Below are 85,049 nucleotides of genomic sequence, written 5' to 3' on the forward strand. Positions count from 1 at the left end.
GTTCACCTCGGTGATGAAGGCGTTGCGGTCGCCTTTGTCCTCGCGTTCGGCGATGTAGGACTCGGCGATTTCGATGGCCGTCTCGGCCTCCTCCGTCGTCGGCGTTCGGTCGTCGGCGCGGACCTGCACGAGGCTGGCGAAGTAGCCGCCGGCGATGCGGCCGCAGCGCTGGCAGGTCTCGCGGGCGATGCTCACCGGGACGACGACGGACTCCTCCAGCGGCGTGCCGCGGACGACGCCCGAGAAGTGGCAGTGCATCCGGATGTTGTTCTGGTCGACCTGCTCGGGTTCGACGCCCCAGCGGACCTCCTCCGCGTTGAGGTGGACGCCGAGGGAGTTCGAAACCTCCTCGATGGCGATGTCGGTGTAGTCGCGCGCGCCGACGTCGACCCACCGGTTGCCCCGGTGAATCGCGCCGCACTGCGCGCAGACGCGGACCTGCACCTCGTCGGGCGCGTCCACGAGGTCGAAGTCCTCGAAGTAACACGAGTCACAGAGCACGTCGTCTCGCTCGCGCGGCATCCCGGGGAGCGGTTCCGGCCGCTCCGGAACCGGGTCGCCGCACCGAGGGCAGAAGTCGCGGGATTCGCTCATTGGCGGCTCTAGTCCGTTCGACCGCTTAAGTTCGGCGTCACGGCTCGCCGTCGCCCCCGTCGCGCAGGTACGACGCGGCCTCCTCGTCGGACACCTGCGCGAAGTCGCGGTAGAACGCGCCGACGGCCCCGAACGCCTCCGGCGACTCGACCGCGACGACCGCGTCGCACTCGGCTTCGAGGTCCGAGAGGGTGTTCGGCGGCCCGACCGGCACCGCGAGAACGACGCGGTCTGCGCCTCCCGCGACGACCTGCCGCAGGCACGCGCGGGCGGTCGCGCCCGTGGCGACGCCGTCGTCGACGACGACCACGCGCTTTCCGGCCACGTCGGGAAGCGGGTCGCCGCCGCGGTACAGCGACACCTTCTCTCTGGCCGCCTCGGCCTCGCGCTCGCGCTCGCGGTCGAGGTAGTCGTCGCCCACGTCGAGATACGAAAGGAGGTCCTCGTTCCACCAGGCGCTCCCGTCGCCGGCGACCGCCCCCACGGCTAGTTCGGGGTTGCCCGGCGCGCCGACCTTGGACGCGACAACCACGTCGAGCGGGGCTCTGAGGCGGTCCGCGACCTCCCTGCCGACGGGGAGGCCGCCCCGCGGGATGGCCAACACGAGGTCCGCCGTCTCTTCTCTCCCGTCGAGCAGGTCCGCCAGCCGGCGGCCCGCGTCTTCCCTATCGGCGAACATGTCACCCGGAACTACGCGCTCCCGCGGCAAAACGGTGTGTCCCGATTCTTCACGAGTCGGACGGTCGCGTGCGACTCCTTCGCACTCCAACAGCGTTTATTAGCCGGATTACTAATCAGGTGGTATGAACTGGAAACCGGACTGGGGACTTCGCGGGCGGATGGCGCTCACGATGTTCCTCCTGTTCGCCCTCTACATCGTCTTCGCGGGGGTGTTGGCGTGGTACTTCACGAACCTGAGCGTAGTTGTCGGGTTCATGGCCATCTTCCTCTTCGCGCAGTTCTTCTTCAGCGACAAAATCGCGCTGTACAGCATGGGTGCGAGCGTCGTCGACGAGGACGACGGCCCGCAGGCGCGCAAGCTCCACGCGATGGTCGGTCGCCTCTCTCAGCAGGCTGACCTCCCGAAGCCGAAGGTCGCCATCGCCGACACGCGCGTCCCGAACGCCTTCGCGACGGGCCGCTCCCAGAAGAGTTCGGCCGTCTGCGTCACGACCGGCCTGATGGACACTCTCGACGACGACGAGTTGGAGGGCGTCATCGCCCACGAACTCGCGCACGTGAAGAACCGCGACGTGATGGTCATGACCATCGCGTCGTTCCTCTCCAGTATCGCCTTCCTCATCGTCCGCTGGGGCTGGCTCTTCGGCGGCGACGACAACCGACAGAACGTGCCGGTCATCGTCGCCATCATCGCGTCGCTCGTCGTCTGGATCATCTCGTACCTCCTGATTCGGGCGCTCTCGCGGTACCGCGAGTACGCCGCCGACCGCGGGGCCGCCGTCATCACCGGCCGTCCCTCGGCGCTGGCGTCCGCGCTCCTCAAGATTTCGGGCCGGATGGACAACGTCCCGAAGCGCGACATGCGCGACTCCTCGGAGATGAACGCGTTCTTCATCATCCCCATCAAGTCCGACTTCATCGGTCGCCTGTTCAGCACTCACCCCTCCACCGAGAACCGCGTCGAGCGCCTCCGCGACATGGAGCGCGAGATGGAGACCGTCTAAGCGCCGATGGGGCTGTTCGATTCATTCCGCGCCGTGCTCGGCATCAGCGCCGAGTCCGACGCGACCACGAAAGCGGACCCCGAGGACCTCTTCGGGATGAGCACGGCGTACCTCACGATGGAGGCGGACCTCCGATTCGACTCGGCCGACGAGGCGGCGCTGTGTTTCTCCTCCGTCGACAGCACCGACTTCGCCGACACCGTCGACGCCGTGGAGGACATCCTCACCGCCGGAAGCGAGGAGACGGGCACCGAGTTCCGCCGGCACACCGACGGCCACGGCTACAACTGGGTCGTCCTCGCCGACGACGACCCCGAGGACCTCGTGACGAGCGTCCACTTCGCCGCCGACGAGTTCATCGAGCGCGGCTACGGGTCGCGCCTGCTCGCCGCCCTGTTCGGCTTCGAGCGCGACGGCGACCGCGCCTACTGGATTTACTCGTTCCGCCGCGGTGCGTACTACCCCTTCGCCCCGCAGGGCACCTCGTCGCGGAACCAGAGCCTGGAGTTCAAACTCGAATCCGTCCTCGACGGCGAACTGGAGATAGAGGACGACGAGAGCTACTGGTACCCGCTGTGGCCCTCGACGCCGAACGGCCACCCGTGGGAGTGACCGCGCGCCTCCGGCGTTCCTGACTCCCTCGTAGTCGGTCCCCGTTCCCCTCCCGTTCTGTTCGGTTCTACTTTCGCGCCGGCCCGCGCTCTCAGCCGAGTTCGGAACCCGCTCAGTCTCTCCTCCGTCCGTCCCAGTTCCCGCGACATCGCGCTTGAACCTCCGCACCGACCTGATTTCCGACCCCACCGCGTCGCCCGTTTTCACTTTCACTTCGCTGTTAACGAGGGTTTATGAGGGTATAGGCGGAACGACTGGGTATGGCAGAAGACGACCTCGAAAGTCTCCCCGGCGTCGGCCCGGCGACGGCCGACAAGCTCACCGACACCGGCTACGACAGCTATCAGTCCATCGCGGTCGCCAGCCCCGGCGAGCTGTCGAACAAGGCCGACATCGGCTCCAGCACGGCCTCCGACATCATCAACGCGGCCCGCGACGCGGCCGACGTGGGCGGCTTCGAGACCGGCTCGATGGTCCTCGAACGACGCCAGCAGATCGGCAAGCTGAGCTGGCAGATCGACGAAGTGGACGAACTCCTCGGCGGCGGCCTCGAAACGCAGTCCATCACCGAGGTGTACGGCGAGTTCGGTGCCGGGAAGTCCCAGATCACCCACCAGCTCGCGGTCAACGTCCAGCTCCCGCCGGAACTCGGCGGCCTCGGCGGCGGCTGTATCTTCATCGACTCCGAGGACACGTTCCGCCCCGAGCGTATCGACGACATGGTCCGCGGCCTCGAAGACGAGGCGCTCGAAGCGACGCTCGAAGACCGCGACATGGAGGGCTCCATCGACGACGAGGAGACGATGAAGGCGCTCGTCGACGACTTCCTCGACAAGATTCACGTCGCCAAGGCGTTCAACTCCAACCACCAGATTCTCCTCGCCGAGAAGGCCAAGGAGCTCGCCGGCGAACACGAGGACACCGAGTGGCCGGTCCGTCTCCTCTGTGTGGACTCGCTCACCGCCCACTTCCGCGCCGAGTACGTCGGCCGCGGCGAACTCGCGGAGCGCCAGCAGAAGCTCAACAAGCACCTCCACGACCTGATGCGCATCGGCGACCTGTTCAACACGGGCATCCTCGTGACGAATCAGGTCGCGTCGAACCCCGACTCCTACTTCGGCGACCCGACTCAGCCCATCGGCGGTAACATCCTCGGCCACACCTCGACGTTCCGCATCTACCTCCGCAAGTCCAAGGGCGACAAGCGTATCGTCCGCCTCGTTGACGCGCCGAACCTCGCCGACGGCGAGGCCATCATGCGCGTGCAGGACGCCGGTCTCAAGCCCGAGTAAGCCGACGCTCGGTCGGTCGGCCGACTTCACACGACTCCGCGGTCCCCGTTCCCCCACACGCCCTCCGTCTCACCCCACATTCTCCCCTTCCCCCGTCGCCCGAGCGACCGCGCCGTCTCTCGGTTCCCATAATCTTGGAAACGTCTTACAATACTATCCCGTCACCGCCCCACCGTTCAGGTAGGTGAACTCCATGACGAACCGAATCGTAGTCGTTGGCGGTGGTACGGGTGGGACGGTCGTTTCGAACCGTCTCGCGGAGGAACTCGAATCGGAGATTGACGCCGGTGACGTGGAGGTGACGCTGGTTTCGGACGACACGAAGCACGTCTACAAGCCGGTGTTCTTGTACGTCCCGTTCGGGGTCGCGGAGCCGGAGGACGGCGTCCGCGACCTGCGGGACCTCGTCGACGAGCGGGTGACCATCGTCACCAACCGCGTCCGCCGCGTCGACACCGACGAAAAGCGCCTCTACTGTCAGGACGGCCACGAGGTGCTCGACTACGACACGCTCGTCCTCGCGACCGGCGCGAAGCTCGACCCCGACGCGGTCCCCGGCTTCCGGGAGGGCGCACACCACTTCTACAGCGCCGAGGGGGCCGAACGGCTCCGCGACGCGCTCGCGGAGTTCGACGGCGGTCGCCTCGTGTTGAGCGTCGTCGGGACGCCCCACATGTGCCCGGCCGCGCCGCTCGAATTCACGTTCATCGTGGACGACTGGCTCCGGGATCAGGGTCTGCGCGAGGACACCGACCTCGTCTACACGTACCCGATGGAGCGGAGCCACGGGAAGCCCGAAGTCGCCGAGTGGGCCGACCCGATTCTGGCCGACCGCGGCGTCCGCGTCGAGACCGACTTCGTCGTCGACGCCGTCGACCCCGACGAACGGGTCGTCTCGGCGAAAAGCGGCGCGGAGGTGGACTACGACCTGCTGGTCGGCATCCCGCCGCACCGCGGCGACGAACTCATCGTCGACTCCGGGCTCGGCGACGCCGGCTGGGTCGACGTCGACCAGCGGACCCTCCGCGCGACCGCCGCCGAGGACGTGTACGCCATCGGCGACACGGCGGCGCTGCCCATCCCGAAAGCCGGGAGCGCGGCGCACTTCCAGGCCTTCGCGGTCGCGGAGCGAATCGCCGCGGAAGTCCGCGGCCGCACGCCGACGAAGCGGTACGACGGCAAGACCGTCTGTTTCGTCGAGACCGGCCTCAACGAGGCGTCGTTCGTCTCGTTCGACTACGAGACGCCCGCGACGATGCGCCAGCCGTCGAAGCCCATCCACTGGGCGAAACACGCGTACAACGAATCGTACTGGCTGACCGCCAGGGGGATGCTCTGAGGTGAGACAAATGCAGGACCACGAACCTACCACGACGACCGAACAGCAGGTACCCGACGAACTCGTGCGGGCCATCGAGAACAACCCCGAGGAGGTCGCGCTCCTCGTCGAGCGAATGGGTCTCGTCAACGACCTCATCGACGTGCTCGAACTCGGCGTCGGCGCGCTCGACGACGAGATGGTCCGGTCGCTCGCGCGGACCGGGACCTCCCTCGCGGAAGTCGCAGACGACGCCTCCGACCCCGACACCGTCGCCGGGATGAAGCGCCTGCTCCGCGCCGTCGGCGACGCTGAGGAGGCGGAGGCGACGCCCGTGGGCGCGGTCGGCCTCCTGCGGGCCACCCGCGACCCCGAGGTCAAGGCGGGACTCGGCTACCTCGTCGCGCTGGCGGCGGCGCTCGGCGCGGGGACGGCAGAGGAATAGCTCGAACCGCGTTCGGTTCGCCGGGTCACCGCCGCGCCGAAGTCGGCTCAGTCGTCGCCGTCTTCGGTCTTCGTCCGCTCGATTTCTATCTCGCCGTCGTGAATCTTCGCGCCGTCCTGTGCGACCTGTCGCGCGAGCACGGCGCACTTGATGCGCATCGGCGAGATGTCGACGCCGAGCATCTCGGTGATGTCGTCGGTGTCCATCGCTTCCAGCTCCGAGAGCGTCGTGCCCGGCAGTCGCTGGGTGAGCATGCTCGCGGACGCCTGACTGATGGCACAGCCATCGCCGGAGAACGCGACGCGCTCTATGGTCTCGCCGTCGTCGGCGAGCTGCACGTCCATCGTAATCGTATCGCCGCAGGAGGGGTTCTCCCCGGTGTGGGTGAACGTCGGCGACTCCAGCCGACCGTGGTTCCGGGGGTTCTTGTAGTGGTCCATTATCTGCTGACGATACATGTCTGAGCCAATGCCCATTGGTGTTCGTCGGGGCTACGCCCGAGCGCCGTAAAAGGATTCCGGGGCCGGCGATTCGGCCGAATTCGTCGCTTACGTCGCGTCCGACGCCGACGCGTCTTCCGCCGCCGGCGCGTCGTACTTCGTCCACTTCTTTTCGACGTCGCGGTTGGCCACGACGACGGTGTCGCCCTCGTCGTTCTCGAAGCGCGTCTTTCGGAGTTCGATGGAGCTGACCGTCCCCGTCACCGGGTCGGCTTTCACCCGGTCGCCGGGGTTGAAGTCGGGGTCCCGAAGCAGGTAGACGCCCGCCACCGTGTCGGCTATCATGTTCGACAGCGCGTAGGAGACGCCCAGCGCGATGAAGCCGGTCGCGGTGCCGAGGCTCGCCGCGATTTCCGTCATGCCGACGATGTTCAACAGCGCGAGCGCCGCGCCGAACCAGAGGAACACGCCCGCGACGGCGACGCCGAGTTCGACCACGAGGTCCTGTTCTTCGGGGTACAGCCCGTCGAGCACGCCGCGGACGACGAACAGCAACGCCCTGATGCCGACGTAGGCGAGTGCGAGGAAGACGACCGCCGTGAGCACCTTCGGCGCGGCGTCCTGCACCGCGGTCCCGAACTCCGCGACGGTCTCCCGGAGCGTCTCGACGAGAAAACTGGTCAGCGACTGAAGCATACGCTCCGACGACGTGTCAGCGGGACAAAGGCATTGGGGCGACCTCGCCCCAGACGCCGCGAAAAACGGACTACTCAGGCGAACAGCTCGCGAGCCGCGTCGATACCGTCGACCAGCGCGTCGATTTCCGCTCTCGTGTTGTAGATGTAGAACGACGCCCGCGTCGAGGCCGCGACGCCGAGTTTGTCGTGGAGCGGCTGGGTGCAGTGGTCGCCGGCGCGGATGGCGACGCCCTGTTCGTTGAGGATGCTGGAGAGGTCGTGGGCGTGGACGCTGTCGAGGTTGAACGCGACGAGGCCGCCGCGGTCGTCGCCCGGCGGGCCGTAAATCTCGATGTCGTCGAACTCGCTGAGGCGGTCGTAGGCGTACTCCGCGAGCAGTTCCTCGTGGGCCTGGACGTTCTCCATGCCGATGTCGTCGAGGTAGTCCACGGCCGCGGCGAAGCCGACGCCCTGCGCGATGGGCGGCGTGCCGGCCTCGAACTTCCACGGGAGGTCCTCCCACGTGGAGTCCTCGTAGGTGACGCTCCGAATCATCTCGCCGCCGTAGAGGTACGGTTGCATCTCGTCGAGGATGTCGCGTTTGCCGTAGAGCGCGCCGATACCGGTCGGGCCGCACATCTTGTGGCCCGAGAAGGCGAAGAAGTCGGCGTCGATGGCCTCCACGTCGACCGGGCGGGTCGGGACCGACTGCGCGCCGTCGACGAAGGCGTAGGCTCCGACCTCGTGGGCCATCTCGGCGAGTTCGGAGACCGGGTTGACGGTCCCGAGGGTGTTCGAGACGTGGACGACCGACACCATCTTCGTGGAGTCGTCGATGAGCTCCTTCGCGTGCTCCATGTCGAGGCGGCCGTCGTCGTCGACGCGGATGTAGCGCACTTCGGCACCGGTCTTCTTGGCGATCTGTTGCCACGTGACCAGCGAGGCGTGGTGTTCCATCTCGGTCATGACGACCGAGTCGCCCGGCCCGAGTTCGTCGAGACCCCACGCGTAGGCGACGAGGTTCATCGACTCGGTGGTGTTCTTCGTGAAGACGACCTCCTCGCGGCCGCCGGACGCGCCGATGAACTCCGCGACGCGGTCGTGGGCGTTCTCGTAGGCGACGGAGGCCTCCTGGCTCAGATGGTGGATACCGCGGTGGACGTTCGAGTTGTAGCCGTGGTAGTAGTCGACGATGGCGTCGACGACCTGCTCCGGCGTGTGGCTCGTCGCGGCGTTGTCGAGGTAGACGAGCGGCGTGTCGTCGTCGTCGTGTTCACCCGGCGTCGAGATGTCGCCGCCGACCTTCCGCTGGAGGATGGGGAAATCCGCGCGGATGGCGTCGACGTCGACGGGGTACGACTCCTGCACTCTCATTGGGTGTGAGTTACCCCCGTAGGCACAACACGTCTTCGGTCCGCACGCGGCTTCGAAACCGATTTCGGTTTCGCCAGCCGGTAACTGTGGCCGGTGACGGTGACGCGGCGGCGACCGTGACCGCGACGCGGCGGCGACGTGTCGGTCACTCACCCAAACGAATCAAGTAGCCCACGCTCGTTTATCACCTAATGTCGAACGCCACCTCGTCCTCGCTCGCGTTTTCGAGCCTCGACGCGCTCCCGACGCAACTCGCGATTCTGGACGAGGAGGGCGTCATCGTCTACACCAACCGCGCGTGGCGGGAGTTCGGGAACGAACACGGCTATCAGGGCGACAGCAGTTCCGTCGGCATGAACTACCTCGGCGTCTGCGACCTCAGCGGCGCCACTGACGCGACGACGGCCAGCGAGGGTATCCGGGCCGTCATCGACGGCGACAGGGAGGCGTTCTCGTTCGAATACCCCTGCGAAACGCCCGACGAGCGCCTCTGGTTCACGATGCGAGCGACCCGATTCGTCGACGGCGGCGACACCTACGTCCAGATTGCGCACCTCGACATCACCGACCGAAAGCGCGCGGAACTGGAGGCCGAAGAGAAGGCCGAACGCCTCCAGAACCTCGCCCGGATGCTCTCCCACGACCTCCGAAACCCGCTTTCTGTCGCCGTGGGCTACGTCGACTCGCTCCTCGACGAGGTGGTCGACGCCGACGGGCTCGAACAGGTCGCCGGCGCGCTCGACCGGATGGACGACATCATCACCGACGGGCTCGTGTTGGCCCGCCACGACACGGTCGGGGAGCTGTCGACCGTCGACCTCGAAACGCGAGCGGCGACCGCGTGGGCGCACGTCGACACCGGCTCGGCCGAACTCGTCGTCGCCGATTCGTTCGAGTTCCGCGCGGACCCGAGTCTGCTTGGGCACGTCTTCGAGAACCTGTTTCGGAATTCGGTCGAACACGGCGCGAACGATGGCGGCCTGACCGTCACGGTTGGCGTGCTCGGCGGCGACGGCGACGCTACGGGCTTCTACGTCGAGGACGACGGCGTCGGTATCGCCGCGGAGGCGCGCGACGAGGTGTTCGAGGCCGGCTACACCACGGGCGAGGAGGGGACCGGCCTCGGCCTGTCAATCGTCGCGCAGGCCGTCCGCGCCCACGACTGGGACGTCGCCGTCACCGAGGCCGAACGCGGCGGCGCTCGCTTCGAGATAACGGACGTCGAGCGCCCGGCGTAACGGAACGGCGTGGCGACCCGGAGAAACTGATTTTCGACGGTGGCTCAGCGGAGCCAGAGCAGTTGCGCGTGGAGCGTGCCGCCGACTTCGAGGACGGTCTCCTCGTCCACGAGGCCGGCGTCGATGGCGACCGAGACGGACTCCTCGCCGACGATGTTGGCGACGGTCGCGCGGGTGAGGCTGTCCACGACGGCGTCTTCGTCGGCGGTCTCGGCCTCGTCGCCGCCGTAGAAGTCCTCCGTCACGTCCAGCGAGACGCCGTCGTCGGTGTAGGTCTCGCCGATGCAGTCGGGGTCGCAGACCGAGACGAGGAGCCCCTCGGGGGTCTCCCGCTCGCGGAGGAGCATCTAGTACTCCTCGACGAGTTCCGCTTCGGCCTGCTCGCGGAGGTCGTCGGCCTGCTGTTGGGCCTGCTCTGCTTCCTCGTCGCGGCCGAGTTCTTCGAGCGCGCGCGCCTTCTCCTCGTGGACGCCGGGGGTGCGCATCCCGAGGCGGATGGCGTTGTCGAAGGCGTTGACGGCGTCCTCGTTGAGGCCGCGCTCGTGGAGGAAGAAGCCGCGGTTGTACCACGCCTGCGGGAAGCGCGGGTCGAGTTCGACGGCGCGCTCCGCGTGGTCGAGCGCGTCGGCCGTCTGGCCGGCCTCCCAGAGCGCGTACGCGAGGTTGGTGTGGGCCGTCGCGGCGTGCTCGCTGTCGTCGTCGAGCTTGAGCGCCTCCTGGTAGGAGCCGATGGCCTCGTCCCACTCTTCGAGTTGGCCGTGGGCCGCGCCCTTGTTGACCCACGCCTCCTGGGCGATGTCGTCGTCGTCGCCGGCGAACCGGGCGACGCGCTCGAACGCTCCTGTGGCCTCCTCGAAGCGGTTTATCTGCATGTACGAGAGCGCCACGTCGAGCAGTTTCTCGATGTCGACGTCCTCGGGGTCGATGTTCCGCTGGTCGAGGATGTCGGTCAGGACGCGCGAGTCGACCGGGTCGACCTTCGTCGGGTCCACCGAGAGTTCGGGCGGGTCGAGCGAGAAGTCGGAGTAGTCCTCGTCGAACCCCTGCCCCTCTGAGAAGCGGTGGGGTCGCTTGCCGTCGTCGGTCATATAGCCGCGCTTGGGCGTCACGGCGGTTAAACGCTACGTCAGCGGGACGACACCGACCGCTTTTTGGCCTCCCGCGGGCGAGCGTCTCCGAATGTCCGCGCCCCCGACGACGGTCGTGTCGTTCGTCCGGCACGCCCACGCTCCGTCCGTTCCCGACGCCGAGCGCGCCCGCGGCCTCTCGCGCCGCGGGCCGTCTCTTATACACCTCTCGATGTGTATAACGTCCGATTCGGGTCGACTGTCTGCCATGCGTTGTTTTCTCGCCGTCGACCTCCCCGACTCGCTCGCGGCGGGCGTCGCCGCGGTACAGGACCGGCTTTCGGACGCGGACGGGCTTCGGTTCACCGACCCCGAGGGGGCGCACATCACCGTGAAGTTCCTCGGCGAGGTGTCGCCGGACCGAATCGCCGAGGTGGAGGACGCGGTCGAGTCGGCCGTCGAAGACGCGGGGGTCGGCCCCTTCGACGCCTCGGTCGGCGGGCTGGGCGCCTTTCCCTCGCTGGACTACATTCGAGTCGTCTGGCTCGGCGTCGGCGACGGCACGGCCGAGTTGACGCGACTGCACGAGGCTATCGAGCGCGAGACGACGGCCATCGGCTTCGACCCCGAGGACCACGACTTCACGCCGCACGCCACGCTCGCCCGCATGGACGACGCCCGCGGGAAGGACCTCGTGCGGCGCGTCGTCGAGGGCGAGTCGCCGACGGTCGGGTCGTTTCGGGTGCGCGAGGTGCGCCTGAAGAAGAGCGAACTCGGACCCGACGGCCCCGAGTACGAGACGGTGACGCGGTTCTCGCTGTGAGGCGCGTCAGTCGTCGGTCGGTCGCCGCCCGCGACGGCGGTCCACGATACGCCGGAGTTCGCCTCGAATCACGTCGCGCTTGAACAGCAGGAAGCCCGCGAAGATGAGCGCGAAGCCGGCGACGGTGGCGCGCGTCGGCACGCGCCCGAGGACGGTCCACTCGGCGAGCGCGGCGAAAAGCGGGATGACGTATTCGAGCAGGCTCACCTCGATCGGGCCGACCCGGTCGAGGAGCCAGAAGTACAGCAGAAAGCCGCCCGCTCCGGCGACGACCGCGAGGTAGCCGGCGGCGACGAGCGTCGTCTGGGTCCACGCCGCGGCGGCGGCGGACTCCCACGGCAGGGCGGCGCTCGTGACGTGGAGCGTGACCGCGCCGACGAGCATCATCCACGCCTGCACGGAGAGCAGCGACATCCCCGTCTCGCTGTCGTGGGTGAGCACCGCGCCGAGGGCGAAGGCGACGGCCGAGCCGAACACGAGAACCGCGCCGACGAGGTTCGACGACAGCAGGTTCCCCGGGTCCGGGTTGGCGATGACGACGAGGCCCAGAAAGCCGAGGACGAGCCCGACGACCCGGTGCGGCGAGAGCCGCTCGCGGGTGGCCGTCAGGCGGGTGAGCGTCGGCGTCGCGAGCGGGATGATACCGAGGAGGACCGACGCCACGGAGCCGGGGACGTACACCTGCCCCGAAAACAGGAGCGCGTGGTGCGCGCCGATACTGAACGCGCCGCCGGCGAGAATCGGTCGCCACTCGTCGCGCGCGGCGGGGAGAATCCGGTCGCCGCGGGCGACGGCGACGGCGAACAACAGGAGCGCCGCCACGTCGAAGCGGACCGCGCCGAGGAACGCCGGCGGGACGGTCCGGAGGGCGATGTCGGTGGCGAGGAAGGCGCTCCCCCAGACGGCGGAGAGCGCGAGGAAGGCGACGGCGGTCTTGACCCGACTCATTCGCGTCGGCTTTCGCGCCGACGGTACTGAATGAGTCGATTCGATCGCCCGCCCGCCCGCCCGCGTCGCCGGCCCGGGAGAATGCCGCGTTTCAGCCGATTCGGGCGTGCGGACGCCCCTCACACGCCTGAAACGCGAAGGAACAAGATTTTATGCGGAGGATGGAAAGTACAGCCCACTATGGGTAAGAAGTCGAAGTCCAAGAAGAAGCGTCTGGCGAAGCTCGAACGCCAGAACAGTCGCGTCCCCGCGTGGGTCATGCTCAAGACGGACATGGAAGTCACGCGAAACCCCAAGCGTCGCAACTGGCGGCGGAGCAACACGGACGAGTAAGCAATGAGCGCAAACGACTTCGAGGAGCGCGTCGTCACCGTCCCGCTCCGAGACGTGAAGGCGGTCCCGGCACACGAACGCGCGGGCCGCTCGATGACGCTCATCCGCGAGCACCTCGCCAAGCACTTCAAGGTCGACGCCGAGAACGTGCGTCTCGACACGCAGATCAACGAGGACATCTGGGCGCACGGTCGGCAGAGCCCGCCGAGCAAGTTCCGCGTCCGCGCCGCGCGGTTCGACGAGGACGGCGAGTCGGTCGTCGAAGCGGAACCGGCCGAGTAAACGGTGCTTCGCGCCTCCTTCGCCGGTTCGTCCTACATCGGCGTCTTCGCTCGCGCGACCGACGACGCGCTGTTGGTCCGCCCGGACGCCGACGACTCGCTCGCCGAGCAGATGGCCGAAGAACTCGACGTGCCGCTGGTCAAGACGACCGTCGGCGGGTCGGGAACGGTCGGTGCGTTAGCGACGGGTAACGAGAACGGACTTCTCGTGTCGAGCCGCGCCACGTCCCGCGAGAAGGAGGCCCTCACCGACGCCGTGGACCTCCCGGTCTACGAGCTTCCCGGTCGCATCAACGCCGCCGGCAACGTCGTTCTCGCGAACGACTACGGCGCGTACGTCCACGCGGAGCTCTCCGACGAGGCCGTTTCGGCCGTCGAGGAGGCGCTGGAGGTCCCCGTCGAACGCGGCGACCTCGCCGACGTTCGGACCGTCGGGACGGCGGCCGTCGCCAACAACCGCGGCGTCCTCTGCCACCCGAAGTCGCGCGAGCCCGAACTCGAAGCGCTCGAAGCGCTGCTCGACGTTCGCGCCGACATCGGCACCATCAACTACGGCGGCCCGCTCGTCGGCTCTGGCCTCGTCGCCAACGACGAGAGCTACATCGTCGGCGAGGACACGACCGGCCCGGAACTGGGTCGCATCGAAGACGCCCTCGATTACATCGACTGAGGGTCTCGCGTCCCCCCGTTTCTCGCTTCAGTTTCGCTCCGAGTAGGAAGACCTTTCCCGCTCGCCACCCGACCGACGTGCATGAGCCAGTTCATTATCACGGGCAGCTTCACGAGCCGTGGCGTCGTCCACGAGTTCACGAAGACTGTCGAAGCGCCGAACGAGAACGTCGCGCAGGAACGCGCCTTTTCGCTCATCGGGAGCGAGCACGGAATCAAGCGCACGAAGGTCGAGCTCAACGAGGTGTCCGCGGCATGATGGGCGGCGGTCAGCAGCAACTTCAGCAGCTCTCTCAGGAGCTTCAGGCGCTCGACGAGGAAATCGAATCCCTCGAAAGCGAGGTCTCGGACCTGAACGACGAGAAAGACGAAATCGACGAGGCCGTCGAGGCCATCGAAACGCTCGAAACGGGCTCGACGGTGCAGGTGCCCCTCGGCGGCGACGCGTATCTCCGCGCCGAAGTCCAGGACATCGACGAGGTCGTCGTCTCCCTCGGCGCGAACTACGCCGCCGAGCAGGAACAGAGCACGGCCATCGAGACCCTGCGACGCAAGCAGGACGCGCTCGACGAGGAGATCGCGAGCGTTCGCGGCCAAATCGAGGAGCTCGAAGAGGAGAGCGACGAGATCGAAGAGCAGGCGATGCAGGCCCAACAGCAGATGCAGCAACAGCAGATGCAGCAGATGCAGCAGATGCAGGGCGAGGGCGGCGACGGCGACGACGAGTAAGGTAACCCCAACCTCCTACTATTCAGATGTTCGACGGACTGAAGAAGAAACTCAACCGCTTCCGTAACGACGTTGAAGAGACCGCCGAAGAGAAGGCCGAGGCCGAAGCCGACGCCGACGCGGAAGCGGAATCAGCACCAGCAGACGCGGCGGTCGAACCCGAGGCGTCCGAACCCGCTGCTGCCGCCCCCGACGCCGACACCGACGCGGTCGGCGACGCGGACGCCGGGTCCGAAGCCGACGCGGTCGACGCGGCCGACGCTCCTGCGGACGCCGAACCGGAGTCCGCACCCGAACGGGACGCGGCGACCGACGCCGACGCGGACACGGTCGACGAGCCGACCGGCGAGCCGGCGGCCGACGAGGCCGAACCGCGCGAGTCGCTCGCCTCCGACGCCGCGAAGGCGGCGCTGTCCGAGGAGGACGGCGACGATTCGTCCGGTCCGGGTCGGCTCCGCCGCGCCGCCGCGTTCGCCACGGGGAAGGTCGTCATCGAGGAGGAAGACCTCGAAGAACCCCTCTGGGAGCTGGAGATGGCGCTCCTCCAGAGCGACGTCGAGATGCAGGTCGCAGAGGAGATTCTCGAAACCATCCGCGAGAAGCTCATCGGCGAGACGCGAAAGCAGGTCCAGAGCACCGGCCAACTCGTCTCCGAGGCGCTCCACGACGCGCTGTACGAGGTCATCAGCGTCGGGCAGTTCGACTTCGACCAGCGCATCGCCGAGGCCGACAAGCCGGTGACGCTCATCTTCACCGGCATCAACGGCGTCGGGAAGACCACGACCATCGCCAAACTCGCGAAGTACTTCGAAAAGCAGGGCTACTCGACGGTGCTCGCCAACGGCGACACCTACCGCGCCGGCGCGAACGAGCAGATCCGCGAGCACGCGGAGGCGCTCGGCAAGAAGCTCATCGCCCACGAGCAGGGCGGCGACCCGGCGGCGGTCATCTACGACGGCGTCGAGTACGCCGAGGCCCACGACATCGACATCGTCCTCGGCGACACGGCCGGTCGGCTCCACACCTCCAACGACCTGATGGCGCAGTTGGAGAAGATAGACCGCGTCGTCGGTCCGGACCTCACCCTGTTCGTCGACGAGGCGGTCGCCGGACAGGACGCGGTCGAACGCGCCCGGCAGTTCAACGACGCGGCCGCCATCGACGGCGCGATTCTGACGAAGGCCGACGCCGACTCCAACGGCGGCGCGGCCATCTCCATCGCGTACGTGACGGGCAAGCCCATCTTGTTCCTCGGCGTGGGGCAGGGCTACGACCACATCGAGAAGTTCGACCCCGAGCGGATGGTCGACCGCCTGCTCGGCGAAGACGAGTAATCGGACCCGCTCCGTCGTTTCTCTTCCCCGTCACTCCAGTACGAGCGCGACCCCGAGCAGCAGCATCGTCCCCGCGCCGACGTAGTTCAGCGCGCTCGCGAGCCGCGTCTCCACGAGCCGCGACCCGAGTCGGTCCGCGCCGAGCGCGACGCCCGAGAGGTACAGCGCCGTGAGGGCGGCGTAGGTCGCGCCCAGACTCGCCATCCGCATCCCGGCTCCCGCGCCCTGTCCGGCGAACCCGGGGAGGAACGCGAGGAAGAACAGCGCGACCTTCGGGTTGAGCGCGTTGACGAGGACGCCGCGCCGAAAGCTCGCCCCGCTTTCGGTCTCGACCGAGGGGTCGAACTCGTCGTTTCGGAGGGCGGCGACGCCGAGGTAGCCCAGATACGCCGCGCCGACGTATCGGAGCGCCGCGGCGGCCTCGGGGACGGTTCGAAAGAGCGCCGCCGCGCCGAGTGCCGCGAGAAGCGTGTGAAAGAGGACGCCCGTGGCGATGCCGAGCGCCGACCGGACCCCCGGCCCGCGACCGTCGAGGCCGCGGGCGAGGACGTACATCGTGTCGGGGCCGGGCGCGAGGACGAGCGCGACCGCCGCCCCGCAGAACGCGAGATAGGTCGCGGCGTCGAGTCCGAACGCGAGCGTCGTCATCGCGCGAGCCTACGATTCGTCGCGGGAAGTAGCTCAGGGGTTCGGACTCGGAACCACCTGATTGCGGAGCGCGGGCACGCCGCCGTCGGACGCCGACGCCAGTCGCTCGACGTTCTCCGCGAGGATGTCGGCGACCCGCGTCCAGTAGTGCGGCGTGTGGCCGGAGACGTGCGGGGTGATGTAGACGTTCTCGAACCCCCAAAGCGGGTGGTCATCGGGAAGCGGTTCGGGGTCCGTCACGTCGAGCGCGGCGGCGCGGAGGCGGTTGTTCCGGAGGTTCGAAACGAGCGCGTCGGTGTCGACGACCCCGCCGCGCGCGACGTTGACGAGGACGGCGTGCGTGGGAAGCGCGTCCAGCGCCCGGCTGTCGATGAGTCCGCGCGTCTCGTCGGTCAGCGGGCACGCGACCACGAGGAAGTCGGTGCGGACGAGCGCCGATTCGAGGTCGTCGAAGCCGAGCACTTCGTCGGTCGGGCCGCCCTTTTCGGGCGTGTAGCGGACGCCGATGGTCTCGACGCCGAACGCGTCGAGTCGCTCGACGACCGCCCGCCCGATGGCACCGAGGCCGACCACGGTGGCCGTCGACCCCTGCAACTCGCCGTACGACTGGAAGCGCCGCCACTCGCGGCGTCGCTGGCGGCGGAGCCCCTCGTCCAGCCGGCGGGTAATCATGAGGAGCCAGCCGAGGACGTGTTCGGCGATGTTGGGGCCGTGGACGCCGGAGGCGTTGGTGACGACGACGCCGCGCTCGCGGAGCGCCGCCAGCGGGAGGTGGTCGTAGCCGGCGGTCGCGCCGGCGAACAGTCGGAGTTCGTCGGCGGCGTCGAGCACGTCGTCGGGGAGCGACGTGCCGGTGATAATGGTCGCGTCGCGGGCGGCGTCGAGCGTTTCGGCGGTCGTCTTCGGGTGGCGAACCGTCGCGTCGGGCAGGCGCTCGCGGAGGGCCGCGGCGTACTCCGACGCCGGCAGTCCGTGCGTGGGGCGGTCGAGGACGAGAATCGTGGTCATCGAGTGCGCTGTCGGGGGCCGAGCCGATAGGTGTTGGCCCCGAACGCGACGGATAAAGCCTTTACCGGCGCGACGGCGTAGGAACGCACAATGGTACTCGACAATCTCGGGAGTTCCCTCCGCGGCAGTCTCGATAAGCTGCGCGGGAAGTCCCGCCTCGACGAGGACGACGTTCAGGAGATCGTCAAGGAGATTCAGCGCTCCCTGCTCTCCGCCGACGTCGACGTCAGCCTCGTCATGGACCTCTCGGACTCTATCAAGACCCGCGCGCTGGAAGAGGAGCCGCCGGGCGGCACGAGCGCGCGCGACCACGTCCTGAAAATCGTCTACGAGGAACTCGTCGACCTCATCGGCGAGTCGACGGAGATTCCGCTCGAATCGCAGACCATCATGCTCGCCGGTCTCCAGGGCTCGGGGAAGACGACCACCTCCGCCAAGATGGCGTGGTGGTTCTCGAAGAAGGGGCTCCGCCCCGCGGTCATCCAGACCGACACCTTCCGCCCCGGCGCGTACGACCAGGCCAAGCAGATGTGCGAGCGCGCCGAGGTGGACTTCTACGGCGACCCCGACTGCGACGACCCGGTCCAAATCGCCCGCGACGGCCTCGAAGCGACCGAGGACGCAGACGTCCACATCGTCGACACGGCCGGTCGTCACGCGCTCGAAGACGACCTCATCGACGAAATCGAGGAGATAGAGGGCGTCGTCCAGCCCGACCTGAACCTGCTCGTCCTCGACGCGGCAATCGGGCAAGGGGCGAAAGAACAGGCCCAGCAGTTCGACGAATCCATCGGCATCGGCGGCGTCGTCATCACCAAACTCGACGGGACGGCGAAGGGCGGCGGCGCGCTGACCGCCGTCAACGAGACCGACTCGTCTATCGCCTTCCTCGGGATGGGCGAGACGGTCCAGGACATCGAGCGCTTCGAGCCGAACGGCTTCATCTCCCGGCTGCTCGGGATGGGCGACCTGAAACAGCTCTCCGAGCGCGTCGAACGCGCCATGTCCGAGACCCAGGCCGAAGACGAGGACTGGGACCCCGAGGAGATGATGAAGGGGAACTTCACCCTCAAGGACATGCAAAAGCAGATGGAGGCGATGGACAAGATGGGGCCGCTCGACCAGGTGCTCGACATGATTCCGGGCTTCGGCGGCGGCATCAAAGACCAGCTTCCGGACGACGCGATGGACGTGACGAAAGACCGGATGCGCGCGTTCGAGGTCATCATGGACTCGATGACCGAAGAGGAACTGGAGAACCCGCGGAAGGTCGGCGCGTCCCGCGTCAAGCGTATCGCGCAGGGGTCGGGACAGGACGAGGAGACGATACAGGAACTGCTCGAACAGCACCGCATGATGGAACAGACCATCAAGCAGTTCCAGAACATGGGCGACGGCGACATGCAGCGCATGATGAAGAAGCTCCAGAACCAGGACGGCGGCGGCGGTATGGGCGGTCTCGGCGGTATGGGTCCGTTCTGAACCACCGCGCGATCTTCTCGCCGCGCTTTCTGCGCTTGCCCGCGCGATTCTCGCCTCGCCGCGATACCGCCGACTTTTAACGCTCGGGTCCGTCGCACCCCACAATGACCGTGCGAGACGTGGCGGTCGAGGCCTACAAGGAAGCCTTGCCCGCGCTCGCGGCCAGCCTCGTCGGCGGCCTCGTCGCCGGCGTCGTCCTCGGGGGCATGCGGGCCGAACTCCGAGCCGTGCCGGGGCTTCTCGTCCTCGTTCCCGCGCTCTTGGCGACCCGGGGCAACGTCTACGGCTCGCTCGGCGCTCGCATCGCCACCGCGCTCCATCAGGGGCTCATCGAACCCCGCGTCACCGGCGGCGACGAACGCCTCCGGGCCGCCGCGACGGCCGCGCTCGCCAACGGCGTGCTCACGAGCACGTTCGCCGCCGTCGTCGCGTTCTTTCTCCTCACGTTCCTCGGCAGTCGGGTCGCGCCGCTCCCGATTCTCGTCGGCGTCGCCATCGTCGCCGGCCTGCTGTCCGGTATCGTCCTGACCGTCGTCGTCGTCAGCGTCGTCTTCGCGGGCTACCGACGGGGGCGCAACCCCGACACCATCGTCGGCCCGGTCGTGACGACCACCGGCGACGTGTTCGGCGTCCTCTTTCTGCTCATCGCGGTCCGAACCGTCCTCGCCGTCGCGGGGGTGTTCTGAGTGCCGACCGAGTGGACCGTCCGCGCCATCACGCGGGCGATGCTCCCGGTGTTGCTCGTGCTCACGCTCGTCGAACTCGGGAGCGGCCTCGTCCTCGGGAGCTTCGAGGCGCAACTGTTCCGCTACCCGTCGCTTCTCGTGCTCGTCCCCGTCACCATCGGGACCGCGGGGAACCTCGGAAGCGTCCTCGCGGCGCGGCTCTCCACGTCGTTCCACCTCGGGACGCTCTCGTTTTCGCCCCGCGACGACGAACTCGCGGGTAACGCCGTCGCCACGGTCGCCCTCGCGGTGACGGTGTTCCCCGTCATCGGCGCGGGCGCGTGGGTCGCCACGCTCCTCGTCTCCGGCGACACGTCGCTGGCCCCGCAGAAAGTCGTCCTCGTCTCCCTGTCGAGCGGGATTACGCTCGCCGTCCTCGCGGTCGTCGTGACGTTCTCTGCGACGTACGTCGCCTACCGGTTCGGTCTCGACCCCGACGACGTGGTCATCCCCGTCGTCACCAACGTCTGCGACGTGCTCGGCGTCGTCGTCCTGTTCGGGGTGGCGCAGGTGCTCGTCTGAGCCCGACGCTCGAACCGTCTCCCGCCGACCGACGCCGATTAGTTCGCTCGGCACCGACCGTCGGTCGTGCAGTCGTCGGCCGTCCTCCCGGTGCTGTTCGAGGTGCTCCCGCGAGTCGCGCGCATCGCCGCCTACATCGCCGTGGGCGTCTTCGCCGCGAACCTCGTCGTCGCCTTCGGCCTCGTCGAGCGCATCGCCGGCCTCTCGCGGTATCTGACGAGTCCCGCGAACCTCCCCGACGAGGTAGGTACGGCCATCGTCACCACCGCCGCCTCGACGACGGCGGGCTACGGGATGCTCGCGGAGTTCCGCGAGTCGGGCGTCCTCGACGACCGGGCGACCCTCGTCGCCGTCACCATCAACACGTTCTTCGGCTTCGTCCAGCACATCTTCACGTTCTACTGGCCGGTGCTCATCCCCATCCTCGGCCGCGAGGTCGGCTTCATGTACGTCGGCGCGCGGGCGGCCATCGCGCTCGCCATCACCGCGACCGGCGTCGTCGCCGGCGCGGTCCTCCTCTCGGACCGAAACACGACCCCCGTCGCGGTCGCCGAGACCGACGGCTCGGGCGGCGCGGTCGATGCGGCCGCCGCGGACGGTGCGGGCGGTGGCGACGCGGCCGACTCCAGCGACGCGGCCGACACCGACGACACGCTCCGCGAGACGGTCGAAGACGCCGCCCGGAGCACGTGGACGAAGCTTCGACGCATCGTCCCGCGGCTGGCGGTCGTCTACGTGGTCGTCACGCTCCTCCTGCGGACGACCGACCTCGAATCGTTCGCGGCGCTCGCCAGTCCGCTGACGAACCTCGTCGGTCTGCCGGGCGCGGCCGTCCCCGTCGTCGTCGCCTTCGCGTTCGACACGACGACCGGCGCGGCGACCATCGCGCCGGCCATCGGCGAGACGTTCACGCCGAAGCAGGCCGTGGCGACGATGCTCATCGGCGGCATCATCTCCTTCGCCGTCTCGACGTTCAAGCGGTCGATTCCCTTCCAGTACGGCATCTGGGGCCCCGAGTTCGGGTCGAAGGTCATCGCCGTCAACACGGGGCTGAAAATCGTCTTCATCGCCGTCGCGGTGGCGCTGTTGGTCGCCTGAGTAGCGAGAAAACGGCGTCTCAGTCTCGGTTTCGTCCCCGGTTTAGCGGTCGTTCGGGTCGACCGGTCGCCCGTCTTCGGTCGGCGGCGCGATGTAGTCGATGACCTCGTCGACGGAGGGGTCGCGGACGGTCACGCGGACGTCGATGTCGCCGAGTTCGTCGGGGTTGCCGACGGAGAAGTTGACGACGCCCTTGAACGCGGCCTGCTTTTTCAGCGCGAACGAAAATCCGTCGTCGTCGCGGCGCTTGGCGAACTCGCGGCGGGCGGTGTCGAGGATGGCCTGCTCGTGGAGGCGCTCGGAGAACCGCTCCAGCTCGTGGGTCTCACCGACGAGTTTCCCGGGTTCGTGGTCGAGTTCGACGCCGGGGAAGATGTTCTCGACGGCGTCGCCGACGCGGTCGGTGACCTCGGTGTCGCGGACGGGAACCTCGATGCGGACGTCGACGCTGTAAATCATGCTCACGCGTCGGCCTCTGCGACCGCTTCCGGCCCTTCTTCGAACAGCTTCGCGATGGTCTCGCGGTATTCCGCCAGCGTGCCGGTGTTCTGGATGACCACGTCGGCGCGGTCCATCGCGTCGCCCATCCCGAAGTCGAGTTCGCGGCGCTCGCGCTTTTTGAGCGCCTCCACGTCGGTGTCGCTGTCGTCGCGGTCGCGGTCGAGCAGGCGCTCGGCGCGCGTCTCGAACGGCGCTTCGACGCTCACGAGGACGAAGTCGTCGCCGAACGCCTCGCGGAAGCGGTCGAGTTCGACGCCCGACCGAAGCCCGTCGACGACCACCACGTCGTTCGATTCGAGGTGGTCTTCGACCATCGGCAGGGACCGCGCGGCGATGGCGTCGTCGCCCTCCTCCTCGCGGAGCGCGGTCGCTATCTTCCCGTGGTCCGTCGCGGGGTCGAGGCCGCGCTCGCGACACTCCTCGCGGATGACGTCGCCCATCGTTACGACGGGCACGCCCGCGTTGCGGGCCACCTCGGCGAGTTCGCCCTTGCCGCTTCCCGGCAGGCCGACCGTCCCGATGACTCTCATAGCCGGTGTTACCGCGTTGGCGCTGTTAAAGCCTCCCTTCACGTCGCTCCGGGTGGCGGGTTTCGCCTCCCTTCCCCCACATCCGACCCGACCCCGTCGCTTTTCGCCCCGGACCGCGTACTACGCCCATGTCTCAGCGCTCGTTCGTCGTCCGCGCGCTCTGGTTCGTGTTCGTCGGCTGGTGGGCGACGCCCGCCGTCGTCAACGTCGCGTGGTTCCTGAACGCGACCGTCATCGGCATCCCGCTCGGCGTCGCGCTCATCAACCTCGTCCCGACGGTGCTCTCGTTGAAGGAGCCGAAAACCCGGCTCGACCCCGACTCGTCTCGCGGCCAGCGGTCACTCGTCGTCCGCGCCATCTACTTCGTGTTCGTCGGCTGGTGGCTGAGCTGGGTCTGGGCGAACGTCGCGGTGCTGTTCACCCTCACCATCGTCGGTCTCCCGGTGGGCATCTGGATGCTCAACAGGCTCCCGGCGGTCACGTCGCTGTACCGGTTCGACGGGTAGAACCCGATTCGTTTTTCTTGCAGGGCCGGTTTGTGGGCATCGAGGGCGCGTAGCTCAGTCGGACAGAGCGTCGGACTTCTAATCCGATGGTCGCGGGTTCGAATCCCGTCGCGCTCTTTTCGTTGGTCGTCGCGCTCTTTTGATGTACCGGTTCGACGGGTAGAACCCGATTCGTTTTTCTTGCAGGGCCGGTTTGTGGGCATCGAGGGCGCGTAGCTCAGTCGGACAGAGCGTCGGACTTCTAATCCGATGGTCGCGGGTTCGAATCCCGTCGCGCTCGCTCGTCGCCTTCGGCTCCTCGCTCGCGCGACGGACATCGCAAACGCTTCGCGTTTGCTCAATCCCGTCGCGCTCTTTTCGTTGGTCGTCGCGCTCTTTTGATGTCTGCTCCGTCGCGCTCTGTTGCTGTGACTGTCCGCCGAGCGACAGCGTCGGCGGTCTCGCCTTCTCCAGCCCTAAACTGTCTCTGTTCTCGACGACTATCGGAGCCTGCTCCCGGGTAGTTGTTGGCCAGCCAAGTTAGAAAGACAACATTTTCTTGGTCGGGAGGTACGATACACTTCCTATGGACGTTCTCGGCATCGTCGCCGCGGCGGTCGTCTTCGGCGTCGCCGCCTACAATTTCGTGACGAGTCTCGACGGTCGGTTTGCGAGAGTCCTGTTCGGGAGTCTGGGACTCGTCGCCGCGACGCTCTACATCGTCGAGCAGTTCGGACTCGCGGGGGTGCTCGGAGTGGACGTCGCCCACGGCCTCCAACTCGTCGCGGCTCTGCTCCTCGTCACGGTGCTGGTCGATTTCCTCGCTCGCCGCGCCGATGCAGACGCCTCCGAGTCGTCGTGAACACCGCGACCTTCCACTATTCTCATTACGTGTCGCTCAGCTGTCTCTTATGTGGTCTTCGCGTCCGATTCCCCGTTTAGCGGGCGGTTCGAACAGACGATAGACGACGCCGTCGTCTACGGCGACGCCGAGATGGAGTCCGTGCTGCACGAGGGACCGGTCCGCGTGCTCGCCAACGGCTGGGTCGAGGTTCCGGGTGGCCGGTATCTCTCGCCCCACGCGGTCCACCACATCGACACGCGGGTGTCCGAGTGAGGTCGGTCCTCAGACGAGCGCCAGTTCCCGGCCGCAGTCGGGACACTCCTCGTCGACGATAGTCACCGGCGCGTCGCAGTCCGGACAGAACTCGCGGTAACACGCGTCGTCTCCCATACCCACGGCTACCGCGGGGACCGTGGTGAACCTTGGGGACGGTCGGACCCGAAGCGTCGCGCACCGGGCGACCGACTCATTCGTCTGCGACGTCGTTTCCCGGGTCGGCGAAGTTCGCACCGAGTTCGGAACCGCAGCGTCGAGCGTAGACGCCGGGGACGGCCAGAAGGTCGCTCGGCGCGCCGGACTCGACCACGACGCCCCCGTCGGCGACGTGGACGCGGTCGGCGTCGCGGACGGCGGCCTCTGCGACCTGTCTCTTATACACAGCCCGCCGCCTCGGAGAGACGGGGCGCGACGACGGCCAGAAACGGCGGTCGAGTCGCGGGCGTGGTCGCGTCCGAGTCGGCGTCGGACGCCGGGGTCTCGGGTGGGGACATACGATGCGAAGTTGGCTGTCTCGGGAGATAAGTATAGAGCTGGTCACCCGCGTTTCACGAACTCCTCAGAACATTTTATAGCGTTTTGTCAACTTATGCGGCGACTCGGTTGTCGATACGCCCACCGTCTCGGGCGGCAGACGACGGCACGTCGCGGGCGCTTGATTAACGACGTCCCAATCGGCGCGCGGGTAGAGAAAGCGGATGCTAACGGGCGTGAAGCCGCAAAAAACGTCGTGAATTCGGCCGAGCGATTCGAGTCGATGCGAAGTCAGGGTGTGGGTGTATGGTGGCCTACTGGGGCGCTCACATTGCGCCGCCCAGGCCGCCCATGCCGCCCATGCCACCCATGCCGCCGCCCATGCCGCCGGGCGCGCCGCCTTCGTCGTCGTCGCCGCCGGTCTGGCCACCGGAGAGGTCGCCAGCCGCGATGACGTCGTCGATGCGGAGAATCATGACAGCGGCTTCGGTCGCGGACTCGATAGCCTGGGTCTTGACGCGGAGGGGCTCCACGACGCCCTCTTCTTCCATGTCGATGACCTCGCCCGTGTAGGCGTCGAGGCCGGCTGCGAACTCGCCGCCGTCGTGGCGCGAGCGCAGGTCGACGAGGGAGTCGATGGGGTCGAGACCGGCGTTCTCGGCGAGGGTGCGCGGGACGATGTCCAGCGCCTCGGCGAACGCCTCGACGGCGAGCTGCTCGCGGCCGCCGACGGAGTCGGCGAACTCGCGAAGCTGCAGGGAGAGCTCCGTCTCGGGAGCGCCGCCGCCGGGGAGGACCTTCCCGTCTTCGAGCGTCGTGCGGACGACGCCGAGGGAGTCCTCGATGGCGCGTTCGAGCTCGTCGACGACGTGCTCGGTGCCGCCGCGGAGGATGAGCGTGACGGACTTCGCGTCCTCGACGTCCTCGACGAAGATGCGCTCGTCGCCGCCGACGTCCTTCTGTCCGACGGAGCCGGCGAAGCCGAGGTCGTCGGCCTCGATGTCGTCGAGGCTGCTGACGACGCGGCCGCCCGTCGCGCGGGCGAGGCGCTTGAGGTCGGAGGACTTGGCGCGGCGAACCGCGAGGATGCCCTCCTTGGCGAGGTAGTGCTGGGCCATGTCGTCGATACCGTCACCGACGAAGACGGCGTCGGCGCCGACCTCGACGAGCTTGTCGACCATCTCTTTCAGCTGCTTTTCTTCCTGGTCGAGGAACTGCTGAAGCTGGTCGGGGTCCGTGACGTTGACTTCCGCGTCGATTTCGGTCTCGCGGACTTCCAGCGCGTCGTCGAGGATGGCGATGTTCGCGTCCTCGACGGCGTAGGGCATGTTCTCGTCGACGCGCTCTTTGTCGACGATGACGCCCTCGACGAGTTCGGAGTTGTCGATGGTGCCGCCGACGACCTTCTCGATGGAGACGTTGTCCGTGTCGATGCCGCCTTCGTCCTTGACGGCCAGCACGGCGTCGACGACGAGCTCGGCGAGCAGGTCCTTCGCGGACTCCGCGCCCTTGCCGGTCATCGCCGTCGCGGCGATCTTCTGGAGGGTCTCGCGGTCGTCCTCCGTGACCTCGATGGCGTTGTCTTCGAGGACTTCCTTGGCCTTCTCGGCGGCCTGGCGGTAGCCCTGCGCGACGGTCGTCGCGTGGACGTCCGATTCGAGGAGCTCCTCGGCCTGGTCGAGGAGTTCGCCGGCGATGATGACGGCCGTCGTCGTGCCGTCTCCGACCTCGTCCTCCTGGGTCTCGGAGACTTCGACGATCATGTTGGCCGCGGGGTGGTCGATGTCCATCTCCTTGAGGATGGTGACGCCGTCGTTCGTGACGACGACCTGCCCGCCGGAGTCGACGAGCATCTTGTCCATCCCCTTGGGGCCGAGCGTCGTGCGTACGGCCTCTGCGACGGCCTTCCCGGCCGTGATGTTCATCGACTGCGCATCCTGTCCGGATGTGCGCTGCGAGTCTTCGCCCAGAATGATCATGGGCTGACCCTGCTGCATTCGCTGGCTCATAGTCATCGCCTGATTGTTTGTGATTCTATAAAAAAGCTTCGCTTATTGGTATGTCAAAACGCAACACGGTGGGGTGGTCGTGTCCCGTCGAGGGCGGTCGATTTTGCGGGTTTATCCCCGGTTTCCGGCGGGTCGCCTCGCCAGTCTCGAAGCCGGTGCGATGAAAAGACGATGCGGGCGAGTGCCGTGTCGGCGGTGGACTCGTCGGCGGTGGCGTCTCAGTTGTTCTGCCGGACGTTGAAGCCCTGGGTCAGTTCGTTGTGCTTCCGTTCGAGGAAGGAGTACACCGCGCCGTGGGGCGCGCCGTCGAGAATCATCTCGACCGCCCGGCGGACGGCCTCGACCTCCTCGGACTGGCCGATGATGCCGAGCGTCGAGCCGTAGATGACCACGTCGGCACCCGTCAGCTCCTCCATGAGTTCGCGGGTGCGGCCGTTCTCGCCGATGAGGCGGCCCTTCTGCCGCCGCATGTCGTTTTTGTTTCGGGTGTGCCGGTCGATATCGATGAGTTCGAACATCATCATGTCGTCGTCGAGGAGCGCCATCGCGTCCTCCGGGGCGAAGCCGCGGCCGACCGCTCGGACCACGTCGGGGGCGACCATGCCGAGCACGGGGTCGCCGACGCTGTCGATGGCGACGCTGCCGTTCTCCGAGTCCACGTCGAGTCGGACTTCCGCGCGACTCTCTATCTCTCGGAGCGTCGAGCCACCTTCGCCGATGAGAACACCGATACGGTCCTGCGGCACCTTGACGTGCTGCATATCACCCGATACCCGTCGGAGTGGTTTAAGCGTTCGCTCGGCGGGTCGCCGCGTGTCTCGGTCTCACACCCGTCTCGCGGCGGGTCTGTGTCGCTACTCGTCTTCGTCGTCCTCGTCGGCCGTGACGAACTCGTACAGCGAGTCGCCGTCGGCGTCGGCCCCCTGCCGCCGGAAGAAGTTGGCCACGTTGCGGCAGTCCCGCCGGAGGAACTCCTCGGCGTTGGGGTGGTGGACCGTGACGGCCTGTCCGAGGTCGATGACGACGAGTTCGCCGTCGTGGATGATGAGGTTGTACTCCGAGAGGTCGCCGTGGACGAGGCCGGCGCGGTGGAGTCGGCGCATGTACTCGCGGACGACCTCGTAGGCGGTCTGTGGGTTCTCGACGCGCACTTCCGAGAGCCGTCGCGCCCGGTCGTCGACGACGCCGACGAGTTCCATCACGAGGACGTTCCGCTGGACCGCGATGGGCTTCGGCACGCGAACGCCGGCGCGCTGGGCACGTTGGAGGTTGGCGAACTCCTTTCTGACCCACGCGCGGACGACCTGCCCCTTGTCGTGGCCGATGTTCTCGAAGCGCGGGTCGCCTTCGAGGTAGTCGCGCATGTGCCGGAAGTCGGAGGCGTTGATGCGGTATATCTTGACCGCCACGTCGGTGTCGTCGCCGCCGAGCGCCTCGAAGACGTTGGCCTCCTTGCCCGTCGAAATCGGGCCGCCGAACGCGTCGATATGCCCGTCTTGGACGAGTTTGTAGATGGCGGCGAAGGTCGCGTCGTCGAACACCGACTGCTCGACTTTGAACTGGTCGGCGTCCTTCAACCGCATCCGGAACTCGTCGAAGTCGCGGTCCTTGCGGCGCGCGATGCGGTCCGCCTCGTCGTCGGAGACGTCTATCTCCTCCCACTCGTCGCCGAACGCCTCGCCCTCCTGGGGTTCGACCATGCCGAACTCGTCAGTCATTGGACTAGGGCTACGAGAGGCGAGATGAAAAGGGCACAGGCTCCGGGTTCGGCGTCGTTCGGGGGACAATCAGGCGCTGTCTCGGGCGCGTTACTGGATGTGGCCTTCGCGGCGGAGCTGGTCGGCCTCGGACTTCTCGTAGCGCCAGCTCACGTCGGCCTTCTCGTCCTGCCAGTCCCACGGCTCGACGAGCACCACGTCGTCCTCTCGAATCCAGATACGCTTCTGCATCCGTCCGGGAATGCGAGCGGTCCGCTCGACGCCGTCGGCACAGCGGACGCGAATACGATTGGCCCCGAGCATGTTCGTCACGACGGCGAACACTTCGTCGTCGTTCGGCATTCGAAGGTCTCGGCGGCTCTCGTTCTCGTCGTCGCTCATGCGCGAGCGTTCGACGTGGGCATGGTTAAATCCGCCGACGTTCGGCCGGTAGGAAGCGTCCAACGGAACGACGCGTTTAGGGCGGTCCCGAAACGCCGTCGTGATATGCTCGACAAACTCGGTACGAAAGGCATCGCCGGCGTCGTCTCGCTGCTCTTGGGTATCGGTATCGTCGCCTATCAGGCTCCCGTCGTCGCGGCGGGGCTCGCGTTCGTCGTCGCCGGCCTCGGCCTCGTCGCCAGCGGCCTCGCCGAGGGCGTCATGAAGATGTTCGGGATGGCCTGACGGGCCGCCGATTCCCGCGTTGGCTCACTCCGCTATCTTCGCGCGACCCGGTTCGATGAGTTCGTCGAGGTAGTCGGCGAGCGCGCCCTTCGCGTCGGCCGGGTGGAGTTCGCCGGATTCGAGGTCGGCCGCCAGCGACTCGTAGTCGTCGTAGTCGAGGTTCCCGCCGTACTGCTCGGGGCGCTCGACGACGACGCGCTCGAAGCGCGGGAAGACGTGGTACTCGAAAATCTGGAGGACGGGGTTCTCGCGTTCCTCGCCCTCGTCGGTCGGGTCGGGGTCGGCCGTCGGCGGGCAGAACGCGCCGTTGACCTTGTCTTCGATGTCCTCGGTGGTGTCCTCCATCGAGATGGTGACGCCGGCCGAGGAGGACATCTTGCCGATGCCCGTCCCGAGGTCCGCGATGAGCGGCGTGTGCATGCAGGTCGGCGACTCCTCGCCGATGCTCGGGAGCATGTCGCGGGCGAGCATGTGGACCTTGCGCTGTTCCATCCCGCCGATGGCGAGGTCCACGTCGAGGTAGACGATGTCGAGCGCCTGCATGATGGGGTAGACCGCCTGCGCGACGGTGACGCCCTCGCCGCTTTTGATTTCGGCCATGGCGCGCTCGGCGCGCGAGAGCGTCGTCTCCAGTTCGAGCGCGTGCAGGTCGAGGACGTAGCTCTCGTCGAGCTGGTACTCCGAGCCGAGGACGAACTCCGTCTGGCTCTCGTCGAGACCGTAGGCGATGAACTGTTCTTTCATCCGCTCGGCCGTCTGCCGAATCTCCTCGAAGGTGCCCTTGCCGTTGAGGTAGGCGTGTACGTCCGCGAGGAGCACGACTACCTCGAAGCCCGCCGCCTGGAGGTCGATGAGCTTGTTGGCGGTGAGCATGTGACCGATGTGGAGGACGCCGGAGGGCTCGTAGCCCACGTACGCTCGCTTGCCCTCGGGGTCGTCGGCCAGCGCGCGCACTTCGTCCTCCGTGACCACTTCGGAGGCGTTCCGAGTGATCAGGTCGTATGCGTCCATATCTGTTCGGAGTCGGGGACGTGGGATATGACTTCTGGAAGCCGCTCGCGGGCGAAACGGACAACACCCACCGGTCCCAACTCCGGGTGATGTCCGACTCAGGAACCACGACGCGTGCGCCCGCCATCATCTTCGCCGCGCTCATCCTCGTCGTCTTCGGCCTGCTCGCGGCCATGTGGGCGTCGGTCCGCGGCGGCGACCTCCTCCCGTACATCCTCGGCTTCGCCGTCTACTTCCTCGCCGTTCACGTCTACCTGCCGTACCGGGTCCACAAAGACGCGACGCTCAAGGGGCGAAACGCGACGTTCTGGGCCGTGCTCGCCTTCCTGGTCCCGCTCGTCGGGGCGGCGCTGTACTTTGTCGTCGCCGTCGTCGTCGTCGGCGACACGACAGACTGAAAGTCCGACTCGACGCTATCCGCGCCGGTTCTCGGCGCGGTGTTCGGAGATTATCTGGTCGACCATCTCTTTTTGCTGTTCTTTCTGTCGTTCTTCCGCCCGCGACTCCCAATCGGCGATGGCGGATTCGACCTCGGACTCCTTCGCCACGGCGAGTTCGTCTATCTCCCGTATCGTCACGCCGTCGGCGGGTGCGACCGGAATATCGGCGTCGAACAGCACCTCGTCTGCGACCTCCGAGAGGTTGCCCGACCGGAGGACGACCCGCGGGTCGAACTCGGCGAGTCGCTCGGCGGTCGTCCGCCCCGCGCCGCTGGCGTCGCGGAGGTAGACCACGTCGCCCGCGGCGATGCCGTACTCCTCGACGGTGTGGTCGAGCGCGCCGTTGGTGAACTGCTCGACGATTTTGACGGGCACCAAATTCCCGTTCGCGTTCACGTCCGCGAAGTTCGAGTGGTCGAGCTTCCACAGCGACTTCAGTTGGTCGAGCTTGTCGGCGAGCTCCGCCTTCTCGGATTCGAGCGACTCGACCTTCCGCTCTAACCGGCCGTTCTCGCGTTCGAGCCGGGTGACCTCCCGGCGCTCGCGGGCCTCGCGGCGCTCCTCGCGGCGGGCGTCGGAGAGTTCCTCCTTGTACTCCTCGATGGTCTCGTCTTTCTCCTCGATGGTCGACTTCAGGTCCTCGACGTGCGATTCGAGGCGCTCGACCCGCGACCGCAACTCCCGAATCTCGCGTTCTTCGGGCGTGAGTTCGGGTTCCTCGTGGGCCTCCTCGTCGGCGTCGTCGCCGCCGGATTCGCCCCCGTCGTCGTCCATCTCGCGGAGGACGGCCTCGACCGACTCCTCGCTGGCGAGGACGCGGGCGATGACCTCCTCTCGGTCCACGTCGGCGGGCACCTTCCGGGAGATGCGCTCGAACTGGTCTTCGTGGTCGTCGAAGGCGAATAGCGCCGCCGCGAGGGCGTCGCGCTCGTGGTCGTTGTCGTAGTCGACCTCGCGGGTCCGGTGGAGCTTCTCGTCCACCGGGATGTCGCTCGCGGGGGCCCAGCCGGCGGCGTCGAAGCTCCGTCGGAACTTCTCGACCGTCTCGGGCATCGGCTGGACGTCGGCGGCGACGAGACTCGGTCGCCCGCGCTCGATGAGCCACTCGATGACCGCGGCGGTGTCGGCGGTGCGCGTCGAGTGCACGTCGAGGACGCGCCCGTCGAAGCCGACGACGGCGACGGCGGTGGTCGTGCCGGGGTCGATGCCGACGATGACGCGGTCGCGGCGCTTCACGAGCGGTTCGAACTCGATGCCGTCGCGGCGCTCGCGCTCGATTTCGACGCGGGTGTCGCCCGAGCGGTGGGTGGACACGGGGATGTCCTCGGGCCGCGCCTCGACGGTGAAAAGCGCCTGCGAGTAGCCGCCGTACTTCTCGGTCACGTCCCGCTCGTAGTCGAGGTTGGCCTCCTTCAGCGCGGACTCGACCTCGCGGGCCTGCTGTTTGACCGACCCGTGGATGCGGCGCGTGTAGCGGTCCTGACTCCACCCGCCCTTGCCGGTCGAGCGCCCGCGAGAGACCTTCACGGTCGTCGTGTTCTCGAAGGCGGCGACCTCGTAGCCGACGTTGCCGAGGGCGAGGCGCGCCGCGGCCTCGGCCTCCTTCATCGGGTCTTTGCCGTAGGGGACGCCGTGGCGCGAGGCGACCCGAGACAGGGGTTCCGGGCGTTCTGCGCCGGTCACTTGCACCAACTGCGTCCCGTGGGGAAGCCACCGCAGGAAGCGGACCAAATCGTCCTTGTCGGTCGCCAACTCGTACATGTTGTCCGTGGCGACGACGCGCGGTTCGTCGCGCTCGATGAGTCGGCGTAACTTGCGGAAGGAGACCACGTCTCGTTCGATTCGGACCTCGTCTGACTCGGTGTCTCGGGTGTCCAACACGACCAGCGCGTACGACGGCGAGTCGCCGCGGATATCGCCGCTCTGGATGTCGACGCCGAAGACGACCGAGTCGAGCGCACTCGTCCGGTCGTTCACGACGGCGACTAGGGCCGCGCCGGATATATACTCCACGCCGGTGACCGGTCTCGACTCGGTCGGGTGTCGCGTTTGCGCGACGCCCGTCCGTCGAGTCCAGAGAACCCCCGACTTACACGAAACAAACAAGTCTCGGCTATTTGAAAGTAGAGTGATGAGTTCTGATATCCCCGACCCGCCGTCGGTGACCTCCCGGTCGCTGACGCGCATCGCCCTCATCGGTGTCGTCGCCCTCCTCCTTATCGCCGCCCCCATCGCCGGGCTCCTCGCGTGGGAACCCGTCGAAGAGGGGAACGTCAAGGTCGTCAAGAAGTGGGGCGCGACCACCGGCACCGTCTTCGAACCCGGCGCGCACTTCGTCAACCCCGTCTCGCAGTCGACCTCGTCGCTGTCGGTGCGACCGCAGTCGTACACGATGTCGTCGTCGACGAGCGAAGGCGACAGGCGCGGCGACGACGCCATCACCGTCCTGACCGAAGACGGACTTCGAACGGACATCGACGTGACCGTCCGCTACCGCATCGACGCCGGGCAGGCGGTCGAGTTCTACCGTAACTACCGGACGCTCGCCACCGCCGAGGAGCGCCTGATTCGCCCGTCGATTCGGTCCGTGCTCCGGACCGAGGCCGGTCGACTGCCCGTCACCGTCATCTACACCGGCGAGGGGCAGACCCAGCTGAAGGCCGCCGCCGAGAAGGAACTCGCCGAGGAGTTCGCCGACGACGGTCTCATCCTCGAAGCGGTGCAGGTCCGCAACGTCGAACTCCCCGCCGAGTACGCCCAGGCAGTCGAACAGAAGGAAATCACCGAACAGCGCCGCCAGCAGAAGCAGGACGAACTCGCCGTCGAGGAACTCGAAGCCGAGCGCAAGCGCATCGAGGCGCAGGGGCAGGCCGACGCCAACCGCATCATCGCCGAGTCGCTGTCCGACGAGGTGCTGGCCCAGAAGTACATCGAGAAACTCGACGAGACGGACACCGTCTACATCCCGGTCGGCGACGGCGGCTACCCGCAGTTCGTCCGGTCGCTCGATAACGACGGTTCGTCGTCGGATTCGTCCTCGTCGTCCACCGGCTCGTCGTCGGACGCTCGCTCGGCGTCGTCCAGTTCGTCGGGGTCGTCGTCCTCGTCCGGCTCCGAAAACGAGACGAGCAACTGACGCCGTCGATGCGTCTCCTCCGTGAACTGGCCGCCGCGGTCGTGTTACTCGTCATCGTCGGCGTCCTCGCGCGCTCCGGCGTCGGTCGGTTCGTCCTACCGGTCGTCGGGCTCGCGGTCGCCGCGGCGCTCGTGGCGCTCCTGTCCAAACGGCCGGCGTACTCGCGGACGGCGGTCGGTCCGCGGACGAGAATCATCGAGTCGGCCGTCGAGTCGGCCGACGCCGCCTGCGTCGAGTGCGGGTCGCCCGCGACGACGCGCCGGCGCTACGTCCGCGAGTGGGTCGTCCTCGGAGTCCCCGTCGTCCTCCTCGACGACGGCGAGAACCCGGTCTGCGACGCCCACCGCGACTGACCCGCCCTCGTTTTTTGGCACGACGGCCCGTTCAGCGGCCGGTCAGACGAGTCTCCCCTCCGAGACGAACTCGACGCGCCCGCCGACGCGGACCGCCACCTCGTCGCCCCGGTCCTCGGCTTCGAGGTGGAGGTGCGACGGCCGACCCATCTCGTAGCCCTGCTCGACCGCGACCTCGATTTCGTCGTCGCCGAAGTAGCGATGGCGGGCGAGGTAGCCGGCGAAACAGCCGTTTGCGCTCCCGGTCGCGGGGTCCTCGGCGACGCCGTGGCCGGGCGCGTACATCCGCGCCGCGAAGTCGTTCGCGTCGTCGCGGGGGTCCGGGCAGAACAGAAAGAGGTTCTCGACGCCCACGTCGTCGAAGAACGACCGGTACGCGGGGGTAAACACCTCGCTCCGGGCGAGCGCGTCGCGGTCGCGGAGCGGCACCATCACCGCCGGGAGACCGGTCGAGACGACCTGTATCGGCCAGTCCGAGTTGAAGTCGGTCGCGTCGAGCGACAGCACCTCCGCGAGCGTCTCGGGGTCGAGTTCTTCGCCGAACGCCGGCGCGTTCTGCGTCATCCAGTACTGCTCGCTGTCGCTTCCGTCGGACCGGACCTCGACCGAAATCGGACCGACGCCGAGGTTCAGCGTCACCTCGTCGCCCGCGCCGAAGTGCTCGCGGAGGACGGCGGCCGTCCCGAGCGTCGGGTGTCCGGCGAACGGAATCTCGCCGTCCGGCGTGAAGATGCGAACGTCGTAGCCGTCGTCGGGCGACCCGCCCTCGATGAACGTCGTCTCCGAGTAGTTCGTCTCGTTGGCGAGCGCGGCCATCTGGTCGGAACTGAGCGCGTCCGCGTCCTCGAAGACAGCCAGTTGGTTCCCGGCGTACTTCGCCGTGGCGAACACGTCGACGGTGTGGAAGGCGTTCTGCGGCACATCGACGGGTGCGCGCGGGCGGGAGAAAAGCGTACCGCGGCCCGCGGACTACTCGCCGGTCTCGGCCCCGCCGCCGTCGCTGTCGGCGTACGGGACCTCAAGTTTCTGACCGTCTTCGGCGACGAACGCCTCGCCGTCGTACACCTCGCGGGCCTGTTCGAGAAGCGGGCCCGGGTCGGCGGCGTACCGGGCGGAGATATGCGTCAGCGCGAACCGCCGAACGTCGGCGTCGCGGGCGACGCGAGCGGCCTCGCGCGCGGTCGAGTGCGCGGTCTGTTTCGCCCGCTCGGCCTCCTCGTCGGTGAACGTCGCGTCGTGGACGAGCAGGTCGGCGTCGCGGGCGACCTCGACGGTCGAGTCGAGCGGGCGGGTGTCGCCGGTGTAGACGACGGTTCGACCGGGTCGGGGGTCGCCGACGACCTGCTCGGAGCGCACGACGGTTCCGTCTTCGAGTTCGACGTCCTCGCCGGCGTGGAGGCGGCCGAACGCCGGGCCGACGGGGACGCCGAGTTCCTCGGCCTTCTCGCGGTCGAACCGGCCGGGGCGGTCGTCCTCGACGAGGGCGTAGCCGACCGAGGCGGTCCGGTGTTCGGTGTCGAACGCGCGGACCTCGTAGTCGTCGGCGCGGTAGGCGACGTTGCCGGGGCGGACCTCGTGGACGGAGACGTGAAAGCCGGGCTGGTAGCCGCCGGCGTGGACGAGCGTTTCGAGGTGGCGTTTGCTCCCCGGCGGGCCGTGGATGGCCAGCGAGGCGTCGCGGTCGTTGAAGTCGAGCGTCTGAATCAGGCCGGGGATGCCGAGGATGTGGTCGCCGTGGAGGTGGGTGACGAACAGGTGGCTGACGCCGAACCCGGTCCCGTAGCGCATCATCTGGCGTTGGGTGCCCTCCCCGCAATCGAACAACAGGCGCTCGCCGTCGCGGTTCACGAGGAACGCGCTCGGCGCACGCGCCGTGGTGGGGACGGCCCCGCCGGTCCCGAGGAAGGTCGCGCGCATGGACATGCACCACAATGATAGCGGCGGGACTAAACGTGCGTCGAATCCGTCGCGGCCCCGGGACTCACCGTCCCGGGACGCCGCCCCCGCCCGACGCCCCGGACCGACCGATTCTTACCCGACCGTCTGCTACCGGAGTCCAATGGACGCGCCGCTGTGGACCGAGACGCACGCGCCGGGGCTCGACGACCTCCCACAGCCGGAGGTCCGCGACCGCCTCCGACGCGCCGTGGACGAACCGATGAACCTCGTCGTGCAGGGCCCGCCGGGCGTCGGCAAGACCGCCGCCGTCCGCGCGCTGGCCCGTGAGGCGCATTCGGACCCCGAAAACGACCTCATCGAACTCAACGTCGCGGACTTCTTCAACCGGACGAAAAAGCAGATTCGCGCCGACCCGCGGTTCGAGCAGTTCCTCGACGGCCGCAGTCGCATGGCGAAACGCGACATGATAAACCGCGTGCTGAAGGAGTCCGCCAGCTACGCCCCGATGTCCGGCGAGTACAAGACCATCGTCCTCGACAACGCCGAGTCCATCCGCGAGGACTTCCAGCAGGCGCTCCGCCGCGTGATGGAACAGCACCACCGGACCACGCAGTTCGTCATCACCACGCGCCAGCCCTCGAAGCTCATCCCGCCGATTCGCTCGCGGTGTTTCCCCGTCCCCATGCCCGCACCCGACGACGCGGCGCTCGAATCCCTCCTCGCGGCCATCCTCGACGCGGAGGGCGTCGACTACGACGACGGCGGCCTCCAGTTCCTCGCCGACGCCTCCAACGGGAACGTCCGGAAGGCCGTGCTCTCGGCCCAGCGGACGGCCACCGAGGCCGACGAGGTCACCATGTCCACGGTCCACGCCGCCCTCGGCGACGTGGGCTTCGACGACGAGCTGAAGACGCTCCTCATCAACGCCCGCGAGGGCGATATCAAGGACGCCCGCAAGACGCTCACGACGCTTCTCGACGACGAGGGCTACGAGGGACAGGAGCTCCTCCGCGACGTCCTCCGCGTCGCCGACTCGACCCCCGAACGGTTCGCCGACGGCGAACTCGCCCGCCTGCACGAACTCGCCGGGCAGGTCGACCTCGACATCTCGACGGGCATCGACGACCGCCTGCACATCACCCACCTCCTCACGAGTTGGGGCGCGGACGTCCGCGGCGAGGCATAGATGCGGTTCGCACCCGGCTACCGACGGTTCGCGCTCCCCGCCTTCGTCGGCGCGGCGGTCGCGGCGGTCGTCTTCCCGCCCCTCGGGGCCGCGCTCCTCGCTGTGGGCGCGTTCGTCCTCTGGTTCTTCCGCGACCCCGAGCGCTCGCCACCGGACGAACCGGGCGTCGTCGCCCCCGCCGACGGGCGCGTCTCAGTGATTCGCGTCGAGGACGGCCGCGTCCGCGTGGGCGTGTTCATGAACGTCACCGACGTGCACGTCAACCGCGCGCCCGTCTCCGGTTCGGTCCGAACCGTCACCCACCGCCCCGGCGCGCACAAACCGGCGTTCTCGAAGGACTCGGACCGCAACGAGCGCGTCGATATCGAACTCGACACCGACGCGGGCGACCACGAAGTGTCGCTCATCGCTGGCGCGTTCGCCCGCCGGATTCACTCGTACGTCGCCCCCGGCGACGAACTCGTCCGCGGGCAGAAACTCGGCCACATCGACTTCGGCTCCCGGGCGGACGTGCTGTTGCCGCCGGAGTACGGCTCCGACGACGTGGTCGTCGAGAAGGGCGAGTCGGTGCGGGCGGGCGAGACGGTGTTGGCGCGGCGGAATTAAACTGAATATGCAATAGTAGCGTGTGGTTGTTTCCAATTAATACTGGGAAGATATTAAATAGGGTGAGTAAGTGACATACTGGAATTTGGCACTTAATATCATAGCAAACATTCACATTCTATTTGACAATGACTCTCGATACGCTTGTACCCAGTAAGTCGGAAAAAGAATCTGAAGATGATGTCCAGAGAGATGAGGAGCTAGAAGAATCGTTTGCGACAACAATTGAACGTGTATTGGTAGTTGGCGGTACCATTGTTGGTGGGCTCGGTTTTCTTTTCTTCGGCTCTGTTGAAATCCTCAGGGCCTGACAGATGTCGCGTGCTGAATATAGAGGGTGAGTTCAGCAAGACTCTGATGTTCGTTTCACGCGACCAGTGACGAAACAGCCGTTAGGTAGGTGTGCATAGTTATCCTCGTGGTTTTCTAGCGTTCACCCGCTTCATCAAGGCGGCGAGAGTTGTACTTTTGAAAGAAATGCAACGACAATCCCACAATGATTAGCATGAGGCCGAGTGGGAGCGATATTAGTGCAAGAACCGCTCCGGCGATAGCGATGTAGATGAATTTCATGTGTTAGCAATATGACTTCTATTGGGTGATAGCCCTTGTGGGAGTTATAATAAAAATCCCCATACCTAACATCAAGACCAGCAAGGTCGAGTGACCGACTTGCGCGCTCTATTCAGCACGACCTCAAGAAACTATCAATAACTGAGGATTTCAACAGAGCCTTTTCTTCCCAATTATTCTGGGTCCCCTTGCGATACTCGCTGGTGCTCTTGAAGCAATACTTTACGACATTCGTCGTGGTGTTGCACTATCGCTCTCGGGTTTGGTGCATTAGTCATCGGCCTCCTTATCGGTTTTATGTCCCAAAATTGGACTTAGAAATAAATCACACCAAAATTCTATAGACAGATTCAGGACTACGAGTACGTGATGTTGCGCGTCGGCTCGGACGGCGACCTCACGCTTCAGAAGGAAGAGCTGTCGCGGCCTCGTCCACCACGACTACCGGAGCGCCTCGACCGCGAGCATCGCCAGCGAGCAGACGAGCGAGAGGACTGCCACCACGAGCGCGAACAGGTAGTACGGACTCGACCCGGCCGAATACGACAGGAGCGAAAACAGCAGAAACGACGACCCCATCGCGACGATGACCATCGCTCGCGGGTCGGGGTCGTACGCCTCGGAGACCGCTTTTCGAACTGTCCGGAACATGCATTCGCTTCGACGCGCTGGCTGATAGTCCTGTCGAGCGATTGACCGGACAATCACCGACTCGGCCGAACCTATCGACGTCGCCGCCGATTCCGACTACCGATGGAGCAGATGCACGTACCGCACCAGCGACCGGTGGACGCGGCGCTCGAACACGCGTTCGACCTCCCAGCCGGCGTCTTCGGCCTCCTCGGCCCACGACCGGTCGGCGACCATCACGCACTCGGGGGCGACTCGGCGGACCTCCGCCAGCGCGCCGCCGACGAGGTCCGAAAGCGAGTGTCGCGCGATTTTCGACTGCCGGCCGTAGGGGGCGTCGAACACCGCGCCGTCCATCGAGTCGTCGTTGAAGGGGAGCGAGGTGGCGTCGCCGCGGACCACGTCGCCGGAGCCAACGTAGTGACGCAGGTTCTCCCGCGCGCCGCCGACCATCTTCGCTTGGGCGTCGACGCCGACCACGTCGGCACCGACGAGGCCGGCTTCGAGGAGGACGCCGCCGGTGCCACACATCGGGTCCAAAATCCGGGCACCGGGCTCCGCGCCGGCCATGTTGACGAACGCGCGGGCGTCCACTGGGGCCATGCTCCCCGGTTGGAAGAACGGGCGGTCGGTCGGCTTCCGGTCGGCGAAGTCGCGGACGGCCTCGACGGCGGTCCAGCCGACGAGACAGGCGTCCTCGGAGAAGTAGACCCGAAGCTCGTGGTCGGGGTCGTCGAGGTCGACGCCGAAGCCGCGGTCGACGAGCGCCGACCCGAGTTCGCGCTCGGCGTCGGTCGTGCTGATATCGGTGAGCCCTCGGACGTCGCGGGCGCGGACGGCGACGGTCCCCTCGCGGTCGACGTTCGCGGCCGCGACGACCGTCACGCCCGTCGCGGCCGCCTCGGCCTCGCGGGCGGCGAAGGCGTCCTCCTCGCCGGCGAGTTCCAGTCCGTACACGCTCGGACCTGACGGGCCGCGGAAATGAGGGTATCGGTCGTCGCCGGCCACCGACCGGCCGTGCCGCTGACCGCGACATCCCGACGACGGCGAGACTTATACCGACCGCTCCGAATCCACCCGTATGGCCTCTCTCGACGCCATCATCTGGGGCGCGGCGGCGCTGGCCTACGGGCTCGGCGACTACGTCACGACCGTCCTCGGAGTCAGGATGGCCGGCGTGCAGGAAGGGAACCCCATCGTGCGACGCATCTCCGGCGGCGACCCCGGTCCGGGCTCGTTCGCGGCGTTGAAACTCGTCTCAATCGCGCTGTTCCTCGCCGCCTACTGGGCGCTCAGACCGTCGGTCGCTCGCCTCGCAGTTCCATTCTCACTGACAGTTCTCGGCGCGGTCGTCACCGTCCGAAACGTCCGGATTATTCGCCGTCGTACGTAAGCTGTCAACTTCTTGCACCAATCTTTTTAACCCTTAAATACGTGCCTTAAATCGTTGTATGACCGACCCCAAGGACACAATCAACATCGAAAACGTCGTCGCCTCCACGGGAATCGGCCAAGAGCTCGACCTCCAGAGCGTGGCGATGGACCTCGAGGGTGCCGACTACGACCCCGAGCAGTTTCCGGGACTCGTCTACCGGACGCAGGAGCCGAAGTCCGCGGCGCTCATCTTTCGGTCCGGGAAAATCGTCTGTACCGGCGCGAAGTCGACCGACGACGTCCACGAGAGCCTCGAAATCGTCTTCGACAAGCTCCGCGAGCTTCAGATTCCCGTCGACGACGACCCCGAAATCACCGTTCAGAACATCGTCACGAGCGCGGACCTCGGCGAGAACCTGAACCTCAACGCCATCGCCATCGGTCTCGGGCTCGAAAACATCGAGTACGAGCCGGAGCAGTTCCCCGGTCTCGTCTATCGCCTCGACGAACCGAGCGTCGTCGCCCTCCTCTTCGGGTCGGGCAAACTCGTCATCACGGGCGGCAAACAGCCGAAAGACGCCGAGGCGGCGGTCGACGTCATCATCTCGCGCCTCTCCGAACTCGGTCTCCTGAACGGGTCGTTCTAACGCGCCGGTCGCCCGGCCGCGCCGCGCGACCGGGACCGAATCGACCGAACCTAAGTCAGTCGCGTCCCACGGGCCGGTATGGACGCGCTCACCTTGCAGACGGCCGCCGGTGCGCCGGTCACGGCCGTCGCCGGAACGTTCGCGCTGTTCGCGCTGTTCCTCTCTCTCACCGCCCACATCGCCGCGCGGAACGTCCTCGGCGACGTGGAACTCAAGAAGGCGTTCGCCGTCGGGCCGGTTCCGGCGGCCGTCGCCGTCGTCTTCACCTCCTTCGGCTGGAACTCCTTCGTCGCGCTCGCGCTCGCAATCGGTCTCGATTTCGGCTTCGTCAAGTATCTCTACGGCCGGTCGAACCGCCTGTCGGCGTACGTGGTGACCATCCACTTCGTCGTCTCGGTGCTCCTCGGCAGCGTGCTGTTCGGCCTCGCCGCAATCCTCACGACCGCGCCCATCTGAGGCTCCCGCCGTACTTTCTTGACCGAGGCCGTCGAACCCCTCGCCGTGTCTCCCCGTCGCCTCCTCTGGAACGACACGGAACGCCGGCCGCGCGCCCCGTTCCGCCTGCTCGCGACGCCCGTCGTCTTCGTCGTCGTCTCACTGGTGGTCGGACTCTCGCTTTCGACCGCGCTCGGCGGCCTCGCCGAGTCCAGCCGACTCGTGTCGCTCGTCGTCTCCCTCGTCTCGGTCGGGGCGAGCGGCCTCGCCGCGCTCGTCGTCGCGCGGTACGTCGACAGACGAACCATCGCGGACCTCGGCCTCGGGTTCGACCGCGAGTGGGCGGTCGACCTCGCGTTCGGCCTCGCACTCGGAACCGGTCTGATGACCGCCGTCTTCGTCGTCGGCGTCGCGGCCGACTGGATTTCGGTCTCTCCCGCCCCGCTCGGCGTCGACCGACTGCTCGGCGTCGGCTCGCTTCTGGCGTTCTTCGTCGTCGTCGGCATCGCCGAGGAACTCCTGCTCCGGGGAATCGTTCTCACCGACGTCGCAGAGGGGCTCCGCTGGCGGTTCGACCCGGACGTGGCAGTCGCCGGCGGCCTCGCAGTCTCGTCGGCGGTGTTCGGCGTCGCCCACTACACCAACCCGAACGCGGGGTTCGCCAGCACGACGAGCATCACGCTCGCGGGCGTCATGCTCGGCCTCGGCTACGCGCTCACCGGCGACCTCGCCATCCCGACGGGAATCCACATCTCGTGGAACTTCGTGCAGGGCGGCGTCTTCGGCTTCGCGGTCAGCGGCCTCGACTTCGGCACGTCGCTCGTCGAGACGACGGAACGCGGCCCCGACGTGATTACCGGCGGCGCGTTCGGCCCCGAGGCCGGCCTGCTCGGCGTCGGCGCGATAGTGCTCGGGGCGGTCTGTATCGCGGCGTACGTCCGAGCGCGCCGCGGCGACCTCGGGTTCGACCCGTCGGTCACGGTGCCGGACCTGCGCTGGAAACAGTGAAAATCGGCGCGTCGCTTACTCGACCAACCGCTCGATTTCGGTCACGAGGATGCCGCTCGCGCCGACGTTCTTCAGGTCGCTGACGACCTCGAACACGTCGCGTTCGTTCACGACGGCGTGGACGGCCACGGTCGAGTCGCCGGCGACGTCCATCACGGTCGGTCCGCCGAGGCCGGGGATGACCTCCTTCACGTCGTCGAGTTTCTCGCGCGGCGCGTTCATCATCAGGTAGCGCTTGCCCTCCGCCGAGCGGACGGATTCGAGCGCCATGAGCAACTGCTGGACCTTCGGGTCGTCGACCACGTCGGGGCGGGCGAACAGCCGAACCGACGACGACAGCACCTCGTCAACGACGGCGAGGCGGTTCACCCGCAGGGTCGTCCCGGTCGAGGTGATGTCGATGATGGCGTCGGCCATCTCGACGTGCGGCGTCAGTTCGGTCGCGCCCGTGACCTCGACGACCTCGGCGTCGATGCCCTCCTCCTCGAAGTAAGTTCGCGCGATGTGCGGGAACTCGGTGGCGACGACCTTGCCCGAGACGTCGGCGACGGTCTCGATGTCGCCGTCCTCGGGCGCGGCGAGGACGAGCCGACACTTGCCGTACTCCAAATCGAGCAGGTCTTCGAGTTCGTGGCCCGACTCGCGGACTTGGTCGAGGCCCGTGATGCCGACCTCGGCGGCCCCGTCGCGGACGTACTCGGGGATGTCGGCGGCGCGGGCGAACAGCACGGTCACGTCGGGGTCGACGGTCCCGGCGTAGAGTTTGCGCTCGGCACCGTTGTCGAGGTGCAGTCCCGCACGCTCCAGGAGTTCTATCGTCGGTTCGTGCAGGCGGCCCTTGTTGGGCACGGCGATTCGCATACCTCTCCGTCACGTCCCGGAGGTAATTGACTTTCGCAAGCCGGAACGGTTTTTGACACGTATTCCAAATGTCACTTCATGGCTCCCCTTACGTTCGCCGGCGCGCTCGTCGGCGTCTCCCTCCTCGGGGCCGGTTGGTCGCGCGTCAGCGCCGGCCTCCACGAGCGCCGCGATTCGTCGGTCCAGCGGTTCAGAAGGCGCGTGCGAAGCAACTGGCTCTCCGCCGCCGTCCTGTTCGTCGGCCTCGTCTGGTGGACGAACGCGGACTGGGCGGTCCTCGCGGCCGTCGGTCTCCCGACCGACTGGCCGTGGGCGATTTTCGGCTGGGCGCTCGTGGCTGCCGGTGCCGCGGTCGTGGCGACCGTCTCGTACTTGGGCGCGTTCCCCGTGGCGAGGCGCGTTCGAGACGCCGATATAGGTGCGGGAACGGCCGCCGCGAAGATGTTCCGCTATCAGCTCTTCATCGCGGCGCTCGTCCTCTGCGTGGTGACCGCGCTACAAGTCGAATTCCGGGTCTTGGAGACCAGCGGCCTGCTCACCCTCCTCGCGTTCGTAGCCGCCGCATACGTGTTTTCGACACCGTTCGTCAGCGTCTCGCAGACGACGGCGGTCCCAGACGACGCGACGCGCGAGCGACTCGACCGCCTGTGCGACCGCGCCGGTCTCTCGGTCGCTCGGATTCGCCTCCTCGACGGCGGCGGCCACCGCTCGGACCACCTCGTCCGCGGCCCGCTCGGTCGGAAGACGCTGTTTCTCACCGACTCGCTGCTCGACCGCTACGACGACGAGACGGTTTCGGCGCACCTCGCGGTCGACGCCGGGCGGGTCGCTCGGTACGTCTACGAGCTTCGCCTGTTCACCGTGGGCGCGGCGGCTGGACTCGTCTTCGGGGGCTTCGCGTGGTCGCCGCTCGGGTTCGCGCTGTCGTTCTTGGTCTCCGCCGGAATCGGCGTGATCGTTCTCGTGACCGGCGAGTACGCGAGCAAGCGGCTCATCTATCGGGCCGACGAGGCGGCGGCACAGCGGGTCGGACGCGCGGCCGTCGCCGACGCGCTCGACGCGACCGCGGACGAGGTCGACACCGGCCGCGCGGGGTCGCGTCTCTCGTTCGAGCCGTCGCTGGCGTCGCGCATCGAACGGCTCCGAGACGGCTCCGGCGCGGGCGAGGCGTAGAACCGTAGAAACGTCGCTTTGCGGACCCGCGACTACCCTTCGACGAGGTGGTCGAGCAGGCGGTCGAACCGGTCGACGAACCGCTCGGGGAGCGACGGCGACACGTCGTCCAACAGTCTGGTCGTCCGCTCGGGGTGGGTGAGGACGAGCGTCACGCGGTTGTGCAGGTCGCGGTCCTTGCGGACCACGTCGCGTTCGACGAGGTGGTCGAGGTGCCACTCCAGCGTGCTCCGGGCGACGCCGATGTCGTCGGCGACGTCGTCGGGGCGGGCGTCGCCGTGTTCGAGGAGGTGGCCGAGGATGTCGCGGGCGGTCTCCCGGCGGACGAGCGCGAGCGCGCCGCGCTCCCACGCGTCGAACTCCGGGGGGAAGTAGTGCGTCCGCCCGTAGAACTCGGAGCGGCGGACCGTCTCGTCGGAGAGCAGTCTGCGGACGTGGTGTTGTACCTGGCCGGGAGCGAGGTCGAGCGCGCGAACGAGCTCGTTGAAGTGGACTCCCGGGTTGTGCTTGATGTGGTCGGCGACGCGGGTTCGTGTCTCACTCATGGGTCGTTGACCCCCGCCTCGCGCTCGATGCTCCGGGCGTAGTAGATGGCCGCGAGGACGAGGCCGGCCATCACGAGGTCCAAGAAGTGTTCGACGACGTGGTGGTCGAACTCGGAGAGGACGCCGCCGAGCGTCAGCGCGGCGACGGCCGCCCGCGACGCGAACGCCAACAGCGCCAGCGCGACGAGCAGGTGCGACCGCGTCCGCCGCCGGAGGAAGACGGCGACGCCGAGCGCGGCCAGCGTCACCGACGAGACTCCCGCGAGGACGACGACCGCGGTCATCCACGGACTGCCTTGGACGTGCCCCGGAACGAGCGCGAGGTTCGACGGGGGCTCCATGTCCCCCGATACTGGGGGTCCGACCCTAAGGGGGCGTGCTCGTTCTCGATTTTCGGGAATCGGACTACCGCCGGTATTCGGCCCGCTCGGAGGCGAAACGGCCGCTCGGTCCCCGCGGCCGCGAGACGGTGGATTCACCACCCCGCCGACCCGAACGAGCGACATGAACACGCTCCGAATCGCGGGCGGACAGGTGCTTCGCCCCGACGCGACGGTCGAGGACGCGGACGTCCTCGTGGACCGAGACGAGGGGACTATCCTCGACATCGGCGCGGACCTCGACGCCGACGCCGACGAGACGCTCGACGCCGCGGGCTGTCTCGTCACGCCCGGTCTGGTGAACGCCCACTGCCACGTGGCGATGACGCTCCTGCGCGGCTACGCCGACGACAAGCCGCTCGACGCGTGGCTCCGCGAGGACATCTGGCCCGCCGAGGGCGCGCTCACGCCCGAGGACGTGCGCGCCGGCGCGGAACTCGGCCTCGTGGAGATGATTAAGTCGGGGACCACCGCGTTCGCGGACATGTACTTCCACGTCCCCGAAATCGCCGCCGCGGTCGAGGAGGCCGGCCTCCGCGCCCGCCTCGGCCACGGCGTCGTCACGCTCGGCAAGGACGACGCGGACGCGCGGGCCGACATCGACGAGAGCCTCGACGTGGCCCGCGAGTTCGACGGCGCGGCCGACGGCCGGATTCGGACCGCCGCGATGCCGCACTCGCTGACGACGGTCGCGGAGGAGTACCTCCGCGAGTTCGTCGCCGACGCCCACGACGAGGGCATCCCGGTCCACTACCACGCCAACGAGACGACCGACGAGGTCGACCCCATCGTCGACGAGCGCGGCGAACGCCCGCTCGCGTACGCGAAGGAACTCGGGATGCTCACCGGCGACGACTTCCTCGCCCACGGCGTCCACGTCGACGACGCGGAAATCGACCTGCTCGCCGACGCGGGCACCGGCGTCGTCCACTGCCCGGCGTCGAACATGAAACTCGCCTCCGGCATGGCTCCCGTCCAGAAACTGCTCGACGCGGGCGTCACGGTCGGCCTCGGCACCGACGGCGCGGCCTCGAACAACGACCTCGACATGTTCGACGAGATGCGCGACGCCGCGATGCTCGGCAAGCTCGCCGCGGACGACGCCAGCGCCGTCGCCGCCCCGGACGTGGTGCGGATGGCGACCGCCGGCGCGGCCGACCTCGCCGTCGTCGACCTCGACGCGCCGCATCTCGCGCCCGCCAACGACCTCGTGAGCCACCTCGCGTACGCCGCCCGCGGCTCCGACGTTCGCCACACGGTCTGCGACGGCCGGGTGCTGATGCGGGACCGCGAGGTGCTGACGCTCGACGAGGACGCCGCGATGGCCCGCGCCCGCGAGGCAATCGCGTCGCTCCGCGAGCGCGTCTGAATCGCCGCGCCGGCCTGCCGCCGTCTGAACCCCCCGTCTGGTCCGCCCACACCGCCTTCCGACCTCGCTACCCGGCCAGTTCGATGCGCAGTCCGTCGTCGGTCACGCTGACCTCCATGCGCTCGAACGTCCGGTGGTACTGCGCGACGTGTCGCCCGTCGCTGTGGTCGACCATGATGGACTTCTCGAACAGCGCCGCCTCGTGGAGCCGCTTGACCTCTCTGTAGGCCGTCGACAGCGGCACGTCGGCCCGACAGCTCAGCTCCTTGACCGTCAGCGGTTCGTCGGCGACGCGCAAGAGGTCCGGGACTGCGGGGGCGCTCATCAGGGCGAACAACTCCTGCTCGGCGAGCGTCTTGCCGTTTTCTATGACGAGCATCGGCCCTCGGCGATACAATCTCCCGGTTGACACTTGTAGATTCGGGGGCGCGACCGCCTTCGGTAGGGTTTTCGGACCCCTCTCCGAACCCACGGGTATGAGCGAACACTACGCTCCCGTCTCCGAGCACCTCGACGACGTCGAGGCCGCCCGGACCGAGGGACGACGCAAGATGGACTGGGCGCTCCAGCACATGCCCATCCTGCAGGAGCTCCGCGAGCAGTTCGAGTCGGAACAGCCGCTCGCCGGCGAGGTCGTCGGCATGGCGATGCACGTCGAGGCGAAGACGGCGAACCTCGTCGAACTGCTGGCGCTCGGCGGCGCGGAAGTCGCCATCACCGGCTGTAACCCGCTTTCGACCCACGACGACGTGTCGGCGGCGCTCGACGCCAACGACGACATCACCTCCTACGCCGTCCGCGGCGTCGACGACGAGGGCTACTACGCGGCCATCGACGCCGTCATCGCCCACGAGCCGACCGTCACGGTCGACGACGGCATGGACATGGTCTTTACCATCCACGAGGAGTACCCCGAACTCATCGACACCATCGTCGGCGGGGCCGAAGAGACCACGACCGGCGTCCACCGCCTCCGCGCGATGGACGAGGACGGCGAACTGAACTACCCCGTCTTCGCCGTCAACGACACGCCGATGAAGCGCCTGTTCGACAACGTCCACGGCACGGGCGAGTCGTCTCTGGCGACCATCGCCATGACGACGAACCTCTCGTACGCCGGCAAGAACGTCGTCGTCGGCGGCTACGGCTACTGCGGCAAGGGCGTCGCCAAGAAGGCGTCCGGCCAGAACGCGAACGTCATCGTCACCGAGGTCGACCCCCGCCGCGCGCTCGAAGCCCACATGGAGGGCTACGATGTGATGCCGATGGAGGAGGCCGCGAAGGTCGGCGACGTGTTCATCACGACCACCGGCAACCGCGACGTCATCACCCGCGAGGACTTCGAGAACATGAAAGACGGCGTCCTGCTCGCCAACGCCGGGCACTTCGACATCGAAATCGACCTCGACGCGCTGTCGGACCTCGCGGTCGACGAGTACGAGGCCCGCGACGGCGTCGACGCCTACGAACTCGAAGACGGCCGCCGCCTGAACGTCCTCGCCGAGGGCCGCCTCGTCAACCTCGCGTCGCCCATCGCGCTCGGCCACCCGGTCGAGGTCATGGACCAGTCGTTCGGCGTGCAGGCCGTCGTCGTCCGCGAACTCGTCGAGAACGGCGACGCCTACGACGCCGGCGTCCACGACGTGCCCGACGAACTGGACCGCGAGGTCGCCGAAATTAAGCTCGAAGCCGAGGGCATCGAGTTCGACTCGATGACCGACGAACAGCGCAAGTACATGGGTAGCTGGGCCCACGGGACGTAAGCGGTCTCACACACTCTCTCGTTTCTCACACCCGTCAGCGACCGCGTTCGGTCCACTCACCCGCTCGCCAGATGCACGCGACGCCGCCTATCCACGCCGCGAGTCGCATCGCGTCGATGGCCGCGTCGGACGGCGCTTTCCAGCCCCAACCGGTCGGGGCGCGCTCGCTTTCGACCGGCTCGACGACGTAGTACCGGCCGTCGGACTCGACGTAGTGCGACCGCGCCTCGTACGCGTCTTCTTCGGTCACGGTGCTGGTGCCGTTTCGGACGGCCTCGCGGACGTATCGCGGCGACTCGTCGAGGTCCTCCGAGAGGTTTCGCTTCACCGTCTCGGTCGGTACCGGGTCGACCGAGAGCGTGAGCGTGCGCCCGTCGAGCGTCGCGTTCGGTTCGAAGTATCGACCGTCGGTCCGGACGTAGTCGAACGACCAGAACTCCGAGTAGACGTCGCGGTCCGGGTCCAACTCGACTTCGACCGGGTCGCCGCGGGCCATGTCGATGATGGGGACGCACTCCGCCGACTGGAGGGGGTTCCACCCACACGATTTGACCCGGTAGAACGTGTCCGAAGTGTGCGGCAGGTAGTCCACCGCGGACGCCTCGTAGGTGTACGTCTTCTCGTAGGAGACGCCGTCGGGATAGAGATACAGCGGGTTCGCGAGGAGGGCGACCCCGAGGACGAGGAGGACGACGGCGATGCGGTTCTCCCGGTTCATACGGGCAGTATCCGTCAGCCGATAGATAGCTCTGGTGGCGCGTTCGCTTCGACGCCGGCGTCAGTGCGCGGCCATCTCCGAGAGGACGTTGACGCAGTAGATTCCGGCGAGGATGAGAAGCAGGCCGACGACGCCCGTCAGGTCGACCGGTTCGTCGAACACGACGACGCCGATGGCCGCGACGCCGACGATGCCCAGCGCGGCCCACGTCCCGTACACCACGCCGATGGGGAGTTCTTCCAACGTCAGCGAGACGAGGTAGAACGCGAGGCCGTAGCCGGCCACCACGCCGAGGCTCGGCACGGGCTTCGAAAAGCCCGCGGACAGTTTGAGCGCGGTCGTTCCGACCAGCTCCGACGCGATTGCGCCGGCGAGTAACACGTACGGGTTCATGCCCGTCGGTCCCGCCACGACCCGGATGAGCGTTCTGCAATCCCCCGCCACTTGCGGTCCGTTGCTCGCCGCCGCCCAAGAAACATCAAAATACTAACTTGTGGGCGAGGGAGTCCCGCCTATGACCGAACTCGGGGAACTCGGCCTGTCGAACTACGAGGAGAAGGCGTACCGGACGCTCCTCGTCACGGGTGCCGCGACGGCCGCGACCATCTCGGACGCGAGCGGCGTCCCGAACGGTCGGGTTTACGACGTGCTCAACGGGCTTCGGGCGCGCCGGTTGGTCCGCGCGCAGTCGGCCCAGCCGACGCGGTACGTCGCCGTCACTCCGGCCGCGGCGGTCGAGCGACTGCTGGCCGAGCGCGCCGCGGAACTGCGCGAGGAGTGGACGCGATACCGCGACGTTGCCGACGCGGTCCGGTCGAACCTCCTGCCGACGCCGCCGGCCGACGGGAGCGTCTGGCTCGGCCGCCTCGGCGGCGACGAGATGCGGACGGCGATGCACGAACACGTGCGGTCGGCGACGGAATCCGTCTCGGCCGCGGTCGGTCCGCCGTACGAGCGGGCCTCGTGGGAGACGCTCCGCACGGAGTTCGACGCGTTCTTCGAGGGCGCTCGCGACGACCTCGACGTATCGTTGCTCCTCAGCGACCCCGTGCTCGACTCGCTCCCCGACGAGTTTCGGGAACTCGTGGCGTCGAAGCCGCAGACGGTTCGAGTCCGGTGCCTGCCGAGCCTACCTGTCTCGTTCGACGTCGTCGACGGGACGGTCGCGTCGGTGGACATTCCGCATCCACAGTCAGCCGCCGACCGCTTCGGCGTCGTCGTGGTGACGGACGCGGGCGTCGTCGCCGAGTTCGACCGCCAGTTCGGGGGGCTGTGGGGAGACGCCGTCCCGCTTTTCGAGTGACGCCGAGCCGTGGCGTGCCGGGTTAACCGCGCTCCCGGACGCCGTTCGTCCCATTTATCACCGCCCGCGGCCGACTCCCGACCATGTCTTCGAACAGAAAGGGAGACCGACGCGAGCGCGAACTCGTTAACGCTCTCGACGAGGCCGGCTTCGCGGTCATGCGCGCGCCCGCCTCCGGGAGCGCGACGACGCGCGAACTCCCAGACGTGCTCGCGGGCAACGGCGAGGTGTTCTACGCCATCGAGGCGAAGGCCTCCAGCGGTCGCCCTATCTACCTGAGCGGCGAGGAGGTCGAAGCGCTCGTCTACTTCTCGCGGAACTTCGGCGCGAAAGCCCGCATCGCCGTCCGATTCGACCGCGAGGACTGGTACTTCTTTCATCCCAGCGAACTCTACGTGACCGACGGCGGGAACTACCGCGTGAAAAAGGAGACGGCGTTGGCGGACGGTGAAGACTTCGAGTCCTTCACCGGCGGCCCGACCCAGACGAAACTCGGCGGCGACTGAGGCCGCGGCGCGGCGTCTCGTTTTCCACTTCGTTCTTCTCTCCTCACGCCCGAGCGAGTCGCTCGCCGAGCGTTCGAGCGCCGACGAAGCCGCGTTCGACGCGGCTGAGTCGCGAGGCGGGGAACCGGTAGGCGTGCAGTTCGCCGAGGTCGGCGAGGCCGGCGTTCACCGGCAGCGAGTCCAGATACACGGCCTCGAAGGCCGGTTCGTGGTCGCCGTAGTCGCGGTTGCTCTCGTACGCCGAGACGAGTTTCCCCGTCTCGGTCGGCGTCTCGTCGGCGCGGGTGCCGAGCGCCCGCGTGACGACGAGGAGGCTCCCGCTCTCGCGGTCGTGGACGAGGTCGCCGGCGCGGTGTTCGTGGTCGGGACAGAGCTGCGGCCCCGCCGCGTCCATCGGGACGAACGTCTCGTCGCCGCAGACGGCGCAGGTGGCGCTCCGGCGGCCCGGCGGCGGGACCTCGCCGCGGGTGATTTCGATGGCGACCCGCCGGAGGTGCTTACAGCGGGCGCGCCGGATGGCGTTGTCGGGGCAGGTGCAGGTGCGTGCCTCCACGTCGACGACGTAGGTGCCGCCGTCGGTCTCGACGACGTAGCGCCCGTCGCGGAGCGGCCGGACGGCCATCGGTTCGACGCGGGCGCGGCGGGCGCGCCCGGCCAACCCGTCGGACGGGAGCGTGGTCTTGCGGCGCACCGGGCGGCGAGTCGACGCGGGTGTGTGTGCGATGTGCGTCATGGTGGTGCGGGAGTCCGACCTTACCAGCGGCTGTTCGAGGTCGGTTTCCGTCACCTGCAAGTAGGTTCTCGAACGACCTAAACCCTCGTTTCGCGTGGAAAATCGGGCGCGTGAGTGGCTCTCGTCGGGCATCCGCCCATCGAAGACCTTTTAGAACGGCCGCGGATACGTCGTCGCATGGCTATCGAAGCGGAGATGCGGCGGAAGATTGCCGTCTCCATCGTCGCGGTCGGGGTGTTTATCGCCCTCATCGTCGGCATCGGTGCGACCTACAACCAGAGTGGACTCGTCTCCACCGGCGGGCTCGCACTCGTCGGCGCCATCACGGCGTTCGTCCTCGTGATGGCTGGTATCGGCGTTTGGCTGTCGCGTTCTTCCTAATCCTGTCGGTCGGTTTCGGCGATGCGGTCGCCGCGAAACGGCGTTCGACGCGCAGCGGCGGCGCTCGTCAGTCGGCTGACGGCTCGTAGAAACGCCTCCCGTCTCCCCGTCAGTCGGCGACTTCGTCCGCGGCGGCCGCGTCCGCGTCCGCGTCGTTCGTCGCCGTCTCGAAGTACTTCATCGGATGCTTGATTGTGTCACAGCGGTCGTCGCGGTTCACACAGAGGTCGTACGCCTGCATCGTCTCGCAGGTCGGCGGCGCGTACTGCGACCCGCTTGAGTCCGCGAGGACGGTCGCCCGCTTTTCGAGTTCCTCGGCGTTCGCGTCGCCGACGACGCCCCCGACCGCCTCGGGTTCGAGGCCGACGCCGACGAGGAACGCCGCGAGCGCGAACGCCGCCTCGTTCGGGAGCGACTCGCCGTCCTGCGCCCGCGCCAACAGCGCCTCGACGCAGGGCGGGAAGTGGTCGGGGTCGACCGAGTCGACGTAGACGACGTTGACCGCGCCGCGGTCCGAAAGCAGGTTTCGCAGGCGCTCGACGTGGGGTTTGAGCGCGTCGGCGAGGCGGTCGCCGGCGTCGCTCCCGCGGACGGCGAAGGGAAGCCCCTCTGCGACCCGGCGGCGGACCGCCTCGCGGAGCAGTTCCGAGAGCTCCTCGCGGGTGACGCGGACCGCGCCGCCGGCCAGCGAGCGGTTGACGAGCCGCCACTCCGCACCCCAGTCGGTGTCGGAGTAGGTGAGGTACGGTCCCACGTCGACCCAGTAGTGGTCGGGCGCGCGGCGGCTGTTGCGGCTCCGGGTCGATTCGGCCCGCACCGCGCCGTCGAGGTCGAACTCGCGGAGGAAGTCGTCGAGGCTCGCGCGGGCGTCGCCGTGGACGTCGTCGTCGCCGGCGTCGAAGTCGGCGAGCATGCGCTCGTAGGCCGTGTCGGCCTCGGCGCGGGCGTACTTGTCCACCGCCGCGGGCGTCTCGACGAGCGAGACGATGATGCGCGAGATGGGGTACGAAAGCAGTTCCGTCTGGGTGTCCCGCCCGTAAGCCTCGTCGGGGTCGGGTTCGACGGTGCCCTCCATGAGGGCGCGTTCGACGCGCTCGACGCCGCGCTCGACGGCCGGGGCGTCCTCGGCGACGAGCGTCGCGATGGCGACGTCGGCCGATTCGACCGCCTCTCTGGCCGCGGCGAAAAACGGGTATCGGGCGTGGAGCGGGCGCATCCGCATACCGCCACGTTCCGGGTGCCCACCGATAAACGCGACGGATTCGGCGGTGGCGGGCGCGGGCCACGCGGCCGCCACCGCGGTCGGTTCTCGCGGCGGGACGCCGGCGACGGCGCATCACACAACCTATTACCGACCACTTCCTCAGGCTCTCACGTGCCGCACTTCGACTACCCGTGTCCGGACTGCCGCGCCACGACCAGTCTCCACGACGCCGACTGTCGCTTCGAGGGGACGCCGTGGGTCGAAGTCGAGCGGGCCTACGTCGACATCGTCTCCGTCCTCGCGGGCGGCCCGTGCGACGAGGAGACGCTCCGCCGCGAAGCGCCGGGCGAGTGGGGACCGCTCCGGCAGGCCGCGCTCCGCCGACTCAAGCGCGACGAGCGGGTGTCGGAAGCGAACTCGGGCGTCCTTCGGCTCCTCACCGCCGAGGAGTTCCGAGAGGAGGTCTCGGAGCCGACCCGGGAGCCGATGCGGACGCTCCACCAGTACGGGAGCGTCCCCGGCTGTCACGACAACGCCGTCTTCGCCATGATCGCGTGGTACGAGATGGTCGGCCTGTCGTGGCCCGAGACGCGCGAGAACGTCGTCAACTGGCTCCGCGACACCGGCGCGTGGGACCGCGGCGGCTTCGAGGAGGCGACGCCCGCCGAACTCGTCGAGAAGAAGCGCCACGTCTACGACGCGGGCTACGGCTGGAAGGAGAAAGCCGTCTCGGCCAAGCGCGTCATCGACAGATACCGCTCCTGAGCGCCGGCCTCAGTCCCGCGTCGACTCGGCGCAATCGGCGCAACCGTTAGGCGCTTCTCGAACGTCTGTGGTGTCGTGAGTGCACCCGAGTCCGCCGTCTCTGCCGACGCCGAGGTCCCCGAGGAGTCGCGGGGGACGCGCCGCGCCCTCGCGGTCGTCGTCGCCGTCGTCTTCATCGACCTCCTCGGGTTCGGCGTCGTCATCCCCATCCTGCCGTTCTACGTCCGGAGCTTCGGCGTCAGCGACGTGTACATCGGGCTCCTCGCGGCGTCGTACTCGCTCATGCAGTTCCTCTTCGCGCCCGTCCTCGGTCGCATCTCCGACCGGCGGGGCCGCCGGCCGGTCATCATGCTGTCGCTCGTCGGGAGCGTCCTCGCGTGGACCGTCTTCGGCGTCGCCGGCGAAATCGACCTGCTGTTCGGGACGGCGCTCGCGGTGGCGACGCTGTTCGCCTCGCGGATGCTCGCGGGCGCGATGGGCGGCAACATCGCCACGGCGCAGGCGTACATCGCCGACATCACGCCGCCGACCATCTCGTACCACGCGATCGGCCTCGTCGGCGCGTCGTTCAGCCTCGGGTTCATCTTCGGGCCGGCCATCGGCGGCCTGATGGCCTCCGACCCGGTGGTCGCGCTCGCCCGCGACCTGTTCCCGCCGTTCGTGCCCGCGACGCGCTTCTCGCTGCCGAGTTTCACCGCGGCGGCGCTGAGCCTCGTGAGCCTCGGCTTCGCGTTCGTCTTCCTGCGCGAACCCGAGCGGACCCGCGCGCCCGCCGGCACGCCCGCGACGACGCTCGTCTCGCAGTTCCGCGCCGCCCTCGCCGACGACGACCTCCGGGGACTCGTCGTCTCCTTTTTCGTCGTCTCGGTCGCCTTCTCCGGGATTCAGGTCATGTTCATCCCCTTCGCGGCCGACGTGTACGGCTACGGCGAGACGGAGACGGCGCTGTTTCTGACCTACATCGGCCTGCTCGGCACGCTGAATCAGGGGGTCGTCGTCGGCCGCCTCGCGCGGCGGTACTCGGAGGCGAAACTGGCGGTCGTCGGCGCGGTCGGGCTCCTGGCCTCGCTCGCGTTGCTCCCGTTTTCGCCCGACATCGGGGCGTTTCTCCCCGCTGTCGGCGGGCCGCCGTGGCTCACCCGCGAACTCGCGGCGCTCCTCCTCGTCGGGGCGCTCCTGTCGTTCGGCAACGGGATGTTGAACGTCTCGCTTTCGACGCTCGTCTCCACGTCGGCGTCGGCGGACCAGCAGGGCAACGCCTTCGGCGTCACGCAGGGCGCGGGGAGCCTCGGCCGGACGCTCGGTCCGCCGTCGATGGCGGCGCTGTACGTCTTCGCGTACTGGTCGCCGTTCGTCGTCGGGGCCGTGCTCATCGTGCCCGTGATATTCGTTCTCGCGTCGGTCGCGCGCCGTCCGCGGGCGGAAGCGCCCTGAGGGTCGGTTCGCGGCCGCGTCGCGCCGACGCGGTCGCTGGCCGGCGAGAATCGAGAGAAGCGAGTGGGACGGCTCGGATGGTCGGAAAACGACGCGGCCGCCGAAACGTCCGCTCAGTCGCTCTGGATGCGCGGGGCGAGCATGTACGTGATGGTGCCCATCCCCTCTGCGATCTGGTAGTGAAGCTTGACCGGGAACTCCTCGCCGAGTTCGACGGTGACCTCGGCGTCGGTCGGAATCGCCTTGTTCATGTCCTTCAGGTAGTCGAGCGAGAACAGCGAGTCGGCCGCGCCGGCCTCGATGCTGATGAGGTCCGCCGGGGGAAGCGACAGGTCCACGTCGTCGGTGTCGCCTTCGGCCTCGATGTGGAACGTCTCTTCCGCGCCGTCGACGCGGAGGCGGATGTGGTCCGAAACCATGTCGGCCGCCTTGATACCGCGGTCGAGGTGCGTCCCTTCGAGGACGATGTTCGCCGCGAGGTCGAGGTCCGGGATATCGGGTTCCTGGCGAATCGAGTCGGGGTCGATGAGCGCGAGCGTGTACGACAGCCCGTCGATGCGGATGTTGAGCTTGCGCGTCTCCTCGTCGAGCGTGAGGTGGATGAGGTCGCCCGAGCCCGCCATACCGGCGACCTCTTCGAGGCGCGAGAGGTTGACGCCGATGACGCCGCCGTCGGCTTCGTAGGATTCGAACGCCGCCGCGTCGAGCGTGAGGTCCACCATGCCGACGTTCGCGGGGTCGACGGCGCGGATGGAGAGACTCTCCTCGTTGAGTCGAATCTTACACTCGTCGACGAGGACGCTCACGGAGTCGAGCGCGTCCCGGAGCGTCGCGGCGCTCACGATGGCCTTGAACATATGTGCCGTCGTACGACAGCGGTCTTAAAAATACTCCTGATTTGGACTCACCGCAATATGATGTTCGCACGCTCTCCCGCGTGCGCGCTCCCGCGAGCACCCCACCGTTCCCCTCGGCTCCCTATGTGTGTTGTCGTCACTGTCTCCGAACATAGCTAATTCGACGATTTCGGCGGTTTCGGGCTTCAAAGCACTCAAATAGCTGATTGTGTAACTCTCGGATATGGCGAACACCGAGGGGAAGACAGCCGCCCGCCGACGAGGTGCCGAGCGATGACCGACGCCGCTGATGTCGACGCCGCCGACGCGACGCCCACCCGCGTCGCGTTCGTCTGCGTCCAGAACGCCGGCCGGAGCCAGATGGCGACGGCCTTCGCCCGCCGGGAGCGCGACGAGCGCGGCGTCGGCGACCGAATCGAGGTCGTCACCGGCGGCACCGACCCCGCCGACCGCGTCCACGACGAGGTCGTCGCGGTCATGGGCGAACAGGGGTTCGACCTCGCCGACGAGACGCCCCGCGCAATCGACCAAGAGGAGATTCTGGGCGTGGATATCGTCGTCACGATGGGCTGTTCGGCCGAGGGCATCTGTCCCATGACGTGGCGCGGCGACGCCCGCGACTGGAACCTCGACGACCCTGACGGGAAGGACCTCGATGCGGTCCGGGCGATTCGCGACGACATCGAGGAGCGCGTCTCGGCGCTGTTCGACGAACTCGCGGGCGACGACTGAACCCGGCCGCCTCGACGCCGACGCCACGGGATGTGAGACTGTTCCGCACGCTCCACGGCGCAAGCCGAAGCCGGTATACGGCCTGATACGCTACTGGTGGCAAGACTATGGCGCGCAAGGACCACTACTACAACAAGGCCAAACAGGAGGGCTACCGCGCCCGCTCGGCCTACAAGCTGAAACAACTCGACGGGGACGCGGGCCTGTTCGGCCCCGGCAACACCGTCGTCGACCTCGGTGCCGCCCCCGGCGGCTGGCTGCAGGTCGCCTCCGAGAAGGTCGGCGACCACGGCAAGGTCGTCGGCGTCGACCTCCAGCGAATCCGCGGTATCGACCGCGACAACGTCCAGACGATTCGCGGCGACATGACCGAAGACGAGACGAAGGAGGAACTGACGGCCGTCATCGGCGAGCGCGGGGCCGACGCCGTCGTCTCCGACATGGCACCGAACATGACCGGCGAGTACTCGCTGGACCACGCCCGCTCGGTCTACCTCGCCCGGCAGGCGTTCGAGGTCGCACAGGAGCTGTTGGCGACCGGCGGCGACTTCGCCGTGAAGGTGTTCGACGGCCCGGACGTCGCGGACCTCCGCGCCGACATGGAGCGGGAGTTCCAGTACGTCCGGTCGATGCGCCCCGACGCCTCCCGCGATAGCTCCTCCGAGCAGTACCTCGTCGGCAAGCACTTCCTCACCGCCCCGGTCCGGAAGGGCGACGAACTCGACGTGGAAATCGTCGACGTGGGAAGCGAGGGCGACGGCATCGCCAAGGTCGAGGACTTCACGCTGTTCGTCTCCGGTACCGAGGCGGGCGACACCCCGACGGTCCGCGTCACCGACGTGAAGCCGCGGTTCGCCTTCGCCGAACCGATAGACGACTGAGCGCGCCGACGTCGCGCGTCTCTCGCGCCCGCGCGCCACCCCGCCGCCGACCCGTTCTCCGCGCAATTTGTGTCTAACTTCGGGCAACCATTATTATCGGTTGACACGACTCTGTTCGTGAGTCACCCATGTCAGCAGACACGACGACCGCCGAGTCCCAACCGTTGTTCACCGGCCTCCCGTCGGGAATCGTCCCGTACGTCGCCATCCTCGGGGCGCTGGCCTCGACGTACGTTCACCTGTCGATGGCTCCCATGTTGCTCCAGCTCAACCAGACGCAGGCGATACTGTTCGTCCTCGCCGGCGTCGGCTTCCTCGCGGGCATCGCCGTCTACCTGAGCAAGTTCTGGCGGCGCGAGTTCTACCTCGTCGCCATCGCGTTCGCGCTCGCCCAAATCGTGGCGTGGGTCGTCATGAGCGGGCGAGTCAGCGAGATGGCGATGCTCTCGAAGGGCGGCGAGGCCGTGTTCAGCGTCGCGGCGGCGTACCTCTACCTGAACGAGTCGCCGGACGCCGACGGGGCCGCCTGAGTCAGGTCCCCCGTTCGACCCGTCGCCCCGCTGTCTCGACGTTCTGACGGTCCGCCGTCCCGTCACCCCGCTTCACTCAACGACCACGAGTTCGAGTCGAAGCCCCGTACGACACCCCTTCCACCCGCCGCGACAGGCCCCGGTGGCGAGGATGTCACCGAACGACGTGTAGGTCCCGCAGTTCGGACAGCGGACTCCCATCTCCATCCCGTCCCGTTCGGTGAGCCTGTGGCGGTGCTCGTCGACCATACATCGTGTGGTATGTTACCAAAAGAGATAAGCCGTCCGTCGGTTCGAGCGGCGTCTCAGTCCGCGACCCAGCCGTCGGTCGAGGACTCGTCGTCGCGGAGGAGCGCGACGGTCCCGTAGACGAACGGCGTGTCCACGATTGCGATGAGGAGTTTCAGGAGGTACTGGCCGACGGCGAGGCCGATAAGGACGTTCCACGGGAGCACGTCTCCGATGCCGAGGACCGTCGGCGCGGCGTAGAACCCGACGCCGACGAAGATGACCGTGTCGATGGCCTGACTCGTCGCCGTCGAGACGATGTTGCGGAGCCAGAGGAACGAGCCGTCGGTCAGGTCGCGGATGCCGTGGAAGACGATGACGTCCCAGTTCTGACTCACGAGGTACGCGAGCAGGCTCCCGGCGACGATGTTCGTCCCCGACGACAGCACCGTGGCGAACTGCGCGGCGAACTCGGGGTTGGCGGCGGGCGCGGCGATGGTGCTCCAGACGAGGCCGAGGAGGACGAAGTTCATGGCGAAGCCGACGTTCACCATGATTTGCGCCGCCCGGCGGCCGTACAGTTCGGAGTAGCAGTCGGACGCGAAGAAGGTGAGCGCGTACGCCAGCGCCGCCCCCGGCATGAGGATGGCCGCGCCGACGAACGGGAGTTCGCCCACCGCCGACGGCAGGGGAATCGAGAGCAGTTTCGACGCCGTCAACTGCGCCGTCGTCAGCGCGGTGACGAACAGCCCGACGAGGGCGACCTGTCCGACGGCCGAGCGCCCCTCACTCATCTTCGACGAGGCGGTTGTGTCGGTCGTCGATTTCGTCGAGGATGTCGAGCGTCTTCCGGATGGACGCCCGAACCGCATCGCTCCGGTTCACGAACTTCCCGTCGTCGCCGACGTGCTCGTCTAGGTCAGCGAGCAGTTCGTCGGGTATCTCGACGCTTATCTTGGCCATACTCCGCGATTCTCGTGAGAATACTTAACGCCTTTTCAACGGCCGTAACGGCGGTGTTCGGCGCGTCTTCGGGTTGGCGAATTGACGAGTCGGTCGCGGTCGGCCCGCGCTCACTCCGCCGCGCCGCGGGCGGGCGAGAGGTCGCGCCGGCCGCCGACGGTCAGCACGAACAGGACGCCGAGGCCGACGCCGTAGGCGGCCATCAGCGGGAGCGTCACCATGAACATCGTCGTGATGCTCGCGGGGGTGAACACCGCCGAGATGGCGAGTATGAACACCGTGACCTCGCGCCAGCGCTTCCGCATCATCCGGTAGCTGACGCCGGCGGTGTTGAGAAGCACCATCAGGATGGGCACGTCGGCGAGGAGGCCGATGCCCGCGGTGGTGAAGAAGATGAGCCAGAAGAAGTTGGTGATGCGGTAGGAGATTATCATGTTCGCCGCGAGCGCGTCCTCGACGAGGAACGTGATGACCGTCGGCGCGACGTAGCTGTAGCCGAGGGCGAAGCCGCCGAGGAGGCCGCCGGCGAGCGCGCCGGTCCACAGGAAGACGGTCCGGCGGCGCTGGCGGATGATGTTGCGCTCGCGGAGCGCGGGCCACGCGAAGTACGCGACGAGCGGGAGCGTCGCCAGCACGGCCAGAATCGTCGAGAACTTCACCTCGAAGATGAGCGCCTCCATCGGGTGGAGCGCGACGACGTTGAGCACTTCCTCGGGCCGCACGGCCGCGGGCAGTCGCCCGAGGAAGTCGTCGTAGACGTCCCTGATACCGCCGGTGTAGAGCCAGCCGAACGTCACCGCGAGGACGAGCATGAACCAGCCGACGACCCAGAACGCCCGCGAGGTGAGCGAATCGACGATGAACGCGATGTCGGTGTAGTAGCCGCCGATGTCGTCCTCGTCGGTCTCGCCCTCGGTCAGTTCGGAGAAGAACGCGCCGCCCGCGCGGGTCGTCCGGTCTTCGAGTGCGCCCGGCTCGTCTTCGGCGTCGGCCGCCTCGGCCTCGCGGTCCGCTTCGGCCTCGTCGAATCGGTCGATGAGGGCCTGCGCTTTGGCCTTGTCGCCGTCGTCGATGGCGGCCGACGCGAGGCTCATAATCTCGTCTTCGTCGCGGTCGGCGAAGACCTCCGGCGGCGCGGCGCGGACGCCAGCCACGTCGAGCGCCGAGAGGTCGAGCTTCGATGGGTCGCCGACGCCGACTTCGGTCCGTTCGAGTCGTTCGATGTCGCGGTAGACGAGGTACGCGAGCCCGAACACGAGGCCGACGACGACGCCGGCGGCGACGAACGCGCCTAGCGAGAGTTGCGACCCGGGGACGAGGAACACGTAGTCGCTGCCGACCGCGGCGAGGCCGGCGTTCGCGAGTTCGACGCCGCCGTACTCGTAGAAGGCGTAGACGAGGAGGCCGCCGACGACGCCGACGCCCGCGAGGAGGTTCCAGTGGTGGGCCGCCGTCGCCTTGACGTCCATCTTCTCGCTCCCCCGCTTGGCCGTGACGACCACGCGGGCGAGATAGAGGCTGAACGCGTACAGCGAGATGACGGGCACCGCCCACATGATTTGGGTGAACGGGTCCGGCGGCGTGAACAGCGCGCCGAAGGCGAAGATGCCGACGACGGCGTGCCGCCACTTGTCGCGGAACAGTTCGTAGGGGACGATTTCGGCGTACGAGAGGCCGGTCATCGCGAGCGGGAGCTGGCTCGCGAGGCCGAACGAGAGCGTGAGCAGGAAGATGAACTGCGCCCACTTCACGATGGAGTAGCTCGGGGTGAAGCCGGCGGAAATCGCGTTCTGGGCGAGGAACGCGAACGTGAACGGGAAGAAGACGAAGTAGCCGTAGGCGACGCCCGCGGCGAACAGCACGACCATCGTCAGTCCGATGAGCGCGAGTTTCCACGGCGCGACGGGCGATTTGGGCCACGCGCCTCGGGCTTTCAGCGCGTCCCGAGAGACGTAGATGAACGGCGGGACCGCGAAGAGCACCCCCACGACGAGGCCGATTTTGGCCTGCAAGAGAATCACGTCGAAGGGGGTCTGGGCGATGATGCTGACGTCGCCGGCGACGCTGGCGTCCATCTGCGCTTTGGTCACGCCCCGGAAGAACCCCCAGACGTAGAGTCGGAGCGCGTAGAACGTGCCGAGGAACCCGACGAGGAAGACGATGAAGACCTTCTGGAGGTCTTTTTGCGCCGCGCGGAGCATCGCACCGGCGGTCTCGCGGCCCGCCGCGATGGTCTGTTGGGTGTCCTCGTCGAGGGCGCTGGACATACGTACGTGGCGAAAGCAGTCTGGCGGTTATCAATCTTTTTCACCGCGGGCGTGAGTTCGACCCTCTCGACGCACCTCCTCGGCGCGATGCGAAAAGACCTATAACTGGCCGGAAGCGTAGGACACCTGAATGGCGGACGAGGAGCGCGACGCAGGGCTCTCTGCGGCCGACGACGAGACGGACGCCTCGGACGACGCCGACGACGCCGACGACGCGTCTTCGTCGTCCGACGGTCCGGTTTACGGTCGAGTCACCCCGCGAGACGAGACCGTTACCGACGGGTCCGACGACGGCGAGGGCGACGACGCTCCCGACGAGACGGACGGCGATACCGACGGAACCGACGACAGCGACGACGCTGACGACTCGGACGACACTGACGACGCCGACGACTCGGACGACGCCGACGACTCGGACGACGCCGACGACTCGGACGACACTGACGACAGCGACGACGCCGACGACACTGACGACTCGGACGACAGCGACGACGCCGACGACACTGACGACACCGACGAGCCTCGTCTCCTCGCCGACGATGAACACACCTCGCACGTCCCCGAGGGGACGTACGACGATTCGCGCGAGGGGCCGGCCGACGCCGCCGGCCCGGACCCCGCGCCCGACGGTGCGAGTCCCGCTCTCTCGGGCGAGGACGAGGTGAGCGGCGTGGCCCCGTCGCCCGCGCCCGCCGAGGACGACTTCGACGACGAGGACGTCGGCGGGCTCGTCGGCGAGGCCCCCGAAAGCGACCAGGAGATGCCGCTGACCGCGCACATCGAGGAGATGATTCGCCGGTTGGCGGTCGTCCTCGGCGTCGCGGGCGCGATTACGCTCGTGCTGTTCCCCGGCGCGGACATCCTCAACGCGCTGGTCGACACGCAGGCCGCCTTCGGCGTCCACATCCCGAGCGCGACCGACGTTATCAACTTCCTCTGGAACTCCCACATCCCCGGCGCGGAGACCATCGTCGACCGCCGGCCGCGACTCTACGGCCCGCTCGAACTCATCCTCACCAAACTGAAGGTCGCCGGCCTCGCCGGGACCGTCATCGGCCTCCCCGTGTTCGTCTACGAGACGTACCTGTTCATGCGCCCCGGCCTCTATCCGAAAGAGCGCAGATACTACCTCGCGGCCGTCCCGACGAGCCTCATCCTCGCGCTCGTCGGCGTCCTCTTCGCGCACTTCGTGGTGCTCCCGGCCATCTTCGCGTACTTCACCTCCTACACCGAGGGGACCGCGGTCGTCGCGTTCGGTCTCAAAGAGACGTTCAACCTCATCCTCATTCTGATGGGCTACATGGCGGTCGTCTTCCAGATTCCGCTGTTCGTGGAACTGGCCATCATGATGAACCTCGTCACCCGGCGGTGGCTCGAAGACCGCCGCCTGCTGTTCTGGGGCGCGTTCCTCGGCCTCGCGTTCCTCGTCAGCCCCGATCCGACCGGGATGGCCCCCATCATCATCGGCGCGACGATGATCGTCCTGTTCGAGGGGACGCTCGCGGCCCTGCGCTGGACCGGGAACTGACCGGCTTCTCGTTTCTCTCGTTTCTCTCCCGGCCGGTTCGCTCCTCCTCGTTTCCGCCGACCGCCGACCGTTCAGAAGACCTATCTTAGAATGGTTAGAATATCTATATGATGGCCGACCTCGCCGCCCTGTCGGTGGTCGCCCTCCCGCTCTGGTTCGTCGTGAGCGTCTGGGCCGGCATCGACGCGACCAGGCACAGTTCGCACAACGCCTTCCTCTGGGGTTTCTCGGTGTTCGTCGGCGGGGTTCTCGGCTTGGCGCTGTACCTCAACCTCGGGCGCGACGAACCCGGGGTTGGTCGCCGCGCGGCCGGTCAGTCGGCGTCGCCGAACGGCGTCCCTTCCGTCCGCACCGAGACCGTCACCTGTCCGAACTGCCACTCGTTGGAGGAGTCAGGGAGGGACACCTGCCGTTTCTGCGGCGAGTCGCTGTAACGCGCCGAATCCCCGAGACTGCGGGGAATCACGCCGTGTCCGTCGACTCCGTCGCCTCCCGCTTCTCGGCCGCGACCATGCCCTCGACGCGCGTCTTCAGTCCCTCGTTCATGGCGACGAACCCCGCCCGGGTCCGCTCGCCGACGAACCGCAACAGGAGTCCGGCGAGGACGCCCGAGAACGTCTCGGACTGCTCGAAGCGCGTGCGCTCGCCGCCGTCGAGCGGTTCGAGGCGGAACCGGTGTTCGCCGTCGAACAGCCCCGGAGAGACGAGGTGGCCCAGCCAGCGCAGTTCGCGGTACTTCTCACAGTGGACCACGTCGGGTTCGAACACCGACTCGCGGCCGCCCGGCGGTCGCAGGTGGACGGTGAGCGTCGCGCCCTCGTTCGGCCGCCCGGCGATTCGCATGAACGGGTTCCACTCGGGGTAGCGGTCGAAATCGACGAGGGTCTCCCACACCCGTTCGGGCGGCGCGTCTATCTCGATACTCGTGGCGAGTTCGTGTGCCATACCTAACAGTTGGCGCGCCGAGACCGTGAATCTCGCGCGGAACGTTCATTGCCGGTGAGGAGAGAGACGGACGTATGGCAACCCTCCTTCTCGCCAGACACGGCGAGACGACGTGGAACCGCGCCGGGCGCGTACAGGGGTGGGCCCCTGTGTCGCTCACCGAGCGCGGCCGCGCGCAGGCCGACGCCCTCGCGCGCCACGTCGCGGACACCTACGAGGTCGACCGCCTCGTCTCCTCCGACATCGAACGCGCCCAAGAGACCGCCCGCCCCGTCGCCCGCGAACTCGGCGTCGAACCCGTCCTCGACTCGGCGTGGCGCGAGCGCGACGTGGGGTCGTTTCAGGGGCTCGAATTCGACGAACTCACGGACCGGTACCCGCAGTACTCCCTCTCGGCGGTCGGGACGCCCGCCGCCCGCGAACGCCCCCCGAGCGGCGAGAGCCTCGTCGAGGTCCGCCGGCGCGTCCTCAACGCCCGCGAGGGCCTCGCCGACTCGCTCGCCCCCGACGAGACGGTGCTCGTCGTCAGCCACGGCGCGCCGATTCGGCTGTCGCTCGGCGAGGTGAAGGGACTCGACATCGTCGAGTCGATGCTGTCGCAACCGCTCGACAACGGCGGTATCTGCGAGTTCGAAGTCGAACTGAGCGACGACGGCGACGAACCGCTCGTCCACGTCGTCGCCGAGAACGAGACGCGATTTCTGACGACGTAAGCGTTCTGCGGTCGGTTTTCGGGGCGGTCGCGGCGCTCGCGCTTTCTCGCTCCCTCGCGTTCCGCTTACTTCCGCATCGGGTAGTCCTGCGCGAACACGTCGTCCACGAGGAGGTCGTCGTCGGCGTTCCCCTCGGCGGCGGGGCTGACGCTCCCGGTCCGGTAGCCGTGGAGGTCGAGCGTGACGTGGTCGAAGCCGGCGTCCTTCAGGTGGTCGCGGGCGGCGCGGACGAAGTCGGCGTCGAGGGCGCGGTCGAGTTCCTCCGGCGCGACTTCGATGCGGGCGAGGCCGTCGTGGTCGCGGACGCGGAACTGCTCGAAGCCCCACGTCCGGAGAATCGTCTCGGCGCGCTCGACCCGCGAGAGCCGTTCCTCGGTGACTTCGAGCCCGGTCGGAATCCGCGAGGAGAGACAGGCCATCGAGGGCTTGTCGGCGACCGACAGGTCGTAGTCGTCGGCGATGGCGCGGACCTCCTCTTTCGTGATGTCGTGGGCGAGAAGCGGCGACAGCACCTCCAACTCCTCGACGGCGCGGAGGCCGGGGCGGTGGCCCTCGCCGGGGTCCGAGGCGTTCGTCCCGTCGCAGACGGCCTCGATGCCGCGGTCGCGGGCGGCCTCGTACATCCGGCCGAGGCGCATCGTCCGGCAGTGGTAACACCGGTCGTCGTCGTTGGCGACGAAGTCGGGGTTGTCCAGTTCGGAGAACTCGACGGTCAGGTGTTCGATGCCGATCTCCTCGGCGACGCGCTTCGCGTCGTCCAACTCGGCGTCCGGCAGGGTCTCGCTCTTCGCGGTGCAGGCGATCGCGTTCTCGCCGAGCGCGTCGTGGGCGAGTGCCGCGACCACGCTGGAATCCACGCCGCCCGAAAAGGCGATGAGGACGCTCTCGCGCTCCGCGAGCGCCTCGCGTACTGCGTCGGCCTTCGCCGCGACGTCTCGCTCGCTCATGGCCTCCCTTCCCGGCCGACGGGCAAAAGCCCCTCGCCCCCGGCGCGAACGACCGCGAAGGCCCCACGAGTCGGCGAACCGGCCGCGACAGACGCTCTCTCTGCGGGCGCGACCCGCGCGACGTCCCGCGGTCACCACCCCGCGACTTTTTGTCCTATGCCGCGATAGGTCCGGCCGAATGGACTTCGAGACCATCCCGGGCGTCGGCGAGAAGACCGCCGCCGCGCTCGCGGAACTCGACGACGCCGAGCGAGCGCTCACCGACGGCGACGTGGCGGCGCTCGCGCGGGCACCGGGGCTCACGGAGGGCCGGGCGGCGGCCATCGCCCGCGGGGCGATTCGCCGCGACCACGGCGACCCCGGCGGCTTCCTCGCCACCGACCGCGCCTCGGAACTCTACCGCGACGCGCTCGGTCTCCTGCAGGCGCGGACAGTCACGACGTACGCCGAGAAGCGACTGGAGACGCTGTTTCCCACCGGGTCGGCCTCGCGCATCGAGGAGGTCCGGGCGTTCGCCGCCGACGCGACCGACCTCGACCCCGACCCCGACGTGCTCGCGGCGCTGTCGGGCGTCGAACCCCTCGCGGACCCGAAACCGCGTCGCGTCCGCGAGCGCTGTCTCGCCACCGCCGACGCGGAGCGCTACGCCGCCGCCAAGGAGGCGTTCCCCGAACTCTCCATCGAGGTCGTCGAGAACGGCCGCGACATCGCCGAACTCGCGCGGTCGTACTCGACGGTGGTCGTGCTGGACGAGTCGTTCGCCGGCATCGACGTCGACGGCGACGTGCGCGTGCTCCCCGACGCCGCCGAGCGGACCGACGAGGTCGTCCCCGAGCGACTGCTCGCCTTCTTCGCCGCGAACCGCGAGGCCCTGGAGGCGGCCGCCGCGGTCCACGAAACCGCCGGTCTCGACCCGCCCTGTGACCTCGCCGCCCTCCGCGACGCGCTCTCCCGACTGGCCGAAGACGGGACCGTCCTCGGCGACGACGAACTCGAACGCCTCTCGAACGCGGTCGACGACCTCGACACCGCCGTCTCGACCGCCGAATCGGTCGCCAACGACCGCCTCCGCGACGCGATTCGAGAGCGCGACGTGACCATCGAAGGGACAGATTTCCTGTCTCTCGTCGAGCAGGGCGCGCGCGTCGACTCCCTGCTGTCGCGCGAACTCGAAGACGAGTTCGACGAGGCGCTGGCCGCCGCCCGCGACCACCTCGTCGAGTCGCTGTCGCTCCGCCCCGGCGAGGCCGACCTCACGGAGCGCGTCTTCCCCGAGGACCCGTCGTTCCCGCTCGGCCACGACGAGGAGGCGGTCGGCCGCCTCCGAACCGAACTGAAGGCTGCCCGCGACCGCCGCGCCGCGAAGCTGAAAGCCGACCTCGCCGCCGACCTCGGCGACCTGCGCGACCCCGTCGAGACGCTGGTCCGCGACGCGCTCGAACTCGACGTGCGCCTCGCCGTCTCGCGGTTCGCCCGCGACTTCGACTGCGTCTTCCCCGAGTTCACCGGCGCGGCCGGAAACGACGGAGCCGGGTCGTTCGCCATCGAGGCCGGCCGCTCGCCCCTCCTCGACGTGGACTTCGCGGACGTCGACCCGGTGGACTACGAGGTGTCGGGCGTCACGCTCCTGTCGGGCGTCAACAGCGGGGGCAAGACCTCGACGCTCGACCTCGTGGGGCTCGTCGTCGTCCTCGCGCACATGGGGCTTCCCGTGCCCGCCGAGTCGGTCCGGCTCTCGCGGTTTTCCGAACTCCACTACTACGCCAAGTCGCAGGGAACGCTCGACGCCGGCGCGTTCGAGAGCACGCTCCGCGACTTCGCCGCGCTCACCGACGGCGCGGCCGACCGATTCGTCCTCGTGGACGAACTGGAGAGCATCACCGAACCCGGCGCGTCGGCCAAAATCATCGCCGGCATCCTCGAAGAACTCGCCGAACAGGGCGCGGCCGCGGTGTTCGTCTCGCACCTCGCCGGCGGCATCCGAGAGGCGGCGGACGTGTCGGTCGCGGTCGACGGCATCGAGGCGGTCGGGCTGGAAGACGGCGAACTCGTCGTCAACCGCTCGCCCGTGAAGGACCACCTCGCGCGTTCGACCCCGGAGCTCATCGTGGAGAAACTGGCCGGCGAGAACGAGACGAGTTTCTACGGACGACTGCTGGAGAAGTTCGACTGACGCCCTCGCCCGCGGCGACGCACGATTTATCTTGACTCGCCGACAACTCCGCCCGTGCCCTCCGATTCGCTCTCCCCCGAGGAACGACAGCAGTACGACCTCGTCTACCACGCCACGAAAAACGCCATCTGGGACGTGCTCGGGACCGCGGTGTACCTGCTGTTTCTGGTGTTCGGCGGGTTCCTCGTGCTGTCCGCCTTCGTGCTCCCGGCGCTGGGTGCGTTCTCGCAGACCGCCGATTCGCCGGTCGTGCTCGGTATCGGCGCGGTCGGGCTGATTCTGCTCGTCGCCATCGGCTACCGAATCGTTCGGCTCCTTCAGTAAGTGACGTACCGGCTCGCGACCTCCCACCGGACCGTGGCGACGACGCCGACCGCGCCGAACAGTACGGCGACGAATGAACCGACTGTCGTCGGGGCGGTGTAGTCGATGGTCGCGTCGAACTCGAACGCGTGGTAGGTGCCGTCGCGCTCGACGAGTCCCGGGAGGTTCCCGGGGTCGTCTTCGAACCGAAGCACCTCGCCGGCGAGGGCGCGGTCCACGGCCCGCTGTTCCGACTGCGAGAGTTCGCTGTACAGCGGGGGAACCGTCTCCGGCGTCTCCGACAGTTGCCCCTCGTATCGATAGCTGTAGTCTTCGTCAGCGACGAAACCGAACCCGAGCACGCCGCCCCCGACGAGCGCAAGCGAGACGAGCAGCGCGGCGAGTTGTATGCGAGTTGCCATGACTGCGCATCCATTGTTGGAAAATTAACTATTGTGGCTCGGTTCCGGTGGTTGGCGGTTGAACGCGTCCGGGACGCGTCGAGACAACGCGTCCGTCCGCCCCCCGTCGGACGCCGCCGCGGTAAACGATTAAGTCCCCCGCGCGTGGTACTTTACTCGATGAGGGAGGACCCCGAAGAGGGGATGCTGTCGTGGGACGAGACGGTGTTCCGCGACGAACACGTCTTCGAAATCGACCACGTTCCGGAGACGTTCAACCACCGCGAGAGCCAACTGCGGAGCCTGAAGTACGCGCTTCGGCCCGCGGTCCGCGGCTCTCGCCCCCTGAACACGATGGTGCGCGGGCCGCCGGGGACGGGCAAGACCACCGCGGTCCAGAAACTGTTCGGCGAGTTGGGCACGCAGTCGGGCGTCCGGACCGTCCGGGTGAACTGCCAGGTCGACTCGACCCGCTACGCGGTGTTCTCGCGCGTCTTCGAGCACATCTTCGAGTACGAACCCCCGTCGTCGGGCATCTCGTTCAAGAAGCTGTTCGGCCAGATAACCGACCGCCTCGTCGAGGACGACGAGGTGCTCGTCGTCGCGCTCGACGACGTGAACTACCTGTTCTACGAGAACGAGGCGTCCGACACGCTCTACTCGCTGTTACGCGCCCACGAGGCGCACTCCGGCGCGCGCATCGGCGTCATCATCATCTCGTCGGACCTCTCGCTCGACGTCATCGACGAACTCGACGGGCGCGTCCAGAGCGTCTTCCGGCCCGAGGAGGTGTTTTTCCCCCGCTACGACGTGGACGAAATCGTCGATATCCTCCGCGGCCGGTCGAAACGCGGTTTCCACGAGGACGTCATCGGCGCGCCCGAACTCGACCAGGTCGCGGAGTTCACCGCCGACAGCGGCGACCTCCGGGTCGGCATCGACCTGCTCCGTCGCGCCGGGCTCCACGCCGAGATGCGCGCCTCCCGCACGGTCGACATGGAGGACGTGGAAGCGGCCTACGACAAGTCGAAGTACGTCCACCTCTCGCGGTGTCTGCAAGGGCTTTCGGACCCCGAGCGCGAACTCGTCCGGGTCGTCGCCGAGTACGACGGCGAGCGCGCCGGCGCGGTGTACGACGCGTTCAACGAGGAGACCGACCTCGGCTACACGCGCTACTCCGAGCTCGTGAACAAACTGGACCAACTGGGCGTCATCGAGGCGCGCTACACCGAAATCGAGGGACGCGGCCGCACCCGCGCCATCTCGCTCGCCTACGACGCGGACGCGGTCTTAGACCGGCTCTGACGCGCCGCGTTCAGGACCATTTTTACTCGCCGACCGAGTCGACTGAGCCATGAAGACTACCGGCGGAACCGACGCGCAGAAGCGCCGCGCCGCGGCGGCGGCGGTCGAAGCGGTCGAAGACGGGACCGTCGTCGGCCTCGGCACCGGCAGCACCACCGCCTTCGCCATCCGCGCCATCGGCGACCGCGTCGCCGACGGCCTTGACGTTCGGGGCGTCCCGACCTCCTTCGCGGCCCGCGAACTCGCCCGCGAGTGCGGCATCCCCGTCGCCGACCTCGACGAGGTGGACGCCATCGACCTCGCTATCGACGGGGCCGACCAGGTGGCGACGACCGACGGCGCGCTCGTCAAGGGCGGCGGCGCGGCCCACGCCCGCGAGAAGGTGGTCGACGCCTTCGCCGACCGATTCCTCGTCATCGCGGACCCCTCGAAGACCGCTGAGACGCTCTCACACGCCGTGCCCATCGAGGTGCTTCCGTCGGCGCGGACGACCGTCGCGGCGGGCGTCTCGGACCTCGGCGGCGAGGCGGCGCTCCGCCGAGCAGAGCGCAAGGACGGCCCCGTCGTCACCGACAACGGGAACCTCGTTCTCGACTGCGAGTTCGGGACGATTTCGGACCCCGAGTCGCTCGCGGCCGCCCTCGCGTCGCTCCCCGGTGCGGTCGAACACGGCATCTTCGTCGGCCTCGCGGACGCGGTCTACGTCGGCACCGACGACGGCGTCGACGTGACCGAGTTCTGACTCGGTTGGTCCGGCGCTCGAACGGGTCTGGGACTGACCGAGTGGTCCGGCGCTCGAACGGACGCCTTCGACCGGCTCGACTCGCGGGGCGAGTCGACTTCCTTCGGGGGGCACAGCCGGCGCTCGTCGGGCGGCGATAAAAGAACGAGAGGTCTAAAGACCGAGTTTACAGGTCGCGGGGCTGGACCGTCTTACGGTCGTTCTGCTCAGCGCGGCGAGCAGCGTCTTCGAGAAGCTCCTTGACTTCCTCGTCGAGAGCGTCGTAGAAGTCCGAGGCCACGTTCTTGTCCTTGAGCGCTTCCTTGACGGCTGCCTTGACAATGAGGTCTGCCATACAGAATGTTCTACCGATTCTCCTTTAATAAACTTTCCTATATTGGACGTTAATACCGCCGGATTTGGGGGTTATGGCGCTTCTATGAGGACGGATTTCTCGGGAACAATCTCCACTTATATATGCTTTGCCCCCGCGAGGGCGGAACGACGGGTATGAGTACGCCTCGGGCCAACGTGCGGGCATGCGCGACATCTTGGAGGCGGTCGCGGACGGTTCGCTCTCGCCCGCCGAGGCCGAGGTACGACTCTCCGGGTACGCGACGACAGACGCCGGACGGTTCGACGCCGCCAGAGAGACCCGGCGCGGCGTCCCCGAAGCGATTCTCGCGGAGGGAAAAACGCCGGACGAGACGGCCACGCTTGCCGTCGCGGCGGTCGAGACCAGCGGCCGGGCGCTCGTCACTCGGGCCGACACCGCCCACGCCGAGGCCGTCGCCGACGCCCTCCCGGACGCCGACATCGACCGCGACGCCCGGGCGAAGACGGTCGTCGCGGCCGCCCCGGAGTTCGAGCGCCCCGACCTCGACGCGACCGTCGCCATCGCCACCGGCGGCACCTCCGACGCCGAGGCCGCGGGCGAGGCGGCCGCCGTCCTCCGCGAGATGGGCGCGGCCGTCGAGCGAATCGAGGACGTGGGCGTCGCCCACCTCGGCCGCGTGCTCGACAACCTCGACACGCTCCGCGAGGCCGACGTGGTCGTCGTCGCCGCCGGCCGCGAGGGCGCGCTCCCCACGGTCGTCGCCGGCCTCGTCGACACGCCGGTCATCGGCCTGCCCGTCTCGACGGGCTACGGCCACGGCGGCGACGGCGAGGCGGCCGTCCTCGGGATGCTCCAGTCGTGTACCGTCCTCTCCGCGGTGAACGTCGACGCCGGCTACATCGCCGGCGCGCAGGCCGGACTCATCGCCCGCGCGGTCGCCGACGCCCGCGGCGACGACGCCTGACCGGGCGCTGTCTGTTCCCTCGTCGTCGACTACTTGTGCCCCTCGTGGTCGTGCGCGATTTCGCGTGCGTACGCACACGCGCGAAGCCCTCATATGGGTGGGGTACCGTGTGGCATACACCGGCTTGGTGGCTGCCGGACCGCAACAATGCCAGTCTGTGACCACTGCGGGTCACACGTCTCCGAGCGCTTCGCACGCGTGTTCGCCGACAAGGACGGTCAGGTTCTCGCCTGTCCCAACTGCTCGGCGAACGCGGGTATCGCGGAGGTCGCTCGACAGCGTGCCCGCACCGCATGACCACTGAAGCGACAAAAGACCACCACGCGAAGCCAACTCCCCGTGCGCGAGGTCGGGCGCAGGGTTCATACCCGCGCCCCTGAACCATTCTCTCGTGCACTTCGTCTACGTCATCGAGTGTAGCGACGGCTCGCTGTACACCGGATACACGACCGACGTGGAGCGACGCGTCGCCGAACACGACGCCGGCGAGGGAGCGAAGTACACCCGCGGCCGGACCCCGGTCGAACTCGTCCACGTCGAGGAGTTCGACTCGAAGTCGGCGGCGATGTCCCGCGAGTACGAGATCAAACAGCTCCGTCGCCGGGAGAAACTGCGACTCGTCGAGTCGTGAGCGAGTCGGGACCGCGTCGGAGTCGCGTCGCGGTCGCGTCGCGGTCGGCGTGTTCCCACCGGGTCGCCGCCGCCGCACGGCCCGACTCTATTTGGTTCGTAACGTAGTTTTTTGCCCCGCCGCGGAGTGGTTCGCGTATGGACGAAATCTCATTCGGGACCGACGGGTGGCGCGCCACGCTGGACACCTTCACCGACGACCGGGTCCGCGTCGTCGGACAGGCGGTCGCGGACTACCTCGCCGACGAGGGGTTCACCGCGCCGGTGCTCGTCGGCTACGACGCCCGCGAGACCTCCCCCGGCTTCGCGGAGTCGCTCGCGGAGGTCGTCGCCGGCAACGGCTTCGACGTGCTCCTGCCGGAGCGGGACTGTCCGACCCCGCTCGTCGCCTACGCCATCGCCGAGCGCGGCCTCTCGGGGGCGCTCATGGTCACGGCCTCGCACAACCCGCCGGAGTACAACGGCGTGAAGTTCATCCCCTCGGACGGCGCGCCGGCGCTCCCCGACGTGACCGACGCGGTCGCCGAGCGACTCGCCGAACCGGACCTCCTGCCCGAGTCCGAGCGCGGCACCGTCGAGCGCGTGGACGTGGTCTCCCCGCACGCCGACCACGCGATGGACCTCGTCGGCGACGACCTCTCGGGTCTCACGGTCGTCTACGACGCCATGCACGGCAGCGGTCGCGGCGTCACCGACGCGCTCCTCGAAGCCGCCGGCGCGGAGGTCGTCCGCCTGCGCTGTGAACGCGACGCCGACTTCGGCGGCATCTCGCCGGAGCCCTCCGCGGATAACCTCGAAGGCCTCGCCGAGGCGATGGCCGAACACGACGCGGACCTCGGGGTCGCCAACGACGGCGACGCCGACCGAATCGCCATCGCCACGCCCGACCGGGGCGTCCTCGACGAGAACCTCTTTTTCGCCGCCGTCTACGACTACCTGCTCGAATCCGACTCCGGGCCGGCCATCCGGACCGTCTCGACCACGTTCCTCATCGACCGCATCGCCGAAGCCCACGGCGAGGAGGTGTTCGAGACCGCGGTCGGCTTCAAGTGGGTCGCCGACGGCATGCGCGAGCACGACGCGCTCATGGGCGGCGAGGAGTCCGGCGGCTTCTCCGTCCGCGGGCACGTCCGCGAGAAGGACGGCGTCCTCATGGGCCTGCTCGCGGCCGCCGCGACCGCCGAGGAGGACTTCGACGCCCGCCTCGACCGCATCGAGGCCGAACACGGCGAAATCGTCGCCGACAAGATAAGCGTCGCCTGCCCCGACTCCGAGAAGGCGCGCGTCATCGACGACCTTGAGGACGTGCTCCCCGAGACGGTCGCCGGCCGCGACATCGCCAAGGTCGTCACGCTCGACGGCTTCAAACTCCTCTTAGAAGACGGCTCGTGGCTCCTCGTCCGCCCCTCGGGGACGGAGCCGAAGATGCGCGTCTACGCGGAAGCCGGGAGCGAAGACGCGGTGTCGTCGCTCCTCGACGCCGGCCGCGAACTCGTCGAACCGCTCGTCTGAGCGGACCGCCCTCAGAGCTCTCGTCTCTCTTCTTCGTCGCCGACCGGCCTGACGACCCCGCGGTACGCCGGCGTGAAAAGCGGGAGCGTCTCCGCGTGCTCGGTCAGCGAGACGCCGTCGCCCGCCGACTCGACGAGGTCCGCGGCCCGAAGCTTCGGCAGGTGGATGTGGACGATGCCGACCTCGGCCTGCTGGACGACCTGCATGTCCACCTCGTCGGGCGGGAGGTCGGTCGTCCGCACCGCGAGGGCGACCGCGAGGTCCCAGACCGTCGCCGGCTCCGACCGGTCGTTGAGATACTCCAGCACGTAGCGGCGCGACGGGTCCGCGAGCGCATCGAAAACGCGGTCCCAATCGGTCAGGATACGGTCGCTCCGGTCTCGCTTTGCCATGGGCTTGACTCCCTAGCCCTTGACGACCGGCGGGTAAATCTGTGTCGGTTGTTAACTATTATCATCTTCCGGAGTCGGCGGCGCGGCCGTCACTCGTCGCGCAGGACGCCGCGAAACCGTCCTTCCCCGCCGTCCCGCTCCTCGATATCGAATCCGAACGACTCGTAGAACGGCCTGACGCCCCCGTCGAAGTCGGCGACGAGTCGGCCCCGACGGTCGAGCGCCGCCCGGACGAGTTCGGTTCCGACGCCCCGACCGCGACGACTCGGCGAGGCGGCCACGGCGTCGACGTAGTCGCCGTCGAGCACCAGCGCGCCGACGACCCGACCTGACGCCTCGGCGACGAGGCAGTCGCCGGCGGCCAGTCGGTCGCGGACCTTGCCCGCGTCGGCTTCCAAAAGCCCGGCGTCGAACACGCGCATCACGGCCACCAGTTCGTCGGGGTCGCCCTCGCGGACTGTGGTGGCGTCGTCGACTCCGTCGGCCGCACGGTCTCTCTCGGTGTCGTCCATGCGCCGACTACCCGCCTTTGATGAGGCGGAGCACCTTCACGCGGTCGACCTCGACGGGCTGGTCTTCGGGGACGGGGCGGCCGTCGACGAGGACGGTCACCTCGTGGGGGCTGAGGTCCACCGCCCGCACGAGGTCCGCGTAGGTCCCGCCGTCGCCGACGGCGACCTCGCTGGTCTCCTCGCCGACGACCTCGACGGTCACGTTCATGGTCGCTCGTGGGTCGGGCGCGGGTTTCAGTCCGTCGGCTCGGCGTCGGCCGAGGGCGCTCTCCGTCTCGCACGGTTTATGTGCGGGGCGGTCGGTAGAACGGATATGAGCGAGGCCGCGGAGTCGGGCGACGCCCCGGCGGGTCGTGAAATCTGGATCGAGAAGTACCGACCGCAGACGTTCGACGACGTCTACGGACAGGACGACATCGTCGAGCGCCTGCGCAGCTACATCGAGCGCGACGATCTGCCGCACCTCCTGTTCGCGGGGCCGGCGGGCGTCGGCAAGACCACCTCCGCGACGGCCATCGCCCGCGCCATCTACGGCGACGACTGGCGCGGCAACTTCCTCGAACTCAACGCCTCCGACGAGCGCGGCATCGACGTGGTCCGCGACCGCATCAAGAACTTCGCGCGCTCGTCGTTCGGCGGCCACGACTACCGCGTCATCTTCCTCGACGAGGCCGACTCGCTGACGAACGACGCGCAGTCGGCGCTCCGCCGGACGATGGAGCAGTTCTCCGACAACACGCGCTTCATCCTCTCGTGTAACTACTCCTCGAAGATTATCGACCCCATCCAGTCGCGCTGCGCGGTGTTCCGATTTTCCCCGCTCGGCGACGACGCCGTCGCCGAACAGGTCCGCGACATCGCCGCGGCCGAGGACATCGAGGTCACCGAGGACGGTCTCGACGCGCTCGTCTACGCCGCCGGCGGCGACATGCGACGCGCCATCAACTCCCTGCAGGCCGCCGCGACGACCGGCGAGGTCGTCGACGAGGAGGCCGTCTACATGATTACCTCGACCGCCCGCCCCGAGGACATCGAGAAGATGGTCCGGGACGCCATCGACGGCGAGTTCACGGCCGCGCGCAAGCAGTTGGAGACGCTCATCGTCGACACCGGGATGGCCGGCGGCGACATCATCGACCAGCTCCACCGCTCGGTCTGGGAGTTCGACCTCGACGAGCGCGAGGCCGTCCGCCTCATGGAGCGCATCGGCGAGGCCGACTACCGCATCTCCGAGGGGGCGAACGAGCAGGTCCAACTCGAAGCGCTCCTCGCGTCGCTCGCGCTCTCGCAGAACTGAACTCGGTACACTGAACCGGCCGCGCCGACCGCCGCGGTCCCCGGTCGTCTCCGGTCTCTCCGCTCGTTTTCACTCGCCCGTCACGCCCGGAACTCGAAGCGCGCGCCGCCCGCGGTCCCGGAGGTCACGACAGCCGACCAGCCGTGGGCCTCGGCGATGGATTCGACGATGGCGAGGCCGTAGCCGATGCCGTCGTCGCCGGTCGTCTCGCCCGGTTCGAACACCTCGTCGCGGCGCTCGGGCTCGATGCCCGGGCCGTCGTCTTCGACGTAGAAGCCGCCGTCGACGCCGCCGACCTCGACGCGCACGTCGCGACCGCCGTGTTCGACGGCGTCACCAGACGCAGTCTGGTTGCCCGTGGAACCATGTTCCACGGCGTTCCGAAACAGGTTCGCCAGCAGTTCGACGAGGCGGTCCTCGTCGGCGTCGACGACGACCGACTGGCAGGTGACCAACTCGGCGTCGGCGGTCTCGGTCGTCGCCCACGCCTGCCGGGCGACCGCCCCGAGGTCGACCCGCTCGGTCTCGTCGACCAGTTGGCCGCGGCGGGCGAGCGACAGCAGGTCGTCGATGAGCTGTTCCATCTGTTCGAGCGCCCGCTCGGCGGTGTCGAACCGCGTCTCCTCGCCGGTCTCGCGGGCGAGGTCGAGGTTTCCGCGGGCGACCGAAAGCGGGTTCCGCAGGTCGTGGCTCACGATGTTCGCGAACTCTTCGAGCCGTTCGTTCTGTCGCTCTAGCTCGCTTTCGCGGGTCTTCCGCTCCGTGATGTCGGTGTAGATGGCGTACCCCGCCCCGCGCTCCTCGCCGGGCGACAGCGGGACGACGTTCAGGATGAACTCGCGGACGCCGTCGTCGGTTCGGCGGCGGACCTCGCCGCGGTAGCTCTCGCCGGCGGCGACGAGGAGTTCGGGGATGGTCTCGTCGGCCCCCGGCTCCGGCACCGGGTCCGGGTCCGGCTCCGGCGGGACGATTCGCCCGAGGAGGTCGCTTCCGACCACGTCGGCGGCGTCGTAGCCGAACGCCGACTGGAACGCCCGGTTCACGTCGCGAACGGTGACCGCGCCGGCTTCCACGTCGTAGGCGACGGCGGCGTCGGAGACGTGTTCGAACAGCGCCGTCGAGCGGTCGCGCTCGTCTCTGAGCCGCGACTCGGCGCGGATGCGCTCGGCGGTGACCACGACGTGCGCCATGAGGAGTTCGGTCAGTTCGGCGTCCCGCTCGTCGAACGCGGCGGGCGTGAACGCGGTCGCCTGAAAGACGCCGATGTCGCCGATTGGAACGCTCAGGACGGCGCGGTACATCCGCTTGACCGGCCGCGCCTCGGGGTGGTCGCGCACGTCGTCCGTGATGTCCGTGGTCCCAGACAGGAACACCTCGGCCGCGATGCCGCCGTCGTCGAGCGGGACGCGCTCCGCGCCGTCGGCCGGCGCGTCCGACGAGATGGCCGCCGGGACGATGTAGCCGTCCTCGACGACGCCCACGTAGCTGATGTCGAACTCAAGGATGTCGTCGGTGATTTCGACGGTCTGCTCGAACAGTTCGTCGAGGCTCGTCGCCGCGGCCAGTTCGGTGGCCCCTCGGTGGAGTCGCTCTATCTGCTCGCGGCTCTTTCTGAGGGCGGCTTCGGACTCGATGCGGCTCCTCGTCTCGGAGACGTAGGATACGAGGAGTTCGGCCAGCGTGAGGTCGGTCTCGTCGTACGCGCCGACCTCGTTGGAGATGGCTTGGAACACCCCGTCGTCGCCCGCGGGGACGCTCACCGCCGAGCGATAGGCGGAGTCGTTGGGGTCGGCTTCCGGGTGGTCGCGCACGTCGTCCACGAGAAACGAGCGTTTGGTTCGGTGCGTCTCCCCGAGCAGGCCCATGTCGCTGGGTATCGGGCCCAGTCCGGCCATGTCGTCGTTGTTGGCGACGACGTAGAACCCCTCGCCGTCGTGGCGGAAAAACGAGGTGTTGTCGAATTCGAGGATGTCCTCGGTGAGTCCGATGGCGCGTTCGTACAGTTCCTCGACCGTCTCGGCGGCGATGAGCTCCGTCGTCCCCTCGTAGAGCCGTTTGAGGCGGTCCCACTCGGGGTCGTTCCTCGGCTCCACCGCCCGCTCGGCGTCCCGCCCCGAGCCCGCGTCGTCGGCGGACGCGAGCAGCCAGCGGACCTGCGATTCGAGCGCCGCGCGGTCGCCGCGGCTGACGTAGGCGTCGAATCGCTCGGGCCGCTCGACGTCCTCGGGCGGCGCGTCGGTGTACAGCACCGTCGGCACGTCGCAGGGAACCTCCGCGTCCGGGCCCGTGACGACGACGCACGCCGCGTCGCTCGGGGCGCTCTCGTCACTCGGTGACGCCACCGTGACCCCGTCGCCGAGGTCGATATCGTCGGAGTCGTCGTCCACGAAAACCGTTGGGTCCCTCGCGTGCACAGCAGTCCTCCTATCGAACGGCAACGAGAACTATAATCGTTGCGGCATGTTCCCAATAAGCAAGAACACGCCGCGAGCCGTTTGAATCGGCCGTGAGACACGACCCTGCCGTCTGATTACTCAGTTTAGCGACCAGAAACCGTAGTTGAGCGCGGCGGCAAAGCACGTCCACAGGAGATAGGGGACGAGGAGGGCGGCGGCCCGTCGGTCGACGGCGACGAACTCGCGCATCGTCGCCAGAATCGCCGCGAGGAGGACGACGATGACGGCGAGACCCGCCGCGGGCGACTGCAGGCCGAAGAACGCCGCGGACCACGCGACATTGACGACGAGGTGACCGACGAAGACGGCGAGCGCGCGCTCGCGGCGGGGGTGGTCGCGCCGGGAGACGAGCCACGCGGCGACGCCCATCAGGGTGAAAAGCGTCACCCAGACCGGGCCGAACACCCAGTTCGGGGGGGCGAACCACGGGCGAGCGAGCGTCGCGTACCACGACCCCACGGCGGTGACGGTGAAGACGCTCCCGAGCGCGCCGGCGAGTTGCGCGAGGACGACCCACGCGAGCAGTTCGACCGCGGGCCGCCGCCGGAGTGAAGCGAGTTCCATACCCCTCGTACGCTCGGGAGGGAAAAGAACGACGCGGCCCGTGCGGGCGAAATTGTGGGGAATCGGGCGTCTGCGTCCATTTCCCGGAACTGTTTTACCCGACGGTAGACCAGAGTTTGGCAATGAGCGAACTCGAAGCGGAGTACCGCCTCGACTACTTCGAGGAGGAGGGCTTCTACCGGAAGCAGTGCCCCGTGACGGGCGTCCACTTCTGGACACGAGACCCCGACCGCGAGACCTGCGGTGAACCGCCCGCCGACGACTACACCTTCATCGACAACCCCGGCTTCGACGAGGAGTACACTCTCGAAGAGATGCGCGAGAAGTTCCTCTCTTTCTTCGAGGAACACGACCACGAGCGCATCGACCCCTACCCGGTCGCCGCGAACCGCTGGCGCGACGACGTGCTCTTGACGCAGGCATCTATCTACGACTTCCAGCCGCTCGTCACGTCCGGCGAGACGCCGCCGCCGGCCAACCCGCTGACTGTCTCCCAGCCTTGCATCCGGATGCAGGACATCGACAACGTGGGCAAGACCGGTCGCCACACGATGGCCTTCGAGATGATGGCGCACCACGCGTTCAACGCCCGCGAAGAGGCGGGTGACAAGTACGCCTACTCGGGCGAAGTCTACTGGAAGGACGAGACGGTCCGCCTCTGCGACGAGTTCTTCGAGTCGCTCGGCGCGGACATCTCCGAAATCACCTACATCGAGGACCCGTGGGTCGGCGGCGGCAACGCCGGTCCCGCCTTCGAAGTCCTCTACCGCGGCGCGGAACTCGCCACCCTCGTTTTCATGTCGATGAAGCAGGACCCCGAAGGCGAGTACGAACTCAAGGACGGCAACACCTACTCGCCGATGGACACCTACATCGTCGACACCGGCTACGGGCTCGAACGGTGGACGTGGGTGTCACAGGGGACGCCGACGGTGTACGAGGCCGTCTACCCCGACATGATAGAGTTCCTGAAGGACAACGTCGGCATCGAGCACACCGAAGAGGAGGAGGAACTCATCCACCGCGCGGCGAAGCTCTCTGGCCACCTCGACATCGACGAAATCGACGACCTCGCCACCGCGCGCGCCGGCGTCGCGGGCGAACTCGGCGTCGACGAGGCCGAACTCACCGCGTTGCTCCGCCCGCTCGAAGACATCTACGCCATCGCGGACCACTGCCGCACGCTCGCGTACATGTTCGGCGACGGCATCGTCCCCTCGAACGTCGGGACGGGCTACCTCGCCCGCATGGTCCTCCGACGCACGAAGCGCCTCGTGGACAACCTCGGCGTCGACGCCCCGCTCGACGAGCTCGTGGACATGCAGGCCGAGCGGCTGGACTACCAGAACCGCGACACCATCCGCGACATCGTCCGCAGTGAGGAGCGCAAGTACAGAAAGACGCTCGAACGCGGCTCCCGCAAGGTCCAACAGCTCGCCGACGACTACGCCGACAAGGACGAACCCATCCCGGTCGACGAACTCATCGAGCTGTACGACTCCCACGGCATCCAGCCCGACATGGTGCAGGAAATCGCCGAGGAGCGCGGCGCGACCGTCGACATCCCCGACGACTTCTACTCGCTCGTCGCCGACCGCCACGAGCAGGTCGACGGCGAGGAGGACGCCGAGGAGCGCGACGACCGCCTCGGGGACCTCCCGGCGACGGACAAGCTCTACTACGACGACCAGGAGCGCACCGAGTTCGAGGCCGTCGTCCTCGACGTGTTCGAGCGCGAGGAGGGCTACGACGTGGTCCTCGACCAGACGATGTTCTACCCCGAAGGCGGCGGACAGCCCGCCGACCACGGCTCGCTCGCCACCGACGACACGACCGTCGAGGTGACCGACGTGCAGATCGTGGGCGACGTGGTGCTCCACCGCACCGACGAGGACCCCGGTAAGGGCGAGTTCGTCCGCGGCCAGCTCGACGCCGAGCGCCGCCGTCGGCTCATGCGCCACCACACGGCGACCCACGTTATCGGCCACGCCATCCGGACGGTCCTCGGCGACCACATCCGGCAGGCCGGCGCGTCGAAGGGCGTCGACCGCTCGCGGCTCGACGTGACCCACTACGAGCGCATCACCCGCGAAGAGGTAAAGCAGATAGAGCGCGTCGCCAACGAAATCGTGATGCAGAACATCCCGGTCAAACAGGAGTGGCCGGACCGCCGCGACGCCGAGAAGAAGTACGGCTTCGACCTCTATCAGGGCGGCATCCCGCCGGGCGAGCAGATTCGCCTCATCCACGTCGGCACCGACGTGCAGGCCTGCGGCGGTACCCACGTCAAGCGCACCGGCGACATCGGGGCCATCAAGGTGCTGACGACGGAGCCCGTCCAAGACGGCGTCGAGCGCGTCGCCTTCGCGGCGGGCGACGCGGCCATCGAGGCCACCCAGCGCACCGAGGACGCGCTGTACGGCGCGGCCGACGTGCTCGACGTGAACCCCGCGGACGTGCCCGAGACGGCCGAGCGCTTCTTCACCGAGTGGAAGGAGCGCGGCAAGACCATCGACCGCCTGAAGACGGAGCTCGCCGAGGCGCGCGCCGCGGCCGGCGCGGACGAAATCGACATCGACGGCACGCCCGTCGTCGTCCACTCCGGCGACCGCGTCCCGACGCAGAAACAGGACGCCTACAAGCACGTCCTCGACGAACTCGGCGTCCGCACGGAACTCGACCCCGAGGAGTCCGCCGACATGGTCGACGACACCGGCTTCGGCTTCTACTACCAGCCGCGATTTAACCCCGCCATCCACGCCCTCTGGGAGCGCCGCGACAACATGGGCGTCCGGACGTTCGTCAACACCATCGAGACCATCGCCAACCCCGCGAACGCCTCGGTCCACCTCGGGTCGTTCTATCACCTCGCGTTCGCCAAGAAGATGGTCGACACCTTCGAGGAAAGCGAGCACCACGACCTCGACCGCGTGCTCATGTTCCAGGGGATGGAGGGCTACGACGACATCCGCCCCGGCTACACGAAGGTCGCCGAGTGGACCGCCGGCGACGACGGCGAGGCCACCTTCGACGACTTCGACATCGAGACCGCCGAGTACGGCATGGACTTCGAGTACGACGACCTCGGCGTCGACGAGGACGACGTGGCCGGCGACTCCGCCGACATCACCGAAGCCGTGCTCGCCGGCGACCGCGAGGACCGCTTCGCCGACGCCGTCGCCCTCAACGCGGCGCTCCGCATCTACGCCCGCGAGGACGCCGAAACCATCGACGAGGGACTGGAGATGGCCCGCGACGCCATCGCCTCCGGCGACGCGGAAGCGGTGCTCGAAGACCTGCGCGCGTTCTGAACTCGCGGCCGACTCGAACGCTTTCTGTTCAACACGTCGGTCCCTCTTGTTCGACTGAACCGCCGTTCTCTATATGTCGAGGTCGCCGTCGGTCTCGTCGAACGGGTCGTCACCGTCGGCGTCGGCCTCGCCGTCGTCCAGCGGGAGCGCGATGCCGACGAGCGTCTCGCCGGCCGTGACGGTGGCCTCGCGGGCGATGGAGTAGACGATGCCCGCGCGCTCGGCTTCGACCTCCTGCAACACCTCGTAGGTGGTCGGGTCGTACACCCAGCCGAGGTGGTCGCCGGGGCGGACCTCGCGGGCGAGTTCGACGTCCTCGCGGGCGACGAACAGCCCCGAGGCGTCGGCTTTCACGCGGCCGAGGTGGTTGCGGTAGGTGCGGCCGTCCCACGGCTCGACCGCGCCCGAGAGGATGCCCATGTCGCGGCAGACGTTGAGGACGCCCTCGACGCCGGCGACGACGGCCGGCTCGACGAGCTGTTTGTTGTGGGCGAGTTCGGGCGTGATGGAGGGGATGCCCGCGTTCGTGGCCGCGACGCGGAGTTTGCCGTCGAAGCTCCGTTCGGTCCACTCGTCGTCGGCCTCGTCGCCCGCGGCCTCCGCGAGGAGGATGTCGACGCCGAACGCCCGCGCGAGGTCGCGGGAGGACTCGTCGCCCCGGAGGTAGACGGTGTGGGTGAGCATGTCCGGGCTCCCGGTGTGGAGGTCGACGATGGCGTCGGAATCGCTGATGTACTCCCAGAGCTTCGCGGCCATGCGCTGGTGGAGCGAGCCCTCGGCGTCGCCCGGCCAGACGCGGTTCATGTTGGAGTTGACGGAGTCGAGCACCTCGGGGGTGACGTAGGAGACGCGGTCGAACGTCAGCGGGTCGGCGACGGGGACGGCGACGACGCGCCCCGAGAGCTCCGCGCGTTCGAGGCGGCCGTGCAGTCGGCGGAGCACTTCGGTACCGTTGATTTCGCGCCCGTGTTGGGCGGCCTGCACGTAGAGCGTCGGGCCGTCGGTCCCGTCTGCTGGTTCGTAGGTGTGAACTGTCGTCTGTACCGGGACGCCGGAGGGGAGGCGGGTGAGCGTCACGGTCTCCGCGGTGTGCATATCCGACGCATCGCGGTGGGGTGTCTTGTAGTTAGGGGAGCGAGAAAGACAGACGGCGTGGGGCGGCCGTCAGTTCCGGTCGTCCGAGGTGTCGATGCCGAACGGGAGATACAGCGGGCACGTTCGCCGGAACCCGGTCACGAGCAGGACGACGCCGACGGCGGCGACGAACGCGACACCGAGCGCCGCGGGAACCGGCCCGAACCCGAGGCGGCACGGTTTTTACTCGGCCGCCCGACGGGGCGAGTATGAGCGACAACCCAACGGCCACGCTCCACACGAACAAGGGCGACATCACGGTCGAACTCTTCGAGGACAAGGTCCCGAACACGGTCGAGAACTTCGTCGGCCTCGCCACGGGCGAAAAGACGTGGGTCCATCCCGAGACCGACGAGACGATGGAGGGCGAGCCCCTCTACGAGGACATCCTCTTCCACCGCATCATCTCGGACTTCATGATTCAGGGCGGCGACCCGACCGGAACCGGTCGCGGCGGCCCCGGCTACACCTTCGACGACGAGTTCCACTCGGACCTCAGCCACGACGGCCCCGGCGTGCTCTCGATGGCGAACCGCGGCCCCAACACGAACGGCTCGCAGTTCTTCATCACGCTCGACGCCCAGCCCCACCTCGACGGCAAGCACGCCGTCTTCGGGAAGGTCACGGACGGCATGGACGTCGTCGAGGACATCGGCTCGGTCCCGACCGACCGCAACGACAAGCCGGTGTCCGACGTGGTCCTCGAATCGGTCGACGTCGAGCAGTAAGCGCCGCGAGCACCGAGACGCGACCGAGCGCGCCGGACGCTACCCGCTCGCGTTCGTCGCGGGGGCGACGGTCCGGCCGCCGGTCGACCCGTCGGCGCGGTCGAGCCACGCCGGTCGCGTGACCGTCGTCTCGCCGACCGCGTCGTACGCGAACCAGACCTCGACGCCGAGGCCGTCGCGGGTCTCGTAGGTGACGCGCATCGAGCGGACGAAGCCGCCTTCTTCGACGATCGCTTCGACCCGATAGTCGCGCGACCGCGGGAAGTCGGTGCCGCGGCCCCGAACTCGGTACAGCGCGGTCCCGCTTTCGGCGGTCGCGTCGGTCACGCTCTCTACGCGCGTCACGCTCGTCTCGTCGGTCGAGAGGTACCACTCGACGTAGCGGGCGGCGCGCGAGGCCTGCCGTCCCGGGCCGTCGCGCACGTCGGGGTCGAGGCCGC

Annotated in this window: 102 protein-coding genes, 2 tRNA genes and 2 pseudogenes (1 of these 106 cut by a window edge); 58 read left to right on the top strand and 48 right to left on the bottom strand. The window is 68.0% G+C overall.

What is annotated here, in order from left to right:
• Together BN996_RS03605 and BN996_RS03610 are read right to left on the bottom strand one after the other, a co-directional pair.
• A protein-coding gene (locus BN996_RS03605) for a 60S ribosomal export protein NMD3 (protein WP_089777199.1) crosses the window boundary here: on the bottom strand, positions 1–594 show its 5' portion. Its footprint begins 537 nt before the window's first position; only the first 594 of its 1,131 coding nucleotides appear in the window; it begins with the start codon at positions 592–594; its stop codon lies off the left edge, out of view.
• Positions 595–631: 37 nt separating this feature from the next.
• Entirely contained in the window at positions 632–1,273 is a 642-nt protein-coding gene (locus tag BN996_RS03610) for a phosphoribosyltransferase (protein WP_089777200.1), read from the bottom strand.
• Between the two features lie 124 nt (positions 1,274–1,397).
• On the opposite strand from BN996_RS03610, the gene htpX reads away from it, so the two are divergent.
• From htpX to BN996_RS03635, 5 genes are all read left to right on the top strand, one after another.
• Complete coding sequence (gene htpX / locus BN996_RS03615) at positions 1,398–2,279, top strand: zinc metalloprotease HtpX (protein ID WP_089777201.1); 882 nt, start codon at positions 1,398–1,400, stop codon at positions 2,277–2,279.
• Positions 2,280–2,285: 6 nt separating this feature from the next.
• Positions 2,286–2,891: a PspA-associated protein PspAB gene (pspAB, locus tag BN996_RS03620; protein WP_089777202.1), complete on the top strand. Its 606-nt coding sequence runs from the start codon at positions 2,286–2,288 to the stop codon at positions 2,889–2,891.
• Between the two features lie 260 nt (positions 2,892–3,151).
• Positions 3,152–4,183, top strand: coding sequence for a DNA repair and recombination protein RadA (radA, locus tag BN996_RS03625; protein ID WP_089777203.1), 1,032 nt, complete (start codon positions 3,152–3,154; stop codon positions 4,181–4,183).
• A gap of 193 nt (positions 4,184–4,376) precedes the next feature.
• On the top strand, positions 4,377–5,522 hold the full coding sequence (locus tag BN996_RS03630; protein WP_089777308.1) for an NAD(P)/FAD-dependent oxidoreductase: 1,146 nt from the start codon (positions 4,377–4,379) through the stop codon (positions 5,520–5,522).
• A gap of 10 nt (positions 5,523–5,532) precedes the next feature.
• A complete protein-coding gene (locus BN996_RS03635; RefSeq protein WP_089777309.1) occupies positions 5,533–5,946 on the top strand; it encodes a helical membrane plugin domain-containing protein in 414 nt (137 codons plus the stop codon).
• 47 nt (positions 5,947–5,993) lie between these two features.
• On the opposite strand, the gene sufU is transcribed toward BN996_RS03635, so the two are convergent.
• The 3 genes from sufU to sufS form a co-directional block, all read right to left on the bottom strand.
• The gene (sufU, locus tag BN996_RS03640; RefSeq protein WP_089777204.1) at positions 5,994–6,422 is read right to left on the bottom strand and encodes a Fe-S cluster assembly sulfur transfer protein SufU; all 429 of its coding nucleotides are present in this window, start codon (positions 6,420–6,422) and stop codon (positions 5,994–5,996) included.
• 72 nt (positions 6,423–6,494) lie between these two features.
• Positions 6,495–7,082: a mechanosensitive ion channel domain-containing protein gene (locus tag BN996_RS03645; RefSeq protein WP_089777205.1), complete on the bottom strand. Its 588-nt coding sequence runs from the start codon at positions 7,080–7,082 to the stop codon at positions 6,495–6,497.
• Positions 7,083–7,156: 74 nt separating this feature from the next.
• On the bottom strand, positions 7,157–8,431 hold the full coding sequence (gene sufS, locus BN996_RS03650) for a bifunctional cysteine desulfurase/selenocysteine lyase SufS (RefSeq protein ID WP_226908693.1): 1,275 nt from the start codon (positions 8,429–8,431) through the stop codon (positions 7,157–7,159).
• Between the two features lie 197 nt (positions 8,432–8,628).
• On the opposite strand from sufS, the gene BN996_RS03655 reads away from it, so the two are divergent.
• Positions 8,629–9,675 carry a PAS domain-containing sensor histidine kinase gene (locus tag BN996_RS03655; RefSeq protein ID WP_007275889.1) on the top strand — a complete coding sequence of 349 codons (1,047 nt, stop codon included), beginning with the start codon at positions 8,629–8,631 and terminating at the stop codon, positions 9,673–9,675.
• Between the two features lie 44 nt (positions 9,676–9,719).
• On the opposite strand, the gene BN996_RS03660 is transcribed toward BN996_RS03655, so the two are convergent.
• Positions 9,720–10,022, bottom strand: coding sequence for a DUF424 domain-containing protein (locus BN996_RS03660; protein WP_004968868.1), 303 nt, complete (start codon positions 10,020–10,022; stop codon positions 9,720–9,722).
• Positions 10,023–10,763 (bottom strand): tetratricopeptide repeat protein, encoded by a 741-nt coding sequence (locus tag BN996_RS03665; RefSeq protein WP_007275890.1) that lies wholly within the window; start codon positions 10,761–10,763, stop codon positions 10,023–10,025.
• A gap of 247 nt (positions 10,764–11,010) precedes the next feature.
• Here BN996_RS03665 and thpR point away from each other — a divergent pair, with 247 nt between their 5' ends.
• Complete coding sequence (thpR, locus tag BN996_RS03670) at positions 11,011–11,565, top strand: RNA 2',3'-cyclic phosphodiesterase (protein ID WP_089777310.1); 555 nt, start codon at positions 11,011–11,013, stop codon at positions 11,563–11,565.
• 6 nt (positions 11,566–11,571) lie between these two features.
• Here the strand turns inward: thpR and BN996_RS03675 are convergent, their stop codons facing one another.
• The gene (locus BN996_RS03675) at positions 11,572–12,513 is read right to left on the bottom strand and encodes a DMT family transporter (RefSeq protein ID WP_089777207.1); all 942 of its coding nucleotides are present in this window, start codon (positions 12,511–12,513) and stop codon (positions 11,572–11,574) included.
• 180 nt (positions 12,514–12,693) lie between these two features.
• Here BN996_RS03675 and BN996_RS03680 point away from each other — a divergent pair, with 180 nt between their 5' ends.
• From BN996_RS03680 to ftsY, 6 genes are all read left to right on the top strand, one after another.
• Complete coding sequence (locus BN996_RS03680) at positions 12,694–12,846, top strand: 50S ribosomal protein L39e (protein WP_004045214.1); 153 nt, start codon at positions 12,694–12,696, stop codon at positions 12,844–12,846.
• 3 nt (positions 12,847–12,849) lie between these two features.
• Positions 12,850–13,128: a 50S ribosomal protein L31e gene (locus BN996_RS03685; protein ID WP_004973931.1), complete on the top strand. Its 279-nt coding sequence runs from the start codon at positions 12,850–12,852 to the stop codon at positions 13,126–13,128.
• Between the two features lie 3 nt (positions 13,129–13,131).
• Positions 13,132–13,797: a translation initiation factor IF-6 gene (locus tag BN996_RS03690; protein ID WP_089777208.1), complete on the top strand. Its 666-nt coding sequence runs from the start codon at positions 13,132–13,134 to the stop codon at positions 13,795–13,797.
• Positions 13,798–13,878: 81 nt separating this feature from the next.
• Entirely contained in the window at positions 13,879–14,055 is a 177-nt protein-coding gene (gene rpl18a / locus BN996_RS03695) for a 50S ribosomal protein L18Ae (protein ID WP_007275895.1), read from the top strand.
• Positions 14,055–14,525 carry a prefoldin subunit alpha gene (gene pfdA, locus BN996_RS03700; RefSeq protein ID WP_089777209.1) on the top strand — a complete coding sequence of 157 codons (471 nt, stop codon included), beginning with the start codon at positions 14,055–14,057 and terminating at the stop codon, positions 14,523–14,525. The genes rpl18a and pfdA overlap by 1 nt, the downstream gene beginning before the upstream one ends.
• A gap of 26 nt (positions 14,526–14,551) precedes the next feature.
• On the top strand, positions 14,552–15,859 hold the full coding sequence (gene ftsY / locus BN996_RS03705; protein WP_089777210.1) for a signal recognition particle-docking protein FtsY: 1,308 nt from the start codon (positions 14,552–14,554) through the stop codon (positions 15,857–15,859).
• A 30-nt stretch (positions 15,860–15,889) separates the two neighbouring features.
• On the opposite strand, the gene BN996_RS03710 is transcribed toward ftsY, so the two are convergent.
• Entirely contained in the window at positions 15,890–16,507 is a 618-nt protein-coding gene (locus BN996_RS03710) for a LysE family translocator (protein ID WP_089777211.1), read from the bottom strand.
• Between the two features lie 33 nt (positions 16,508–16,540).
• Entirely contained in the window at positions 16,541–17,515 is a 975-nt protein-coding gene (locus BN996_RS03715) for a D-2-hydroxyacid dehydrogenase (protein WP_089777212.1), read from the bottom strand.
• 90 nt (positions 17,516–17,605) lie between these two features.
• On the opposite strand from BN996_RS03715, the gene BN996_RS03720 reads away from it, so the two are divergent.
• From BN996_RS03720 to BN996_RS03735, 4 genes are all read left to right on the top strand, one after another.
• A complete protein-coding gene (locus tag BN996_RS03720; RefSeq protein WP_089777213.1) occupies positions 17,606–18,997 on the top strand; it encodes a signal recognition particle protein Srp54 in 1,392 nt (463 codons plus the stop codon).
• Positions 18,998–19,101: 104 nt separating this feature from the next.
• Positions 19,102–19,683 carry a magnesium transporter gene (locus BN996_RS03725; RefSeq protein ID WP_004065697.1) on the top strand — a complete coding sequence of 194 codons (582 nt, stop codon included), beginning with the start codon at positions 19,102–19,104 and terminating at the stop codon, positions 19,681–19,683.
• A complete protein-coding gene (locus tag BN996_RS03730) occupies positions 19,684–20,244 on the top strand; it encodes a magnesium transporter (protein WP_089777214.1) in 561 nt (186 codons plus the stop codon). It begins immediately after the preceding gene.
• Between the two features lie 66 nt (positions 20,245–20,310).
• Positions 20,311–21,342: a nucleoside recognition protein gene (locus tag BN996_RS03735; protein ID WP_089777215.1), complete on the top strand. Its 1,032-nt coding sequence runs from the start codon at positions 20,311–20,313 to the stop codon at positions 21,340–21,342.
• 42 nt (positions 21,343–21,384) lie between these two features.
• Here BN996_RS03735 and BN996_RS03740 read toward each other — a convergent pair whose 3' ends face one another.
• Positions 21,385–21,801, bottom strand: a complete 417-nt coding sequence (locus BN996_RS03740) for an RNA-binding domain-containing protein (protein ID WP_089777216.1) — start codon at positions 21,799–21,801, stop codon at positions 21,385–21,387.
• Between the two features lie 2 nt (positions 21,802–21,803).
• Positions 21,804–22,373, bottom strand: coding sequence for an AAA family ATPase (locus tag BN996_RS03745; RefSeq protein ID WP_089777217.1), 570 nt, complete (start codon positions 22,371–22,373; stop codon positions 21,804–21,806).
• Between the two features lie 128 nt (positions 22,374–22,501).
• Here BN996_RS03745 and BN996_RS03750 point away from each other — a divergent pair, with 128 nt between their 5' ends.
• The 5 genes from BN996_RS03750 (at position 22,502) to BN996_RS03770 (ending at position 23,975) form a co-directional block, all read left to right on the top strand.
• On the top strand, positions 22,502–22,879 hold the full coding sequence (locus tag BN996_RS03750) for a YccF domain-containing protein (RefSeq protein WP_089777218.1): 378 nt from the start codon (positions 22,502–22,504) through the stop codon (positions 22,877–22,879).
• 43 nt (positions 22,880–22,922) lie between these two features.
• A tRNA-Arg gene (locus tag BN996_RS03755) sits at positions 22,923–22,996 on the top strand.
• Positions 22,997–23,085: 89 nt separating this feature from the next.
• A tRNA-Arg gene (locus BN996_RS03760) sits at positions 23,086–23,159 on the top strand.
• Positions 23,160–23,444: 285 nt separating this feature from the next.
• Entirely contained in the window at positions 23,445–23,720 is a 276-nt protein-coding gene (locus BN996_RS03765) for a hypothetical protein (protein ID WP_089777219.1), read from the top strand.
• A 51-nt stretch (positions 23,721–23,771) separates the two neighbouring features.
• Positions 23,772–23,975, top strand: coding sequence for a hypothetical protein (locus BN996_RS03770; RefSeq protein ID WP_089777220.1), 204 nt, complete (start codon positions 23,772–23,774; stop codon positions 23,973–23,975).
• A 193-nt stretch (positions 23,976–24,168) separates the two neighbouring features.
• Here the strand turns inward: BN996_RS03770 and BN996_RS20465 are convergent, their stop codons facing one another.
• The 5 genes from BN996_RS20465 to eif1A all read right to left on the bottom strand — a co-directional run bounded on the left by BN996_RS20465 (position 24,169) and on the right by eif1A (position 28,560).
• A complete protein-coding gene (locus BN996_RS20465) occupies positions 24,169–24,360 on the bottom strand; it encodes a hypothetical protein (protein WP_226908687.1) in 192 nt (63 codons plus the stop codon).
• Between the two features lie 418 nt (positions 24,361–24,778).
• A complete protein-coding gene (gene thsA, locus BN996_RS03780; RefSeq protein ID WP_089777311.1) occupies positions 24,779–26,431 on the bottom strand; it encodes a thermosome subunit alpha in 1,653 nt (550 codons plus the stop codon).
• Between the two features lie 248 nt (positions 26,432–26,679).
• Positions 26,680–27,222 (bottom strand): KH domain-containing protein, encoded by a 543-nt coding sequence (locus BN996_RS03785; RefSeq protein WP_089777221.1) that lies wholly within the window; start codon positions 27,220–27,222, stop codon positions 26,680–26,682.
• 93 nt (positions 27,223–27,315) lie between these two features.
• Positions 27,316–28,179, bottom strand: a complete 864-nt coding sequence (rio1, locus tag BN996_RS03790) for a serine/threonine-protein kinase Rio1 (protein ID WP_089777222.1) — start codon at positions 28,177–28,179, stop codon at positions 27,316–27,318.
• A 90-nt stretch (positions 28,180–28,269) separates the two neighbouring features.
• Entirely contained in the window at positions 28,270–28,560 is a 291-nt protein-coding gene (eif1A, locus tag BN996_RS03795; RefSeq protein WP_004045248.1) for a translation initiation factor eIF-1A, read from the bottom strand.
• Between the two features lie 105 nt (positions 28,561–28,665).
• On the opposite strand from eif1A, the gene BN996_RS03800 reads away from it, so the two are divergent.
• On the top strand, positions 28,666–28,845 hold the full coding sequence (locus BN996_RS03800) for a DUF7470 family protein (protein ID WP_004973908.1): 180 nt from the start codon (positions 28,666–28,668) through the stop codon (positions 28,843–28,845).
• Between the two features lie 24 nt (positions 28,846–28,869).
• On the opposite strand, the gene BN996_RS03805 is transcribed toward BN996_RS03800, so the two are convergent.
• The gene (locus tag BN996_RS03805) at positions 28,870–29,856 is read right to left on the bottom strand and encodes a tyrosine--tRNA ligase (RefSeq protein WP_089777223.1); all 987 of its coding nucleotides are present in this window, start codon (positions 29,854–29,856) and stop codon (positions 28,870–28,872) included.
• A 20-nt stretch (positions 29,857–29,876) separates the two neighbouring features.
• Between BN996_RS03805 and BN996_RS03810 the strand changes: the two genes are divergently transcribed.
• The gene (locus BN996_RS03810; RefSeq protein WP_089777224.1) at positions 29,877–30,254 is read left to right on the top strand and encodes an ATPase; all 378 of its coding nucleotides are present in this window, start codon (positions 29,877–29,879) and stop codon (positions 30,252–30,254) included.
• Between the two features lie 15 nt (positions 30,255–30,269).
• Here BN996_RS03810 and BN996_RS03815 read toward each other — a convergent pair whose 3' ends face one another.
• A complete protein-coding gene (locus BN996_RS03815; protein ID WP_089777225.1) occupies positions 30,270–32,273 on the bottom strand; it encodes a DUF460 domain-containing protein in 2,004 nt (667 codons plus the stop codon).
• Between the two features lie 154 nt (positions 32,274–32,427).
• On the opposite strand from BN996_RS03815, the gene BN996_RS03820 reads away from it, so the two are divergent.
• Entirely contained in the window at positions 32,428–33,432 is a 1,005-nt protein-coding gene (locus BN996_RS03820) for a prohibitin family protein (RefSeq protein WP_089777226.1), read from the top strand.
• Between the two features lie 8 nt (positions 33,433–33,440).
• Positions 33,441–33,785 (top strand): DUF8108 domain-containing protein, encoded by a 345-nt coding sequence (locus tag BN996_RS03825; RefSeq protein WP_089777227.1) that lies wholly within the window; start codon positions 33,441–33,443, stop codon positions 33,783–33,785.
• Between the two features lie 42 nt (positions 33,786–33,827).
• Here BN996_RS03825 and BN996_RS03830 read toward each other — a convergent pair whose 3' ends face one another.
• Together BN996_RS03830 and rnz are read right to left on the bottom strand one after the other, a co-directional pair.
• The gene (locus BN996_RS03830) at positions 33,828–34,706 is read right to left on the bottom strand and encodes a PhzF family phenazine biosynthesis protein (RefSeq protein WP_089777228.1); all 879 of its coding nucleotides are present in this window, start codon (positions 34,704–34,706) and stop codon (positions 33,828–33,830) included.
• 48 nt (positions 34,707–34,754) lie between these two features.
• Positions 34,755–35,702 (bottom strand): ribonuclease Z, encoded by a 948-nt coding sequence (gene rnz, locus BN996_RS03835; protein WP_193310928.1) that lies wholly within the window; start codon positions 35,700–35,702, stop codon positions 34,755–34,757.
• Between the two features lie 142 nt (positions 35,703–35,844).
• Between rnz and BN996_RS03840 the strand changes: the two genes are divergently transcribed.
• From BN996_RS03840 to BN996_RS19700, 3 genes are all read left to right on the top strand, one after another.
• Entirely contained in the window at positions 35,845–36,870 is a 1,026-nt protein-coding gene (locus tag BN996_RS03840) for an AAA family ATPase (RefSeq protein ID WP_089777230.1), read from the top strand.
• Positions 36,871–37,476 carry a protein sorting system archaetidylserine decarboxylase gene (locus tag BN996_RS03845; protein WP_089777231.1) on the top strand — a complete coding sequence of 202 codons (606 nt, stop codon included), beginning with the start codon at positions 36,871–36,873 and terminating at the stop codon, positions 37,474–37,476. It begins immediately after the preceding gene.
• A gap of 128 nt (positions 37,477–37,604) precedes the next feature.
• A complete protein-coding gene (locus tag BN996_RS19700) occupies positions 37,605–37,787 on the top strand; it encodes a hypothetical protein (RefSeq protein WP_139043097.1) in 183 nt (60 codons plus the stop codon).
• Between the two features lie 703 nt (positions 37,788–38,490).
• Here the strand turns inward: BN996_RS19700 and BN996_RS03850 are convergent.
• Positions 38,491–38,700 (bottom strand): hypothetical protein, encoded by a 210-nt coding sequence (locus BN996_RS03850; protein ID WP_089777232.1) that lies wholly within the window; start codon positions 38,698–38,700, stop codon positions 38,491–38,493.
• A 96-nt stretch (positions 38,701–38,796) separates the two neighbouring features.
• Complete coding sequence (locus BN996_RS03855; RefSeq protein WP_089777312.1) at positions 38,797–39,627, bottom strand: methyltransferase domain-containing protein; 831 nt, start codon at positions 39,625–39,627, stop codon at positions 38,797–38,799.
• Between the two features lie 133 nt (positions 39,628–39,760).
• On the opposite strand from BN996_RS03855, the gene BN996_RS03860 reads away from it, so the two are divergent.
• The 4 genes from BN996_RS03860 (at position 39,761) to BN996_RS03875 (ending at position 42,143) form a co-directional block, all read left to right on the top strand.
• Positions 39,761–40,072 (top strand): DUF5658 family protein, encoded by a 312-nt coding sequence (locus BN996_RS03860; RefSeq protein WP_089777233.1) that lies wholly within the window; start codon positions 39,761–39,763, stop codon positions 40,070–40,072.
• A 58-nt stretch (positions 40,073–40,130) separates the two neighbouring features.
• Complete coding sequence (locus BN996_RS03865) at positions 40,131–40,700, top strand: TATA-box-binding protein (RefSeq protein ID WP_004968907.1); 570 nt, start codon at positions 40,131–40,133, stop codon at positions 40,698–40,700.
• 78 nt (positions 40,701–40,778) lie between these two features.
• Entirely contained in the window at positions 40,779–41,156 is a 378-nt protein-coding gene (locus BN996_RS03870) for a DUF7473 family protein (RefSeq protein ID WP_089777234.1), read from the top strand.
• A gap of 18 nt (positions 41,157–41,174) precedes the next feature.
• Entirely contained in the window at positions 41,175–42,143 is a 969-nt protein-coding gene (locus BN996_RS03875; RefSeq protein WP_089777235.1) for a CPBP family intramembrane glutamic endopeptidase, read from the top strand.
• A 15-nt stretch (positions 42,144–42,158) separates the two neighbouring features.
• Here BN996_RS03875 and hisG read toward each other — a convergent pair whose 3' ends face one another.
• On the bottom strand, positions 42,159–43,004 hold the full coding sequence (gene hisG / locus BN996_RS03880; protein WP_089777236.1) for an ATP phosphoribosyltransferase: 846 nt from the start codon (positions 43,002–43,004) through the stop codon (positions 42,159–42,161).
• Positions 43,005–43,082: 78 nt separating this feature from the next.
• Between hisG and BN996_RS03885 the strand changes: the two genes are divergently transcribed.
• Positions 43,083–44,177 carry a M48 family metalloprotease gene (locus BN996_RS03885; protein WP_089777237.1) on the top strand — a complete coding sequence of 365 codons (1,095 nt, stop codon included), beginning with the start codon at positions 43,083–43,085 and terminating at the stop codon, positions 44,175–44,177.
• A 32-nt stretch (positions 44,178–44,209) separates the two neighbouring features.
• Here BN996_RS03885 and BN996_RS03890 read toward each other — a convergent pair whose 3' ends face one another.
• Both BN996_RS03890 and BN996_RS03895 read right to left on the bottom strand, forming a co-directional pair.
• A complete protein-coding gene (locus BN996_RS03890) occupies positions 44,210–44,722 on the bottom strand; it encodes a winged helix-turn-helix transcriptional regulator (RefSeq protein ID WP_089777238.1) in 513 nt (170 codons plus the stop codon).
• A complete protein-coding gene (locus BN996_RS03895; RefSeq protein WP_089777239.1) occupies positions 44,719–45,063 on the bottom strand; it encodes a DUF7471 family protein in 345 nt (114 codons plus the stop codon). The genes BN996_RS03890 and BN996_RS03895 overlap by 4 nt, the downstream gene beginning before the upstream one ends.
• Before the next feature lie 163 nt (positions 45,064–45,226).
• Between BN996_RS03895 and BN996_RS03900 the strand changes: the two genes are divergently transcribed.
• Entirely contained in the window at positions 45,227–46,471 is a 1,245-nt protein-coding gene (locus BN996_RS03900) for an amidohydrolase (protein WP_089777240.1), read from the top strand.
• A 67-nt stretch (positions 46,472–46,538) separates the two neighbouring features.
• Here BN996_RS03900 and BN996_RS03905 read toward each other — a convergent pair whose 3' ends face one another.
• Entirely contained in the window at positions 46,539–46,850 is a 312-nt protein-coding gene (locus BN996_RS03905) for a helix-turn-helix domain-containing protein (protein ID WP_007275558.1), read from the bottom strand.
• 97 nt (positions 46,851–46,947) lie between these two features.
• Between BN996_RS03905 and BN996_RS03910 the strand changes: the two genes are divergently transcribed.
• Positions 46,948–48,234: an adenosylhomocysteinase gene (locus tag BN996_RS03910; protein ID WP_089777241.1), complete on the top strand. Its 1,287-nt coding sequence runs from the start codon at positions 46,948–46,950 to the stop codon at positions 48,232–48,234.
• A gap of 34 nt (positions 48,235–48,268) precedes the next feature.
• Here the strand turns inward: BN996_RS03910 and BN996_RS03915 are convergent, their stop codons facing one another.
• Complete coding sequence (locus BN996_RS03915; protein ID WP_089777242.1) at positions 48,269–48,952, bottom strand: DUF8127 domain-containing protein; 684 nt, start codon at positions 48,950–48,952, stop codon at positions 48,269–48,271.
• A 60-nt stretch (positions 48,953–49,012) separates the two neighbouring features.
• Positions 49,013–49,345: a DMT family transporter gene (locus BN996_RS03920; protein ID WP_089777313.1), complete on the bottom strand. Its 333-nt coding sequence runs from the start codon at positions 49,343–49,345 to the stop codon at positions 49,013–49,015.
• A gap of 121 nt (positions 49,346–49,466) precedes the next feature.
• Between BN996_RS03920 and BN996_RS03925 the strand changes: the two genes are divergently transcribed.
• Together BN996_RS03925 and hjc are read left to right on the top strand one after the other, a co-directional pair.
• A complete protein-coding gene (locus BN996_RS03925; protein ID WP_089777243.1) occupies positions 49,467–50,255 on the top strand; it encodes a TrmB family transcriptional regulator in 789 nt (262 codons plus the stop codon).
• 83 nt (positions 50,256–50,338) lie between these two features.
• A complete protein-coding gene (hjc, locus tag BN996_RS03930; protein ID WP_089777244.1) occupies positions 50,339–50,761 on the top strand; it encodes a Holliday junction resolvase Hjc in 423 nt (140 codons plus the stop codon).
• 43 nt (positions 50,762–50,804) lie between these two features.
• Here hjc and BN996_RS03935 read toward each other — a convergent pair whose 3' ends face one another.
• The gene (locus BN996_RS03935; RefSeq protein ID WP_089777314.1) at positions 50,805–51,452 is read right to left on the bottom strand and encodes an SWIM zinc finger family protein; all 648 of its coding nucleotides are present in this window, start codon (positions 51,450–51,452) and stop codon (positions 50,805–50,807) included.
• 219 nt (positions 51,453–51,671) lie between these two features.
• Here BN996_RS03935 and BN996_RS03940 point away from each other — a divergent pair, with 219 nt between their 5' ends.
• Entirely contained in the window at positions 51,672–51,875 is a 204-nt protein-coding gene (locus BN996_RS03940; RefSeq protein WP_004065604.1) for a DUF7472 family protein, read from the top strand.
• 109 nt (positions 51,876–51,984) lie between these two features.
• Here the strand turns inward: BN996_RS03940 and BN996_RS03945 are convergent, their stop codons facing one another.
• Complete coding sequence (locus tag BN996_RS03945) at positions 51,985–53,091, bottom strand: DNA primase (protein ID WP_089777315.1); 1,107 nt, start codon at positions 53,089–53,091, stop codon at positions 51,985–51,987.
• Between the two features lie 159 nt (positions 53,092–53,250).
• On the opposite strand from BN996_RS03945, the gene BN996_RS03950 reads away from it, so the two are divergent.
• Complete coding sequence (locus BN996_RS03950; RefSeq protein WP_089777245.1) at positions 53,251–53,844, top strand: DUF7474 family protein; 594 nt, start codon at positions 53,251–53,253, stop codon at positions 53,842–53,844.
• Positions 53,845–53,919: 75 nt separating this feature from the next.
• Complete coding sequence (locus tag BN996_RS03955) at positions 53,920–55,278, top strand: MFS transporter (RefSeq protein ID WP_089777246.1); 1,359 nt, start codon at positions 53,920–53,922, stop codon at positions 55,276–55,278.
• Between the two features lie 113 nt (positions 55,279–55,391).
• Here the strand turns inward: BN996_RS03955 and BN996_RS03960 are convergent, their stop codons facing one another.
• Positions 55,392–56,135 carry a DNA polymerase sliding clamp gene (locus BN996_RS03960; protein ID WP_004065599.1) on the bottom strand — a complete coding sequence of 248 codons (744 nt, stop codon included), beginning with the start codon at positions 56,133–56,135 and terminating at the stop codon, positions 55,392–55,394.
• Between the two features lie 273 nt (positions 56,136–56,408).
• Here BN996_RS03960 and BN996_RS03965 point away from each other — a divergent pair, with 273 nt between their 5' ends.
• The 3 genes from BN996_RS03965 to BN996_RS03975 all read left to right on the top strand — a co-directional run bounded on the left by BN996_RS03965 (position 56,409) and on the right by BN996_RS03975 (position 58,278).
• Entirely contained in the window at positions 56,409–56,867 is a 459-nt protein-coding gene (locus BN996_RS03965) for an arsenate-mycothiol transferase ArsC (RefSeq protein ID WP_089777247.1), read from the top strand.
• A gap of 107 nt (positions 56,868–56,974) precedes the next feature.
• A complete protein-coding gene (locus BN996_RS03970; RefSeq protein WP_089777248.1) occupies positions 56,975–57,748 on the top strand; it encodes a 23S rRNA (uridine(2552)-2'-O)-methyltransferase in 774 nt (257 codons plus the stop codon).
• A 128-nt stretch (positions 57,749–57,876) separates the two neighbouring features.
• Positions 57,877–58,278, top strand: coding sequence for a DUF7475 family protein (locus BN996_RS03975; RefSeq protein WP_089777249.1), 402 nt, complete (start codon positions 57,877–57,879; stop codon positions 58,276–58,278).
• A gap of 72 nt (positions 58,279–58,350) precedes the next feature.
• Here the strand turns inward: BN996_RS03975 and BN996_RS19990 are convergent, their stop codons facing one another.
• The 4 genes from BN996_RS19990 to tatCt all read right to left on the bottom strand — a co-directional run bounded on the left by BN996_RS19990 (position 58,351) and on the right by tatCt (position 61,736).
• Positions 58,351–58,527 (bottom strand): hypothetical protein, encoded by a 177-nt coding sequence (locus tag BN996_RS19990; RefSeq protein WP_167344097.1) that lies wholly within the window; start codon positions 58,525–58,527, stop codon positions 58,351–58,353.
• Between the two features lie 56 nt (positions 58,528–58,583).
• Positions 58,584–59,300 (bottom strand): queuosine precursor transporter, encoded by a 717-nt coding sequence (locus BN996_RS03980; RefSeq protein ID WP_089777250.1) that lies wholly within the window; start codon positions 59,298–59,300, stop codon positions 58,584–58,586.
• Positions 59,293–59,469, bottom strand: coding sequence for a ribbon-helix-helix domain-containing protein (locus BN996_RS03985; RefSeq protein WP_007275542.1), 177 nt, complete (start codon positions 59,467–59,469; stop codon positions 59,293–59,295). The genes BN996_RS03980 and BN996_RS03985 overlap by 8 nt, the downstream gene beginning before the upstream one ends.
• A 110-nt stretch (positions 59,470–59,579) precedes the next feature.
• Positions 59,580–61,736 (bottom strand): Sec-independent protein translocase protein TatCt, encoded by a 2,157-nt coding sequence (gene tatCt / locus BN996_RS03990; protein ID WP_089777251.1) that lies wholly within the window; start codon positions 61,734–61,736, stop codon positions 59,580–59,582.
• Between the two features lie 130 nt (positions 61,737–61,866).
• Between tatCt and tatC the strand changes: the two genes are divergently transcribed.
• Entirely contained in the window at positions 61,867–63,264 is a 1,398-nt protein-coding gene (gene tatC / locus BN996_RS03995) for a twin-arginine translocase subunit TatC (RefSeq protein WP_089777252.1), read from the top strand.
• A gap of 110 nt (positions 63,265–63,374) precedes the next feature.
• A complete protein-coding gene (locus BN996_RS04000) occupies positions 63,375–63,698 on the top strand; it encodes a hypothetical protein (protein WP_089777253.1) in 324 nt (107 codons plus the stop codon).
• A 28-nt stretch (positions 63,699–63,726) separates the two neighbouring features.
• On the opposite strand, the gene BN996_RS04005 is transcribed toward BN996_RS04000, so the two are convergent.
• Positions 63,727–64,209, bottom strand: coding sequence for an SRPBCC domain-containing protein (locus tag BN996_RS04005; RefSeq protein WP_089777254.1), 483 nt, complete (start codon positions 64,207–64,209; stop codon positions 63,727–63,729).
• Positions 64,210–64,283: 74 nt separating this feature from the next.
• On the opposite strand from BN996_RS04005, the gene BN996_RS04010 reads away from it, so the two are divergent.
• Complete coding sequence (locus BN996_RS04010) at positions 64,284–64,922, top strand: histidine phosphatase family protein (RefSeq protein ID WP_089777255.1); 639 nt, start codon at positions 64,284–64,286, stop codon at positions 64,920–64,922.
• Between the two features lie 65 nt (positions 64,923–64,987).
• Here the strand turns inward: BN996_RS04010 and larE are convergent, their stop codons facing one another.
• Positions 64,988–65,869, bottom strand: coding sequence for an ATP-dependent sacrificial sulfur transferase LarE (larE, locus tag BN996_RS04015; RefSeq protein ID WP_089777256.1), 882 nt, complete (start codon positions 65,867–65,869; stop codon positions 64,988–64,990).
• Between the two features lie 178 nt (positions 65,870–66,047).
• Here larE and BN996_RS04020 point away from each other — a divergent pair, with 178 nt between their 5' ends.
• Together BN996_RS04020 and BN996_RS04025 are read left to right on the top strand one after the other, a co-directional pair.
• A complete protein-coding gene (locus BN996_RS04020; protein WP_089777257.1) occupies positions 66,048–68,042 on the top strand; it encodes a MutS-related protein in 1,995 nt (664 codons plus the stop codon).
• 54 nt (positions 68,043–68,096) lie between these two features.
• Positions 68,097–68,366: a hypothetical protein gene (locus BN996_RS04025; RefSeq protein WP_089777258.1), complete on the top strand. Its 270-nt coding sequence runs from the start codon at positions 68,097–68,099 to the stop codon at positions 68,364–68,366.
• Here BN996_RS04025 and BN996_RS04030 read toward each other — a convergent pair.
• Positions 68,360–68,767: a DUF7979 domain-containing protein gene (locus BN996_RS04030; RefSeq protein WP_089777259.1), complete on the bottom strand. Its 408-nt coding sequence runs from the start codon at positions 68,765–68,767 to the stop codon at positions 68,360–68,362. The two genes, BN996_RS04025 and BN996_RS04030, sit on opposite strands and share 7 nt — an antisense overlap.
• Positions 68,768–68,926: 159 nt before the next feature.
• On the opposite strand from BN996_RS04030, the gene BN996_RS04035 reads away from it, so the two are divergent.
• Both BN996_RS04035 and rpiA read left to right on the top strand, forming a co-directional pair.
• Positions 68,927–70,051 carry an ORC1-type DNA replication protein gene (locus tag BN996_RS04035; RefSeq protein WP_089777260.1) on the top strand — a complete coding sequence of 375 codons (1,125 nt, stop codon included), beginning with the start codon at positions 68,927–68,929 and terminating at the stop codon, positions 70,049–70,051.
• A gap of 49 nt (positions 70,052–70,100) precedes the next feature.
• A complete protein-coding gene (rpiA, locus tag BN996_RS04040) occupies positions 70,101–70,793 on the top strand; it encodes a ribose-5-phosphate isomerase RpiA (RefSeq protein WP_089777261.1) in 693 nt (230 codons plus the stop codon).
• Positions 70,794–70,959: 166 nt separating this feature from the next.
• Here rpiA and BN996_RS04045 read toward each other — a convergent pair whose 3' ends face one another.
• Positions 70,960–71,127, bottom strand: coding sequence for a DUF1931 family protein (locus tag BN996_RS04045; RefSeq protein ID WP_004045310.1), 168 nt, complete (start codon positions 71,125–71,127; stop codon positions 70,960–70,962).
• A gap of 184 nt (positions 71,128–71,311) precedes the next feature.
• On the opposite strand from BN996_RS04045, the gene larB reads away from it, so the two are divergent.
• From larB to BN996_RS04060, 4 genes are all read left to right on the top strand, one after another.
• Entirely contained in the window at positions 71,312–72,073 is a 762-nt protein-coding gene (gene larB, locus BN996_RS04050) for a nickel pincer cofactor biosynthesis protein LarB (RefSeq protein ID WP_089777262.1), read from the top strand.
• Between the two features lie 147 nt (positions 72,074–72,220).
• A complete protein-coding gene (locus BN996_RS20885; RefSeq protein ID WP_187367346.1) occupies positions 72,221–72,370 on the top strand; it encodes a DUF7563 family protein in 150 nt (49 codons plus the stop codon).
• Positions 72,371–72,464: 94 nt separating this feature from the next.
• Complete coding sequence (locus BN996_RS04055; RefSeq protein WP_089777263.1) at positions 72,465–72,704, top strand: GIY-YIG nuclease family protein; 240 nt, start codon at positions 72,465–72,467, stop codon at positions 72,702–72,704.
• A gap of 137 nt (positions 72,705–72,841) precedes the next feature.
• Positions 72,842–74,215, top strand: a complete 1,374-nt coding sequence (locus BN996_RS04060) for a phosphoglucomutase/phosphomannomutase family protein (RefSeq protein WP_089777264.1) — start codon at positions 72,842–72,844, stop codon at positions 74,213–74,215.
• 11 nt (positions 74,216–74,226) lie between these two features.
• Here BN996_RS04060 and BN996_RS04065 read toward each other — a convergent pair whose 3' ends face one another.
• The 3 genes from BN996_RS04065 to samp2 all read right to left on the bottom strand — a co-directional run bounded on the left by BN996_RS04065 (position 74,227) and on the right by samp2 (position 75,327).
• Complete coding sequence (locus BN996_RS04065; protein WP_089777265.1) at positions 74,227–74,607, bottom strand: DUF7344 domain-containing protein; 381 nt, start codon at positions 74,605–74,607, stop codon at positions 74,227–74,229.
• An 89-nt stretch (positions 74,608–74,696) separates the two neighbouring features.
• Positions 74,697–75,119 (bottom strand): GNAT family N-acetyltransferase, encoded by a 423-nt coding sequence (locus BN996_RS04070; protein WP_089777266.1) that lies wholly within the window; start codon positions 75,117–75,119, stop codon positions 74,697–74,699.
• A 7-nt stretch (positions 75,120–75,126) separates the two neighbouring features.
• Positions 75,127–75,327 carry a ubiquitin-like small modifier protein SAMP2 gene (samp2, locus tag BN996_RS04075; RefSeq protein ID WP_004973827.1) on the bottom strand — a complete coding sequence of 67 codons (201 nt, stop codon included), beginning with the start codon at positions 75,325–75,327 and terminating at the stop codon, positions 75,127–75,129.
• Positions 75,328–75,432: 105 nt separating this feature from the next.
• On the opposite strand from samp2, the gene BN996_RS04080 reads away from it, so the two are divergent.
• Positions 75,433–76,416 carry a replication factor C small subunit gene (locus tag BN996_RS04080; protein ID WP_089777267.1) on the top strand — a complete coding sequence of 328 codons (984 nt, stop codon included), beginning with the start codon at positions 75,433–75,435 and terminating at the stop codon, positions 76,414–76,416.
• Between the two features lie 80 nt (positions 76,417–76,496).
• Here the strand turns inward: BN996_RS04080 and BN996_RS04085 are convergent, their stop codons facing one another.
• Both BN996_RS04085 and BN996_RS04090 read right to left on the bottom strand, forming a co-directional pair.
• Positions 76,497–78,803 (bottom strand): GAF domain-containing sensor histidine kinase, encoded by a 2,307-nt coding sequence (locus BN996_RS04085; protein ID WP_193310922.1) that lies wholly within the window; start codon positions 78,801–78,803, stop codon positions 76,497–76,499.
• A gap of 147 nt (positions 78,804–78,950) precedes the next feature.
• Positions 78,951–79,436, bottom strand: coding sequence for a TspO/MBR family protein (locus tag BN996_RS04090; RefSeq protein WP_089777269.1), 486 nt, complete (start codon positions 79,434–79,436; stop codon positions 78,951–78,953).
• A gap of 122 nt (positions 79,437–79,558) precedes the next feature.
• On the opposite strand from BN996_RS04090, the gene alaS reads away from it, so the two are divergent.
• Positions 79,559–82,747 (top strand): alanine--tRNA ligase, encoded by a 3,189-nt coding sequence (gene alaS, locus BN996_RS04095; protein WP_089777270.1) that lies wholly within the window; start codon positions 79,559–79,561, stop codon positions 82,745–82,747.
• Positions 82,748–82,816: 69 nt separating this feature from the next.
• Here alaS and BN996_RS04100 read toward each other — a convergent pair whose 3' ends face one another.
• Together BN996_RS04100 and BN996_RS20625 are read right to left on the bottom strand one after the other, a co-directional pair.
• Positions 82,817–83,842, bottom strand: coding sequence for a succinylglutamate desuccinylase/aspartoacylase family protein (locus tag BN996_RS04100; RefSeq protein ID WP_089777271.1), 1,026 nt, complete (start codon positions 83,840–83,842; stop codon positions 82,817–82,819).
• Positions 83,843–83,911: 69 nt separating this feature from the next.
• Positions 83,912–84,016, bottom strand: a pseudogene (locus BN996_RS20625) (YgaP-like transmembrane domain); the annotation flags it as partial.
• 74 nt (positions 84,017–84,090) lie between these two features.
• Here BN996_RS20625 and BN996_RS04110 point away from each other — a divergent pair.
• A complete protein-coding gene (locus tag BN996_RS04110) occupies positions 84,091–84,609 on the top strand; it encodes a peptidylprolyl isomerase (RefSeq protein WP_058566607.1) in 519 nt (172 codons plus the stop codon).
• A 39-nt stretch (positions 84,610–84,648) separates the two neighbouring features.
• Here BN996_RS04110 and BN996_RS04115 read toward each other — a convergent pair.
• Positions 84,649–85,049, bottom strand: a pseudogene (locus tag BN996_RS04115) (hypothetical protein); the annotation flags it as partial.

The sequence above is a fragment of the Haloferax massiliensis genome, from assembly GCF_001368915.1.
GTDB classification, from domain to species: Archaea; Halobacteriota; Halobacteria; order Halobacteriales; family Haloferacaceae; genus Haloferax; species Haloferax massiliensis.

Coding starts and splice junctions, on each gene's coding strand:
- BN996_RS03675 (WP_089777207.1), bottom strand. CDS start 12,513: ATGAGTCGGGTCAAGACCGCCGTCGCCTTCCTCGCGCTCTCCGCCGTC.
- hjc (WP_089777244.1), top strand. CDS start 50,339: ATGTCTTCGAACAGAAAGGGAGACCGACGCGAGCGCGAACTCGTTAAC.
- BN996_RS03630 (WP_089777308.1), top strand. CDS start 4,377: ATGACGAACCGAATCGTAGTCGTTGGCGGTGGTACGGGTGGGACGGTC.
- rpiA (WP_089777261.1), top strand. CDS start 70,101: ATGAAGACTACCGGCGGAACCGACGCGCAGAAGCGCCGCGCCGCGGCG.
- BN996_RS03725 (WP_004065697.1), top strand. CDS start 19,102: ATGACCGTGCGAGACGTGGCGGTCGAGGCCTACAAGGAAGCCTTGCCC.
- BN996_RS03845 (WP_089777231.1), top strand. CDS start 36,871: ATGCGGTTCGCACCCGGCTACCGACGGTTCGCGCTCCCCGCCTTCGTC.
- BN996_RS03890 (WP_089777238.1), bottom strand. CDS start 44,722: ATGAGTGAGACACGAACCCGCGTCGCCGACCACATCAAGCACAACCCG.
- BN996_RS03975 (WP_089777249.1), top strand. CDS start 57,877: ATGTCAGCAGACACGACGACCGCCGAGTCCCAACCGTTGTTCACCGGC.
- BN996_RS03665 (WP_007275890.1), bottom strand. CDS start 10,763: ATGACCGACGACGGCAAGCGACCCCACCGCTTCTCAGAGGGGCAGGGG.
- BN996_RS03980 (WP_089777250.1), bottom strand. CDS start 59,300: ATGAGTGAGGGGCGCTCGGCCGTCGGACAGGTCGCCCTCGTCGGGCTG.
- BN996_RS04100 (WP_089777271.1), bottom strand. CDS start 83,842: ATGCACACCGCGGAGACCGTGACGCTCACCCGCCTCCCCTCCGGCGTC.
- BN996_RS19700 (WP_139043097.1), top strand. CDS start 37,605: ATGACTCTCGATACGCTTGTACCCAGTAAGTCGGAAAAAGAATCTGAA.
- BN996_RS03885 (WP_089777237.1), top strand. CDS start 43,083: ATGGCTCCCCTTACGTTCGCCGGCGCGCTCGTCGGCGTCTCCCTCCTC.
- BN996_RS04065 (WP_089777265.1), bottom strand. CDS start 74,607: ATGGCAAAGCGAGACCGGAGCGACCGTATCCTGACCGATTGGGACCGC.
- BN996_RS03745 (WP_089777217.1), bottom strand. CDS start 22,373: ATGAGAGTCATCGGGACGGTCGGCCTGCCGGGAAGCGGCAAGGGCGAA.
- rnz (WP_193310928.1), bottom strand. CDS start 35,702: ATGCGCGCGACCTTCCTCGGGACCGGCGGGGCCGTCCCCACCACGGCG.
- BN996_RS03655 (WP_007275889.1), top strand. CDS start 8,629: ATGTCGAACGCCACCTCGTCCTCGCTCGCGTTTTCGAGCCTCGACGCG.
- BN996_RS03660 (WP_004968868.1), bottom strand. CDS start 10,022: ATGCTCCTCCGCGAGCGGGAGACCCCCGAGGGGCTCCTCGTCTCGGTC.
- BN996_RS03820 (WP_089777226.1), top strand. CDS start 32,428: ATGAGTTCTGATATCCCCGACCCGCCGTCGGTGACCTCCCGGTCGCTG.
- BN996_RS03680 (WP_004045214.1), top strand. CDS start 12,694: ATGGGTAAGAAGTCGAAGTCCAAGAAGAAGCGTCTGGCGAAGCTCGAA.
- BN996_RS03945 (WP_089777315.1), bottom strand. CDS start 53,091: ATGCGCCCGCTCCACGCCCGATACCCGTTTTTCGCCGCGGCCAGAGAG.
- larE (WP_089777256.1), bottom strand. CDS start 65,869: ATGAGCGAGCGAGACGTCGCGGCGAAGGCCGACGCAGTACGCGAGGCG.
- BN996_RS03720 (WP_089777213.1), top strand. CDS start 17,606: ATGGTACTCGACAATCTCGGGAGTTCCCTCCGCGGCAGTCTCGATAAG.
- BN996_RS03900 (WP_089777240.1), top strand. CDS start 45,227: ATGAACACGCTCCGAATCGCGGGCGGACAGGTGCTTCGCCCCGACGCG.
- BN996_RS04070 (WP_089777266.1), bottom strand. CDS start 75,119: ATGGACGACACCGAGAGAGACCGTGCGGCCGACGGAGTCGACGACGCC.
- sufU (WP_089777204.1), bottom strand. CDS start 6,422: ATGGGCATTGGCTCAGACATGTATCGTCAGCAGATAATGGACCACTAC.
- BN996_RS03685 (WP_004973931.1), top strand. CDS start 12,850: ATGAGCGCAAACGACTTCGAGGAGCGCGTCGTCACCGTCCCGCTCCGA.
- samp2 (WP_004973827.1), bottom strand. CDS start 75,327: ATGAACGTGACCGTCGAGGTCGTCGGCGAGGAGACCAGCGAGGTCGCC.
- BN996_RS03715 (WP_089777212.1), bottom strand. CDS start 17,515: ATGACCACGATTCTCGTCCTCGACCGCCCCACGCACGGACTGCCGGCG.
- eif1A (WP_004045248.1), bottom strand. CDS start 28,560: ATGAGCGACGACGAGAACGAGAGCCGCCGAGACCTTCGAATGCCGAAC.
- BN996_RS03645 (WP_089777205.1), bottom strand. CDS start 7,082: ATGCTTCAGTCGCTGACCAGTTTTCTCGTCGAGACGCTCCGGGAGACC.
- BN996_RS03910 (WP_089777241.1), top strand. CDS start 46,948: ATGAGCGAACACTACGCTCCCGTCTCCGAGCACCTCGACGACGTCGAG.
- BN996_RS03870 (WP_089777234.1), top strand. CDS start 40,779: ATGGACGCGCTCACCTTGCAGACGGCCGCCGGTGCGCCGGTCACGGCC.
- pfdA (WP_089777209.1), top strand. CDS start 14,055: ATGGGCGGCGGTCAGCAGCAACTTCAGCAGCTCTCTCAGGAGCTTCAG.
- hisG (WP_089777236.1), bottom strand. CDS start 43,004: ATGCGAATCGCCGTGCCCAACAAGGGCCGCCTGCACGAACCGACGATA.
- BN996_RS03805 (WP_089777223.1), bottom strand. CDS start 29,856: ATGGACGCATACGACCTGATCACTCGGAACGCCTCCGAAGTGGTCACG.
- BN996_RS04000 (WP_089777253.1), top strand. CDS start 63,375: ATGGCCGACCTCGCCGCCCTGTCGGTGGTCGCCCTCCCGCTCTGGTTC.
- BN996_RS03765 (WP_089777219.1), top strand. CDS start 23,445: ATGGACGTTCTCGGCATCGTCGCCGCGGCGGTCGTCTTCGGCGTCGCC.
- BN996_RS03850 (WP_089777232.1), bottom strand. CDS start 38,700: ATGTTCCGGACAGTTCGAAAAGCGGTCTCCGAGGCGTACGACCCCGAC.
- BN996_RS04035 (WP_089777260.1), top strand. CDS start 68,927: ATGAGGGAGGACCCCGAAGAGGGGATGCTGTCGTGGGACGAGACGGTG.
- BN996_RS03920 (WP_089777313.1), bottom strand. CDS start 49,345: ATGAACCCGTACGTGTTACTCGCCGGCGCAATCGCGTCGGAGCTGGTC.
- BN996_RS03710 (WP_089777211.1), bottom strand. CDS start 16,507: ATGACGACGCTCGCGTTCGGACTCGACGCCGCGACCTATCTCGCGTTC.
- BN996_RS03800 (WP_004973908.1), top strand. CDS start 28,666: ATGCTCGACAAACTCGGTACGAAAGGCATCGCCGGCGTCGTCTCGCTG.
- BN996_RS03860 (WP_089777233.1), top strand. CDS start 39,761: ATGGCCTCTCTCGACGCCATCATCTGGGGCGCGGCGGCGCTGGCCTAC.
- ftsY (WP_089777210.1), top strand. CDS start 14,552: ATGTTCGACGGACTGAAGAAGAAACTCAACCGCTTCCGTAACGACGTT.
- radA (WP_089777203.1), top strand. CDS start 3,152: ATGGCAGAAGACGACCTCGAAAGTCTCCCCGGCGTCGGCCCGGCGACG.
- BN996_RS03965 (WP_089777247.1), top strand. CDS start 56,409: ATGACCGACGCCGCTGATGTCGACGCCGCCGACGCGACGCCCACCCGC.
- BN996_RS04060 (WP_089777264.1), top strand. CDS start 72,842: ATGGACGAAATCTCATTCGGGACCGACGGGTGGCGCGCCACGCTGGAC.
- rpl18a (WP_007275895.1), top strand. CDS start 13,879: ATGAGCCAGTTCATTATCACGGGCAGCTTCACGAGCCGTGGCGTCGTC.
- BN996_RS03925 (WP_089777243.1), top strand. CDS start 49,467: ATGACCGAACTCGGGGAACTCGGCCTGTCGAACTACGAGGAGAAGGCG.
- thpR (WP_089777310.1), top strand. CDS start 11,011: ATGCGTTGTTTTCTCGCCGTCGACCTCCCCGACTCGCTCGCGGCGGGC.
- pspAB (WP_089777202.1), top strand. CDS start 2,286: ATGGGGCTGTTCGATTCATTCCGCGCCGTGCTCGGCATCAGCGCCGAG.
- BN996_RS04005 (WP_089777254.1), bottom strand. CDS start 64,209: ATGGCACACGAACTCGCCACGAGTATCGAGATAGACGCGCCGCCCGAA.
- BN996_RS04045 (WP_004045310.1), bottom strand. CDS start 71,127: ATGGCAGACCTCATTGTCAAGGCAGCCGTCAAGGAAGCGCTCAAGGAC.
- BN996_RS03825 (WP_089777227.1), top strand. CDS start 33,441: ATGCGTCTCCTCCGTGAACTGGCCGCCGCGGTCGTGTTACTCGTCATC.
- BN996_RS03960 (WP_004065599.1), bottom strand. CDS start 56,135: ATGTTCAAGGCCATCGTGAGCGCCGCGACGCTCCGGGACGCGCTCGAC.
- BN996_RS03915 (WP_089777242.1), bottom strand. CDS start 48,952: ATGAACCGGGAGAACCGCATCGCCGTCGTCCTCCTCGTCCTCGGGGTC.
- BN996_RS19990 (WP_167344097.1), bottom strand. CDS start 58,527: ATGGTCGACGAGCACCGCCACAGGCTCACCGAACGGGACGGGATGGAG.
- BN996_RS03985 (WP_007275542.1), bottom strand. CDS start 59,469: ATGGCCAAGATAAGCGTCGAGATACCCGACGAACTGCTCGCTGACCTA.
- tatC (WP_089777252.1), top strand. CDS start 61,867: ATGGCGGACGAGGAGCGCGACGCAGGGCTCTCTGCGGCCGACGACGAG.
- BN996_RS04020 (WP_089777257.1), top strand. CDS start 66,048: ATGGACTTCGAGACCATCCCGGGCGTCGGCGAGAAGACCGCCGCCGCG.
- BN996_RS03635 (WP_089777309.1), top strand. CDS start 5,533: ATGCAGGACCACGAACCTACCACGACGACCGAACAGCAGGTACCCGAC.
- BN996_RS04010 (WP_089777255.1), top strand. CDS start 64,284: ATGGCAACCCTCCTTCTCGCCAGACACGGCGAGACGACGTGGAACCGC.
- alaS (WP_089777270.1), top strand. CDS start 79,559: ATGAGCGAACTCGAAGCGGAGTACCGCCTCGACTACTTCGAGGAGGAG.
- BN996_RS20885 (WP_187367346.1), top strand. CDS start 72,221: ATGCCAGTCTGTGACCACTGCGGGTCACACGTCTCCGAGCGCTTCGCA.
- BN996_RS03840 (WP_089777230.1), top strand. CDS start 35,845: ATGGACGCGCCGCTGTGGACCGAGACGCACGCGCCGGGGCTCGACGAC.
- tatCt (WP_089777251.1), bottom strand. CDS start 61,736: ATGTCCAGCGCCCTCGACGAGGACACCCAACAGACCATCGCGGCGGGC.
- BN996_RS03940 (WP_004065604.1), top strand. CDS start 51,672: ATGGCTATCGAAGCGGAGATGCGGCGGAAGATTGCCGTCTCCATCGTC.
- BN996_RS04090 (WP_089777269.1), bottom strand. CDS start 79,436: ATGGAACTCGCTTCACTCCGGCGGCGGCCCGCGGTCGAACTGCTCGCG.
- BN996_RS03750 (WP_089777218.1), top strand. CDS start 22,502: ATGTCTCAGCGCTCGTTCGTCGTCCGCGCGCTCTGGTTCGTGTTCGTC.
- BN996_RS04030 (WP_089777259.1), bottom strand. CDS start 68,767: ATGGCAACTCGCATACAACTCGCCGCGCTGCTCGTCTCGCTTGCGCTC.
- BN996_RS03970 (WP_089777248.1), top strand. CDS start 56,975: ATGGCGCGCAAGGACCACTACTACAACAAGGCCAAACAGGAGGGCTAC.
- larB (WP_089777262.1), top strand. CDS start 71,312: ATGCGCGACATCTTGGAGGCGGTCGCGGACGGTTCGCTCTCGCCCGCC.
- BN996_RS03865 (WP_004968907.1), top strand. CDS start 40,131: ATGACCGACCCCAAGGACACAATCAACATCGAAAACGTCGTCGCCTCC.
- BN996_RS04110 (WP_058566607.1), top strand. CDS start 84,091: ATGAGCGACAACCCAACGGCCACGCTCCACACGAACAAGGGCGACATC.
- BN996_RS03740 (WP_089777216.1), bottom strand. CDS start 21,801: ATGATTTACAGCGTCGACGTCCGCATCGAGGTTCCCGTCCGCGACACC.
- BN996_RS03610 (WP_089777200.1), bottom strand. CDS start 1,273: ATGTTCGCCGATAGGGAAGACGCGGGCCGCCGGCTGGCGGACCTGCTC.
- rio1 (WP_089777222.1), bottom strand. CDS start 28,179: ATGACTGACGAGTTCGGCATGGTCGAACCCCAGGAGGGCGAGGCGTTC.
- BN996_RS03785 (WP_089777221.1), bottom strand. CDS start 27,222: ATGCAGCACGTCAAGGTGCCGCAGGACCGTATCGGTGTTCTCATCGGC.
- BN996_RS03895 (WP_089777239.1), bottom strand. CDS start 45,063: ATGGAGCCCCCGTCGAACCTCGCGCTCGTTCCGGGGCACGTCCAAGGC.
- htpX (WP_089777201.1), top strand. CDS start 1,398: ATGAACTGGAAACCGGACTGGGGACTTCGCGGGCGGATGGCGCTCACG.
- BN996_RS04080 (WP_089777267.1), top strand. CDS start 75,433: ATGAGCGAGGCCGCGGAGTCGGGCGACGCCCCGGCGGGTCGTGAAATC.
- thsA (WP_089777311.1), bottom strand. CDS start 26,431: ATGATCATTCTGGGCGAAGACTCGCAGCGCACATCCGGACAGGATGCG.
- BN996_RS03905 (WP_007275558.1), bottom strand. CDS start 46,850: ATGCTCGTCATAGAAAACGGCAAGACGCTCGCCGAGCAGGAGTTGTTC.